Annotated in this window: 100 protein-coding genes, 1 tRNA gene and 1 pseudogene (1 of these 102 running past the window's edge); 49 read left to right on the forward strand and 53 right to left on the reverse strand. The window is 71.8% G+C overall.

All coding sequences use genetic code 11. From position 1 onward, the window contains the following. Window positions 1-523: 523 nt before the first annotated feature. The 3 genes from ABEA81_RS15030 to ABEA81_RS15040 are packed head-to-tail and all read right to left on the reverse strand — an operon-like array spanning window position 524 to window position 3254. Window positions 524-1549, reverse strand: a complete 1026-nt coding sequence (locus ABEA81_RS15030; RefSeq protein WP_345605683.1) for an NAD(P)-dependent alcohol dehydrogenase — start codon at window positions 1547-1549, stop codon at window positions 524-526. Continuing rightward, entirely contained in the window at window positions 1546-2238 is a 693-nt protein-coding gene (locus tag ABEA81_RS15035; protein WP_345605684.1) for an iron-sulfur cluster assembly protein, read from the reverse strand. Before ABEA81_RS15035 ends, ABEA81_RS15030 begins: the two co-directional genes overlap by 4 nt. 2 nt (window positions 2239-2240) lie before the next feature. Further along, window positions 2241-3254 (reverse strand): amidohydrolase family protein, encoded by a 1014-nt coding sequence (locus tag ABEA81_RS15040; RefSeq protein WP_345605685.1) that lies wholly within the window; start codon window positions 3252-3254, stop codon window positions 2241-2243. Window positions 3255-3444: 190 nt separating this feature from the next. On the opposite strand from ABEA81_RS15040, the gene ABEA81_RS15045 reads away from it, so the two are divergent. Then, a complete protein-coding gene (locus tag ABEA81_RS15045; RefSeq protein WP_345605686.1) occupies window positions 3445-3708 on the forward strand; it encodes a hypothetical protein in 264 nt (87 codons plus the stop codon). A gap of 172 nt (window positions 3709-3880) precedes the next feature. Here ABEA81_RS15045 and ABEA81_RS15050 read toward each other — a convergent pair whose 3' ends face one another. Continuing rightward, complete coding sequence (locus ABEA81_RS15050) at window positions 3881-4213, reverse strand: hypothetical protein (protein ID WP_345605687.1); 333 nt, start codon at window positions 4211-4213, stop codon at window positions 3881-3883. A gap of 140 nt (window positions 4214-4353) precedes the next feature. Between ABEA81_RS15050 and ABEA81_RS15055 the strand changes: the two genes are divergently transcribed. Both ABEA81_RS15055 and ABEA81_RS15060 read left to right on the forward strand, forming a co-directional pair. Beyond that, complete coding sequence (locus ABEA81_RS15055; protein WP_345605688.1) at window positions 4354-4905, forward strand: AAA-type ATPase lid domain-containing protein; 552 nt, start codon at window positions 4354-4356, stop codon at window positions 4903-4905. Window positions 4906-4925: 20 nt separating this feature from the next. Next, the gene (locus ABEA81_RS15060; protein WP_345605689.1) at window positions 4926-5594 is read left to right on the forward strand and encodes a TrmH family RNA methyltransferase; all 669 of its coding nucleotides are present in this window, start codon (window positions 4926-4928) and stop codon (window positions 5592-5594) included. Between the two features lie 79 nt (window positions 5595-5673). Here ABEA81_RS15060 and ABEA81_RS15065 read toward each other — a convergent pair whose 3' ends face one another. Then, window positions 5674-6081 carry a DUF4262 domain-containing protein gene (locus ABEA81_RS15065; RefSeq protein ID WP_345605690.1) on the reverse strand — a complete coding sequence of 136 codons (408 nt, stop codon included), beginning with the start codon at window positions 6079-6081 and terminating at the stop codon, window positions 5674-5676. A 72-nt stretch (window positions 6082-6153) separates the two neighbouring features. Between ABEA81_RS15065 and ABEA81_RS15070 the strand changes: the two genes are divergently transcribed. Continuing rightward, entirely contained in the window at window positions 6154-6846 is a 693-nt protein-coding gene (locus ABEA81_RS15070; protein WP_345605691.1) for an HAD family hydrolase, read from the forward strand. Beyond that, the gene (locus ABEA81_RS15075; protein ID WP_345605692.1) at window positions 6846-7304 is read left to right on the forward strand and encodes an NUDIX domain-containing protein; all 459 of its coding nucleotides are present in this window, start codon (window positions 6846-6848) and stop codon (window positions 7302-7304) included. The genes ABEA81_RS15070 and ABEA81_RS15075 overlap by 1 nt, the downstream gene beginning before the upstream one ends. A gap of 304 nt (window positions 7305-7608) precedes the next feature. Here the strand turns inward: ABEA81_RS15075 and ABEA81_RS15080 are convergent, their stop codons facing one another. From ABEA81_RS15080 to ABEA81_RS15090, 3 genes and pseudogenes are all read right to left on the reverse strand, one after another. Next, window positions 7609-8247 (reverse strand): DJ-1/PfpI family protein, encoded by a 639-nt coding sequence (locus tag ABEA81_RS15080; RefSeq protein WP_345605693.1) that lies wholly within the window; start codon window positions 8245-8247, stop codon window positions 7609-7611. A gap of 13 nt (window positions 8248-8260) precedes the next feature. Further along, entirely contained in the window at window positions 8261-8704 is a 444-nt protein-coding gene (locus tag ABEA81_RS15085) for a GlxA family transcriptional regulator (protein ID WP_345605695.1), read from the reverse strand. A gap of 85 nt (window positions 8705-8789) precedes the next feature. Beyond that, window positions 8790-9353, reverse strand: a pseudogene (locus ABEA81_RS15090) (DJ-1/PfpI family protein); the annotation flags it as partial. On the opposite strand from ABEA81_RS15090, the gene ABEA81_RS15095 reads away from it, so the two are divergent. Beyond that, complete coding sequence (locus tag ABEA81_RS15095) at window positions 9313-10377, forward strand: glycoside hydrolase family 76 protein (protein WP_345605696.1); 1065 nt, start codon at window positions 9313-9315, stop codon at window positions 10375-10377. The pseudogene ABEA81_RS15090 and the gene ABEA81_RS15095 overlap by 41 nt on opposite strands. 10 nt (window positions 10378-10387) lie before the next feature. Here ABEA81_RS15095 and ABEA81_RS15100 read toward each other — a convergent pair whose 3' ends face one another. The 4 genes from ABEA81_RS15100 to ABEA81_RS15115 all read right to left on the reverse strand — a co-directional run bounded on the left by ABEA81_RS15100 (window position 10388) and on the right by ABEA81_RS15115 (window position 12696). Next, window positions 10388-11083: a DedA family protein gene (locus ABEA81_RS15100; protein WP_345605697.1), complete on the reverse strand. Its 696-nt coding sequence runs from the start codon at window positions 11081-11083 to the stop codon at window positions 10388-10390. A gap of 51 nt (window positions 11084-11134) precedes the next feature. Continuing rightward, window positions 11135-11776, reverse strand: coding sequence for a DedA family protein (locus ABEA81_RS15105; RefSeq protein WP_345605698.1), 642 nt, complete (start codon window positions 11774-11776; stop codon window positions 11135-11137). 17 nt (window positions 11777-11793) lie between these two features. Then, window positions 11794-12021 carry a hypothetical protein gene (locus tag ABEA81_RS15110; protein WP_345605699.1) on the reverse strand — a complete coding sequence of 76 codons (228 nt, stop codon included), beginning with the start codon at window positions 12019-12021 and terminating at the stop codon, window positions 11794-11796. A 96-nt stretch (window positions 12022-12117) separates the two neighbouring features. Then, the gene (locus tag ABEA81_RS15115) at window positions 12118-12696 is read right to left on the reverse strand and encodes a SigE family RNA polymerase sigma factor (protein WP_345605700.1); all 579 of its coding nucleotides are present in this window, start codon (window positions 12694-12696) and stop codon (window positions 12118-12120) included. Window positions 12697-12796: 100 nt separating this feature from the next. On the opposite strand from ABEA81_RS15115, the gene fbaA reads away from it, so the two are divergent. From fbaA to ABEA81_RS15135, 4 genes are all read left to right on the forward strand, one after another. Next, a complete protein-coding gene (gene fbaA, locus ABEA81_RS15120) occupies window positions 12797-13828 on the forward strand; it encodes a class II fructose-bisphosphate aldolase (protein WP_345605701.1) in 1032 nt (343 codons plus the stop codon). Then, window positions 13825-14238, forward strand: coding sequence for a DUF3151 domain-containing protein (locus ABEA81_RS15125; protein ID WP_345605702.1), 414 nt, complete (start codon window positions 13825-13827; stop codon window positions 14236-14238). Before fbaA ends, ABEA81_RS15125 begins: the two co-directional genes overlap by 4 nt. 4 nt (window positions 14239-14242) lie before the next feature. Continuing rightward, window positions 14243-15343 (forward strand): FUSC family protein, encoded by a 1101-nt coding sequence (locus ABEA81_RS15130; protein WP_345605703.1) that lies wholly within the window; start codon window positions 14243-14245, stop codon window positions 15341-15343. 178 nt (window positions 15344-15521) lie between these two features. Then, the gene (locus ABEA81_RS15135) at window positions 15522-16184 is read left to right on the forward strand and encodes a lysophospholipid acyltransferase family protein (RefSeq protein ID WP_345605704.1); all 663 of its coding nucleotides are present in this window, start codon (window positions 15522-15524) and stop codon (window positions 16182-16184) included. Here ABEA81_RS15135 and ABEA81_RS15140 read toward each other — a convergent pair. The 9 genes from ABEA81_RS15140 to ABEA81_RS15180 form a co-directional block, all read right to left on the reverse strand. After that, window positions 16163-16651 (reverse strand): cytosine permease, encoded by a 489-nt coding sequence (locus ABEA81_RS15140; RefSeq protein ID WP_345605705.1) that lies wholly within the window; start codon window positions 16649-16651, stop codon window positions 16163-16165. The two genes, ABEA81_RS15135 and ABEA81_RS15140, sit on opposite strands and share 22 nt — an antisense overlap. 5 nt (window positions 16652-16656) lie before the next feature. Further along, window positions 16657-17622, reverse strand: coding sequence for a cytosine permease (locus ABEA81_RS15145; protein WP_345605706.1), 966 nt, complete (start codon window positions 17620-17622; stop codon window positions 16657-16659). Between the two features lie 155 nt (window positions 17623-17777). Further along, window positions 17778-18500: a GntR family transcriptional regulator gene (locus ABEA81_RS15150; RefSeq protein ID WP_345605707.1), complete on the reverse strand. Its 723-nt coding sequence runs from the start codon at window positions 18498-18500 to the stop codon at window positions 17778-17780. 4 nt (window positions 18501-18504) lie between these two features. Further along, window positions 18505-19284, reverse strand: a complete 780-nt coding sequence (locus ABEA81_RS15155; RefSeq protein ID WP_345605708.1) for an urease accessory protein UreD — start codon at window positions 19282-19284, stop codon at window positions 18505-18507. Between the two features lie 3 nt (window positions 19285-19287). After that, window positions 19288-19989, reverse strand: a complete 702-nt coding sequence (gene ureG / locus ABEA81_RS15160; RefSeq protein ID WP_345605709.1) for an urease accessory protein UreG — start codon at window positions 19987-19989, stop codon at window positions 19288-19290. Next, window positions 19979-20644, reverse strand: a complete 666-nt coding sequence (locus ABEA81_RS15165) for an urease accessory protein UreF (RefSeq protein ID WP_345605711.1) — start codon at window positions 20642-20644, stop codon at window positions 19979-19981. The genes ureG and ABEA81_RS15165 overlap by 11 nt, the downstream gene beginning before the upstream one ends. Then, complete coding sequence (locus tag ABEA81_RS15170; RefSeq protein WP_345605712.1) at window positions 20644-22359, reverse strand: urease subunit alpha; 1716 nt, start codon at window positions 22357-22359, stop codon at window positions 20644-20646. The genes ABEA81_RS15165 and ABEA81_RS15170 overlap by 1 nt, the downstream gene beginning before the upstream one ends. Further along, the gene (locus ABEA81_RS15175) at window positions 22356-22682 is read right to left on the reverse strand and encodes an urease subunit beta (protein ID WP_345605713.1); all 327 of its coding nucleotides are present in this window, start codon (window positions 22680-22682) and stop codon (window positions 22356-22358) included. Before ABEA81_RS15175 ends, ABEA81_RS15170 begins: the two co-directional genes overlap by 4 nt. Beyond that, window positions 22682-22984: an urease subunit gamma gene (locus ABEA81_RS15180; protein WP_345605714.1), complete on the reverse strand. Its 303-nt coding sequence runs from the start codon at window positions 22982-22984 to the stop codon at window positions 22682-22684. Before ABEA81_RS15180 ends, ABEA81_RS15175 begins: the two co-directional genes overlap by 1 nt. A gap of 224 nt (window positions 22985-23208) precedes the next feature. Between ABEA81_RS15180 and ABEA81_RS15185 the strand changes: the two genes are divergently transcribed. Then, the gene (locus tag ABEA81_RS15185; protein WP_345605715.1) at window positions 23209-23811 is read left to right on the forward strand and encodes a hypothetical protein; all 603 of its coding nucleotides are present in this window, start codon (window positions 23209-23211) and stop codon (window positions 23809-23811) included. An 87-nt stretch (window positions 23812-23898) separates the two neighbouring features. Here the strand turns inward: ABEA81_RS15185 and urtD are convergent, their stop codons facing one another. From urtD to ABEA81_RS15210, 5 genes are all read right to left on the reverse strand, one after another. Beyond that, window positions 23899-25368 carry an urea ABC transporter ATP-binding protein UrtD gene (gene urtD, locus ABEA81_RS15190; RefSeq protein WP_345605716.1) on the reverse strand — a complete coding sequence of 490 codons (1470 nt, stop codon included), beginning with the start codon at window positions 25366-25368 and terminating at the stop codon, window positions 23899-23901. Then, on the reverse strand, window positions 25368-26441 hold the full coding sequence (urtC, locus tag ABEA81_RS15195; protein ID WP_345605717.1) for an urea ABC transporter permease subunit UrtC: 1074 nt from the start codon (window positions 26439-26441) through the stop codon (window positions 25368-25370). Before urtC ends, urtD begins: the two co-directional genes overlap by 1 nt. Further along, window positions 26438-27322 carry an urea ABC transporter permease subunit UrtB gene (urtB, locus tag ABEA81_RS15200; protein ID WP_345605718.1) on the reverse strand — a complete coding sequence of 295 codons (885 nt, stop codon included), beginning with the start codon at window positions 27320-27322 and terminating at the stop codon, window positions 26438-26440. Before urtB ends, urtC begins: the two co-directional genes overlap by 4 nt. A gap of 1 nt (window position 27323) precedes the next feature. Further along, a complete protein-coding gene (urtA, locus tag ABEA81_RS15205; RefSeq protein ID WP_345605719.1) occupies window positions 27324-28583 on the reverse strand; it encodes an urea ABC transporter substrate-binding protein in 1260 nt (419 codons plus the stop codon). A gap of 106 nt (window positions 28584-28689) precedes the next feature. Then, window positions 28690-29427 carry a hypothetical protein gene (locus ABEA81_RS15210; RefSeq protein WP_345605720.1) on the reverse strand — a complete coding sequence of 246 codons (738 nt, stop codon included), beginning with the start codon at window positions 29425-29427 and terminating at the stop codon, window positions 28690-28692. Window positions 29428-29482: 55 nt separating this feature from the next. Here ABEA81_RS15210 and ABEA81_RS15215 point away from each other — a divergent pair, with 55 nt between their 5' ends. Then, entirely contained in the window at window positions 29483-30763 is a 1281-nt protein-coding gene (locus tag ABEA81_RS15215) for an adenylosuccinate synthase (RefSeq protein WP_345605721.1), read from the forward strand. A 339-nt stretch (window positions 30764-31102) separates the two neighbouring features. Here ABEA81_RS15215 and ABEA81_RS15220 read toward each other — a convergent pair whose 3' ends face one another. From ABEA81_RS15220 to nth, 4 genes are read right to left on the reverse strand one after another with little or no spacing between them, the layout of a single operon-like run. Further along, window positions 31103-32299 carry a MarP family serine protease gene (locus ABEA81_RS15220; RefSeq protein ID WP_345605722.1) on the reverse strand — a complete coding sequence of 399 codons (1197 nt, stop codon included), beginning with the start codon at window positions 32297-32299 and terminating at the stop codon, window positions 31103-31105. A 19-nt stretch (window positions 32300-32318) separates the two neighbouring features. After that, window positions 32319-33026, reverse strand: coding sequence for an NUDIX hydrolase (locus ABEA81_RS15225; protein ID WP_345605723.1), 708 nt, complete (start codon window positions 33024-33026; stop codon window positions 32319-32321). Then, window positions 33023-33661 (reverse strand): TlpA family protein disulfide reductase, encoded by a 639-nt coding sequence (locus ABEA81_RS15230; protein WP_345605724.1) that lies wholly within the window; start codon window positions 33659-33661, stop codon window positions 33023-33025. The genes ABEA81_RS15225 and ABEA81_RS15230 overlap by 4 nt, the downstream gene beginning before the upstream one ends. Beyond that, window positions 33658-34527: an endonuclease III gene (nth, locus tag ABEA81_RS15235; RefSeq protein ID WP_425570560.1), complete on the reverse strand. Its 870-nt coding sequence runs from the start codon at window positions 34525-34527 to the stop codon at window positions 33658-33660. Before nth ends, ABEA81_RS15230 begins: the two co-directional genes overlap by 4 nt. Window positions 34528-34693: 166 nt before the next feature. Between nth and ABEA81_RS15240 the strand changes: the two genes are divergently transcribed. The 3 genes from ABEA81_RS15240 to ABEA81_RS15250 all read left to right on the forward strand — a co-directional run bounded on the left by ABEA81_RS15240 (window position 34694) and on the right by ABEA81_RS15250 (window position 37110). Continuing rightward, window positions 34694-34945 (forward strand): hypothetical protein, encoded by a 252-nt coding sequence (locus tag ABEA81_RS15240; RefSeq protein ID WP_345605726.1) that lies wholly within the window; start codon window positions 34694-34696, stop codon window positions 34943-34945. 148 nt (window positions 34946-35093) lie between these two features. Then, entirely contained in the window at window positions 35094-35768 is a 675-nt protein-coding gene (locus ABEA81_RS15245; RefSeq protein WP_345605728.1) for a Crp/Fnr family transcriptional regulator, read from the forward strand. 103 nt (window positions 35769-35871) lie between these two features. After that, entirely contained in the window at window positions 35872-37110 is a 1239-nt protein-coding gene (locus tag ABEA81_RS15250; protein ID WP_345605729.1) for an MFS transporter, read from the forward strand. A 5-nt stretch (window positions 37111-37115) separates the two neighbouring features. Here the strand turns inward: ABEA81_RS15250 and ABEA81_RS15255 are convergent, their stop codons facing one another. Both ABEA81_RS15255 and ABEA81_RS15260 read right to left on the reverse strand, forming a co-directional pair. Then, entirely contained in the window at window positions 37116-37904 is a 789-nt protein-coding gene (locus ABEA81_RS15255; RefSeq protein WP_345605730.1) for an MBL fold metallo-hydrolase, read from the reverse strand. Then, window positions 37901-38701: an NUDIX hydrolase gene (locus ABEA81_RS15260; protein WP_345605731.1), complete on the reverse strand. Its 801-nt coding sequence runs from the start codon at window positions 38699-38701 to the stop codon at window positions 37901-37903. Before ABEA81_RS15260 ends, ABEA81_RS15255 begins: the two co-directional genes overlap by 4 nt. 39 nt (window positions 38702-38740) lie before the next feature. On the opposite strand from ABEA81_RS15260, the gene ABEA81_RS15265 reads away from it, so the two are divergent. Next, window positions 38741-39646 (forward strand): Gfo/Idh/MocA family protein, encoded by a 906-nt coding sequence (locus tag ABEA81_RS15265; RefSeq protein ID WP_345605732.1) that lies wholly within the window; start codon window positions 38741-38743, stop codon window positions 39644-39646. On the opposite strand, the gene ABEA81_RS15270 is transcribed toward ABEA81_RS15265, so the two are convergent. From ABEA81_RS15270 to ABEA81_RS15285, 4 genes are read right to left on the reverse strand one after another with little or no spacing between them, the layout of a single operon-like run. Next, window positions 39643-41595, reverse strand: a complete 1953-nt coding sequence (locus ABEA81_RS15270) for a hypothetical protein (protein WP_345605733.1) — start codon at window positions 41593-41595, stop codon at window positions 39643-39645. The genes ABEA81_RS15265 and ABEA81_RS15270 overlap by 4 nt on opposite strands. Before the next feature lie 32 nt (window positions 41596-41627). Beyond that, window positions 41628-42197, reverse strand: a complete 570-nt coding sequence (locus ABEA81_RS15275) for a hypothetical protein (protein WP_345605734.1) — start codon at window positions 42195-42197, stop codon at window positions 41628-41630. Continuing rightward, window positions 42194-42658, reverse strand: a complete 465-nt coding sequence (locus ABEA81_RS15280; RefSeq protein WP_345605735.1) for a RidA family protein — start codon at window positions 42656-42658, stop codon at window positions 42194-42196. The genes ABEA81_RS15275 and ABEA81_RS15280 overlap by 4 nt, the downstream gene beginning before the upstream one ends. A gap of 4 nt (window positions 42659-42662) precedes the next feature. Then, window positions 42663-42842 carry a DUF4177 domain-containing protein gene (locus ABEA81_RS15285; RefSeq protein ID WP_345605736.1) on the reverse strand — a complete coding sequence of 60 codons (180 nt, stop codon included), beginning with the start codon at window positions 42840-42842 and terminating at the stop codon, window positions 42663-42665. 71 nt (window positions 42843-42913) lie between these two features. Here ABEA81_RS15285 and ABEA81_RS15290 point away from each other — a divergent pair, with 71 nt between their 5' ends. Beyond that, a complete protein-coding gene (locus tag ABEA81_RS15290) occupies window positions 42914-43942 on the forward strand; it encodes an ArsA-related P-loop ATPase (protein WP_345605737.1) in 1029 nt (342 codons plus the stop codon). 35 nt (window positions 43943-43977) lie between these two features. Continuing rightward, complete coding sequence (locus ABEA81_RS15295) at window positions 43978-45090, forward strand: ArsA family ATPase (protein ID WP_345605933.1); 1113 nt, start codon at window positions 43978-43980, stop codon at window positions 45088-45090. Between the two features lie 65 nt (window positions 45091-45155). Here ABEA81_RS15295 and ABEA81_RS15300 read toward each other — a convergent pair whose 3' ends face one another. Beyond that, entirely contained in the window at window positions 45156-45518 is a 363-nt protein-coding gene (locus tag ABEA81_RS15300) for a WhiB family transcriptional regulator (RefSeq protein ID WP_345605738.1), read from the reverse strand. Between the two features lie 150 nt (window positions 45519-45668). On the opposite strand from ABEA81_RS15300, the gene ABEA81_RS15305 reads away from it, so the two are divergent. The 6 genes from ABEA81_RS15305 to ABEA81_RS15330 all read left to right on the forward strand — a co-directional run bounded on the left by ABEA81_RS15305 (window position 45669) and on the right by ABEA81_RS15330 (window position 54887). Further along, window positions 45669-48032, forward strand: coding sequence for a penicillin-binding protein (locus ABEA81_RS15305; protein ID WP_345605739.1), 2364 nt, complete (start codon window positions 45669-45671; stop codon window positions 48030-48032). A gap of 194 nt (window positions 48033-48226) precedes the next feature. Next, window positions 48227-48400, forward strand: coding sequence for a hypothetical protein (locus tag ABEA81_RS15310; RefSeq protein WP_345605740.1), 174 nt, complete (start codon window positions 48227-48229; stop codon window positions 48398-48400). A gap of 124 nt (window positions 48401-48524) precedes the next feature. Then, the gene (locus ABEA81_RS15315; RefSeq protein ID WP_345605741.1) at window positions 48525-50543 is read left to right on the forward strand and encodes a bifunctional MFS transporter/dTMP kinase; all 2019 of its coding nucleotides are present in this window, start codon (window positions 48525-48527) and stop codon (window positions 50541-50543) included. Then, window positions 50540-51691, forward strand: coding sequence for a DNA polymerase III subunit delta' (locus ABEA81_RS15320; RefSeq protein WP_345605742.1), 1152 nt, complete (start codon window positions 50540-50542; stop codon window positions 51689-51691). The genes ABEA81_RS15315 and ABEA81_RS15320 overlap by 4 nt, the downstream gene beginning before the upstream one ends. Window positions 51692-51840: 149 nt before the next feature. Next, complete coding sequence (locus ABEA81_RS15325; RefSeq protein ID WP_345605744.1) at window positions 51841-54603, forward strand: ATP-binding protein; 2763 nt, start codon at window positions 51841-51843, stop codon at window positions 54601-54603. Window positions 54604-54698: 95 nt separating this feature from the next. Then, on the forward strand, window positions 54699-54887 hold the full coding sequence (locus ABEA81_RS15330) for a hypothetical protein (protein WP_345605746.1): 189 nt from the start codon (window positions 54699-54701) through the stop codon (window positions 54885-54887). On the opposite strand, the gene ABEA81_RS15335 is transcribed toward ABEA81_RS15330, so the two are convergent. After that, a complete protein-coding gene (locus tag ABEA81_RS15335) occupies window positions 54848-55819 on the reverse strand; it encodes a helix-turn-helix transcriptional regulator (RefSeq protein ID WP_345605747.1) in 972 nt (323 codons plus the stop codon). The two genes, ABEA81_RS15330 and ABEA81_RS15335, sit on opposite strands and share 40 nt — an antisense overlap. Window positions 55820-55874: 55 nt before the next feature. Between ABEA81_RS15335 and ABEA81_RS15340 the strand changes: the two genes are divergently transcribed. Continuing rightward, entirely contained in the window at window positions 55875-57002 is a 1128-nt protein-coding gene (locus ABEA81_RS15340; RefSeq protein ID WP_345605748.1) for an epoxide hydrolase family protein, read from the forward strand. Window positions 57003-57006: 4 nt separating this feature from the next. On the opposite strand, the gene ABEA81_RS15345 is transcribed toward ABEA81_RS15340, so the two are convergent. Next, window positions 57007-57705 carry a class I SAM-dependent methyltransferase gene (locus ABEA81_RS15345; protein ID WP_345605749.1) on the reverse strand — a complete coding sequence of 233 codons (699 nt, stop codon included), beginning with the start codon at window positions 57703-57705 and terminating at the stop codon, window positions 57007-57009. Window positions 57706-57820: 115 nt separating this feature from the next. On the opposite strand from ABEA81_RS15345, the gene ABEA81_RS15350 reads away from it, so the two are divergent. Further along, window positions 57821-57894 (forward strand) — tRNA-Thr (locus ABEA81_RS15350). Between the two features lie 256 nt (window positions 57895-58150). Beyond that, window positions 58151-58996, forward strand: coding sequence for a tyrosine-type recombinase/integrase (locus ABEA81_RS15355; RefSeq protein WP_345605750.1), 846 nt, complete (start codon window positions 58151-58153; stop codon window positions 58994-58996). Between the two features lie 80 nt (window positions 58997-59076). Here ABEA81_RS15355 and ABEA81_RS15360 read toward each other — a convergent pair whose 3' ends face one another. Next, on the reverse strand, window positions 59077-59292 hold the full coding sequence (locus ABEA81_RS15360; protein ID WP_345605751.1) for a hypothetical protein: 216 nt from the start codon (window positions 59290-59292) through the stop codon (window positions 59077-59079). Between the two features lie 407 nt (window positions 59293-59699). On the opposite strand from ABEA81_RS15360, the gene ABEA81_RS15365 reads away from it, so the two are divergent. The 7 genes from ABEA81_RS15365 to ABEA81_RS15395 all read left to right on the forward strand — a co-directional run bounded on the left by ABEA81_RS15365 (window position 59700) and on the right by ABEA81_RS15395 (window position 65096). Next, entirely contained in the window at window positions 59700-60029 is a 330-nt protein-coding gene (locus ABEA81_RS15365; protein WP_345605753.1) for a hypothetical protein, read from the forward strand. Window positions 60030-60093: 64 nt separating this feature from the next. Further along, a complete protein-coding gene (locus ABEA81_RS15370) occupies window positions 60094-61056 on the forward strand; it encodes an AAA family ATPase (RefSeq protein ID WP_345605754.1) in 963 nt (320 codons plus the stop codon). 772 nt (window positions 61057-61828) lie between these two features. Further along, on the forward strand, window positions 61829-62551 hold the full coding sequence (locus ABEA81_RS15375) for a hypothetical protein (protein ID WP_345605755.1): 723 nt from the start codon (window positions 61829-61831) through the stop codon (window positions 62549-62551). 143 nt (window positions 62552-62694) lie between these two features. Further along, a complete protein-coding gene (locus ABEA81_RS15380; RefSeq protein ID WP_345605756.1) occupies window positions 62695-62961 on the forward strand; it encodes a helix-turn-helix domain-containing protein in 267 nt (88 codons plus the stop codon). A 135-nt stretch (window positions 62962-63096) separates the two neighbouring features. Next, window positions 63097-63306: a hypothetical protein gene (locus ABEA81_RS15385; RefSeq protein WP_345605757.1), complete on the forward strand. Its 210-nt coding sequence runs from the start codon at window positions 63097-63099 to the stop codon at window positions 63304-63306. A 529-nt stretch (window positions 63307-63835) separates the two neighbouring features. Next, window positions 63836-64594, forward strand: coding sequence for a hypothetical protein (locus ABEA81_RS15390; RefSeq protein WP_345605758.1), 759 nt, complete (start codon window positions 63836-63838; stop codon window positions 64592-64594). A gap of 115 nt (window positions 64595-64709) precedes the next feature. Next, entirely contained in the window at window positions 64710-65096 is a 387-nt protein-coding gene (locus ABEA81_RS15395) for a hypothetical protein (protein WP_345605759.1), read from the forward strand. Window positions 65097-65742: 646 nt separating this feature from the next. Here ABEA81_RS15395 and ABEA81_RS15400 read toward each other — a convergent pair. The 6 genes from ABEA81_RS15400 to ABEA81_RS15425 form a co-directional block, all read right to left on the reverse strand. Further along, entirely contained in the window at window positions 65743-66498 is a 756-nt protein-coding gene (locus ABEA81_RS15400) for a hypothetical protein (RefSeq protein ID WP_345605760.1), read from the reverse strand. Window positions 66499-66576: 78 nt separating this feature from the next. Next, window positions 66577-67203 (reverse strand): hypothetical protein, encoded by a 627-nt coding sequence (locus ABEA81_RS15405; protein WP_345605762.1) that lies wholly within the window; start codon window positions 67201-67203, stop codon window positions 66577-66579. 11 nt (window positions 67204-67214) lie between these two features. Continuing rightward, window positions 67215-67769 carry a hypothetical protein gene (locus tag ABEA81_RS15410; protein WP_345605763.1) on the reverse strand — a complete coding sequence of 185 codons (555 nt, stop codon included), beginning with the start codon at window positions 67767-67769 and terminating at the stop codon, window positions 67215-67217. 1340 nt (window positions 67770-69109) lie between these two features. Then, on the reverse strand, window positions 69110-69694 hold the full coding sequence (locus tag ABEA81_RS15415) for a hypothetical protein (protein ID WP_345605764.1): 585 nt from the start codon (window positions 69692-69694) through the stop codon (window positions 69110-69112). A gap of 302 nt (window positions 69695-69996) precedes the next feature. Then, the gene (locus tag ABEA81_RS15420; protein WP_345605765.1) at window positions 69997-70563 is read right to left on the reverse strand and encodes a hypothetical protein; all 567 of its coding nucleotides are present in this window, start codon (window positions 70561-70563) and stop codon (window positions 69997-69999) included. A gap of 409 nt (window positions 70564-70972) precedes the next feature. Further along, window positions 70973-71176 (reverse strand): helix-turn-helix domain-containing protein, encoded by a 204-nt coding sequence (locus tag ABEA81_RS15425; protein WP_345605766.1) that lies wholly within the window; start codon window positions 71174-71176, stop codon window positions 70973-70975. A gap of 146 nt (window positions 71177-71322) precedes the next feature. On the opposite strand from ABEA81_RS15425, the gene ABEA81_RS15430 reads away from it, so the two are divergent. Together ABEA81_RS15430 and ABEA81_RS15435 are read left to right on the forward strand one after the other, a co-directional pair. Continuing rightward, on the forward strand, window positions 71323-71577 hold the full coding sequence (locus ABEA81_RS15430; RefSeq protein ID WP_345605767.1) for a hypothetical protein: 255 nt from the start codon (window positions 71323-71325) through the stop codon (window positions 71575-71577). A gap of 21 nt (window positions 71578-71598) precedes the next feature. Next, a complete protein-coding gene (locus tag ABEA81_RS15435) occupies window positions 71599-71943 on the forward strand; it encodes a hypothetical protein (protein ID WP_345605768.1) in 345 nt (114 codons plus the stop codon). 255 nt (window positions 71944-72198) lie between these two features. Here ABEA81_RS15435 and ABEA81_RS15440 read toward each other — a convergent pair whose 3' ends face one another. Beyond that, complete coding sequence (locus tag ABEA81_RS15440; protein ID WP_345605769.1) at window positions 72199-72603, reverse strand: tyrosine-type recombinase/integrase; 405 nt, start codon at window positions 72601-72603, stop codon at window positions 72199-72201. Between ABEA81_RS15440 and ABEA81_RS15445 the strand changes: the two genes are divergently transcribed. From ABEA81_RS15445 to ppdK, 5 genes are all read left to right on the forward strand, one after another. Continuing rightward, entirely contained in the window at window positions 72535-72807 is a 273-nt protein-coding gene (locus ABEA81_RS15445; RefSeq protein ID WP_345605943.1) for a hypothetical protein, read from the forward strand. The two genes, ABEA81_RS15440 and ABEA81_RS15445, sit on opposite strands and share 69 nt — an antisense overlap. A gap of 215 nt (window positions 72808-73022) precedes the next feature. Continuing rightward, window positions 73023-73502: a PLC family EF-hand domain-containing protein gene (locus ABEA81_RS15450; RefSeq protein ID WP_345605770.1), complete on the forward strand. Its 480-nt coding sequence runs from the start codon at window positions 73023-73025 to the stop codon at window positions 73500-73502. A gap of 564 nt (window positions 73503-74066) precedes the next feature. Then, complete coding sequence (locus ABEA81_RS15455; RefSeq protein WP_345605771.1) at window positions 74067-74357, forward strand: hypothetical protein; 291 nt, start codon at window positions 74067-74069, stop codon at window positions 74355-74357. Between the two features lie 44 nt (window positions 74358-74401). Continuing rightward, entirely contained in the window at window positions 74402-74761 is a 360-nt protein-coding gene (locus ABEA81_RS15460) for an MmcQ/YjbR family DNA-binding protein (RefSeq protein ID WP_345605773.1), read from the forward strand. 151 nt (window positions 74762-74912) lie between these two features. Beyond that, the gene (gene ppdK, locus ABEA81_RS15465; RefSeq protein WP_345605775.1) at window positions 74913-77657 is read left to right on the forward strand and encodes a pyruvate, phosphate dikinase; all 2745 of its coding nucleotides are present in this window, start codon (window positions 74913-74915) and stop codon (window positions 77655-77657) included. A gap of 9 nt (window positions 77658-77666) precedes the next feature. Here the strand turns inward: ppdK and ABEA81_RS15470 are convergent, their stop codons facing one another. Then, window positions 77667-79148, reverse strand: a complete 1482-nt coding sequence (locus ABEA81_RS15470) for a carboxylesterase/lipase family protein (RefSeq protein WP_345605777.1) — start codon at window positions 79146-79148, stop codon at window positions 77667-77669. A 259-nt stretch (window positions 79149-79407) separates the two neighbouring features. After that, entirely contained in the window at window positions 79408-81834 is a 2427-nt protein-coding gene (locus ABEA81_RS15475) for an ATP-binding protein (protein ID WP_345605779.1), read from the reverse strand. Window positions 81835-82305: 471 nt separating this feature from the next. Between ABEA81_RS15475 and ABEA81_RS15480 the strand changes: the two genes are divergently transcribed. The 3 genes from ABEA81_RS15480 to ABEA81_RS15490 all read left to right on the forward strand — a co-directional run bounded on the left by ABEA81_RS15480 (window position 82306) and on the right by ABEA81_RS15490 (window position 109929). Further along, a complete protein-coding gene (locus ABEA81_RS15480; protein ID WP_345605780.1) occupies window positions 82306-107751 on the forward strand; it encodes a hypothetical protein in 25446 nt (8481 codons plus the stop codon). Between the two features lie 342 nt (window positions 107752-108093). After that, window positions 108094-108690: a TetR/AcrR family transcriptional regulator gene (locus ABEA81_RS15485; RefSeq protein WP_345605781.1), complete on the forward strand. Its 597-nt coding sequence runs from the start codon at window positions 108094-108096 to the stop codon at window positions 108688-108690. Window positions 108691-108762: 72 nt separating this feature from the next. After that, window positions 108763-109929: an MFS transporter gene (locus tag ABEA81_RS15490; protein WP_345605782.1), complete on the forward strand. Its 1167-nt coding sequence runs from the start codon at window positions 108763-108765 to the stop codon at window positions 109927-109929. On the opposite strand, the gene ABEA81_RS15495 is transcribed toward ABEA81_RS15490, so the two are convergent. Continuing rightward, complete coding sequence (locus tag ABEA81_RS15495; RefSeq protein WP_425570565.1) at window positions 109908-110354, reverse strand: VOC family protein; 447 nt, start codon at window positions 110352-110354, stop codon at window positions 109908-109910. The two genes, ABEA81_RS15490 and ABEA81_RS15495, sit on opposite strands and share 22 nt — an antisense overlap. Before the next feature lie 113 nt (window positions 110355-110467). On the opposite strand from ABEA81_RS15495, the gene ABEA81_RS15500 reads away from it, so the two are divergent. The 3 genes from ABEA81_RS15500 to ABEA81_RS15510 are packed head-to-tail and all read left to right on the forward strand — an operon-like array spanning window position 110468 to window position 113314. Then, window positions 110468-111313 carry a nitroreductase/quinone reductase family protein gene (locus tag ABEA81_RS15500; RefSeq protein ID WP_345605784.1) on the forward strand — a complete coding sequence of 282 codons (846 nt, stop codon included), beginning with the start codon at window positions 110468-110470 and terminating at the stop codon, window positions 111311-111313. 4 nt (window positions 111314-111317) lie between these two features. Then, entirely contained in the window at window positions 111318-112256 is a 939-nt protein-coding gene (locus tag ABEA81_RS15505) for a LysR family transcriptional regulator (RefSeq protein ID WP_345605785.1), read from the forward strand. A 59-nt stretch (window positions 112257-112315) separates the two neighbouring features. After that, a complete protein-coding gene (locus ABEA81_RS15510; RefSeq protein WP_345605786.1) occupies window positions 112316-113314 on the forward strand; it encodes a Gfo/Idh/MocA family protein in 999 nt (332 codons plus the stop codon). 22 nt (window positions 113315-113336) lie between these two features. Here the strand turns inward: ABEA81_RS15510 and ABEA81_RS15515 are convergent, their stop codons facing one another. The 3 genes from ABEA81_RS15515 to ABEA81_RS15525 form a co-directional block, all read right to left on the reverse strand. Continuing rightward, the gene (locus tag ABEA81_RS15515) at window positions 113337-113570 is read right to left on the reverse strand and encodes a hypothetical protein (RefSeq protein ID WP_345605787.1); all 234 of its coding nucleotides are present in this window, start codon (window positions 113568-113570) and stop codon (window positions 113337-113339) included. Next, window positions 113570-113824, reverse strand: a complete 255-nt coding sequence (locus tag ABEA81_RS15520; RefSeq protein ID WP_345605788.1) for a hypothetical protein — start codon at window positions 113822-113824, stop codon at window positions 113570-113572. The genes ABEA81_RS15515 and ABEA81_RS15520 overlap by 1 nt, the downstream gene beginning before the upstream one ends. A gap of 236 nt (window positions 113825-114060) precedes the next feature. Continuing rightward, window positions 114061-114372: a hypothetical protein gene (locus ABEA81_RS15525; RefSeq protein WP_345605789.1), complete on the reverse strand. Its 312-nt coding sequence runs from the start codon at window positions 114370-114372 to the stop codon at window positions 114061-114063. A gap of 162 nt (window positions 114373-114534) precedes the next feature. Between ABEA81_RS15525 and ABEA81_RS15530 the strand changes: the two genes are divergently transcribed. Both ABEA81_RS15530 and ABEA81_RS15535 read left to right on the forward strand, forming a co-directional pair. After that, window positions 114535-114891, forward strand: a complete 357-nt coding sequence (locus ABEA81_RS15530) for a response regulator (protein WP_345605790.1) — start codon at window positions 114535-114537, stop codon at window positions 114889-114891. Window positions 114892-114928: 37 nt separating this feature from the next. Beyond that, window positions 114929-115343: the 5' portion of a GAF domain-containing protein gene (locus ABEA81_RS15535; protein ID WP_345605791.1), read on the forward strand. 1826 nt of this gene lie beyond the right edge of the window; the window shows 415 of its 2241 coding nt (coding positions 1-415); its start codon is at window positions 114929-114931; the stop codon falls past the right edge of the window.

Genomic DNA, 115343 nt, shown 5'->3' on the forward strand with positions numbered 1-115343 from the left:
CATCCCGGCCGCGAACTCCTCCAACCGCGGCCGCACCTGCTCCATCTCCTCCGGTGTCACGGATCAGAACAAGATCACACAACGGGCAGGATCAGCGGGAACGACACACCTAACAAAGTACTACTAGTGTCCCGAGTCGAAAGTCCACCACGTATCTCGACGGCCCAGCTCCACGCTGAGCGCACTGGCGAACCGGCCGAGTACGCCCGGTACGAGGCCGGCTCGCCGGCGCACTCAGCGAGAACCTGGATCCGCCGATATACGCACCGAACTTCCGACTCGGGACACTAGATGGTTGATCCCTGGGTTCTCAGGTCACCGCTGCAGAGCAACCATCTGCCCTTGATCGCTGCGCCGGCCCCGGTTGCGGCTCCGGCCCGGTGGGACCGCCTCCTGGCGGCGCCGCGCGCCCCATCGGGCAGGCCCCGGCCTGCCCGCGCTGCTGCCCCGCCCCGCACACTGCGCGGCGCCGCCAGGAGGCCCGGAGAAGGACCCCACGGTCTTGCCCATGGGAATCGACCGTCTAGGGGACGAGGATCGCCCGGCCCCGGACCCGTCCGGCGTCGAGGTCGTCGATCGCCTGCTGGAAGTCGTCCAGCGCGTACCTGGCGGTGTGCAGCGTGACCAGGCCGCGCGCGGCCAACTCCATCAGGTCGCACAGGTCGTCGTAGCTGCCGACCAGGTTCCCGACGACGTTCTTCTCGGCGGAGATCAGGTCGATGGTCGGGACGTCGACGTTCTCGCCGTACCCGACGACGTGGTAGTCGCCCGCCCGCTTCGTCATCCGCAGGCCCTCCGACGTGCTGCCGCCCTCACCGACGAAGTCGACGACCACCTCGGCCCCGGCGCCTCTCGTGAGCTCCAGGACATGATCGACGTGTCCGCCGTCGGCCACCACGCCCTCGTCCGCGCCGATCGACTCGGCCAGCTTCACCGCCGCCGGGTTGCGGTCGACGACCACGATCCGCGCCGGCGTCGACGCCTTGAGCACCTGGATCCCGATGTGACCCAGGCCGCCCGCACCGATCACCACGCAGGTGTCGCGCGGGCCGAGCCGCCGGGCCGCCTTGGTCGCCGCGTGGTACGCGGTCAGCCCGGCGTCGGCGAGCGCGGCCACGTCGGCCGGCTCCAGCCCGTCGTCGAGCCTGACGACGCTGCGGGCGGAGGTCCGCAGGTATTCGGCGTACCCGCCGTCGGTGTCGATGCCCGGGAACTGGGACTGCGTGCAGTGCACGTCGTCGCCCGAGCGGCAGGCGCGGCACAGCCCGCAGGTGATCAGCGGGTGCACGATGACCTTGTCGCCCTCGCGGACGTTGGTCACGGCGCCGCCCACGGCGTGCACCCAGCCCGCGTTCTCGTGGCCGATCGTGTACGGCAGCGTGACCCCGGACTTCTCCTCCCACTGCCCTTCGAGGATGTGCAGGTCGGTGCGGCACACGCCGGCGCCGCCGATCTTCACGATCACGTCGAAGGGCCCCTCGACGGTGGGGTCCGGGACGTCGGTCATCTCCAGGTCGTGGTGGTACCCCACCACCTGCACGGCCTTCACGATGCGTTCTCCTCGAGGTCGTATCGGGTGGCCAGCAGGCCACGGCAGAAGTGGGCGTTGCCCTCGATCGAGATCCGGGTGGACCGGGCCAGCCGCAGCCGCAGCGGCACCTCGTCGGGCGGGTACGGGGTGCCGTCGGCGTCGACCAGTACCGGCAGGGCGGGGTCGTCGCCCAGCCCGATCCCAGCGCGCCGGCGCAGCAGGGCCGCGGTGGCGTCGTCGGCGGGCAGGTCGCCGATCGTCACGCCGTGCAGGTCGGCCGCCGTGCGGGTGCGGTCGGCCCGCAGCAGCCGGGTCAGCACCCGTTCCATCGCGGCGGTGTGCGCCTTGCGCCGGAACGTCTCCCGCAGCTCGACGAGGCTCTCCTCGGCCTCGTGGGCGAACGTGCCCCGGTAGCCCGCGTCGGCGGCGAGGCCGCGGTTGATCAGTTCGGAGTCGTGGTGGTCGTCGAGCTCCACGGTCACCCGGCGGGCCCAGGGCAGCGCGGTGAGCGCGTCCTTGGCGTCCGAGGCCATCAGGTAGGCGAAGTTCGGCGAGCAGAAGGAGGTCGGCAGCCGCAGGTGCACCGTGACGGCCGCACCGTCCACCTCGAGCGAACGGACGAAGCCGAGGTCGGTGATCGGCTCGTCCAGCTCGGGGTCGACGACCGTGCCGAGGGCGTGGAGCGCGTCCCGTTCGGGGGCGGACATGCTCAGGCCACCGCCACGGCCTGCGGCTCCTCGCGGGGCAGCTGCAGCTCGGCGGGCACCGGGATGTCGTACATCGCGGCGGCGTCCAACCCGAGGATCTTCTTCTTCTGCGCCGTGGTCAGCGGCGCGTACTCGGTCATGTCCTCGGGGATCTGGAAGTCGACGAACCGCTCGACCAGCCAGCGCGGCGTCCAGATCGCGTAGTCGCTGGAGAACTGGATCCGGTCCTCGTCCAGCCAGTACAGGAGCTCGCCGATGATCTGGGCGAAGTACTTCGGGCGGGTGTGGATGAACGGGATGGCGACGGCCAGGCCGGCGTGCACGTTCGGCTCCTGGGTGGCGATCCAGCAGAAGTCCTCCAGGCGCGGCAGCCCGCAGTGCTCGATCACGAAGTTCATCTCGGTGAAGTCCGTGGCGACCTTGTCGACGTCGGCGACGTCGAACGCGTCGCGGTCCAGCGGCCGGATCGTCGGGCCCTTGTGGATGTGGATGTTGCGGATCCCCAGCTCCTGGGCCGTCTCCAGGTAGCGGTAGGACCAGGGGTCGTCGAGCTTCCAGCCGCGGGACTGGCCGTGCCACTCGGCGGTGTAGAGCTTCACACCCTTGAGATCGAACCGCGCGGCGTCCGCACGGAGCTGCTTGAGGCCCTCCTCGCCGTTGCGGGGGTCCCAGTAGTGGTTGTAGGTCAGCTTGTCCGGGTGCGCCTTCGCCAGGGCCGATGCCTCCTCGGTCTGGCCGAACCCGGCCCGGTAGAACTCGCCGAGGTGGGCGGGCTGGAAGATCGCGTGGTCGACGTGCCCCACGTCGAACAGGTCGTGCATCAGCCGGTCGGAGCCCTGGTAGAGGTAGTCCTCGTAGGGCCATACCTCGGCCTGCGGGCTGAGGTTGCGGTGGTAGTCGTAGAAGCAGTCGATGAACTGCTTGCCGTGGATGTTGCGCTGGTTCTGCGGACGCGCGTCCCAGAGCGCGACGTGCGCGTCGACGATGAAGTAGTTCTCGCCGTCCTTCGAGTACATCGTTGTCTCCTCGTCTCGCGGGATGGCCCGGGACGCTAGACAGCCGCCGGCCCCGTGCGGGCCCGGCAGCGTCTCAATCTGAGACCACATCATGGCGACGTCGCGACAGCGTTGTGTCACAGTTCGTTGGGTCGCAGTTCGTTGGGTCGCAGTTCGAGGACGCAGCGAAGCGTCCGAGGAGAGGTTCTCGATGGACGGAGAGGCGCAGTTCGCCGAACGTGAGCTCATCGCGCGGGAGCGCGGCGTGATGGTCCCGGTCTCGTCGCGGCTCACCGCGTCGTGGCGGCGCAGCGCGGGCTACGGGGTGTCGCTGGACGCGGTGAACCCGGTCTTCGCAGGCCAGGTCGATGACGGCTCGCTCTTCTTCGAGTGCGTGCAGGAGGTGCTGCACGGGCTGCACACCACGCTCGCCGACGAACCGGTGAGCCTCATACTCACCGACAGCGCGGGCTGAGCCGGATGTGCACCGACACGACGCTGCTGCGCGCCCTCGACCGCGTGTACCTCGCGCCGGGCTTCGCGTTCTCCGAGCGGGAGGCGGGCACCAACGGGCTCGGGCTCGCACTCGCCGACCGCGCACCGTCGCTCGTGCGGGCCGACGAGCACTACTGCACCGGCCTGTGGGGCTACACGTGCGCCGCGGTGCCGGTGGCGGACCCGGCCACCGGCAGGCTGCTCGGCAGCGTCAACCTCACGACGTGGTCGCGGCAGGCGGACACCCTGCTGCTCGCGCTCGCCCAGATGGCGGCAGGCCACACCGCCGCCCTGATGCAGGCGCGCTCGCGCGGCGCCCGGCCGCGACCGGTTCCCAGGGGCGAGGTGTTCCGGGTGGCCCCGGCCGAGCCGGACGAGCCCTCCCCCGCCCTGTCCGCGGCCTGGCGCGGGCCCCTCGACACCGTGGTGGCGGCGTTGCGGGCCGGTCGCGGCGTCGCGGTCGTCGGCGAGCCGGGCGTCGGCAAGGCAGCGCTGCTCGCCGCGGCCCACCACCGCGTCCGCCCGCACGACCGGCTGCTCACCGCCCGCCCGCCCGCCCGCCCCCGACGACGCCGAGTCGTGGCTCGCCCTCTGGACACCCGAGCTGGGCAAGGAGCGCACGAGCGTGGTGGTCGGCCGGGTCGACGCGCTGTCGTCGTGGGCGGCCGCCGAGCTCGCCGTGATCGTCGAACGGGCCGGGCGGCGCGCGTTCGCCCTGACCGCCGAGGACCCGGCCGCGATCCCGGCTCCGCTGCAGGAGCTCGTGGACGAGGTGGTCGAGGTGCCCGCGCTCCGCTACCGGCCCGACGACGTGCTGCCGCTCGCCCGCTGGTTCGCCCGGCGCGTCCGCGGCCGCGAGGTCCGGTTCACCCCGGACGCCGCCCGCGCGCTCACGACGTACCACTGGCCGGGCAACGCCACCCAGCTGCAGCGCGTGGTGCGCGACGCCGTGATCCGCGGCGACGTGGTCGACACCCGCCACCTCGCGGCCGAGGTGTTCAGCGGCGCCACCAGGCGCCTCACCCGGATCGAGACGCTCGAGCGCGACGAGATCGTGCGTTGCCTGGTGGAGCCGGGCGTCACCGTCAACGAGGCGGCCGCCGAGCTCGGCATGAGCCGGGCGACGATCTACCGCAAGATTGCGCAGTACGGCATCCGGATCCCCGGCCGCGGCTGACGGGCGGGCATCATCGCGGCGTGCGAGAGCAGGACGACGCGGTGGGCCCGAGCGAGTGGGCCGTGCCCGGCCAGGTGGGTGTGGGGCCGTGGCCGGGCGGGCGGCCGGGGTGGCCGCGCGACGAGCGGTACGACCCGGAGCTGCTCGAGCACGGCGACGCGCGCAACGTGGTGGACGCCTACCGGTACTGGCGCCGCGACGCGGTGGCCGCCGATCTCGCGCGGCGTGCCCACCCGTTCCACGTGGCCATCGAGAACTTCGGTCACGACCACAACATCGGCACGGTGGTGCGCACCGCCAACGCGTTCGCCGCCGCCGGCGTGCACATCGTCGGGCGGAAGCGGTGGAACCGGCGCGGGGCGATGGTGACCGACCGCTACCTGCGGGTGCACCACCACGGCGACGTGGCCGCCCTCGCGGACTTCGCCGACGCCCACGGCCTCGCCGTGGTGGCCGTGGACAACACGCCGGGGGCCGCTCGGATCGAGACCGCGCGGCTCCCGCGCGACTGCATGCTGCTCTTCGGCCAGGAGGGCCCCGGTGTGACCGGCGAGGCCCGCGCCGCGGCCGCGCTGACGGTGTCGATCGCCCAGTTCGGCTCGACCCGCTCGATCAACGCCGGGGTGGCTGCGGGCATCGCGATGCACACCTGGATCCGGCAGCACGCCGACCTGAACACCGCCTGGTGACGCCCCGCGCGCTCGCTTCGTTCGGCACAGGGGCCAGGGGCCCTGTGACGACTGCGCGCAGCGCGCGGTGCGTCCGGTGTCAGACCGGCGCCAGCTCGTCGGCCGGCACCACCAGCAGCGCGCGAACCGGCGGGTCGCCCGGCGCTCGGTAGAGGTCGTTGGCGGCGAAGAGCCAGTCGGCGGACTCGGGGAACGTGAGCAGGTGGACGTCGCCGCTGCGCAGCCGGACCCGCTCGCCCGCGGCGAGCCCGCGGCCCAGGCGGACCAGCTCCCCCAGGTCGTTGAGCACCTTTGCGGCGACGGCCGGAGCGGTGGCGAAGAGGATGAGCTCGGGGTGGCCGAAGCCGGACAGGCCGACCGTGTAGACGTACGGCGGGCCGTCCTCGTCGCCGGGCATCGGCTGCAGCGCCCAGCCGTGGCGACGGATCATGTCGCGCTGCCAGGCGCCGTACTGGTCGGCCTGGTGGGTGGATGCGATGGGCTCCATGGTCTCGAACATACATTCGAACACCGACGAAAACGATGAGACTCGCCCAGGAGGGGTTTGTAGGCTCCCGCGGTGCCGACCGTCCGCCAGACGCTGCTGTTCGACGCCGACGACACCCTCTGGGAGAACAACGTCCTCTTCGAGCGCGTGATCGACGCGTACCTCGACTGGCTCGCCCACCCCACGCTCGACCGCGCCGCCACCCGCGCCGTGCTGGACGAGGTGGAGCGCGCCAACGTGGTCGTGCACGGATACGGCAGCGCGAGCTTCCTGCGCAGCCTGCACGACTGCTTCGAGCGGCTGAGCGAGCGCCCGGCCAACCCCGCCGAGGCGCGCGAGATCGAGGAGCTCGCGAGGGCACTCGTGTTCGACGAGGTGGAGCTCGTGCCCGGGGTCGCAGAGACCCTCGTCGAGCTCGGCGACCGCCACGACCTGCTGCTGGTCACCAAGGGCGAGCCCGCCGAGCAGCAGCGGAAGATCGACGCCTCGAACCTCGCGCACCACTTCGCGAGCATCCACATCGTGGCGGAGAAGCACCCGGGCACGTACCGGTCGCTCGTCGCCGAGCACGAACTCGTGCCGGCAACGACCTGGATGATCGGCAACTCGCCGCGCTCGGACATCCTCCCGGCCCGTGCGGCGGGCCTGAACGCCGTGTTCATCCCGAGCCCGCACACGTGGGTGCTCGAGGAGGACGAGCTCGACCCCGCCGACCGCGGGGTGGTGCACCTGAAGCACTTCCGCGAGCTGACGGAGCACTTCTGATGCCGGTCGATCCGCGGGTCGACCCGGCCGTGTCGGTCGTTTTCGCTTGTCACGACGGCCAGGGCCGGGTATTGCTCGCCCGCCGCGGCCGGGGCGCCCGGGACGAGCGCGGCACCTGGGACACCGGCGCCGGAGCCCTCGAACACGGCGAGTCGTTCGCCGATGCCGTGCGGCGGGAGGTCCGCGAGGAGTACACGGCCGACGCGCTGGACGTCGAGACGATCGGCGTCCGCAACCTCCTGCGAGGCGGATCGCACTGGGTGGCCGTCGTCAACGCCGTGCGCGTCGATCCCGCGGCCGTGGCGATCGGGGAGCCGCACAAGTTCGACGAGCTGGGCTGGTTCTCGCTCGACGCGCTGCCGGCGCCGCTGCACTCGCAGCTGCCGGCGACACTCGACCTGTTCCGCGAGTGGGCGAGCGGCACGTGGGGACTCGCCGGGCCCGCGCAGCAACCATGATCGATGGCAGGGGGACGTGAACCGCGTGGCGAGGGTGTTGCCGAATTGGGGGCGCGCTGCCCAGGCTTGATCAGCGCCTGCGTTCTCCGCCCGCTCCCGTGCGGTTCTGTGACCACTCTCGTCGATCACGGTCGGCGCTAGTTGGACCGCGGCGCACGGATCCCACCGCAGGCCCGCATCGCAGACCCTGTGACCGCACTGTCGACCACGCCTCACCCGGCGCTCGGTGGAGCGGTCGCGCTGGCCATCCATGTCCGGGCCAGGCGCCGGCAGCGGTCCACCAGCACGAAGCCCAGCTGTCGTACTAGGACCGCGCCTTCGCGTACTCCTCCACCCGCTGCATGACGTCCGCGTCCACCTTGCTGGGGTGCCCCGCGTCGAACGGTGGCTGCGGGTCGTACTCGATGAACACCTGCGCGGCCTTGGCCGCCACGTCGTCGACGAGCAGCGCGACGAGCCGGATGGCCATGTCGATCCCGGAGGAGACGCCCGCGGCGGTGATGATCCGCCGGTCGAGGTGCTCGACCACCCGCTCATGGACGGGCTCGGCGCCGAACCGGCGCAGGTGCTCGTACGCGCTCCAGTGCGTCGTTGCTGTCAGCCCGTCGAGCAGGCCGGCGGCCCCGAGGGCGAGGGAGCCGCTGCAGACCGAGGTCGTGTACCGGGTGCCGGGGTGCACGGCGCGCAGCCAGTCGAGGTGGGGCCCGCCGGCGAGGAGGTCGCGGGTGCCGATCCCGCCCGGCACGACCACGACGTCCGGCGCGGGCACCTCGGCGAAGGCGGCGTCGACCGTGAGGCCGAGGAAGCCGTTGTCGGTGCGGACCTCGCCGCGCCGTTCGCCGGTGAACACGACGTCCACCTCGGGGACGCGCTGCAGCACCTCGTAGGGCCCGATTGCGTCCAGCGCGGTGACGCGGGGGAACAGGGCGATGGCGATCTGCACGGCAGTTCCTCTCTCAGTGCACCGCGAAGCGGCGGCGGTAGTGGCCGGGCGCGACGCCGAGGCGGCGCAGGAAGGCGCGGCGCATGGTCTCGGCGGACCCGAAGCCCGCGCGGGCGGCGGCCACCGTGACGAGCACGGGTTCGGTCTCTAGCAGGCGGCGCGCGGTGTCGACGCGCACCTGCTCGACGTAGTCGCCGGGCGGGCAGCCCAGCGCACGCGTGAACTCCCGGCTGAAGTGCCGCTCGCTCATCCCCACCCGGGAGGCGAGCACGGAGACGCGCAGGTCGGCGGTGGGGTCGCCGTGGATGAGGTCCTGGGCCTCGCGGACGCCGGGGCGGCGCGCGGGCGGCGTCCACACGGGCCCCGCGAACTGGCTCTGCCCGCCCGGCCTGCGCAGGAACACCACGAGGTGGCGGGCGATCTGCTGGGCGACGTCCGGCCCGTGATCGGCTTCCACCAGCGCGAGCGCGAGGTCGATGCCCCGCGGTGACGCCCGCAGCGGTCCAGATCCGGCCCTGCCGCAGGTAGATCGCGTCGGGCCGGACGTCGACGCCGGGGTGGGTGCGGGCGAGGTCGGCGGCGTAGTACCAGTGGGTCGTGGCGCTCAGCCCGTCGAGCAGGCCGGCGGAGGCGAGGGCGAACGATCCGGTGCACACCGACACGACCCGCTCCGCGCGCTCGGCGGCGCGACGCAGCCAGCAGACGAAGGGGTCGGTGCCGGACATGTCCACGGCGGCGTTTCCACCCGGCACGAGCAGGGTGCCGATCGGCCCGGACTCGGGGAGCGGACCGTCGGCCACCAGCTGCATCCCGCTGCCCGCGCGGATCGGGCCCGGCCGCGCCGCGACGAGCGATATCCGGTAGCCGCCACCGTCTCCGCGACGATCGAGCACGTGGCCGGCCGCGGCCAGCACCTCGTGCGGTCCGGCCACGTCCAACGGCTGCACGCCGTCGTAGAGCGGGATCAGGACCTCGTGGACGGGCACGCGATCAGCGTCGCGCCGGTGCCGTTGTGGCGTCAACGACACGGGTCCCACGCTTTCGGCCATCGTGCAGACTGGCCAGATGGCCGCTGCGGACGTCGACTGGAGGGAACGGGCGGGCATCGCCGAGCGCGCTGTCGTCCGCCGGCACGTGCGCCGCGTCGGCGGCGTCCTGCCCGGCACCCGGATCGGCCGGGTCCGCTGGCCCCGCCGCGGCCCGGCCCCGCTCGTGCCGTGGCACTACTGGTGGCAGGCGCACCTGCTCGACTGCCTGATCGACGCACAGCTGCGCGCGCCGGACCGGACGCGCGCCAAGGCGATCGCGGCGTTCGCCCGTAGCGTGCGGTTGCGCAACGGCTGGTCGTGGCTGAACCGCTACTACGACGACATCGCATGGCTCGGCCTCGCGTTGCAGCGCGGGGGCACGCTGGTCGGGCGCTCGGGCCCGTCGGCGCTGCCCAGGATCACGCACCGGCTGCACGACGGCTGGACCGAAGGCGGTGGCGGCGGCATCTGGTGGCGCCGCGACGACGACTTCAAGGCGGCCCCGGCGAACGGGCCCGCGGCCATCCTGCTGGCGCGCGACGGGCAGTCCGCGTTCGCGGCGGCGATCGCCGACTGGATGGCCGAGACGCTCGTGGACCCCGATTCGGGCCTGGTCCGCGACGGCGTGCGGGTCGCGCCCGACGGTTCGGTGCGCGCCGTCGAGCCGTACATCTACACCTACAACCAGGGCGTCTACCTGGGTGCCTGCGTGGAGCTCGCCGCCCGCGACGGCCACCAGCGCTGGACCGACCGCGCGCTCGCGGTCGTCGACGCCGTGCGGCAGCGACTCGCCGGGCCGGACGGCGTGCTGCCGGGGTCGGGCGGCGGCGACGGCGGCCTCTTCGCCGGCATCACGGCCCGCTACCTCGCCGACGCCGCCCTGCGCGTTCCCGAGCTGGCCGACGCGTCGCGCGAGCTGGTGTTCGCCAACGCCGAGGCCGTCTGGAAGGGGCGGGCCGAGATCGGCGGCGGGCCGGTCTTCTCGGCCGAATGGCGTGACCCGGCGCCGGAGCCGCGGGCCGGCACACCGGAGGCCGACCTGTCGGTGCAGCTCTCCGGCTGGATGCTGCTGGAGGCCGCGGCCCGGTTGCAGGAGGCCTGACGGTGCGGGGTCAGGCGGCGTCGCGGAGGTCGTCGTCCGGCCTGCCCCGCGGGCGCTCCGTGGTCTCGTCGACCGGCTTGCGGACGTCCTGCAGGTACCGGTAGAGCCCGAAGCCGCTGCCGACCACGAAGAAGCCGACGGCGAGGATCGTGGCCGCCTCCTTGAGCCACGGGATGCTGTCGAGCAGGCCGGCGCCGTAGTAGCCGAGCATGATCAGCGTGGGCACCCACAGGAGTGCGCCGACGGAGTTGGCGAGGATGTAGCGCCGGTTGTTCATCCGGGCCGCGCCGGCGATCATCGGCGCGAGCGTGCGCACCCACGGCAGCCAGCGGGCCACCACGATGGCCCAGAAGCCCCACCGCTCGAAGAACGCGGCGGCCCGGTCGAGGTTGGCGCGGTTGAGGATCCGGCCCTCGCGGCGGGCGAGCATGCGGGTACCCGCGTACCGCCCCACGAGGTAGCCCACCTGGTTGCCCCCGACGGCGACGGCCGCGGCGACGAAACCGAGCGTCCACGCGCTCGCCCCGTGCGCGCCGTGGGCGAGGACCACGCCCGCCGCCAGCAGCAGGGAGTCTCCGGGCAGGAACATGCCGACGATGGACGCGCACTCGAAGAAGACGAAGGCGAGTACGACCGCCCACACCGTGATCGGCCCCGCCTGGTCGAGCGGCCCGGCGAGGGCGAGCTGGGCGACGACGTCGGTCACGGGATTCCAGGGTAGGGGCTTCCCGGAGGCTCGGGCGTGGGTCGCCGGGCGTTACGCCGCATGCCTCCGCGGCTTGCGCCGCGCGCGCAGCACCTCGACGACGATCGGCAGCAGGGAGATCGCGACGATGAGGATCAGCATCAACTCGATGTTCTCGCGCACGAAGGTGAGCTGGCCGAGCCAGAACCCGAGAACCGTGACCCCGGCGGCCCACACGACGCCGCCGATGACGGAGTAGGTGAAGTAGCGCCGAGGCTCCATCCGCCCGACGCCCGCCATGACCGTGATGAACGTGCGCACGATCGGCACGAACCGGGCGAGCACGATGGCGCGGTTGCCGTACTTGTCGAAGAAGCCCTGTGTCTTCACGACGTGCTCGGGCTTGAACAGGCGTGACTGCGGCTTGTCGAAGATCGCCGGCCCCGCCTTGTACCCGATCCAGTAGCCGGAGGCGTTGCCGATGACGGCCGCCGCCACCAGGATCGCGCACACCAGCCACAGCGGGGCGTCGATCGCGCCCTGCGCCACGAAGAGCCCCGCGGTGAACAGCAGCGAGTCTCCGGGGAGGAAGAAGCCGAGCAGGAGGCCGCACTCGGCGAAGATGATCAGGGCGAGCCCGACGAGCGCCCACGGCCCGAGCCACGAGATGATCGTGTCGGGCTGCAGCCACTCCGGGCCGAGTGCGAGCGTCACGGGACAGACGGTACCGGTCAGCCCAGTGGGGGCAGCACGCCCGGGGCGAGCAGGGACACCAGCGCGAGCGCCGTGCCCAGCGCGGCGCCCCCCAGCAGCGCGAGCAGCAGGGCGGTGGCGGTGCTCGTGCCGGAACGGCCCGCAACGCGGCGCGCCGGGCGCGTGGTGCCCCGGCCGCCGGCGCCGGTGGCCCTCGCCCGCAGCGCTTCGGCGAGCCGTCGCTCGGACTCGTCGGTCGCGGTCACGGGGCCCATCGTGCCGTACGAAGGGCCCGTCCGGGGGATCTGGGTCGATGGTCTGGGCGCCAAGAGCGCGGCTCAGGTCCCCCGGACGGGCCCTTATCAGGCGCGCGAACCCATGACGCGCGCGACGGCGTCGAGGGCGCGGCTCGCCGTGGACTTGACCGTGCCCCGGCTGATGCCCGTGGCCTCGGCGATCTCGGCCTCGGAGAGGCCGCCGTAGTAGCGCAGCACCAGTACCTCGCGCTGCCGGGGTGGCAGCGTCGAGAGCGCGTCGACCACGGCCTGGTGCTCGGCGGACAGCAGGGCGAGCGACTCGGCCGAGCGGGCGTTGACCTGGTGCGGGGGCACGTAGTCGCGCGCGGTGCGCCGCCGCCGCAGCACCGAGCGCGAGCCGTTGACGACGGCGGTGCGCAGGTAGCCGACGGCAGCGGCCTCGTCGCGCAGCCCCGACCAGTGCCGGTGCAGCCCGGCGAACGCCTCCTGCACGACGTCCTCCGCCGTGCTGGGGTCGTCGACGAGCAGGACGGCGAGCCGCACCATCCGCATGCGGTGGTCGCGGTACAGGTCGGAGATCGTGAGGGGCGTGCCCGGCGCGTGAGCAGACTCGGGCCGCGCGTCGAGGCGTCGCAGTCGCGAGAGCGTGGCCTCGACGGCGTTTCCCCCGCCATCCCGCAGCACCCTGCCGAGCCTAGTGCCCCCCGGGAGAGCCGCCGACAGGCACGTCGGGCGGGCTGTGCGGGATACTGGCGCGAGCCGCGAACGTCGAGGAGGGTCAGTCGTGCCGATCGCCACCCCCGAGATCTACAACGAGATGCTGGACAAGGCGAAGAGGGGTGAGTTCGCCTACCCGGCCATCAACGTCACGAGCTCGGAGACGCTGAATGCCGCGCTGCGTGGCTTCGCCGAAGCGGAGAGCGACGGGATCGTGCAGTTCTCCACCGGCGGGGCCGAGTTCGCCTCCGGCGGCAAGGTCAAGGACATGGTCACGGGTGCCGTGGCGCTCGCCGAGTTCGCGCACGTGGTCGCGAAGAAGTACCCGGTCAACATCGCGCTGCACACCGACCACTGCCCCAAGGACAAGCTCGACTCCTACGTCCGACCGCTGATCGCGATCAGCCGGGAGCGGGTCGACCGGGGCGACAACCCGCTCTTCCAGTCGCACATGTGGGACGGCTCGGCCACCGAGCTGCACGAGAACCTGCGGATCGCGGCCGAGCTCCTCGACAGCGCCGTCAAGGCGAAGATCATCCTCGAGGTCGAGATCGGGGTCGTCGGCGGCGAGGAGGACGGGATCGCCAACGACATCAACGAGAAGCTCTACACCGCGCCGGGTGACTACGAGGCCACGGTCGAGGCGCTCGGTGGCGGGGAGAAGGGCCGCTACCTGCTCGCGGCCACCTTCGGCAACGTGCACGGCGTCTACAAGCCGGGCAACGTCAAGCTCCGCCCGGAGATCCTCAGGACGGGCCAGGAGGTCGCCACCGCGAAGCTCGGGCTGGCGGAGGGGTCGAAGCCGCTCGACCTGGTCTTCCACGGTGGGTCCGGCTCGCTGCTCGAGGAGATCCACGAGGCCGTGAGCTACGGCGTCGTCAAGATGAACATCGACACCGACACCCAGTACGCCTTCACGCGCCCGATCGCGGCGCACATGTTCACCAACTACGACGGCGTGCTGAAGGTCGACGGCGAGGTGGGCAACAAGAAGGTCTACGACCCGCGCTCGTACATGAAGGCCGCCGAGGCCGGCATGGCCGAGCGGGTGGCGCACGCATGCGAGAACCTCAAGTCGACGGGCACCACGCTGCGATGAGCTTGCAGGGGAACCTCCTCGGGCCGGAGCCGACGCTGCTGCCGGTCGACCCGGCCGCCGCCGAGCTCGACCGGGGCACCGAGGCGGCCCAGGTGGCCGCCGCCCATCCGACGTCGAGCCTCGCGTGGGCCGTGCTCGCCGAAGGCGCGCTCGACGGCGGGGAGACGATCGCCGGGTACGCCTACGCCCGCACCGGCTACCACCGTGGGCTGGACCAGCTGCGCCGCTCCGGGTGGAAGGGCTTCGGCCCGGTGCCGTGGTCGCACGAGCCCAACCGGGGCTTCCTGCGGGCGCTGGCCGCCCTGCAGAAGGCGGCCGCGGCGATCGGGGAGGCGGACGAGGCGGAGCGCTGCCGCGTCTTCCTCTCCGACTCCGACCCGGAGGCGGCCACCGCCCTCGGCCTCGGCTGACCCGATGCCCGCGGCCACCCGGCTGCGCACCCGGCTCACCGCCGGAAGCCGCAGGCTGCAGCTGTCCGCACTGCCGATCGGGCAGTGCGCGGTCGCCGCGGGCGTCGCGTGGTTCGCCGCCACCGAGGTGATCGGCCACGCTCGCCCGTTCTTCGCGCCGATCGCCGCCGTGATCAGCCTCGGGATCTCGCTGGGCAGCCGGCTGCGCCGCACCGTCGAGCTGGTCATCGGCGTGAGCCTGGGCGTGCTCGTCGGGGACGCGCTGATCTCGGTGATCGGCAGCGGGCCGTGGCAGATCGTGCTCGTCGTCGCGCTCGCGATGGCCGCGGCGGTGTTCACCGACGGGGCCACGCTGCTCGTGGGGCAGGCCGGCGCGTCGGCCGTACTGGTGGCCACGCTCCTCCCGCCGGGCGGCGCGGCAGGTTTCGACCGCTGCATCGACGCACTCGTCGGCGGCGCCGTCGCGCTCGCCGTGGCCGCCGTGATCCCGTCGGACCCGGTGGGTCCGGTGCGCCGCGAGTCGCGCGTCCTGCTCGACGAGCTCGCCGCCGTGCTCGCCGACACCGCGGAGTCGCTGCGGCGGCGTGACGCCGAGGCCGCATCCGCTGCGCTGGCACGGGCCCGGGCCAGCCAGCCGCTGATCGACGAGCTGCGCGCGGCGCTGCGTGGCGGTCACGAGGTCACCCGGGTCTCGCCGCTGTTGCGCCGTCAGCGCAGACCGCTCCGTCGCTACGAGGAGCTGGCCAAGCGCGCCGACTACGCCATGCGCAACGCCCGGGTGCTGGTGCGCCGCGCGTACACCGCGCTCTGCGACGACGAGCCGTCCGCCCCTGAGCTCGCCGACGTGGTGAGCGAGCTGGCCACCGCCGTCCGGGCGCTCACCGCCCAGCTGGGCCGGGACGGCGACCGGGAGCTGGCCCGCGAGCCGGTGATCGACGTGGTCCGGCACGCGAGGGAGCTCGCCCGAGCGATCACCCCCGGCCCCTCCGAGGTCGTGATCGTGGCGCAGGCGCGCTCGATCGCCCTTGACCTGCTGCAGGGCACCGGGATGTCCCGGCAGGAGGCCCTCCACGCGATGCGCGACGACGGCCCGGACCGGGACTGAGCCGCTCGCGCCCGTGCTCGGCACGAGGTCGCGGTCCCAGCGCATCGGCGATCGGACGGCCGTTGGGCCGGTGGACCCGTTGGTGCCGGACCGACCCTCAGATGCCGCCGTCCGGGTGGTCCTGCCTCCGGATCTCCATGATCGGGAACCCGGCGGCCCCGACCGACGTTCCCCGCCCGTGCATCTGCTCGTGCGCTGGTTGCTCGGTCCGCTCGCCCGGTTCATCTACCGACCGGTGGTCCACGGCGCGGAGTGGGTGCCCCGGCAGGGCCCGGTGATCCTCGCGGCCAACCACCGCGCCGCCGTCGACACAGCGGTGATCGCGCTGACGGCCGGTCGTCCCGTGTCGTACCTCGCGAAGGCGGAGTACTTCGTCGGCAAAGGGCTGAAGGGCCGCGCGCTGGCGTCGTTCCTCTCGGCGCTGGGGTACGTGCCCGTCGACCGCGCGAACGCGAAGGCGGGGCTGGCGGCCCTGCACGCGGCGCGCGGGGTCCTCGACGCAGGCGGTGCGTTCGCGATCTACCCCGAGGGCACGCGGTCGCTCGACGGGCGCCTGCACCGCGGGCACACCGGGGTGGCCAGCCTCGCGCTCTCCACCGGCGCACCGGTGGTGCCGGTCGGGCTGATCGGCACGGAGCTGGTGCAGCCGGTGGGCAAGAAGTTCCCCCGGCCGTACCGGGTGGTGGTCCGGTTCGGGCAGCCGCTCGACTTCGGCCGGTACGAGGGCCTCGAGGGCTCCAGCGCCATCCGCCGCGCCGTCACCGACGAGGTGATGGACGCGATCGCACGGCTGTCCCACCAGGAGTACGTCGACACGTATCACGAGCGCCCCGCGGCCTGAGCGGTCCGCCGGGACACCGCCAGGTGCCCGGCGAACGCGAGTCCGGCGCCGATGAACCAGCTGAACGCCGCCGCGTCGGAGGAGCCGAGCAGCACCACGAGCATCGCCACCGTGGCGCCCACCGCGGTGGCGGCGATCGCCACGGGGTTGTAGCCGCGCCGGTAGTGGTAGGTGCCGTCGGGGCGCAGCGTGTACAGGTCGTCGACCGCGACCCGGCGCTTCTGCACCAGGTAGTAGTCGGCGATGAGCACGCCGTAGAGCGGGCCGATGAAGGCGCCGAGGGTGTCGAGCGTGTAGTGGATGACCTCCGGGCTGGAGTAGAGGTTCCACGGCGTGATCAGCACCGAGCCGACGGCGGCGATCATCCCGCCCATGCGCCAGCTGATCCGCTGGGGCGCGACGTTCGAGAAGTCGAACGCGGGCGAGACGAAGTTCGCGACGATGTTGATGCCCACCGTCGCGATCATGAATGTCAGCGCGCCGAGACCACGGCGTAGGTGTTGTCGAGGCGGGCCACGGTCTCGACCGGGTCGGTGATCAGCTCGCCGAACACCGGGATCGTGGCCGCCGTGGTGATCACCACCAGCAGTGCGAACGCGAGGAAGTTGACCGGAAGCCCGAGGAAGTTCCCCCGCTCGACCGCGGCGAACGTGCGGCCGTAGCGGGCGAAGTCGCCGTAGTTCAGCATCGGTCCCGAGAAGTAGGACACGACGAGCGCGATCGCGGTGAGCATCACCGGGACCGACGCCCACCCGGTGATGCTGACCTCCACCAGGTTCAGGTCGATGGACCCCCAGCCCGCCTCCAGCACGAGGTAGCCCGCGAGCAGGAACATCACCACGTAGACGGCGGGACCGCAGAAGTCGATGAACTTGCGGATGGCCTCCATGCCGTTCCAGAACACCGCGGCCTGCGCCACCCACATCGCCAGGAACGCGGCCCAGCCGAGTGCCGAGAGCCCGGCGAACCCGTACGCGTCGACGTCCGCATAGGGCGTGAGCCCCGGCCACAGCTTCAACGCGACCACCACGAGCGACGCCGATGCCAGGTAGGTCTGGATCCCGTACCAGGCGACGGCGATGAGCCCGCGGATGATCGCCGGGATGTTCGCGCCGAGCACGCCGAACGCCACCCGCGAGATCACCGGGTACGGGGTGCCGGTGGCCTGGCTCGGCCGCGCCACCAGGTTGCACAGCCCGTAGACGATCGTGATCCCGATCAGCAGCGCGACCAGCACCTGCCACGCCGCCAGCCCGAGGGCGAACAGGCTGCCGGCCGTGACGTACCCGCCGACGCTGTGCACGTCGGACATCCAGAACGCGAAGAAGTTGTAGCTGCCCCAGCGCTGTTCCGGCAGCGGTGCGAGGTCCTCGTTGGTGAGGCGGTCGTCGTAGGGATGACGTACTCCCGCATCGGAGTTGGTGAGGGAATCGGTCATCGCGCCTCCCGCGGCAGTGGTCCGGATACGACCCGCTCGGGACGCTGAGCGACACCGCGGCGCGTCAGTGGGCCTCGCCCGATGATTCACGCCGAATTGCGCTCGAGGAAACAAATCTCAACTTATAATTGGCGGCCACATCTTGAGGCGGGCACCTACGTCGGGTTCGGCGCGTGCATGGAGATCGTGGTGCGCAGGTGCTCGTGGTGGCGGGCGGCGTGCTCGCGCAGGGCCGCCGCGTCGCACGCGAGGAAGGCCTCCAGCATGCGTGCGTGCTCGGCGTGCAGGGCGCGGCGATCGGCGAGCGGCACCTGCGCCATCGGCTGGTAGGGCTCGGTGAGGTTCCACGCCGACTCCAGCATCGCCTGCAGCCGGTGCATCCCCGCCGGGGCCACGAGCGCGAGGTGGAACCGGCGGCTCTCGCGGTTGTAGCGCCGCCCGTCCTCGTCCTCCACGGCCGCGGCGAGCGCGTCGTGGGCGTCCCGGGCCCCGGCGCGGGCCTCGCCGTCCGCCTGTGCGACGGCCGCGGCCAGCGCGGCCTGCTCCAGGACGCCGCGCACCACGTACAGCTCGTCGAGCTCGGCCGGGGTCAAGCACGCCACGGTGTAGCCGCCCCGCCTGCGGTGCTCCACCAGGCCCTCGCCGACCAGCGTCTTCAGCGCCTCCCGCACCGGGATCACGCTGACCTCGAACAGCGCCGCCACCTCGTCGGAGGGGATCGCCAGGCCGGGAGGGGCGTCGCCGGCGAGGATCACCCGGCGCAGCTCGCCGAGCACCGCCTCCGGGACACCGGCACGCCGCGAGCGGGCCAACGCCGCGACGAACGTGGAGGCCTCCTCCGGCAGCTTGCGCCGCGGACGTTGCCCGTAACCGGTCACGACGTCACCGTACGGCCGTTGCCGCCCCGAGCACCGCCGCCGACCAGCCCGGGTGGGCGGCCGCGGCGGCCGCCAGCGCGCGCTGCGCCGCGACCGCGTCCCCGCCGACGGCGGTGGCGAGGCAGCCCCGCCCCGGCAGGGGGCTGAGTGACCACCACCCGCCCACCACCGCGCCGGTCGGGTCGGCGCCCCAGACGAGCACCTCGGTGCCCAGCACCCGGCGCCCCGCCAGGTGGGCGGCCGACGCCTGCAGAGCGGCATCGCCGAACTCCTGCTCCTGCACGAGGAGCGGACGTGATCCGTCCCGCACGCGGACGAGGCCGTGGAACCGCCCGGACGGCTCCCCGCTGCGGCCCGCCACCAGCACCTCCCGGCAGCGCAGCCGCGACCCCTCGCCGAGCTCGGCGTGCAGCTCGCCGTGGTGGTCCGCCCGCCGCGTCACCACCGTCGGCTCGGGGAGGAACTGCAGCCCGGCCCCGTCGGCAACCCGGAGCCGGACCACGAGCCTGCTGGGCCTGCCGGCCTGCCCGGGCAGCGCCAGGGTGGCGGCCACCCCGGTGAGCACGAGGTCGGCACCCGGACCGACCTCGACGTCGAGCCCCACGTCGTCGCCGCCGAGCGGGCTCGTGGCCGAGCCGACCATGTGCACGGTGGTGACAGATGAGCGTCCGGCCGCGTTCCCCCGCTGCGGCAGCAGCGCGAGCGGGGGCTGCGAGCGCAGCTCCCGGACCACGCTCCGCCCGCCGGGCCCGCGCTCGACGACGACCCGCGCCCGCGCCAGCACGGATCAGACCCGCACGGCCGCGACCTGCGCGAGCACCCACCCGGCGACGTCCGTTGCCGCCGGGTCGGTCACGAGCGACTGCGCGATGACGGGTAGCTCGCCGCGCATCCGGTGCGCGTCCGAGGTCATGACCTCGAGATCCGCCCCGACGAGCGGGGCGAGGTCGATCTTGTTGATCACCAGCAGGTCGGCGGTGGTGACGCCGGGCCCGCCCTTGCGGGGCACCTTGTCGCCGCCCGCCACGTCCACCACGAAGATCTGCCGGTCCACCAGCCCGCGGCTGAACACCGCGGTCAGGTTGTCGCCGCCGCTCTCGACGAGCACCAGGTCGAGGTCGCCGAACCGCTCCTCGAGCAGTTCGATCGCGTCGAGGTTCGCGGTGATGTCGTCGCGGATCGCGGTGTGCGGGCAGCACCCGGTCTGCACGGCCTCGATCCGTTCCGGCGCGAGCACCGCGTTGCGGCGGAGGAAATCGGCGTCCTCGGTGGTGTAGATGTCGTTGGTCACCACGGCGAGGCGCAGCCGCTCGCCCAGTGCGCGGGCCAGCGCCGCGACCAGCGCGGTCTTGCCGCTGCCGACGGGGCCACCGATGCCGATCCGCACCGCCCGGCCCCGCGGTGCGACGGGATCGTGGCGGTCCGGCTCCGACTCGGTGGGGTCGAGGCTGATCGGGTGGCCGTGTCCGTGGCCGTGATTAGCTGACAAAGAGACGCACCTGCTCCCGATGGTGGTGGACGTGGGCCTGGGCCATGAGGTCGAGCACGGGCGCTCCGGGCGCGGGCAGCCGCTCGGGCGGGTGCGGCACGGCGGCCTCGGCGACGACCGCGTCGAGCACCGGCCGCAGGGCGACCACCGCGGCGTTCACCGCGAACGGGTCGAGCCCGAGCAGCCGCACGGCCGCGGACGCTGCGCCGCTCACCGCCAGGTACGCGGCGCAGTGGGCCGCCTCGGCCGGCGTGCCGCCGTCGATCCCGACGACCGCGCCGACCAGCAGCGGGTGGTGCGGCCGGGGGTGGGCGGCCACCAGGTCGTCGAGCACGGCGGACGGCCACGCGACCCGGGCCGCGCGCAGAGCCGCGCGCCCCTGCGCCCGGGACGCCTCGCGCTGCGCGGCCGACGGCGTGCGGGCGTCCAGTTCGGCGTCCAGCAGGGGGAACGGCGCGTCGGCACGGACCGCCGCGGCGGCGAACGCGGCCGCCACCAGGCCGGCCGTCCGCAGCCGCCCGTGCAGGAACGGCGCGAGGTCGGCCACGCCGGTGACCAGGCCGCGCGCGACGGCCTCCTCCAGCCCGCCGGAGTGCACGTGCCCGCCGCCGGGGAACCGCGCGTCGGCGAGGGCGAGTGCGGCGAGCGACGGCATCAGAAGAGGAAGTAGCGCTGCGCCATCGGCAGCTCGGACACCGGGGCGGGCTCGACCAGCTCGCCGTCGATGCGCACCGCGAACGAGTCCGGGTCGACCCGCACGTCCGGGGTGGCGTCGTTGGCGACCATGTCGGCCTTGAACACCGAACGGGTGCCGGCCACCGCGAGCGCCGGTTTGACGAGCCGCAGGCGGTCCAGGCCGGCGTCGAGCGCGGCGGCGGCCACGAAGTTCCGGCTGGTCTCGGCGGCCACCAGCGGCGCGGCCCCGAACATCGGGCGGGGGAGCACCGGCTGCGGCGTCGGGATGGAGGCGTTGGCGTCGCCCATCTGCGCCCACGCGATGAACCCGCCCTTGAGCACCAGCTCGGGACGCACCCCGAAGAACTTCGGCTCCCACAGCACGAGGTCGGCGAGCTTGCCCACCTCGACGGAGCCGATCTCGTCCGCCATGCCGTGCGCGAGCGCCGGGTTGATCGTGTACTTGGCCACGTAGCGCCGGGCCCGGAGGTTGTCGGCGCGGCCGTCGCCCGGCAACGCGCCGCGGGCGGCCTTCATGACGTGCGCGGTCTGCCAGGTCCGGATGATCACCTCGCCGATGCGGCCCATGGCCTGGGAGTCCGAGCTCATCATCGAGATCGCACCGATGTCGTGCAGGACGTCCTCGGCCGCGATCGTGCTGGGCCGGATGCGGCTCTCGGCGAAGGCGAGGTCCTCGGGCACCCCCGGGTTGAGGTGGTGGCAGACCATGAGCATGTCGAGGTGCTCGTCGATCGTGTTGACGGTGTGCGGCCGCGTCGGGTTCGTCGACGACGGCAGCACGTTCGCCTGCGCGACCACCTCGATGATGTCCGGCGCGTGCCCGCCGCCCGCGCCCTCGGTGTGGAAGGCGTTGATCGAGCGGCCGCCGATCGCCGCGAGCGTCGACTCGAGGAAGCCGGCCTCGTTGAGCGTGTCGGTGTGGATCGCCACCTGCACGCCGGACTCGTCGGCCACGCGGAGGCAGGCGTCGATGGCGGCTGGGGTGGTGCCCCAGTCCTCGTGCAGCTTGAACCCGCCCGCCCCGGCCCGCAGCTGCTCCCACAGCGCGTCGGAGCTGGTGGTGTTGCCCTTGCCCATCAGCAGCACGTTGACGGGCCGGTGGTCCAGCGCCTGCAGCATGCGGCCGATGGCGCGCGGCCCCGGCGTCACGGTGGTGGCCTTGGTGCCCTCTGCCGGGCCGGTGCCGCCACCGGCCAGCGTCGTGATCCCGGCGGAGAGCGCCGTGTCGACCAGGCCGGGCGTGATGAAGTGGACGTGGACGTCGATGCCGCCCGCCGTGAGGATCCGCCCGTTCCCGGCGATCACCTCGGTGGACGGGCCGATGACCAGCGCCTCGTCGACGCCGTCCATCGTGTCCGGGTTGCCGGCCTTGCCGATCCCGACGATCCGCCCGTCGCGCACGCCGACGTCGGCCTTCACCACGCCCCAGTGGTCGAGCACCACGGCCCCGGTGATCACGAGGTCCGGGGCGCCCTCGGCGCTGGTGCGGGTGGACTGGCCCATCGACTCGCGGATCACCTTGCCGCCGCCGAACAGCACCTCGTCGCCGGACGCGGCGCCCCGGCTGCGGTCCTCCGTCACCTCGACGAGGAGGTTCGTGTCGGCCAGCCGGATCCGGTCACCGGCGGTCGGGCCGAAGAGGTCGACGTAGCGGCCGCGCTCGATCGAGGTCACGACGCGGGTCCCCGTTCGTCGAGGGCGCCCGCGTGCTCGGGCCGCAGGCCGGGCACCCGGCGGGCCCCGGCGAGCGGCACGAGCCCGACCTCCCGCTCGACGCCCGGCTCGAACCGGACGGACGTGCCGGCGGGGATGTCGAGGTGCCGGCCCCACGCCGCGGCGCGGTCGAACTCGAGCCCGGGGTTCACGGCGGCGAAGTGGTAGTGCGAGCCGACCTGCACGGGCCGGTCAGCGGTGTTGGTGACCACGAGCGTCGTGCGCTCACGGCCCGGGTTCAGCTCCACGGGCTCCACGCCGGGGAGCACCTCGCCGGGGACCATCAGACGATCGGGCTGTGGACGGTGACGAGCTTCGTGCCGTCCGGGAAGGTGGCCTCGACCTGCACCGAGTCGAGCATCTCGCCCACGCCGTCGAGCACGTCGTCCCGCGAGAGGACTTCCCGTCCGCTCGACATGAGCTCGCCGACGGTGCGTCCGTCGCGCGCGCCCTCCAGCACGTGGTCGGTGATCAGCGCGACCGCCTCCGGGTGGTTCATCCGCAGCCCGCGCGCCTTGCGGGCCCGCGCGACGTCGGCCGCGACGTGGACGAGCAGCTTGTCGCGCTCCTGGGGGCTCAGGTGCATGGGGCCATCCTCACCGCCGATTGTTACTCGGATGCTGCGAACATGTTTCCGGGGCGGACGCCGTGACCCACCGCGTGCACCTGCACCCGGCGCCCGTCACCTGGTCGTGAGAGGGTCACCCGATGAGCGAGCCAACGCACTGGGGCCCGCCACGTTTCGATGCGGCTCCCCGACCGACAGCTCCCTACCCCACGGCGCCCCGCCCTGCGGGCCCGCCTCCCCCGATGCACGACAGGACGGCGTTCCTCCCCACCACGCCGATCCCCATCGTGCGGGCGGAGATCCCCCGACGCCCCGCGCCCCGCCCGGCCGCCGACGACTACGGCGACGATTACGACGACGAGTACTCGTCCCCGCGGCGGCGCACCCGCGGACAGGTCCTCTCCGGACTGGTGCTGCTGGGCGCACTGGTCGTGTCGGCGCTGACGTACTACCTGACTTACGAGACGCTCGCGTCGGTCCACCTGACCTCCAGCGGCACCCTCGGGGGCGCCGGGGGCCAGGTGATGAGCCTGGGCGGGGTGCTGCTCGGCGCCCTCGTGGTGTTCCTGCTGGCGGTGATCGCCCTCGTGATCGCCCGCCCCAAGCTCCTCGCCGGGCTCGGGTTCGCCGCGTCGCTGCTACTGCCGGTCGCCGCGCTCGTCATGGGGCTCTGGTACGGCGGCTCGGTGCTGAAGCAGAACGTCGAGGGCGAGATCGCGAACGCCGGCCCGAAGGTCGCGGCGCAGGGCGCCGCGGCCGTCGGCGACGCGATCGTCGACGAGCTGCAGCGGCACGGGATCGACGCCGGACCGGTGCGGGACCTGATCAGATCGGTCGTGGGGTAGGGCCGACCGCACACATCGAGCCGGCACGGCACACACGCCGGGCGGTCTGTGCGGTCCCTGCTCGAGTTGTGCGGTCGGACGCTGTCGCTAGATCGCCATGGCCGACCGCACGTCGGTGACCGAGTCGGCGCCGCCGCGGCCCTCCGCCGTCACCCGGCCCGAGGTGAGCACGTAGTAGTGGTTGGCGGCGTCCAGTGCGAAGCCGACGTGCTGCTCGACCAACAGCACCGAGAGACCGCCGCGGCGGGCGAGCGCGCGGATCGCCTCCTCGATCTCCGCCACCACGGACGGCTGGATGCCTTCGGTCGGCTCGTCGAGGATCAGCATCCGCGGCTGGGTGATCAGCGCGCGGGCGATGGCGAGCTGCTGGCGCTGCCCGCCCGACAGCAGCCCGGCGCGGCGGGCGAGCAGGTCCTTCAGCGCGGGGAACAGGTCGAGCGCCTCGTCGAGCAGCCCCTTCCCATGCGGCCTCGTGTCGGCCACGACCTGCAGGTTCTCCAGCGTCGTCAGCTGCCCGAAGGACTGCTGCCCCTGCGGCACGTACGCCAGCCCCCGGCGCACGCGCTGGTGCGGCGGGATGCCGGTGACGTCCTCGCCGTCCAGCAGGACGCGGCCCGACCGCGCCGGCAGCAGCCCGACCGCCGCCCGCAGCAGGGTGGTCTTGCCCGCACCGTTGTGGCCCATGACGGCGACCACGGCGTCGGCGGGCACCTCGACCGTGACGCCGTGGATCACCGAGGTGCGGCCGTAGCCGACCTCGACATCGGTCATGCTGAGCACTAGGAAACCTCCCCGAGCACCGTCTCGACCTCGGCCCGCGAGTGGCCGGCCGGGCCCGAGGTAGACCTCCTGCACGCGCGGATCGGCCTGCACCTCACCCACGCTGCCCTCGGCGAGCACCTTTCCGGCGTGCAGCACGGTGACGGAGTCCGCGAAGGAGCGCATGAAGTCCATGTCGTGCTCCACCACCACGACGGTCCGGTCGGCACCGATGCGCCGCAGCAACCGCCCCGTCTCCTCCTTCTCCTCCGCGCTCATGCCCGCGACGGGCTCGTCGAGCATGAGCAGCCGGGCGTCCTGCACGAGCACCATGCCGATCTCCAGCCACTGCTTCTGGCCGTGCGCGAGCACGCCGGCCGGGGCGTCGACCAGCTCCGTGAGGCCGATCGTCTCGAGGACCTGCTCGACCTCCTCCGGGACGCCCTTCCGGCGCCGCAGGAGCGTGAGCGGGCCGCGGCGGTGGCCGGCGGCGATGTCGAGGTTCTGCAGCACCGTGAGCTCCTCGAACACCGTGGCGGTCTGGAACGTCCGCCCCACGCCGAGCCGCGCGATCCGGTGCACCTTGCGGCCGGTGAGCTCGTGCCCGCCGTAGCGGACCGACCCGGTGGCCGGCACGAGCCCGGACACGGCGTCGATCAGGGTGGTCTTGCCCGCGCCGTTGGGCCCGATGAGGAACCGCAGGTCGCCGGGCAGCACCGAGAGGTCCACGCCGTCGACGGCCACGAACCCGTCGAAGCTGACGGTCAGTCCCGTGATCTCCAGGTAGTCCTGCTGCATCAGTTCCCTCCCGACGGGGCCGGAACCGGCTGTGCGGACGGCGCGGGAGCCGCGGGCCGGGCCCGCCGCCACGCCAGCGCCGCCAGGCCGCCGGGCAGGAAGGCGATCACGAGCATGAACAGCAGGCCCTGCGCGTACGTCCAGCCCGACGGGAACTGCTCGGAGAGCGTGCTGCCCGCCCAGGCCACCGCGATCGCACCGAGCGCCGGGCCGAAGAGCGTGGTGCGCCCACCGATCGCGACGCCGATGAGCATCCCGATCGACGGGACGATGCCGACGTCGTTGGGCGAGACGATGCCGACGATCGGCACGAACAGCGCTCCGGCGACCCCGGCCGTGAACGCCGCGACCACGAACGCGACCGTCTTGACGTTGGCCGGGTCGTACCCGAGGAAGCGCACCCGCTCCTCGGCGTCGCGGCAGGCCACGAGCAGCTCGCCGTAACGGCTCACCATGAGCTGGCGGGCCAGCGCGAGCAGGAGCAGCAGCACGCCCGCGGCCGTGAAGAACAGCACGAGGCGGTTGGCCGGGTCGGACAGCGCGAACCCGAAGAAGCCGCGGAAGCCGGACAGGCCGGTGGAGCCGCCGGTTCCCGTCGGGTTGCCGATCAGCAGGATCGCAAAGGCCGCGGCGAGCGCCTGGGACAGGATCGCGAAGTACGCCCCGCGGACCCTGCGCCGGAACGTCGCGAGCCCGAGCACCGCGGCCACGGCGGCCGGCAGCAGCAGGATCGCGAGCAGGGTGACGACCTCGGAGCGGAACGGCTCCCACCACCACGGCACGCCGTCCGACGAGATCAGCGCCATGAAGTCGGGCGTGCCGCCCGGGCCCGCGTCCGCGAGCTTCAGGTGCATCGCCATCAGGTAGGCGCCCATCCCGAAGAACACGCCTTGACCGAGCGTCAGCATCCCGCCGCGGCCCCACGCCAGCCCGATCCCGACCGCGACGATCGCGAAGCAGAGGTAGCGGCCGAGCTGGTCGAGCCGGAACGGGCTGAGCGCGAGCGGGGCCACGGCGAAGAGCAGCACGGCCGCCACGGCGAACGCGGCGGGCACGGCCCAGCGCTTGTTCATGCGAGGCTCCTCGTCCGAACGGTGAAGATCCCCTGCGGCCGTACCTGCAGGAACGCCACGATCAGCGCGAACACCAGCACCTTCGCGATCGACGCCGTCGTGGAGTACTCGATCCAGCTCTGCGCCACGCCGAGCAGGAACGCGGCGATCACCGCGCCCCTGATCTGGCCGATCCCGCCGACGACGACCACGAGGAACGCGTCGACGATGTAGGACGTGCCGAGGTTGGGTGAGATCGAGCCCATCAGCGTGAGCGCCACGCCCGCGACGCCGGCGAGCCCGGAGCCGATGAAGAAGGTCAGCCGGTCGGTGGCGCGGGTGGAGATCCCGGAGGTCTCGGCCAGGGGCCGGTTCTGCACGGTGGCGCGGATCCGCCGCCCGAGCGCTGTGAACCGCAGCGCCGCGGCGAGCGCGAGGAACGCCGCCACGGCGAGCAGCAGGATGAACAGCCGCGTGCGCGGGAACGAGAACCCGAGCACCTCGACCGGCCCGGAGAGCCAGCCCGGCGCCGGGACGTCCACGCCCGCCGTGCCGAAGACGTCGCGGGCGAGCTGCTGCAGCACGAGGGAGACGCCCCACGTGACGAGCAGCGTGTCCAGGGGCCGGTGGTACATCCGCCGCAGCAGCGTGGCCTCGAGCACCACCCCGAGCACGCCGCCCACCGCGAAGGCGATCGGCAACGACACCAGCAGCGACAGCCCCGCGGAACCGAGCACGTTCTGCATGACGTAGGCGGTGTAGGCGCCGGCCATGATGAACTCGCCGTGCGCCATGTTGATCACGCCCATCTGACCGAACGTCAGCGCGAGGCCGAGCGCGGCCAGCAGCAGGATCGAGCCGCCGGACAGGCCGTTGAAGACCTGCGTGACGAGGACGGCCACGTCAGCTGGCCAGGCCGGAGGCCCACGGGTAGGTCTTCAGGTACGGGTCGGGCTCGATCGGCTTGCCGGAGGACCACTCGGTGTGGATGAGGCCGTCGGCGCCGATCTTGCCGATGAGGGCGGTCTTGGCGATGTGGTGGTTCTCGCCGTTGACGGTGACCGTGCCCTCCGGGGCGTCGTAGCTGACGCCGCCGGCGGCCGCCTGCACGGCGGCGACGTCGAACGAGCCGGCCTTCTCGACCATGCCCTTCCAGAGGAACAGCGACGTGTACGCCGCCTCCATCGGGTCGGACGTCACGCGGCCCGCGCCGTACTTCGCCGTGAAGGCGTCGACGAACTGCTGGTTCGTGGGCGTGTCGATCGTCTGGTAGTAGTTCCAGGCCACCGGCTGGCCGACGATGTTGTCCACGCCGATGCCGCCGACCTCCTCCTCGGCGATCGACACGCTGATCACCGGCATGGTGGCCGGCGTCAGGCCGAGGTTCTTGTACTCCTTGAAGAAGGCGACGTTCGAGTCGCCGTTGAGCGTGTTGAACACCGCGCCCGCGCCCGCGTCGCGGACCTTCGCGACGATCGTGGCGAAGTCGGTGTGGCCGAGCGGGGCGTACTCCTCGCCCTTGATCTCGATGCCGGTCGCGGCCGCGTACGCCTTGATGATCTTGTTGGCGGTCTGCGGGAAGACGTAGTCGCTGCCCACGAGGAACAGGCTCCTGACGCCCTGCTCCTTCAGGTAGTCCAGCGCCGGGATGATCTGCTGGTTCGTGGTGGCGCCGGTGTAGAAGATGTTCTTCGACGACTCCAGGCCCTCGTACTGCACCGGGTAGAACAGCAGCGAGTCGTTGCTCTCGAACACCGGGAGCATCGCCTTGCGCGACGAGGACGTCCAGCCGCCGAACACCGCGGCCACGCAGTCGCTGCGGATCAGCTTCTGCGCCTTCTCGGCGAAGATCGTCGGCTCGGACGCGCCGTCCTCCGCCACGACCGCCAGCCGCTTGCCCAGCACCCCGCCCGTGGCGTTGATCTGCTCGGCGGCCAGCGAGAGCGAGTCGAAGACGGTGTTCTCGCTGATCGCCATGGTGCCGGAGCGCGAGTTCAGGAACCCGATCTTGATCTCGCTGCCCGACGTGTCGACGCAGGACGCCGGGGCCGCGGCGCCGGCCGGTCCGGCGGCGTCGACGCGGGCTCCGCAGGCGGACAGCACCAGGCCGGCCGCCAGCAGCGCGGCGGCCCGGATGGCTCGGCGAGATCGAGTTGTGGTCACGGGCGAACCTTTCCGAGGGCGACGGGGCTCGGCCGAACGTAGGAACGCGATGTTTCGCCCGTGATCGGATCAGGTGAACACGATGTGTCCTGGCCCCTCCGGCACGTCAGGGGCGGACGAGCAGCCAGTCGGTGGTGTGCCGGTACCACGTCCTGCGGGGCAGCGGACGCGGATGGGGCACGCCGTCGGCCACGACGATCGTGGGCTCGCAGCCCACCTGGACCGCCCGGCCCAGGGCAGAACCGGTGCCCCGGGGTGCACGGATGGGCACGGGTCGCACCTGCCCGTCGGGAGCGCGGCCGGTCCGGCCCGCCCGCACGGCGACTCCCTCCGGACCGGGGGCGACGACGAGCCTGCGCGCGTGGCCGCGCAGCACGAGCGTCTCGTCGCAGTAGCACTCGCCGCGGATGTCGCGGATCTCACCGCGGCCCACGAGCACGCCGCCCGTGTCGTCGCGGACGAGCGGCACGGGCGATGCGTCCCCCGCCAGCGCCAGCCTCGCCGCCGCGGCTCCGGTCGGCAGTCCCCACGCCGCGGTCGCGGGCGAGCGCCGCGCCGGCAGGTAGGCGATCTCGACGTCGAGCCGCTCGGTGCGCAGCAGCCGCAGGAGCACCGCGGCGAGATCGGCGTCGGTGCCCGCGACCACCACGCGCCGCGGGTCGTGCTCGGCGAGAACGGGGTCGACGTCCGTGCGCCCGGGCCGAGCGGGCAGGACCACCGAGTGGGCCACGGCCGCCACCGCAGCGAGCGGACCACCGGGGCGACTACCGTGCACGGGGAGCCGCCGGGCCTGCCCCTCATCGGAGCAGGTCAGCAGCACCACGTCCGAATCGATCGGGCTCACTGATCGGTTACCCTTCCCCGCCGCGGACGAGGCGCGGCCAGGACTGGAGTTTCACATGCCGGCGATCGTGCTGATCGGCGCCCAGTGGGGCGACGAGGGCAAGGGCAAGGCCACCGACATCCTGGGTGGTCAGGTCCAATGGGTGGTTCGTTACCAGGGTGGCAACAACGCGGGCCACACGGTGGTGTTGCCCACCGGCCAGGACTTCGCCCTCCACCTCATCCCGTCCGGGATCCTCACGCCCGGTGTGAAGAACGTGATCGGCAACGGCGTGGTGGTCGACCCCGGTGTGCTGCTCGACGAGCTGTCCGGCCTCGAGGCGCGTGGCGTGGACACGAGCAACCTTCTGATCAGCGCCGATGCGCACTTGATCATGCCGTACCACGTGGCGATCGACAAGGTCACCGAGCGGTTCCTGGGCAAGGCCAAGATCGGTACCACCGGGCGCGGGATCGGCCCCGCCTACCAGGACAAGGTGGCCCGCGTCGGCGTCCGCGTGGCGGACGTGCTCGACGAGAAGATCCTGCACCAGAAGGTCGAGGCCGCCCTCGACTACAAGAACCAGGTGCTGGTGAAGGTCTACAACCGCCGCGCGCTCCAGGTCGACCAGGTCGTCGACACCGTCCTCGCGCACGCGCGCAAGTTCGCCGACCGCATCGCCGATACGCGCCTGCTGCTCAACAAGGCCCTCGAGGCGGACGAGACCGTGCTACTCGAGGGATCGCAGGGCACCCTGCTCGACGTCGACCACGGCACCTACCCCTTCGTCACCAGCTCGAACCCGACGGCAGGCGGCGCGGCGGTCGGTTCCGGCATCGGGCCCAACCGGATCACCAGGGTGATCGGGATCCTCAAGGCCTACACCACCCGCGTCGGCTCCGGGCCGTTCCCCACCGAGCTGCTCGACGCGATGGGCGAGCACCTGCGCAAGGCGGGCGGCGAGGTCGGCGTCACCACCGGCAGGCCGCGCCGTTGCGGCTGGTTCGACGCGGTGATCGGCCGCTACGCCGCCCGCGTCAACGGCATCACCGACTTCTTCCTCACCAAGCTCGACGTCCTCTCCGGGCTGGAGACGGTGCCGATCTGCGTCGCCTACGAGGTCGACGGGCGCCGGGTCGACGACATGCCGATGACCCAGACCGACGTCCACCACGCCCTGCCGGTCTACGAGGAGCTCCCCGGCTGGTTCGAGGACCTCTCGGACTGCCGGACGTTCGACGACCTCCCGGCGAACGCGCAGGCCTATGTGCAGCGGATCGAGGAGCTGACCGGCGCTCCGGTGAGCGCGATCGGCGTGGGTCCCGGCCGGGAGCAGACCATCACCCGCGAGTTCTGACGCGCTCCGCCGCGGCCGGAAGGCCGGGGCGAACAGGAGCAGGACCGCCACCACGGCCAGCGTCGCCCCGGCCACCACGCCCGCCTGCCCGGGCAGCGGTGGCCGGTGCGGCCAGCCCAGCAGCATCACGCCCGACGCGGCGGCGACCGCCCCCGCCAGGAGCGGTGTGGCCGACCCCAGAGCGGCGTGTGATCGAGATCTGGCTCGGGTCACGGGGGATGAATCGACCGAACACCTCCCGGCGTTGCACCGATCGGCGGTGTGTGAGTGCGCGTGTGAGCCCGGTGCCGGCAGCTCACGTTGGTGTGTCAGCGATGAGGGTAGTGCGCGAGTTGTCGCTCAGGCGGCGCAGTTGCCCGTGTCGACCTCGCGGCGCAGGCTGTTGGCCGCCTGCACCGCCCCGGACACCTGGTCGACGGTGAGGACGAAGCCGGTCTCCTGGTCGTCGAGCGCGGCGCCGAAGACGACGCCGATCACGCGCCCGTCCGGCGCGATCATCGGGCCGCCGGAGTTGCCGGAGCGGACCACGGCCCGCACCGTGTACACCTCGCGGGTGACCTCGCCGTCGTCGTAGATGTCGGGGCCCTTGAGCCGGATCATCGACCGGACCTTGGCGGCCGTGGCCGTGTACGGGCCGTCGAGCGGGTAGCCGACGATGATCGCGTCGTCGCCCGCGGAGGCGGCCTGGGAGTCGAACGGGAGCGGGTCGGCGTCGAGGTCGGGGACGCGGAGCACGGCGACGTCCACCGCGGGGTCGTAGAGCACCACCTCGGCGTCGAGCTCCTGCACCCGGCCGCGCCTGCCCACGACCTCCACGCCGGTCTCGGCAGTGCCCGCGACGACGTGGGCGTTGGTCAGGACGAGCTCCGGCGCGATCACGAACCCGGTGCCCTCGAGCTGCCTCGCGCACGACGGCGCCCGGCCGCGGACCTTGAGCACGCTGCTCGCGACGTCGGCGACGATCGGGCTCTGCGCGAGCGCGGCGTCGGGCACCCCGACCTCGGTGATCGGGGTCTCGGCGAACGGGCTCAGCACGTCCGGGAAGCCCGAGTTGTTGAGCAGCTGCCGCAGCTCCTCGGGCAGCGCCTTGGCCGCCTCGGGCATCACGTTGTCGACCGCGCGCAGGACCTCGGAGCCGCGTACGCCCGCGGCGAGCCCGGGGAAGCTGGCGGAGGCGAGCGGGAGCGCGACGAGCCATGCCGCCACCACCACCGTGATCGCCTGCAGCACCGAGCCCAGCGTGGAGTCGACCTGCAGGGAGCGCTGCCCGGTGATGCGGTCGCGGATGCGCCTGCCGAAGAACACGCCGGTGGTCTCGCCGAGCGCCACCAGCAGCACCACCACGACGATGCTGACGATCACCCGCGTGGTGGGTGCCTCGACGCCGGCCGCGAGCAACGGCGCCAGCCGCACGCCGAGCACCGCGCCGGTGAGCACGCCGACGAACGACAGCAGCGCAACGGCCATGCCGTGGCGCCACCCCGAGACGGCCGCGACCAGCGCGAGCAGGACGACGACGAGATCAACCCAGCTCACGTCGCCCCTGCCCCCACCCTCACGATCCTGCGACCTCCTGGCGACCGGCCCTCGCCGCCGACCACGCTGCGTCGAGGTCCATCACCCGAGTGGTGTCCCACGGACGCGCCCATCCGCCCCTATCCAACAGCGCGGACAATAGGCCCCCGGTGAAACCCCAGACGAGCAACCCCGCCGTGACGAAAGCGGGACCGAGGAACCCGGAAGAGTGACGGACCCGGATCCGGTGGGCCGGATCGGCGAGCTCGGACAGGGGCACCCGTACCACACTGGCCGTTTCCCGCGGGTCGACCGCGTGCACCGCCACCGGGCGCGCCCAGTGGGCGAGCACCGGCGTGACGATGAACCCGGACGGCGGCACGAACAGGTCGGGGAGCACCGCGAGCGGCACCACCCCGTCGGGCTCGACCCCCGCCTCCTCCTCCGCCTCGCGCAAGGCCGTGGCCACCGCATCCGCGTCGCCCGGCTCGGAGCCCCCGCCGGGGAACGCCACCTGCCCGGCGTGCTCGCGCAGCGTGCTGGCGCGCTCGACGAGCAGCACGTCCGGGCCGTGGCGGGGGTCCTCGCCGAAGAGCACCAGCACGGCCGCCCGCCGCCCGTGCGCCGGCGGCGGCAAGCGGTGCTGCACCAGCTCGGCGGCGTCGACCCCTCGGACGCCGGACAGCAGCGGGTGCAGCCACTCCGGCGCCCGCTCCGGGCGGAGCGCACCACTGTCCGGAGCGGTCACGAGAGCCGTTCCACGGCGGCGGCGACCTCGTCGGCGGTGCGGAACGGGGTGGGCGGCTCGACCCGGGCGGCCGTGCCGTCGGCGCGCACGACGTACGACGCGGGCAGCGCGGGCGGCACATCGAGCGCAGCGCGCAGGGCGCCGTCGGCGTCGATGACCGACGGCAGCCTCACGCGGAGCTCGGCGAGCAGCGACAGCGCAGCACGCGGGTCGTCGCGGGTGTCGACCGTGAGCACCGGGACCGCGCCAGGACGCGCCGCGTACTCGGCGATGGCCGGCAGCTCCTCCCGGCAGGGCACGCACCAGGACGCCCAGACGTTGACCAGCGCCGGACGGCCTGCGAGCGCCGCCCCGACGTCGACGGGGCCGGGCGCACCCAGGCACGGGGCGGCCACCCCGGCGAGCGGACCCGCCGGGGCCGCACCGGTGGGGCCGGGGCACGGGATCGGTCCCGCGGCCGCCCGGGCCCCGGCGAGGTCGGCGTCGGAGACCTGCACCTGCTCCACGCTCCCAGCGGCCTGAGTCGCGGGCCCGCGATCACGCGGCCACAGCGCGACCACCGCCACGGCCGCGAGCAGCGCGACCACCAGCGTGGCGACCACCTCCGAGGGGCGCACCCGGAGCTCACCGCTCACGGGGCGTCGGCGTCCTCACCGCCGGCCGCGGGAGGCGCCTCGTCGTCGGGGATACCGACCATGGCGAGCAGGTGGGTGCGCGACGGGCCCTTGACGAGGGCGGCGGCCTGAACCGGGTCGGTGGGGCCTGCGCCGTACGCCGGGCAGTCGGCGGAGAGCGAGCACGCGCCGCACGCCGGCTTCCGGGCGTGGCAGACCCGGCGGCCGTGGAAGATCACGTAGTGGGACACCATCGTCCAGTCCCGCTTGGGCACGAGCGCACCGACCGCGTGCTCGACCTTGACCGGGTCCTCCTCGCTCGTCCATGCCCACCGCCGCACCAGGCGGCCGAAGTGGGTGTCGACCGTGATGCCCGGGATGTCGAACGCGTTGCCGAGGATGACGTTGGCGGTCTTGCGCCCGATCCCGGGCAGCGCCACCAGCTCCTCGAGCGTGTGCGGCAGCACACCGTCGTGCTTCTCGACGACGGCGCGGCCCATCCCGATCAGCGAGTTGGCTTTGTTCCGGAAGAACCCGGTGCTGTGGATCATCTCCTCGAGTTCGGCGCGGTCGGCCTGCGCGTAGTCGAGCGCGGTGGGGTAGCGCCGGAACAGCGCGGGCGTGACGGAGTTGACCAGCTTGTCGGTGGACTGGGCGGACAGGATCGTGGCCACGGCGAGCTCCAGCGGTGTGGTGAAGTCGAGCTCGCAGTGGGCGTCGGGGTGGGTGGCGGCCAGCGTGCGCAGCATGCGGCCGACGCGCCGGGCCTTGCCCAGCGCGGGCTCCCCCGCTGCGACCCGCTTGGCGAGCCGGGCCGCGCTGCGTGCCGTCGCGGTGGGCCCCGTTGCGGTGGGTGCTGCCGGCGTGCTCCGGGAGGCGATCGTCACGCTACGAGCGTACGGAAGGCGTCCGACACCCGGTGACTCCGCCGGGCCCTCGGCGCCCGAGCGGTCACGCAGGGTGGCGGTCGACATCACGAAACCGTAACGGGATGGGAACTCGTCGACCCCCGCGGCGAGTTGCTGCGCGCGGTGCGAGACCATCTGACGCGATATGACTGCCTGGTTGTCCGTCCTCGTGCCGCTGCTGGTGATGTTCTTCGCCCTCGGGATGGAGCGCGTGGAGTCCCGGCTGCGGGAGACGACGGTGCGTCCTGAAGAGGTCGAAGAGCTCCTCGAACGGCCCCGGCCGGACGAGGTCCGGGCCCTCTTCCGGCAGGGGTCGAGCCGAGCACTCGAGCTCTTCCGGCTGCGCAACCGGGGCTCTCGTGGCCGCAAGTCGGCCCGCCGCGACAAAGCGGCTTGACCGGGCCACGAGGGCGAGACCGGGTGGAAGTCGCCCGGTCGGGCAGGGATTTGGACGGCCACGGCGTCACACAGGGTGCGCGAAGCCCCTAGACTGACCGGCCGGTGATCCGGCCGCGGGGCCGCGGCCTGGGACGAGGAGCGACGCAGTGGACGAGGTACTGATCCGCGCAGGGATTTTCCAGGGTGTTGAGCCGCACGCGGCCGAGGCGCTGGCCCAGGCGCTCGAGCCCGCGGAGTTCCCGCGTGGACACGTGATCTTCGCCGAGGGTGAGCCGGGCGACCGGCTGTACATCGTGGGCAGCGGCAAGGTGAAGATCGGACGGAAGTCGCCCGACGGCCGGGAGAACCTGCTCATGGTGGCAGGCCCGTCGGACATGTTCGGCGAGCTGTCCATCTTCGACCCGGGCCCGCGCACCTCGTCGGCCACCACCGTCACCGAGGTCCGGGCCTACACGATGGACCGCCAGGCACTGCGGGAGTGGATCGGGAAGCGGCCTGAGATCGCGGAGCAGCTGCTGCGCGTGATCGCCCGCAGGTTGCGGCGCACCAACAACGCCCTCGCCGACCTCATCTTCACCGACGTCCCGGGCCGCGTCGCGAAGGCGCTGCTGCAGCTCGCGCGCCAGTTCGGCTCGCAGGAGTCCGGGCTGCTGCGCGTCACGCACGACCTCACGCAGGAGGAGATCGCCCAGCTCGTCGGCGCGAGCCGGGAGACCGTCAACAAGGCGCTCGCCGACTTCGCCCACCGCGGCTGGCTGCGCCTGGAGGGCAAGAGCGTGCTGATCCTCGAGCCGGAGCGGCTCGCCCGCCGCGCCCGGTAGATCCCCGACCTGACCATTCGAACGGCACCGCTTCGCGGTGCCGTTCGTCGTTCGTGGGCGAAACTATTGGTACGGCCGTACCAGAACATGCGACCCTGTGGCCATGTCGTCCTCAGCGTCGCTCGCCGACTACCGCGCCGCCCTCACCGCTCCCGGTGCGGCGGTCCCGGTCCTCGCCTCCGCCGTCGGCCGGTTCCCGATCGCGATGCTGCCGCTGGCCACGCTGCTGTACGTCCAGCACGAGACCGGGTCGTTCGCGGTGGCCGGGCTGGTGTCCGCGGGGCAGATGGTCGGGGTCGCCTCGGGTGCGGTCGCCCAGGGCAGGGTCATCGACCGGCTGGGCCCGAGCAGGCCGCTGCTGCTGATCGTCGGCGTGTTCGTGCTGGCGGTCACCGCGCTGGTCATCGCGGTCGAGACCGCGCAGCCGGTAGCGGTGCTGGTGGCGCTGGCGACGACAGCGGGGATCGTCCGGCCCGCGCTGGAGGGTGCGTCCCGCTCGCTGTGGACCACGCTCGTCCCCGCGGGACCCGCCCGATCGGCCGCGCTGACGTACGAGGCCATCAGCCTGGAGGTCTTCTTCATCCTCGGCCCGGCGATCGCCGCGTTCCTCGTGGCGGCGCCGTGGCCGGGCCTCGGCCTCGCGGTGGCCGGCACCGCGATGGCACTCGGGGCGGGGGCCTTCGCGCTGAGCGGGCCCGCCCGCCGCGTCGGACGTACCCCCGCCCACGACGGCGTGTCGCTCCTGGGTGCGCTCGCCCGGCCAGGGATGCGCACGGTGGCGCTCGCCGCGCTGGGATTCGGGCTGGTCATCGGGTCGGTCGAGGTCGGAGTGCCCGCGGTCACCGCTGCGGCAGGCTCACCCACGCTCGGCGGCGTGCTCCTGTCGGCGTGGTCGATCTCGTCGGTGCTCGCCGGCGTGCTCTACGGGATGCGCCCCTGGCCGCGCCCGCTGCACCTGCGGATGCCGGCGCTGCTCGGCGGTTTCGCGGTGCTGGTGGCCGCGATGGCCCTCGTCGGGCCCAGCGGCTCGATCGCGGTGCTCGTGATCACGATGGTCCTCTCGGGGGCGCTGATCACCCCCCAGGTCACCGGGCACTCCCTCGCCGTCGACATCGCGGCGCCGCCCGGGGCGGCCGCCGAGGCGTTCGGATGGGTGATCACGGCGGCCACGCTCGGGATCGCCACCGGCCAGTCCAGCGCCGGGATCGTGGTGGAGGCGTTCGGCCCGCCCGCCTCGTTCGTGTCCGGTGGCATGGCAGGGGTGGTGCTGGCTGCGGTGCTGTGGTTGCGCCGGGCCACCCTGCTCCGGCACCCGGTGGGGTCGTCGACGGCGGTGGCCTGACGGGGTCAGGCGCCGCGCAGGTGGTCCAGCTGCGCGCGGACCGAGAGCTCGGCCGCGGGCCAGAGCACCTGGTCGACGTCGGCGTAGACCACCTCCACCACCTCGCGGGGGGTCGCGTCCGCGCCGAGCCGGGCCAGCGCGTCCCGCACCTGCTCCAGCCGCTCCTCGCGGTGGGCGAGGTACGCGGTGGCAACCGTGTGCGCGTCCGGCAGCTCGGGGCCGTGGCCGGGCAGCACCGCGGTGGCCGGAGCGAGCTCGGTGAGCCGGCGCAGCGAGTCGAGGTAGGGGCCGAGGGCGCCGTCCGGGTGGGCGATCACGGTGGTGCCGCGGCCGAGGATCGTGTCGCCGGTGAGCACCGCCGGACCGGCGTCCGGCCCGGCGAGCAGGAACGACAGCGAGTCCGACGTGTGGCCCGGCGTGGCGACCACCCGCAGCTCGACGCCCGCGGCCGCCACGACGTCGCCGTCGCCGAGCGCCTCCGAGCCGAGCACGAGCGAACGGTCGAGGGCCCGCACCGGCGCGCCCGTGAGCTCGGCGAAGCGGCGTGCGCCGCCCGCGTGGTCGTGGTGGCGGTGCGTGAGCAGCACCAGCTCCACCGGGCCTTGCGCGGCCACCCGCCGCAGGTGCGTGTCGTCCTCCTCACCGGGGTCGACCACCACGCACGACTCCTCGCCCGGCGCCCGCAGCACCCACGTGTTCGTGCCGTCGAGCGTCATCGGGGAGGGGTTCTCGGCGAGCAGCACCGACGCCAGCGGCGTCACCGGTCGCAGCACGCCGTACGCGGGCGCGCTCATGCGGGCCGGCCCCGGAAGCCCGCGGCGGGGACCTCGGTCTCGTCGGGCAGCACGGCGACGAGCCGGCTGCCCTCCCTGCGCACCGTCGGCGTGATCGGGCGGATCGTCCGCTCCGCCGCCGCGGCGAGCACGGCGGCGCTCCCGCCGAGCCCGGCGATCTCCTGCAGGGTCCGCGCCGTCGGCGCCATCAGCTGCATCTCGTCCTCCTCCCAGCGTTCGAGCGCTTCGTCGGGGTGCCACCAGAGGGCCTCGACCGCCTCCGTGGTGTGGGCGTCCGCCTCCTGCCCGTCCGGCACCAGCGCCACGAAGAACGCGGTGTCGTAGCGACGGGGCGAGTCCCGCGGCGTGATCCACCGCGCCCAGGGGTGCAGCAGGTCGGCGCGCAGCACCAGGCCGGTGGCGGCCAGCACCTCGGCGAACGTCCGCCGGCGCGCGACGACCTCGGCCCGGTACCGCTGCAGGCCTGCGGGCGTGCCGGGCCCGGCCAGCAGCACACCGCACTCCTCGAAGGTCTCGCGGACCGCCGCGTGTACGAGGGCACCGGCGAGGTCGGTGTCGACCCCGAACCGTTCGGCCCACCACCGCGGCTCCGGACCCGCCCAGCGATCCGGGTCGGGCCGGTCGCTCGCGTCCACCCCGCCGCCGGGGAACACGGTCATCCCGCCCGCGAACGGCATGCCCGCGACGCGGCGTTGCAGGAAGACCTGTAGCGGGCTGCGTCCGCGCCGGGGTCGGGGATGATCGCGCACCAGCAGTACGGTCGCGGCCGGGCGCGGGACGACCGGTGCGGAGGGCATCTGACGCAGATTAGCTGGCGTCGCGGCAGGATGTGCGCCATGGATCGGCTGCGAGTGGGTCTGGTCGGCGCCGGGCCGTGGGCCCGTGCGGTCCACGCACCGGGCCTCGCGGCCCACTCCGGCACCGAGCTCGCAGCCGTGTGGACGCGCAGGCCGGAGGTCGCGGCCGGGCTCGCCGAGGAGTACGGCGCCCGCTCCTACCCCGACCTCGAGGTGCTGTTCGATGCCGTGGACGCCGTCGCGTTCGCCGTGCCGCCGCAGGTGCAGGGCCGGTTCGCGCTCTTCGCCGCGGCCGCGGGTAAGCACCTGATCTGCGAGAAGCCGCTCGCCGACACGGTGGAGGACGCCCGTGCGGTGGTCGAGGCCGTCGAGCGGACAGGGGTGCACTCGACGATGGTGCTGACCCTGCGGCACGCGCCCGCCGTGCGCGACTGGCTCGCCGAGATGCCGCCGGAGCCCGCCGGGCCGGACACCGTGGCGTCGGCGCGCTGGATCTCCGGTTCGCTGCTCGGCGGGCCGTACTGCACGTCGTCGTGGCGCGCCGAGCAGGGTGCGCTGTCCGACCTGGGACCGCACGTGATCGATCTCCTCGACGCGGCGGTCGGGCCGGTCGTCGACGTGCCGTGGGCGCGGCACGACCAGCCCGACCTCTGGCGCTTCGGGCTCCTGCACTCCGGCGGGGCGCAGAGCAGCGTGACGTTGTCGACGCGCGTGCCCGTCGACCCGTCGGAGATCGAGTTCACGGTGCTGGGCGGCGCAGGGCGCCACCGGCTCGCCGGCCGCGGCGCCGACGCCGCCACCTGCTACGCCGCCATGCTCGACGAGCTCGTGGCCGCCGTCGGCGGCTCCGGCCCTCCGCCCGCCCTCGACGCTGCGCGCGGCCTGCGCCTGCAGGAGCTGGTGGCCGCTGTCCGCGCCGCCGTGGACGGAGCTCAGCCGGTCTAGTCGGACGGCGAGCCGCGGTGGCTGCCGTTGGTGGGCGCCCCGTTGGTGATGCGGCCGATCCGCTGCCGTCGGCCCTCGAGGAGCTCGGCCTGGAGGCGGGCGAGCAGCTGGCGGTCGGCGTCGCTCAGGCGGGAGATCGAGTCGGGGCGCAGCCCGAACTCCTCGCGGTCACCGCCGTCGCGCCCGGACGGCTCGTCACCGGTGTCCTCCGGCTGCTCGCGCTCGGTGCCGGATCCGGTCGGCGCCGGTTCGTCCGCGAAGCGGTGCCGGGGCACCGGCCGCGGCGCGGGACGGCCGGGGTCGACGTCCTCGACGGGCTCCGGCTCCGGCCGCTCGTCGAAGGCCGACGGCGCCATCGCCCAGGTGCCGGAGAGCCACTCCTGCGACCACTCGTCGTCCTGCGGGGCGGCGGCGGGCTCGGGCCGTCGGTCCGCAGGCCGCGGAGCTCCGGGGCCGAGTGGGTCGTCCTCCGGTCGCGTGGGGTCCAGCAGCGGTGCCAGCAGCGGTCGGTGCAACGGCCCGTTCAGCGGATCGCTCAGCGACTCGAAGGCCGGCGTGTCCTGCCGGGGCGGCTGCGCCTCCCGGGGCTCCTCGGGGCGCTGGTCGACGCCCGGTTCGAGCTCGTCGCGGTCGTCCTCGACGCGCCGCAGCGGCGGGCGTTGGTCGGCGACCGGCAGCGGCCGCGGGATCGGGTCGGGCCCGGTGCGCCGCACCAGCGGGATCGGGTTCTGCGCTGGCCGCGAGATCGGTGTGACGGTGGGGCGGGGCCGGTTCGAGCGTGCCGACAGCGGCGTGGGCCGCGCCGGGCGCGAGTCGTCGCGCACCGGGAGGGGCCGGGGCGCCGCGAGCGGGTGCGGCGACGGCGGTTCCGGGAACGACTCCTCCGCGTGGGCCGCCGGGGCCTCCTCGTCGTCCTCCTCTTCCTCGTCGGCCCGGTCGACGTGGTCCTCGCCGGCGTAGCTGTCGCCGTCCTCGAACCCGTCCTCGTCGTCCTGCTCGTCGTCCTCGTACTCGTCGGCGTCGTCGGGGCGGTGCCCCGGCTCGGGGGTCAGCCGCGCCGTGGCGGACTCGGACCCCGCGGGTGCCGGGCTGCCGCCTGCCGGCTGCAACCGCGCGGTGGCCGCGGCGGAGTTCTCCGCGGTCGCGTGGTCGTCCGCGCGCGGTGCACCGTCACCGGGGTGCCGCGGCGCCGGGGACGGCGGCTCGGGTGCGAGGGGGTGGGGTTCGGGGGCGAACCGGCGCGGTGGACGGTCGACGGGCGGGGCGAGCGCGTGCCGCTCCACGGGGGGCGCGGGCGGCGGCGCCGGGACGGCGGACTCGGCCTGGGGGGACGGGCGCCACGGCCCGTCGTCTGCGACGTCCTCCCGCAGCTGCACGGCGGCGTCGAGCGCCGCGGCGTGGTAGGCCGGCACCGCGCCGTCGGCCGGCAGCACCTCGACCGACGCGGGCGCGCCGGCCCGTTCGAGTGCGGCGCCGAGCTGGTAGGCGAGCACCTCGGCCCGCCGGGTGCGGTCGTGCACCCGGACCAGGACGACCGGGTGCGGGAGCGGCCCCGGCGCCGTGCCCGCGGGCGTGAGCCTGCGGGCGAGCAGCACGCTGCAGCCGATGAGCGGGCGGGCCGGGAACTCGAGGAGCGCGCCGGCGACGGGGTCGCTCCCGCGGGGTGCGGCGAACCGGTGCTCGGTGCCGGTCTCGGCGTGCGGCGGCGGGAGCGCGGCTGCGGGCCCGAGATCGGTGCGGGCGGCGTGGGCCGCCGCGACGAGGGCGGAACGCACCGCCGGCGGCAGCACCGCCCGCGATGCGACCAGGCTCGCGGTGAGCATCTCGACGGCGCGGGCGTCCTCGCCGAGGGCGACCAGCTCACGTGCCCAGCGCAGCAGGTCGTCGTCGACCCGTCCGGCCAGCGCCAGCAGCAGGTCGTGCGTCGTGCCCGACGTCGGGTCCTCCACCTGGCCTCCTCCCCTCGTGTCGGTCGCTCCCCTCACGCGCCGACCAGCGCTGTGGCGGATCGCCACAGCGGCCTGGATCCGATGATGGCCGCCTGGTGGTACGAGGAGCGCTCCCCGTGCGGTGGGAGCACCTCCACGCACGGTGTGCGGTCGCCGTGGGCGCGCATCACCCGCTGGAGCGTGCCGGCGAGCTGCCACGGCCGTTCGGCGCCCAGCACGAGCACGATCCGTTGCGAGTCGCGCCACGACTGGCGTAGCTCGACGCACCCCGGGTGACCGCGGACGACCGCGAGCACGGCGAGCGCCGGCGTGTCCACCGCACCGTCGCCCGGCTGGAACGCGGCGCGGGTGGCGGGTGGCTCCGCCGCCGGCAGCACGGCGTCGAGCAGCGGATGAGCCGATCCGACGGACGTCTCGAGGAGGTCGCGCTCGGCGTCGGTGATGCCCACGCGGTGGCGCAGCAGTTCGCGGGGCAGCGTGGAGCCGAGGACCTCCCGCCCGTCGTCGGCGAGCCAGTCGCGCATCCGCCACAGCAGCTCGTCCGGCAGCCGGCCGGCGAGCCGCAGGAGCAGCTCGTGGCTCGCGGCGTACGAGTCGGTCACGACGGAGCCAGCTCCACGACCAGCTCGACCTCCACCGGGACGCCCAGCGGCAGCTCGGCCACCCCGACGGCGGACCGCGCGTGGCTGCCCGCGTCGCCGAAGATCTCGCCGAGCAGGTTGGACGCGCCGTTGATCACCTTCGGCTGGTCGGTGAAACCGGGCGCCGACGCGACGAACCCGACGACCTTGACGACGCCGGCGACCGCGTCGATGCCCACCAGTGCGTCGACGGCCGCGAGCGCGTTCAGCGCGCAGATCCCCGCCAGCCCGGAGGCCTCCTCGGCGCTGATCTCGGCGCCCACCTTGCCCAGCGCGGCCGGCTTCCCGTCGACGAACGGCACCTGGCCCGCGGTGAACACCAGTTGGCCGGAGCGGCGGGCGGGGATGTAGGAGCCCGCGGGGGCGGGCACGGCGGGCAGCACGATGCCCAGCTGGTCGAGGCGCTGGCTCGGGGTGGCCATGGCGTCAGCCCCGCACCGGGCGCTTGAACCACGCCACGAGCTGTTCGGGATTGGCGCCGGTGGTGACGGTGACGAGCTCCCAGCCGTCGCGCCCGAAGTTGTTGAGGATGGCCTGGGTGTTGTGGATGAGCACGGGAGCGGTGAGGTATTCCCACCTGACGTCCGACGAACCGGGGGAGGTCATGACAGGTCACTGTAGCCAGCGCCTCACCCGCTGGGGCGGCCGGTCACGTCCTGCCTCCGTAACCTGGAACGGTGAGTTCACGCGGTTGGCCAGCAGCGCTGTCGGAGGCCCGGCTGCACGTGGTCTCGGGCAAGGGCGGCACGGGCAAGACCACCGTGGCCGCCGCGCTGGCGCTCGCGCTGGCTTCCGGTGGCAGGCGCACCCTGCTGGTGGAGGTCGAGGGCCGGCAGGGCATCGCGCAGCTGTTCGACACGGCCCCGCTCCCGTACGAGGAGCGCCGGATCGCGATCGCCCCCGGGGGCGGCGAGGTCAGGGCGCTCGCGGTGGACGCGGAGGCGGCGCTGCTGGAGTACTTCGAGCTGTTCTACCGGCTCGGCATGGCGGGGCGCACGCTGCGCAGGATGGGCGCCGTCGAGTTCGCCACGACCCTCGCCCCCGGGCTGCGTGACGTGCTGCTCACCGGCAAGGTCAAGGAGTGCGTCAACCGGCGCGACGGAGACGGGAACCCCGTGTACGACGCGGTGGTGCTCGACGCGCCGCCCACCGGCCGCGTGGTGAGCTTCCTCGACGTCACCAAGGCGATGGCCGACCTGGCGCGCACCGGCCCCATCCACAGCCAGGCCGAGGGCGTCGTGCAGGTGCTGCACTCCCCGCTCACCGCGGTGCACCTGGTCACGCTGCTGGAGGACCTGCCGGTCACCGAGACCCTCGAGACCGTCGACGAGCTCACCCTCGCCGGCTTCCCCGTGGGGGCCGTGATCGTGAACCGGGAGCGCAGGCAGTGGCTCCCCGACCGGTCGGTGGCCGCGGCGGCCGGTGGCCGGGTCGACTCCGGGCGCATCCGCGCGGGCCTCGCGTCCGCGGGCATCGACCTGTCGGCCGACGTGATCGACGGGCTCGTGGCCGAGACCGTGGAACACGCCGTGCGCGTGCACGGTGAGGGTGCCGCGCTGGCCCGGCTGGAGGAGGCCACGGCGGTGCTCCGGCTCGAGCTGCCCGACCTCGTGGAGGGCGTGGACCTCGGCTCGCTCTACGAGCTCGCCGAGTCCCTCGCGGAGCAGGGCGTCGGCCGGCCGGTGCCGAGCGAGGAGGTCCCGTGAGCCCCCGCCCGGCTCCCGCGCTGGACGTCGACGCGATGCTCGACGACCCCGGCACCCGGATCATCGTGTGCTGCGGCTCGGGCGGTGTCGGCAAGACCACCACATCGGCGGCGCTCGCGATCCGCGCCGCGGAACGCGGCCGCCGCACCGTGGTGCTCACCATCGACCCGGCGCGCAGGCTGGCGCAGGCACTGGGCATGGAGGCACTCGGCAACGAGCCCGGCCGCGTGGCCGACGCCCGCGGCGACCTGCACGCGATGATGCTGGACATGCGCCGGACCTTCGACGAGATGGTCCACGCCCACGCCGAGCCCGAACGCGCCGAGGCGATCATCGCCAACCCCTTCTACCAGACCATCTCGTCCTCGTTCTCCGGCACGCAGGAGTACATGGCGATGGAGAAGCTGGGGCAGCTCGCGGCCACCGGCGAGTGGGACCTCATCGTGGTCGACACGCCGCCGTCGCGCTCCGCGCTGGACTTCCTCGACGCCCCCCAGCGCATGTCCACCTTCCTCGACGGCCGGATGATCCGGCTGCTGTCCGCGCCGGCGCGGGCGGGTGGGCGGGGCCTGCGCAAGCTCGTGGGCGCGGGCTTCTCGCTGTTCGCGAAGGGCGTCTCGACGATCCTCGGCGGCCAGATGCTGGCCGACGCCTCGGCGTTCGTGCAGGCCTTCGACACGATGTTCGGCGGGTTCCGGGAGCGGGCCACGGCCACCTACGCCCTGCTGCGCTCGCCCGGCACGGCGTTCGTCGTGGTGGCCGCCCCCGAGCCGGACGCCCTGCGCGAGGCCGCGTACTTCGTCGACCGACTCGCCAGCGACGACATGCCGCTCGCCGGCCTGGTGCTCAACCGCACGCACCCGCTGCTGGCCGACCTGTCCGCCACGAAGGCCCGCGCCGCGGCCGACGAGCTGCGCTCGGCGCCGCTGGCCGCGGCGGTGCTGCGGCTGCACGCCGACCGCGTGGACCTCGCCGATCGCGAGGAGCGCCTGCTCTCGCGCTTCACCGGCGCCCACCCGGGCGTGGCCGTGGCCCGCGTCCCCGTGGTGGCGGGCGACATCGCCGACCTGGACGGCCTGCGGGAGGTCGGCGAGCGCCTGGCGGGCGCAACGGACTCCGCGGCCGAGCCCCTGCGCTCGGCGCGGTAGGGGGGTCAGGGGCCTCCGGCGGCGCCACCGGAGGCGGCGTCGGAGTCGTGTCGGGCTCAGGGCGATCATGCTGACTCGTCCATCCGGCGCTGCCGTTGCTGCTCGTGCTCCGCCGCCTTCGCCAGTTGCTCGGCCGTCTCCTCCGCCACCGACTCGTAGTGGGCGGTGCGGGCGTCGTGCAACAGGTCGGCCCACGATGCGACGTCCGGCCGGGCGCGCAGGAGCGCCCGCCGCTCGCGTTCGGTCATGCCGCCCCACACGCCGAACTCGATGCGCTGGTCGAGGGCGTGGGCGAGGCATTCCGTGCGCACCGGGCACGCGCGGCAGAACAGCTTCGCCTCCCGCTGCCGCGCCCCCTGGACGAAGAGGCCTTCGGCGTCGACCGTCCGGCACCGTGCAGCTCCCCGCCAGTTCCACCGGCCCGTCATGGTCGCCCCTCCCCGGATCGTGTGCTCGTCATGACCAGCACAGACGGATTCTCGGAGCCCGCGGTTCCAGCGGAAACCGAGCAAAACTACTCAATCGCGGTCGGGTGATCTCCCCTACTCCGTTCGGTCGTCCGCGTACCCTGGCGCCTCGTGAGCTTTCCGCGCCATCTCGCCCGGCCGATCGGCCTGCTGCTCGGGCTCGGGCTCCTCGCGGGGGTGGTGGTCGCGGGGATGGCCTTCCCGCTGACCGCCGGCCTCGGGCTGGTCGCGAGCGACACGGGCGACAGCGTCAACACGGTTTCGGCCGACCTCGTGGACGGCCCGCTGCCGCAGAGCACCACCGTCACCGACTCGGCGGGCGTCCCGATCGCGCGGTTCTTCGAGCAGGGCCAGAACCGGCGCTCCGTCACGGCCGACCAGGTCTCGCCCGCCATGAAGGCGGCCATCGTCGCGATCGAGGACCGGCGTTTCTACCAGCACAACGGCGTCGACTGGCAGGGCACGCTGCGCGCGCTCGCGGCCAACTCGGCCTCCGGCGAGGTCGTGCAGGGTGCGTCGACGCTCACCCAGCAGTACGTCAAGAACTACATGCTCTACGTCGCGGCGGAGAACGAGACGGAGCGCCTGAAGGCCACCGAGCAGACGCCCGCGCGCAAGCTCAAGGAGGCGCAGATCGCCCTCCAGATGGAGCAGCGGCTCTCCAAGGACGAGATCCTCACCCGCTACCTCAACATCGTCTCGTTCGGCAACGGGGCGGCGGGGATCGCCGCGGCGGCGCGCACCTACTTCAACACCACGCCCGACAAGCTCACGGTGCCGCAGGCCGCCCTGCTCGCCGGGATGGTCAACAGCACGTCGGCGTTCGACCCGGTCACCAACCCGCAGGCGTCGCTGGAGCGGCGCAACCTGGTGATCAACCAGATGCGCGACCAGCAGATGATCGACGATGCGCAGGCCCAGGCCGCGCTCGCCACCCCGCTCGGTGTGGCCAACCCGCTCAACACCCAGCCCAACGGCTGCATCGGCGCGGGCGACGCCGGGTTCTTCTGCAAGTACGTGGTCGACTACCTCACCGAGGCGGGCTTCTCGCTCGAGCAGCTCAACCGGGGCGGCTACACGATCAAGAGCACCCTCGACCGCAACGTGCTCGACCACATGAAGGCCTCGCTCGACGCGGAGGTCCCGCCGCAGCAGCCGAACGTCGCCAACGTGATGTCGGTGGTCCAGCCGGGGTCCGACAAGCACCGCGTGCTCGGCATGGCGTCCAGCCGCACGTTCGGCCTCGACGCGGAGGAGAAGGAGACGAGCTACGGGTTGCCGTACGAGCCGGTCAACCTGGGCGCCGGCTCGACGTACAAGATCTTCACCTCCGCCACCGCCCTGGAGAAGGGCATGGGCATCAACTACCAGCTCACGGTGCCGCCGAGCGGGTACGCGTCGCCGATCTACGTCGACGGTGCGGGGCGCCCGCTCCCGGTCCGCAACTCCAGCGAGAACACGCCCCCCCGCATGTCGCTCACCGACGCGCTGGCCCAGTCGCCCAACACGGCGTTCATCAAGCTGGAGGAGTTCACCGGCATCCCGGACGTCGTCGACATGGCCGTGCGGCTGGGCATGCGTTCGCTCGCCACCACGCCGTTCGTCGACCCGGCCACCGGGCGGCCCACCGACCGTTCCATCGCCGAGGTCACCAAGGCCCAGAACCTCGCCTCGTTCACCCTGGGCGTCAGCCCCACGAGCGTGCTCGAGCTCGCGAACGTCGGGGCCACGCTCGCCAGCGCGGGCAAGTGGTGCCCGCCCAGCCCCATCGAGTCGGTCACCGACGCCGCCGGCAACCCGGTGCCGGTCACCGAGGCGCCCTGCGAACAGGCCGTCGACCCGGGCCTGGCCAACGCGATGTTCAACGCGCTCAGCAAGGACGACCAGCCCGGTGGAACGGCGGCGGGCGCGGCCAGCCAGGTGGGGTGGAACCGGCCGATGGCCGGCAAGACCGGCACCACCCAGCAGCACAAGTCGGCCGCGTTCGTCGGGTTCGTCCCGCAGCTGTCCGGCGCGGTGATCACGTTCGACAACTCGCGCTCGCCCCGCCCGCTCTGCGACGGGGCCGGGTCGCCGTTCCCGTGCCGCAGCGGCAACATCTTCGGCGGCAAGACACCCGCCGAGACCTGGTTCGGCGCGATGAAGCCGCTGGTCGACCCGCTACCGGCCCTCCCGCTACCTCCGGTGGACGAACGCTTCCTCGTGGGCGGCGAGGAGTCGCGCATCCCGGACGTCATCGGCGACCCGGAGAACGAGGCCCGCGAGGAGCTGGAGAAGGCGGGCTGGAAGGTGTCGGTGCGCGAGGTCGACAACGCCGCCGACCGCGGCACGGTGGTCGGCCAGGACCCGAACGGGTCGGCGCTGCCCGGCGAGACCGTCGAGCTCAGCATCTCGAGCGGTGAGGCGCCGCCGCCCCCGGACGCGCCCGGCGACGACGATGACGATGACGACGACGACGGTGGGGACGGCGACTGAGCCGTCACCCGTCGGGGTGGCGCCGCGCCGAGAGGCCCGGCGCTGCTCGATCGGGGCGTCACCCGCGCCTACCATCCGCCCGCGTGACCGCCTGCTCGGATGATGGTTCGTCCGCAGCGCGGGACGTGCCGGCCGATGGCTCGCCCGCGCAACGCGGGTACGACCCGGCGATCCGCCTGTCTCGCGATCCCCGGGTGCCCGCGGACCCCCCGCCGCGCCCGCGGATCGTCGACGAGCCGGGGATCCTCGGGCTGTCCCGGCTGACGCGCGGGCGGTTCGGCTCGCGGCTGTTCAACCTCTTCTTCCTGCTGGTGTTCGCCGTGATCCTGATCCAGATGGTCTCGGCGCTCCTCGACCACCCGTGGTGAGGGGCCCCCGAGCACCGGGAATCCCCGTGGGTGTCCCCGGCTACCCTGGCCGAGGAGAGCCGCCCGCGCTCGGAGGAGGTGAGGAGCGATCGCCACCGAGTCCGCTCCACCCCGTCCGGCGGGGGTGGCACCACAGCTGTCCGCGCCCACGTCCCACCGCGTCCGCAGCGTGCTCGCCATCCCGGCGTTCCGCCGGTTGTGGCTCGTCACGTCGGTCGCGGGCGTCTGCGACTGGATGAGCCTGCTCGCGCTCTCCGCACTCGCCACCCACCTCACCAGCGGTTACACGGCGCAGAGCTTCGCGCTCGGCGGTGTGGTGGCCACCAAGCTGTTCCCCGCGCTCGTGCTGGGGCCGCTCGCCGGTGCGCTCGCCGACAAGTTCGACCGCCGCCGCGTGATGGTGGTGTGCGACCTGCTGCGGTTCGCCCTCTTCGTGTCCATCCCGCTCGTCGGGTCGCTGTGGTGGCTGTTCCTCGCCACGTTCCTGATCGAGATCTGCGCGCTGTTCTGGATCCCGGCCAAGGACGCGTCCGTGCCCAACCTCCTGCGCAGGCCCGACCAGGTGGAGACGGCCAACCAGCTCAACCTCGTGATGACCTACGGCGTCGCGGTGATCACCGCGGCCAGCCTGTTCGCGGTGATCACGCGGGTCGGGGGGGTCGTCGGGGGCAGCGGGTCGGCGCTGTCCACCGTGTTCGTGGCCCTCGTCATGAGCGGGGTCGCGTACCTCGTCATCGCGCTCACGGTCTGGTTCCGCATCCCGGAGATCTCCGGGCGCGCCACGCAGCGCAGGGCGGCGGGCCCGGGCCTGGTCGCCATGCTGCGCGACGGCGCGTCGTTCGTGGTGCGCACCCCGCTGGTCCGCGGGCTGGTGATCGGGATCGTCGGTGCGTTCGCCGCGGGCGGCACCGTGGTGGGCTCCGCCACCCTGTACGCCGCCAGCCTCGGGGGCGGCAACGCCGCGTACGGCGTGCTGTTCGCGTCGGTGTTCGTCGGGCTGGCGTTCGGGATGGGAGCGGCGCCGCGGATGGCCCGCCGCATCCCGCACAACCGGCTGTTCGGCGCGGCGATCGTGGCCGCGGGGCTGGCGCTCGTGCTCGTGTCGATCGCCCCGCACCTGTTCGTGGCGATCGGCGCCGTCATGCTGGTCGGCGGCTTCGCCGGCATCGCCTTCCTCACCGGTCTCACGATCATCGGCTCGCAGGTGGCCGACGAGGTACGCGGCCGCATCGTCGCGTTCGTGCAGTCGATCGTGCGGCTCACGCTGCTCGGTTCGATGGCGCTGGTCCCGGTGATCGTCGGCCTCGTGAGCGCGCGGTGGGTCCACGTCTTCGGCCATCCGGTCCTGGTCGACGGCACCCGCGTGGTGATGCTGGCGGGCGGGCTCGTGGCCGCGGTCGTCGGCATGCTCGCCTACCGGCAGATGGACGACCGGCGCACCGAGCCGATCCTGCCCGACCTGCTGGCCGCGTTGCGCCGGGGCGAGCCGCGCCACGGCGCCGGGGTCCTGATCGCGGTGGAGGGTGCGCCGGCCGAGGAGACCACCGATCAGGCGGCCCGGCTGGCGCAGCGGCTGCGCGCGGCGGGTCACCTCGTGGTGGAGCCGGACGGCGGGGAGCGCGACCGGGAGCGCTGGACGGCCGCCACGCGGGAGGCTGCGCTCGCCGGCCCGCGGGCCCAGGCCCTCGCGGCCGCGGCCGTGCAGGCCGACCAGGTGGAGCGGGTGATCCGGCCCGCGTTGGCCAAGGGGGCCGTGGTGGTCGTCGACCGGTTCCTGGCGAGCAGGCTGGCGCAGTTCGGGGTGGCGGCCGACCGCGCGTCGTCGGCCGGTCAGCCGGCGCTCGACCCCAGTGAGCTGGAGAGCCTCGCCGCGTGGGCCACCGGCCGGCTGCGGCCGGACGTCTCGGTGCTGCTCGACCGCGCCCCGGTGGCGGCGGCGCCACAGGTCGGCGGCGTGGCGGGGGAGGAGCACGTGCGCGTGCAACGGCTGCTCACGCGGATGGCGGCGGCCGAGCCGCACCGGTACGTGGTCGTCGACCCCGAGGGCCCGCCCGACGAGGTCGCCGAGCGCGTCTTCTCCGGCCTGGAGCCGGTGCTCCCGACACCGCCCGCCCGGGACACCGATCCGGCGGTGACGCGATGACCGTGTGGGACGAGGTGGTCGGGCAACCCGCCGCCGTCGCCGAGCTCTCCGCCGCCGCGACCGACCCGGCGGCGATGACCCACGCGTGGCTGTTCACCGGCCCGCCGGGCTCCGGCCGGTCGGTGGCGGCACGCGCGTTCGCCGCCGCGTTGCAGTGCCCGCAGCACGGGTGCGGGGAGTGCACGGCCTGCCACACCGTCCTGGCCGGCACCCACTCCGACGTGCGCGAGGTGGTGCCGGAAGGCCTGTCGATCTCGGTGCGCTCGATGCGCCTGCTGGTGCAGTCCGCGGCGCGCCGCCCGGTCACCGGCCGCTACCAGATCCTGATCATCACCGACGCCGACCGGCTCACCGAGAACGCCGCCAACGCGCTGCTCAAGTCGATCGAGGAGCCGCCGGACCAGACGATCTTCCTGCTCTGCGCGCCGTCCGACCACCCGGAGGACGTCGCGGTCACCATCCGGTCGCGGTGCCGCCCGGTCCCGCTGCGCACGCCGTCGGCCCTGGCCATCGCCGACGTGCTGGCCCGCCGCGACGGGATCGACCCGGAGACGGCGAGCTGGGCGGCGTCGGTGGCCGGTGGGCACGTCGGGCGCGCCCGCAGGCTCGCCCGCGACCCGGCCGCGCGGGCGCACCGGGAGCTGGTGCTGGGCCTGCCCCTGCGCGTGCGCAACCTCGGCGACGCGTTCGCGTACGCGAGCGACCTGGTGCGCGACGCCAAGGCCGAGGCCACCGAGCTGAGCGAGAGCCGCGACGCCACGGAGCGCGAGGAGCTCGCCGTCGCGATGGGCGCGGGCGGCACCGGCAAGGGCGCTGCCGCGGCCGCGCGCGGCGCCAAGGCCGCCGAGCGCGACCTGGAGCGCCAGCAGAAGTCGCGCAACACGCGCACGCAGCGCGACGCGCTCGACCGGGCCCTCGTCGACCTGGCCGGGTTCCTCCGCGACGCGCTGGTGGTGGGCAGCGGTGCGGAGGTGCCGCTCACCCACCCCGACCGCGAGGGCGACGTGCGGCGGGCGGCCACGGACTGGTCCGCCGAATCGGTGCTGCGCAGGCTCGAGGCCGTGCTCGCCTGCCGCACCGCGCTCGACCAGAACGTGAAGCCGGAGATCGCGGTCGAGGCGATGATGACGGCGCTGCAGCGCGGCTGAGCGGAGCTCGCGGAGCGAACCGACGACGCTGAGCGGAGCTCGCGGAGCGAACCGACGACGCTGAGCGGAGCGCGGAGCGAACAAAGCGCATCGCGCGGAGCGAACAAGACGACGGTGTCCCGTCGGAGCGGTCCGGCAGAATCGGTCGGGTGGGGCACCCGGCAGGCACGGTCATCTCGGCGCGCGAGGCCGAGGTGCTTGCGGCCGTCGGCGAGCACCTGAGCAATGCGGAGATCGCCGCGCGGCTCTTCATCTCGATCCGCACCGTCGAGAGCCACGTGTCCTCGCTGCTGCGCAAGCTCGGCGCCGAGGACCGCAGGGCGCTCACCCTGATCGCGGGTGAACGCGCGGCCCCGGCGCCGCCACCACCGGCGCCCGCGTTACCGCCCGCGCTCACGTCGTTCGTCGGCCGGGCCCGCGAACGCGCGGAGCTGGCGGCTGCGTTGCACGGGCAGCGGCTGGTCAGCGCCGTCGGGCCCGGCGGGGTGGGCAAGACACGACTCGCGCTGGCCGTCGCGGCCGACATCAGCGACCGGTTCGCCGACGGTGTCTGGTACGTCGACCTCGTCCCGGTCACCGATGCCTCCATGATCGCGCCGACCATCGCGGCCGCGCTCGGCCTCGGCGAGCAGCAGGGCCGCACGCGGCAGCAGACGGTGCTCGAGTGGGCGGCAGCCCGGCGCGCGTTGCTCCTGCTGGACAACTGCGAGCACCTCCTGGACGGCGTCGCCGATCTCGTCGAGCGGCTGCTCGCCCAGGCCCCGGGCGTCACGGTGCTGGCCACGAGCCGGGCCCGGCTGCTGCTGCCGTTCGAGCGGGCGTTCGCGGTGGAGGGGCTCTCCGTCGGCAAGGGCTCGGGCGGCGACGCGGTGGCGCTGTTCGAGGAGCGCGCCGCGGCGGCGGGCGTCGTGCTCGGTGCGGACGACCGGCGCCGGGTCGCCCGGGTGTGCCGCGGGCTCGACGGCGTGCCGCTCGCGATCGAGCTGGCCGCCGCGCGGCTGCCCGCACTGGGCGTCGACGGGCTGGAGGCCGGCCTTGCCGACCGGTTGCAGCTACTCACCGGAGCGCGCCGCGTCGACAGCAGGCACCGGTCCCTGCGCTCCACGCTCGACTGGAGCTATACGCTGCTCGACCCCCAGGCCGGGCAGGTGCTGCGCCGGGTGGCGGTGTTCGCCGGCCCGTTCCGGGCCGACAGCGCGGCCGCGGTGGCGGGGATGGGTGCGCGCGAGGTCGCCGCCCATCTGGCCGCGCTCGCCGACCACAGCCTCCTCGTGCCCGTCGCGGCGTCCGACGGCACGCGCTACCGCACGCTGGAGACCGTCCGCCAGTACGGCGTGGAGCTGCTGGAGGAGGAGGGCGAGCTCGCGGAGTGCCGTTCGCGGCACCTGAGCTGGGCGTGGCACGCGGCCACCGAGCTGCTCGCCGACGAAGTGATCGACACGCCCCGTTGGCGGGCCCGGTTCGACCGGCTCGCCGACGAGCTGCGGGCCGGACTCGGCTGGGCCGTGGACGCCGGCTCGAAGGACGCGTACGAGGGCAAGGTCCTGCTCGCCACCCTGTGCCACCGCCGTGGCATCGCGAGCGAGGCGCAGTGGCGCTTCGAGCAGGCCGCCGAGCTGGCGCCCGACGACCGGTCCGCGGCCGAGTCCCTGCACCTGGCCGCGGGGGTGGCGGCCAACCGGCTGGCCGGTGACGACGCGATCCGGCTGCACCGGGCCGCGGCCGACCTGTGCCTGCGCGCGGGCGACACCGCGGCTGCCGCCCGGGAGCTCGCGCGGGCGGCCGAGCTGTGGAACCGGGCGGCCGGCACCATCGCGGCCCGTCCCGACGAGCTCGCGCCCCGCGCCCTGCTCGACGAGGCCTGGCGGCTCGCGGGTGAGCACCGGGTCACGCGGGCGCGCATCGCGGCGGCCGAGTCGTTCGCGGTGCCGGAGACCGAGGAGTCGAGCGGCGAGGTCGCCGAGGCGGCGCTGGAGGTCGCGCGCGGGTCCGGCGACCTGATGGCCGAGAGCACCGTCCTGGACCGGCTCACCACCATCCAGCTCTCCCGCGGCGAGGCCCGGGCCGCGCTGGCGAGCGCGCTGCACCGCATCGAGCTGCTCACCCCGCAGGTGCTCGACCCGTGCGTGGGGTTCGAGCTGTCCGACGCCCACGTGATGGCCGTCGAGTCGGCGATCGCGTCGGGTGACCTCGCCGAGGCGCGCCGGCTCGCGGAGCGGATGCGCGATCTCCCGCTGCACCGCGAGGACGAACACGTCGCGGTGGCCCGGTTGATCGTGGTGTGCGCGCTGGAGGGCGACTGGCAGCGTGCCCTCGCCGCGGGCGACCGGTTCCGCGAGGGCTGGGAGCGGGCCGGGAGCCCGCGCGTCCCCACGCTGCGGCGTGCCGCGCGGGCGATGGCCACGGTCCACGGCATGCGCGGCGACACGGCGGCCCACGACGAGTGGATGCGGATCTTCACCGCGCTGGTGCCCTACGTGCGCCAGACGCACGACCAGCACTCCAGCGCGTTCTTCGAGGGGCTCATGCTGTTGCACCTAGGCCGGGCCCGCGAGGCCGTGCAAGTGCTGGAGATCCATCCCCGGGAGCTGCGGCGGTGGTACCAGAGCATCTGGCGGCCGTGGTACGCGGCGGCGTGGGCGGAGGCGGCCGTGCTCGCCGGGGAGCCGGACGCCGTCGATCGCATCGCCGCGGTCCGGGCCACCGCCGCCGAGAACGCCGTCACGGCGGCCCTCGTGCAGCGATGCGCTGCGCTCGCCGCCGGTGACCGCCCGGGCGTCCTCGCCGCCGCCGACGCGCTGGAGTCGGCAGGCTGTCGCTACCAGTGGGCGCGCAGCCTGCTCCTCGCGGGCGGGCCGGAGCGGGAGCGGGGCGCGTCGGCGCTGCTCTCCATGGGCGCCCTGGTGATCTGACAGCCGCACCCACGGAGTACACGCGCGCGGAATCCGTGGTGGCTCCGTGCTCCGCACGGATGTCCCCAGGCCTCCGGCGGACGATCGTTCTCCACATGCTGAACCAGCTCCACACCGCAGGCGACCTCGCAGCCGACCGCCGCAACACCCTCCGCGCCGAGGCGGAGGCCTACCGGCTCGCCCGCACGGCCCGGCTCGCCCGCTCGGTCTCCGAAGCGCGGCCGGCCCGCCGCCGTGGCTGGCTTCAGCTGCTGGGAGTCCGGGCCGGGAGGGCCCCGGCGTAGCGGACGGCGAGCGCGCGGACGTGCTCGACCAGCTCCGGCGGCTCGGCGACGTGGAAGTCGAGCCCGAGCATCCCGATCCACACCGCCACGACCTCCAGGCTGTCGCCGCCGGTGACGAGCACGCTGTGGTGCTCGTCGACCGTCTCCACCACGCCGACGGTCGGGTTGATGCGGGCGAGCACCTCCTCGGCGGAGGCGTCCACCTCGATCCTCGCGTGCACCGACCAGCCCGTGAAGGCGACCTCGCGCAGCACGAACGCGGTGTAGTCGCCGCCCGGGAGCGGGTCGGGCCGGAACCGGGCGCCGCCGGGCACCTGGAGCCGCATCCAGTCGGCGCGGTAGGCGCGCCATTCCCGGGTGCGCCGCTCGCGCGCCACGACGTACCACCGCTGCTGCCAGCTCACCAGCCGGTAGGGCTCGGCCTCCACGTGCTCGTCGTCCCGGTAGGCGAAGCGGATGCCGACGGCGGCGCGGACGGCCACCGCCAGCTCGGTGAGCAGGCCGGGGTCGACGGGCGGGTCGGCGACGTTCGTGCCGGTGTTCGCTGGGCCGGTCGATGTGCTGTCGTGCAGGGCGCGCACCCGGCGGCGCAGCCGGGAGGGCAGCACGTGCTCGAGTTTCGCCAGGGCCAGCGCGCTCGACTCCTCGATCCCGCGCACCGCCGTGACCGCCTGCAGGCCGACCGCGATCGCGACGGCCTCCTCGTCGTCGAGCAGCAGGGGCGGGAGCCTGCCGTGGTCACCGAGGCGGTAGCCGCCTCCCGGCCCGCGGATCGTGTCGAGCGGGTAGTCGAGGTCGCGGAGCCGCTCGACGTCCTTGCGCACGGTTCGCTCGCCCACGCCGAGCCGGGTGGCCAGCTCCGCGGCCGGCCACGTGCGGGGCGTCTGGAGCAGCCCGAGCAGCGCGAGCAGGCGGCCGGAAGTTTCTCGCACAAGCCCTCCGAATACAGGAACGAACTGTGCCGGTACTGCTTCTAGCGTAACCACCATGACCAGCACCCAGACGCTCTCCGTCCGCCCCTTCGAGGTCGCGATCCCGCAGGCCGACCTCGACGACCTGCAGCACCGGCTCGAGATCACCCGCTTCCCCGAGCCCGCCCCGGGCGACGACTGGAGCTACGGCACGCCGGTCGGCTACCTGCGCGAGATGGTCCAGCACTGGCGTACGGCCTTCGACTGGCGGGCGCAGGAGGAGCGGATGAACGCGTTCCCGCACTTCCTGACCGAGATCGACGGCCAGACCGTCCACTTCGTGCACGTGCGCTCGGCGGTCGAGGACGCCACCCCGGTCGTGCTCACCCACACCTACCCCGGCTCGTTCGCCGACTTCCTCGACGTGATCGGCCCGCTCACCGATCCCGTGGCCCACGGCGGCCGCGCCGAGGACGCCTTCCACGTCGTGATCCCCTCGATCCCCGGCTTCGGGTTCAGCACCCCGCTCTCCGAGGGCGACTGGACGATGGCGCGGGTCGCCCGCACCTGGGACACGCTCATGCGCGGGCTCGGATACGAGTCGTACGGCGCCCACGGGAGCGACGGCGGCGCGATGGTCTCCCGCGAGCTCGCGATCCTGAACCCGCCCGGGTTCCTCGGCGCCCACGTCCTGCAGCTGTTCTCGTTCCCGTCCGGTGACCCCGCCGAGTTCGAGCGGATGGCGCCCGCGGACCACGCGGCGCTGGAGTTCGCCGGCTGGTTCCAGACCGTCAACGGATACGCCCTGATGAACGCGTCCCGCCCGCAGACGGTCGCGGCCGCGCTCTCCGACTCCCCGGTCGGCCAGCTCGCCTACAACGAGCTGTTCGAGAACTTCGGCAACGGCACGAGCCTGGTGAGCCGGGACCAGGTGCTGACGCAGGTGTCGCTGTACTGGCTCACGAACACCTCGGCGACGGCCGTGCGCTACCACCACGCCGAGCGCTCGGCGGCTCCCGTCGTCAACCAGGGGCCGATCGGCGTCACGGTCTTCGCCGACGACTTCAGGTCGATGCGGCCCTTCGCCGAGCGGGACAACACGAACATCGTGTCGTGGACCGAGCGCCCCCGCGGCGGCCACTTCGCCGCGATGGAGGTGCCGCAGGACCTGGCGGAGGAGATCCGCGCCTTCTACCGCGCCTGAGACATCACCGGGGCATCCGGAAGAAGATCATGGGGTTGTCGCCGGGCCCGCGTACCGGCGACAACCCCAGCTCCGCACGCAGCCCGGTGAGCGTCGCGTAGACGTCCCGGGCCTTCGCGCGGGACGGGGTGAAGAACGGCACGCCCCGCTTGCCCAGCCAGCGCACCACGACCTTCCCCTCGTGCAGCGGGAGCGTGCTGCGGAAGTGGTACACGTCGTGCACGCTCACCGGGATCCCGGCTGGCACGCGCGGGAACAGGTGCTCCAGGTACCAGCGGGCGAACCGGCTGCTGTGCGCAGCGTCGACGAACAGGTAGCCGGTACCGGCGGGCACGCGGTCCAGCGTCTCCTTGATGTCGCCCTGCACGAAGGTCCAGCGCCCGTCGGCGAGGTCCTCCGGCACGTTGCGCACGACGTTGTCGATGCGGTCGAAGCTGTGCAGCCGGCCCGCCCCGTTGTCGCGCAGCGCGCTGAGGATCCACGACGTCGACCACCCGTGGAACGTCCCCAGCTCCATGACGACCGCAGGACGGGTGGCCCGCACCAGCAGGTAGGTGATCTCCGCTTCGAGGTCGTCGAGCTGGGGGGTCATCCGAGCGCCCATCGACTCCGCGTACTCCCGCTGCTGCTTCCCCACCGCGGCGAGATCACCCGCGTACTCCCGGTACAGCGCGCGGACGTACGCCAGGTCGATCTTCTCCAACGGACGGCCTCCAGCGGTCGGGTCGGGCCCGGCCACTGTATCCGCCGGTCAGCGGTGTGCCGGGCCGGGCGACAGGGCACCCCGGACCGCTCGCTACACTGGGCCGCGCACCACCGCCGCCTTAGCTCAGTCGGTTAGAGCGACGCACTCGTAATGCGTAGGTCTGGGGTTCGACTCCCCAAGGCGGCTCCGACCAGCGGTTCCTCTCCGGAACAAGATCCACTAGCCCTCCGGAGAGGAACGCACTCGTGCTTACACCGGATCATGACGGTGCAGTTGCCCGCCCTGCTCCTGCTCTAACCTCCACGCCCGGCGGCTACCTGATCGACGTCGTGATCGGGAGCCTCCACGTCCACACCCCGCATCCCATCACCGAGGCTGCTGCACGCGAGTACGCCCGGCTGCTGTGGGACTCGTTCGGCGTTGAGATCGATGGAGACGTTCAGTGGACCTGCTGACGCTCCTGGAGGACTGGCACCTGAGCCTGCGAGCGGCGAACAAGGCTCCCAGAACGATCGATGCCTACGTGGAAGCTGGGACGAAGTTCGCCAAGTTCATCGGGGACAAGACCCAGGTCAACCACCGAGACATCCAGAGGTACCTGGTCCACCTCGCGGACACCCCACACCAGCGGACAGGCAAGCGGGTTACAGACTCCTACGTCGCTGGCCACTACCGCAGGCTCCAGCAGTTCTTCCGGTGGTTGGAGGAAGAAGGCGAGATCACTCCGTCGCCGTTCCACCGCCTGAAGCCACCCGCTGTCCCTGTGAAGCCCGTGCCGTTGCTGGAGGACTCCGAGGTGCGTCGACTCCTGAACATCCGAGACAAGCGATCTCAGGCCCTGCTACGGGTACTTCTGGACACTGGGGTTCGAGTCTCTGAGCTTGTGTCCATGCGGCGAAGCAACCCGGCTCTGGTTCATGGCAAGGGTCGGAAAGAGCGGACGGTTTACTGGTCTGACTCGACCGAGCTTGCCCTACGTCGATACCTCCGAACCAGGACTGACAACCACGAAGCTCTGTGGGTTGGTGCCAAGGGTCCTCTCACAACCTCAGGCGTCCGTCAGATCATCGAGAAGCTAGGCGACGATGCTGGGATCTCTGGTCTTCACCCGCACATGTTCCGGCACCTGTTCGCCCACAACTGGATGATGGCGGGTGGGTCGGAAGGGGACCTGATGCGGCTGTGCGGTTGGTCGGCCCGGGAGATGGTGTTGAGGTACGGAGCTTCCGGGGCGGACAAGCGAGCTGAGAAGGCATTCCGGACTCTGAACGTCAGCGCCAGGTACTAAGCAGCTTGAGGCGGCGCTGCGCCAGGAGCCACGAACGGATCGGCCCCGGACCCTCCGCGGGTACCGGGGCCTTCTTCGTCTTACCGAACCTGGATGTTCATCTGCTTAGCTGCGCTCGTGACCACGTTGACAGCTCGGTCGAGATCGTCTGTCTTGTAGTCGCCGAGCTTAGCCTGAGCGATCCCCCGGACCTGGTCGGCAGTTACAGACCCGGGACCCTTGGCAGCTTCCGTGAGGATCGCGGGATCGGTGGTTCCGTGCGCTGCCTCCAGCAGGAGGCGAGTGGTAGCGACCATGGTCGGATGATACCGAACGGCGGTAGCTGGTCTAGCCCTTGCGCTTAGCTAGCCACCCTCCTAACGGACGGTGGCGACTTAGCCCTTAAGCGACCGGCTTAGGTCGTAAGCAACTAGCTAGAACATCCGTTAACACATCGCTTAGACCGCCACAAAGACTTTCTGTGTTGTCCGTGTCACATCCGCTGGTGAATCGTGAACCGGGTCCGATACATTGTTGCTGTTCGGCTCAGAGCCCCCGCCCGCATGGGACAGAGGATGAGCGGGGCCGACACTCCGGCGATGCGTATCGCTTAGGGCGCCTTAGCCCGATACCCGGAGACCTCCGAAGGATCGCGGTAGTCCGCTGGCTTCAGCGGGAGCAGAAGCCGTTGATAGTCGGCCTGTCGAATATACGAGGTGAAGCCATGCTTGACTTGACGCCAGAACAGGTAACGCACTATCCGCAGGCGCTAGGATCGAGCGTCATCCACGCGTGCGAACGGGCTGCACGGGAACAAGATGATCCATCGTTCCGTGCTGCCTTGCTCGAACTAGCGGCAGAGATCGAGCCGTTCGTAGTGTACGAGTTCAAACACGACGTCTTCGACGGATGGGCGTTCGAGAACTGGTGGCCGGTCGTCAGAGTCGAACCAGTGCAGGGAAAGCCGGTAGAGGAGTGGCCGGCGTCTGCCACTGACGCGCTTCAGGTGACGCTGTACCTGACGGCGGACCGAGCCCGGGTAGAGGTCTCGTGACGTGGTCCAGCCGTGACGACTTTGACCCTGCCCCTTTCATGTTCAACTAACAGATCGGAGAAGCATGACGAGAGTGAACAACTGGTCTACACCGTTCCGGCCGTTCGAGTACTGGGCGGATCTTGCCGAAAACGAACCAGATTTCCTGATTGACGGGATGCTGCACGCTGCTACTAACACGGTATCGGGTAAACCTACCGTCGGTAAGACTCGTCTGGTCGCCGCAATGGCGGCAGCTATCGCGGGCGAGGACAAGGAGTTCTGTGGGTCTGAGGTCGTTGACCACGGCCCGGTGATGGTGATCTCAACCGACGCGGGCGAGACTCGCCGATGGGGACTTCGGATGCGGGAACATGACATCAAGGATTCCATGGTGGGCATCGCCAAGTTCAATCCGCTGGATTGGAGGTTGTACGAAGGGCAGGCGCGGTCCGCTCGACTGATGATCCTGGACAATCTGACGGGCTCGCTCGGGAACCGGCGCATCGGTGACGACGATGCTGCCCGGGAGCTGTGCCAGCCGCTCGCCGAGATCGCCGAGAACGGCACCACGGTTCTGATGATCGCTCACTCTGCTAAGAACTTTGAGGCTCAGTCCGGGAAGTACACGCCTACCGGCGTGATGGGCTCGACCGTGTATCAGGCGTGGGAACGGCTGAACCTGCATATTCACGACGCGACCGAGCCGAACACCCGCGCGGTCTCGATCCGGTCGAACGACCACGCCAACCGTGACCTTCTGCTGCAAGCCGAATGGGGTAGATCCTCTGCGGAGTGGTCCGTTCTGTCGGAGAAGGAAGACACCCGACAGCGCACTGAGCAGACCTACAAGAAGCGCAACGACTTGTTCGACAAAGTCGCTGATGATCCTCACCTGTCCTCGATCGAGTCGGGTCGGGAGGTTGGTCGGACGCTCTATGCACAGGGCGGGTACAAATCGGAGGATGCCGCGATTAAGGCGTTCCAGCGTGCGAGCCGATCCGTCTGCGGTGTGTACGTGAACGGCCGGTGGCAACGGCCGGACTAGGTGGGACGCCGGGACCCCCCCATTACTAACGTCCCCCCGTGTCCCACTCCTCACGGAGCGCCGTTCAGCGCTCCTGGTGTTCAGGGTAAGAGATGGTCAATGACAACGGGGCCGCTATTGGCCCCGGGACCATCGATGACCACGGACCAGGAGGGACCGGGGGCGGAGGTTTGAGGCTCCGCCCGATGACAACGGTCCCGACCGTTAGGGGCGCCTTCGGGGGGCGCCCTAAGCATGGTTTTAAGACAAGGGCCAGCCTTTCGGGGCTGGCCTTACCAGGTATTAGAAGGGTCGACCCCAGAGGGAGACCCACCGGACCGGCTCAGCTGCCGGTCTTAACCGTTAGGCAGCCTTAGAGGGCTGCCCGTCTTAGGAGAACCGTAATGATCGAAACTGTAGTGCGGCCCGTGACGGCCGCTCACGTTCGTACTGGTGACCGTCTGGTCACTCAGGTGAGCCTTCAGGGGCGAACCGTGTACCTGTATCACCCTTCGGGTTATACCGCGTGTGACGTTGACGCCCTGGTGAAGATCAGTCGGAAGGTCAGGGTGGTTGACCTGGACGAGCCGGGGATCGTCCACAGCTCAGTGAGTGTCGCGTAGTGGCGAGTAAGGGTGAGTCTCTGACGATCACGTGCGCTGAGTGCCACCGGTCCTACACGTACGTCTACCGGGGCGGACCTGATCGCAAGCTCTGTGATCGTCCCGAGTGTGACACGAGCCGGGATACGAAGCTCCGTGCTGCCCAGAGGGCCGGTGATGACGAGTACCCGGTGAACCTCCGGCCGGAGTCGCTGTCCGACAAGATCCAGGGTCGCCTGATCGAGGACCAGAAGGCAGCTAACGACCGTCGTGGCCGTCGTCGTCGACCTGGGCCGGCTGACGCGCTCGAGTCCGGGGGAGATCCCGAGACCGTTACGGCCGTCCAGGAAGCCGCTGAGACGCTGCCGGACGCTGTCGACACCGGGCACTGGTCTACGGACGGTCTGAGCCGGTTGTACGGGCTTACCGACGCGGACCCGTTGTTCGGGCTACCCGAGATCCTGGCGAGCCTGGACACCCGGAGCTCTGGGACACCTAAGGTCAGTCGTCGAGCCGCGATGGACGACGCGATCGTGAAGTGTCGCGACCGGAACCCGTTCCGGCTCGTCGACCCGATGAAGCGGAAGGCTTGTCGGGACTGGTGGCACCAGAACATGACTGGTGCCGATATCCAGCCTGCCCTACTTGACGTTCAGCGCGGTACGCCGCAGCAAAGTCCGGTGATCGGCGAGCTAGCGCCTCACGTCGACACCTGGACGCGGCCGAAGGTCCCGGTTCGTCGCGATCCACTGTCCGGCACCTTCCGGAGCCTGACGACGGGTGACACGTTCCGGCCCGGTCGTGAGTGGCACGATGACGACTTCTGGTCGTTCCTACCCGCTAATGTCCGTAGGTCGACCCGGTGCCACGTTGACCCGATACCGTCACTCGTTCCGTTCGTGTTGTCGGGATAATACATATAGGTAGAAGGGGCAGCTACCCCAGTCCTTAGCGAGTAGCTCGCCCCCGCTCTCCTATCTCCAGGTTCGCCGCTCGGTCTCACGTGCATTTGGCCTCTCTCTGACGCGCCAGAGAGGGGCCATTTCATTTTGGGCGCATGAACTACTACCACTACTACGAAAGGGGAAATATGAGTGATCGAGAGCTTATCGGTCAGGGTATCCGCCGTGCGTTGCTGCGTAAGGGTTTGACTACTACGGATCTTGCTCGTCGGATCGGTGTTGGTTCGAGCACGGTCGGGAAGTGGGTTACGTCTGCCGCCATCCCGTCGCCTAAGAACCTTCGGGCTGTCTGCGTCCATCTCGACGTGGACGAGACCGACCTAAGGGAAGGCTATCCGGACTTTGCGGATGACGCGGCGTGAGCCACAACTACCGGCGGAACGCTCGCGTCCGTCGCTAGAAGAGTTGATGACGTGGTGCCGCTTGCTACCACTTTACGAATGCCGGGAGCTGAGTGAGTTCCTGGCGAAACTACTAGCAGAAAAGGGAAGGCCCGAATGAACACCGTTAAGCTGTCTGAAACGTACGGCTTCACCACGAGGTCAACGTCTGATGCTGCGCTGAATGCTGTCGCTTACGAGATTCTTTCGCTTGCGTATGAGCGTGCCGAAGTGTCGCTCGCAAATGATCCGCACGGAAATGCGGCACACGACCTCGTTAACGAGTGCCTCGTGCGTGCGCTCGATGTCAACAATCTGAACAAGTGAGGAAAGTAGATGACTAACGGACCTGGTCCGGCTGATGAGTTTGCCGCTCTGTTTGGGGCGCAGATGAACAAGAACACGCTTGCTGCGGTTATCGCTCGGAATCTTGCGGGAGTCCCGGATGATCCGGTAGAGGCCGGCCGGCCGGTACCGAACGACGATTTCGCCGATGTCCCGTACGACGAGCCGCACCGGGAGCGTAGGCGGCGTGCGGCCCTGGAGGCTCTCGGATACCGGGGTGCTCGGCTTGACGGGCTGATGGACCGGATGACCGGCGATACGCCCCGGCAGATTGAGACTTCCGCCCGTGAGCTTGCGGAGCTTGCCGGTCCCCCACCGGCTCGACCGGTTGACCCTTCTCAGGGTCGGGGCAACTTCGGCGATACTCCGACATCACCAGAACACGAGTTCCGCGAGATGATCGATACCGTTCTAGGTCCTCGGGGAATGATTAAGCGTGGCCCCATTAGGGCGTTTGAGGCCGGTCCCGAAGGTCTCCGTCGCACTCACTAACAAGCACTAAGGAGAAGTAATGAGCACTAATGAAGTTCACAGGATGATCCGTGCTGTTGAGTCTATCGGCATCACACCGACTAAGGCAGTGAACGAGGCTATCGAACGCTCTGGGTTCGTGGTGAACCGACCGTCGGCGGAAGAGGCTCAGCGAGCCCTCAGGGATGCCGCGTCGCAGCACGACTACGACCAGGCGGTGTACGCGACCGCCGTTGCTATGACCGTCGCTCAGGTTGCGGAGTCCCCGGCGTTCACCTCCGCTCTCAACGGGGTGCGTGAGTCTGCCCTCCGTGAGGCCGTACGGCCTTGGGCCGTGGATGTCCTCCCGGACATGTGCGAGCGGTTCAACAACGCGGCTCCGGGGTTCTCAGCGGCTCTTACGGCCGTTCCTGAGGGAGCGGCGTCCGGTTCCATCCTGGACACCGGCCCGGACACCGTCGCGGCCCTGATGGCGGTTCGTGAGGCGGCGGAGCCTCTACACGCGACTTACGCGGCGTACAAGGCGGTTCTGACGTTCCTCGGGGATCCGGTCCCGTCGGGCCGTACCGGTCCCGGCGCTTCGGTCATCGTCTCTCAGATCGGGAGCGACTTTCCGGACGACGATGCGCTCTGGAACGCGACTAACGACGTGTACGCCTGGTCCATGAGTCACGGTGTGGAGCTTCCGCAGCTCTACCCGTTCGTTCCGATCGTGCGTCGTGGTGGCCGGCTGGAGCTTGTGGAGCCTTCGGAGGCTAACCGGCGGCTCGTGGAGATCCCGGACGCTCGCCGAAACTGACACTCCCGGGGTCGCCTGGTGAACTGATGAGATGTCGTCACTTTGGTTCGCCAGTTGCCGGGCGGCCCCCTACACCCATTCACCCGACGAGAGGAGAGTTAGGTAATGATTACGAATGCAGTACAGCAAGAAGCAGTGTCGCGAGTGCGGCTCAGAGTTCCTGCCACGTAGTGGAGCACAGAAGTACTGTGACGAGCACAAGACAGACCCGATCGTCCGGGAGTGGCCTCCTGGTCCCGATCCCGTCCCGGCAGGGTTCATCGTTCCTGAGGCTGTAGAGGTATCAGACCGTCCACACCGCGAGAACCGGGAGCGCAGGATCAGGCTCGCGCTGAAGCTGGCTAGAACGGCCCTCAGGGCCGGGAACCGGCGTCTAGCGTGGAGCTACACCGTGTATGCCGATGAGGTCGCACGAGGATTCACAGAGCCGCATCCGGACAGGGTCCGCCGGTGCTTCGGTCACGGGTTCGGCCCGGTCCCCGACGGTGTCCGCCTCGTCTAAGAAACTCGCTGGTCAGCGGTGTAGACCCTCAGAGCTATTTCGGCCCGGTACTACCACCTTCAGAACGTGGTTTAGCAAATAGATTCCGCAGGTCAGACGGCCTGATTTGGGCCGCTTTCTGGACATGAACCACTTGCGAGCGTTGTCCGCTCGCTGCCCGTGTTGCCACGGGCAACGCAGAACTTCCGACAGGAGTCGGGAGACCGTCCCTACCCATAGAAGGGAGGAACCTGTCACGCCCCTAAGTCAGGACAGCACACACGGTCAGCATCAGCCGTGAGCTAGTCCTTACTGGCTCTGTTACACACTGCATCGTCTTGTGTACGTGCGCGCCTTATGTGTTGTGTTCTCGTGTCCGACCAGAACGAATCAAGCCAAACCAGGCTAAGTCGCCACGTTGCTAAGATTCGTGAGGAAACTCTTGCTCTTTTCTTGTGTATGGTGCCGAACCAAGGTAATGTCAGTGGTACAGCAAGACGATATGATCCGGACCCCAGGGGAGCTATCCCCTCCGGCGGTCCCTTTGATCGGCCCGTAATGCGCCACTGCCTGTCTGTACGGGTTATGAGGTCGCCTTTTCCGCATCGTGGAACTTCGGCCACGTATGACGAAGAAGTAGAGTTTTCATTCTTCCGCATTGCCGCGATTAGCTCGCACGCAGATCTTCTTCATGGTTAAACAGGTCGTGGCGCATCGACTTCACCAGAGCTGCATGTGATTCCCAGAGTTCGCTGACCGCCTGCCGCTTCACGGTTTCCTGCCTCTCTTGGAATCGCTCGTCAGGCAACCCTGCCAGCCATACAATCAGCATCAGCGATTCTTGTGACTTCCGGACAAACTCGACCGTCGCTATTGCTACCTCAATCGGGGCCAGTAGTCTAACGTAGTTCTCGGTTCCGACAATGCCTCGGTGTAGTTCGTGGAACTTCTTTAATCCAGCTCTCTCTGTCATCCAGGCTTCTAGCTCGAACTGCTTTGATTTGCGCCGGTCGCCTTCCAGTGCCAGGAGAAGATCGCTGACGTGGTGTGTGATTATCTCCGCCGACTCCAGGAGGCTTGCGTAGCTGTCTCGTTTGCGTTCCGTAAAGCGGTGACGGTCCTCGCGAGCCCACAGCTCCCGGTCACGCTGACGCTGGTCCTCGCGTTGCTCTCTATCTCTTTCGCGCTGGTCTTCCCATTGCTGGGCGTACATCTCGCGCTGTCGCTGCCAGTTGCGGTTCTCTCGGCGGGTTGTCCACCACTGAGCAAGAAGAACGCCGAGGAAGGCGCCGAGGGCCGGGACAAGGAACGTCCAAGGTGACGTAGCGGGAGGCACGGACTTACTGTCGATCGTCAGTGCATGTTCGTTACGAGAGTCTGCACGGTCGCACAGCGTTCCCAGGCGCGGGATCGCCCTAGCCATTCTGAACGAGGATCACGGCCCGCCGCGTGGAGCGGAGTTGATGGCCGAGTGATTGACTATTCGTGGACCTGTCAGTCTTTACTGGGACGGCTCTTCGTTAGCCGTTAGCGGGTTGCTGTCGCGTGACTGGTCCAGAACCCGACGTTCGTAGTCCCATGCATCCTCGTCAGATTCCTCTAGCATTCCGTTCTCTCGACGAATCCAGTAGCGACCCGCAGCATCGCGGAACAGGACGATGATTCTGATCGAGAGATGCGTCGCCTGTCCCAGCTCTTGCGTGTCGGTCATCTCAATGTCATGTGTTCCGGGAGGTATGACGTCGTCATGTTCAACGGCAATGTAGTCCACTTGCCATGCAGGCGCGGACGCAGCCACCCATACGTCATAGATGGGGAGATCCGAGCCGTTCTGAAGGACGAACATGTCGGACGTCATTGCACCAAACTTGGCGATTTGGTTTCGGCGTAGCTCGTACCATGCGGCGACCTTTTCGGCTTGCGCTCGCAGAGCGGAATGCTGGGAATCCTCGAACTGTCTGCGCTGTAGCTCTAGGGTCTGCTGTTGGGCGCGGTTGGTCTGTACTGTCGCCTTAGCTGCGAGCCCGGCGAAAATCAGTGCAAACAAGGCGATCGCAGCGGAGACAAGTCGCCGAAGCTCCCGAGGATTTGCCAGTCGTCGGGCGTTAGCATGTGACTCCTTGAACACGAGTTGGGGGACTATGATCCGATGCCGAGATACGACCCGAACGCTTGGATCAGGGTTCCGATCGTTAGGAATATGAAGCCATACGCTTCGATCCGTATCCCGTTAACGGCGCGCTTGCGCTCGTGTTCGGTGCGATCATCGACAGCGGCGATCGCGGCTACATGGGCGGCTTTTGTCTTCTGGATCTCGGCTTCCAGTTCGTCCTGAATCCGGAACATCGTTTTGTGCACCTTCTCAAGGTGCTCTATGAGGCGTTCATTGACAAGGGCGATCTGTTCTTCGACGGAGAGGCCGTCGGGCACGCTTCCCGGTAGGCCGTAGCCTCGCGCCGATGCCGCTAGTGCGAGTCCCGCAGCGGCGCTCCCACCGGCCACGTGGGGTGCGGGCCGTCCGATCAGGCGCCGAACGGACCTCACGATCCACCGTCCCGCATGGATGAACGGCGCTAGGAATCGGTCGTCGGGACTAGCAACGTCGGTCCAGACTTGACGGGCGCCCTTGATCGTCAGAGCGACGCCGCCGAGTTGAACGACGATGCCGAGAAAGAACAGCGCGTACTCCCACACGCGAGGATCATCCCGTGGTGGTCCTCCACCCGATCACGGAGGAGTTGCGTTGCTCCGCCCAGGTGAGCCTCTGCTGCCCCGTAGCTGCGATCGTGCTGGGGCGCCTACCGCCGGCCGGACGGAGCTGGAGGCTGGCGCGGCGCGAGCAGCTTGGCCCGGCACGTAACCCGCGGGTGCCTGGTCTCGATCTCTAAGACGACTCAACGGGCCGCCGTCGGAAGGCGGCCGGACGACTCCGGGGGACACGTGGCTTCGCAGACGAGCAGGATCATCGAGGATCTGGCTGGCGCGGTACTGGATCTCAACGATGCTCTCTCCTCAGTCCACGATGGGCGCGCCGAACGGACCGCGCTGGAGCGATTTGTCCGCATACTGCGGAAAGCTGTCGACCATCGGTCTTTGTGGACCGAGCTAGAAGGTCATGCCACTGGAGCCGGCCCGCTCGACGCCCGTGTCTCCGCGGAATCGTTCCTGATGCTGATTTCCACTGCGCTCGGGGACGCCCATGCCGATCTTCTCGATCGTTGCGGCTACCGGGTTCCCCCGCCTCCGCCGGCTGAACGACTCATCGAACAGACGCGTCAAGCGGTGCTGTGGGGAGACCGTCGGCCTAGATGGGGTAGGCGGCACATCCAGGAGGCGCACGGCGAACTGGATGCGTTCGTCAGTCGACTCGAATCAGCATTGCGGGACGGAGCACGGCTCCGCGGATGGTCATTCCGAGCGCGACAGGTCGGGGTGTGCGGCCTCCTGCTTATGCTTGCCGGGCACCTGGAGCTAAAGCCCGGTGACGATATCAGCGTGGAGGTATCGCTATCGCTGAAGGACAAGATCAAGGTCGCGGTGACTCTGCCTACTCCATGGGTAGGGGATGAAGAAGGCGAAAGCGCGGCACGGGCCGTCATCGTCAACTCGCAGGCTTCGAACTTGGGAGAAACAATCGCTTTGACCCGCTTTGGGGGTGAGGCTTTGGATTATGACGCCATCCCTCGGGAATGGCGGTCCGCCTGGATTCATCGTTGGTACGTAGAGCGGAGCTCCACGGCAGAGTCAGTGCGGGACGTCCGGGAGAGCGCTCGGGCAGCTATGGCTAGCTGGGAGCGAGAGCGGGAGCGGGAGCAGGAGCAGGAGCAGGAGCAGGCAGAGTGGAGTCAATGGAGGGTCAACGAGGATTCACGATATCGAGACGACGGGCGCGCTCGGTAGTATCGTAAAGCGAAGCGCAACGACGGCCGCAGCGCTCGGTTAAGCGACGCGATGGGGCTGGGTAGCGAGGGCTCCAACCTCGCCAACGAGGGTTCGACTCCTTCAGGCCGTGCGGAGAGTCAACTACCTGAGCATCAAGGGTTTTCGCGAGGTTCAGTACCGAGGTCCTTGCGAGCTAGGGTTAGGAACCTATCGTACTGCGCCGTCAGCTCCTCGTATTCAGGCGAGAATACCGCTGGGAAAGGACCGTCAGCCGGCGAGCCTGCTGCACCGGACTGGCGTCGGATCTGCTCGTCTTCGATTGCCCTACGTACGCTTGAGTACCTGCGAACCATCTCACCGACAGATGTGGAAGCTTCCGGTGACCCAAACAGCTCTACACTGCTTGCAGCCGTCTCCAACTCAAGATATGCAGCCTCGAAGTCCGCGTGCTGCGAGTTGTAGTCTCCACGCGAAAGCGTTGCTATCAGCAGCCTGTTCATGCTGTCGAGCAATCGAGTGTTTAGAGTGACCACCGCCGCGTAGGCTTCCCTCCGCTGGTCACGGACGAACTCAGCGTTCGATCGAGCATCTTCGGCGGTGATCTGAGCGCTTGTGGTAAGCCAGGCGGGGAGGCCCGCCCCGACGGCTCCGATAACCGCACCAATCAGTGCTGCTACTGCCCCGAGCTTAGCTGCTGATACGTTGCCACCCTCGCGGCCCCTCCGGCGAGAGGTCATTGCGGCTAGCTGGCGACGCCGTCGAGCAGTGGCTGAGACGGGCAGGGGTCGTCGGATCGGCATGTCGTGTACTCGTGCCGCACGCATGCACCGTTAGCTCAATCGGAAGTGCATCCGCCTGTCGAGCAGCGTCAGACATGTCCCTTGCGGTAGCGGGTGAGGACTCCGACCATCGACCCACCTTGGGCGCGACCTTCGACCCCAAGGCGCCCTGCCCGCTGCGTAATGCTGCCGTTTGTGTGTGTACAGGTCTCAGGTCGTTCGTGACCGTTTAGTGCCCGGCGTGGGGGTTCATGGCCTAGCTAGCCTCCCCCGAGGAGATCTGTGCGCATTGCAGCCTGGATGCGGTCTGGGATGTCTGAGTCTGACACGGTGACATTTGGCTGTGCCCCACGAGCGATATCGTCAAGGTTTGATTCTAGTAAGGTCATAAACTCATGGATTGGCTGCATCACAGCATTGGGGGCTACTAGTCTCACCGGAAGCACGTTTGCATGAAACTCCGAGATAGCGCGCCTCGCCGCTTCTATAGATTCCTTAAGCTCCGAGGTTTTTTCCTCGGATTCCGGATCTGACAGCGTACCGAGCAAGTTCGTCTCTGCAATCAGCAACATTGTATGTGGTCCGATAGCTTCGGAGAGTAGATCTGCATACTTCTCGCGGCGAAGCTCGATGAACCGATGTCTATCCTCGCGCTCCCAGAGTTCGCGGTCTCGCCGCCGCTGTTCCTCGCTCTGCCGTTCCCAGGTTCGATTCTCGCGGCGACTTTGCAGGAGCTGGCCAACGAGGACACCCAGGAGAGCCGCAGCGGCCGCGATAACGGCCGTCCAGGGTGAAGCAGTGGGAGGCACGGACTCGTAGTCGATCACCTGGTTCTGATCGTTACGGGCTCATCCGCGTGGCTGTAGAGCGTGCGCTGGTACGAGCACGGAGACGTGTTCCGCTACGTCAGCTCCGTACGCATCGGTGATCGTGTAGTCGACGCGGCCGAACCAGCGGCCATCGGTCGATCTTGCCCACCGCTTCAATACCCCAGGGACACGGCCGGTCGCCTTCAGGAGACCTCCGGGGACGGGATCGGCTACCGGCCCTGTGATCGGCTCGTCCGGCGGCCAGAAGGCGTCGAGGTCGATCCACACCGGCTTGTCCAGCGGTGGTGGCGGTGCAGCGGTTGTGCTGCTCCACGGCTTGTACGGCATGGCTTCCCCTTCCGTCGTGACGGCCGGGGGAAGCGGCCTCCGTAAGGTGGTACGTCCGGCCCTGGTGATTGCCGCCGTACTACTCCGGCTGAGTCCGGAGCTTCAGAAGTTGCTCTCGTAGGTCGCTGAGCAGCCACCTGTACTGCCCCGGGCGCTTGTCTCCGCCCGGTGTGACGAGGGCCGGAACGAGTCGACCCTCCCGTGCCCAGCGCGCCAGGGAGCGCGAGGAGACGCCCAGGGCTCGGGCAGCCTCGCCGGTGCTCACCAGACGTTCCTCGGCCACGTCTCGGACGCTACGTCCGGCCGCTGTCCCCAGCAGCTCCGATGACTCCGTAGAGTCAGATGTTCCTCATGGTCCCGTTGGCGCCGTTGGCCTAGTCTGGGTCCGTGGCGTTTTGGTGGACAGGGACTCCGGGAGGCGGTTGCGCTATGGGCGAGGCAGCGGACGAGGCGGACGCACGGCTAGAGATCGCTAAGGCGCAGGGCCGGGCATCGGTCAACTTCCACGAGCGGAGCGGCCGGTACCGCTGGACCGTCGTTCTCGACGGCGGCAAGTCGTCGCACGGGTGGGCTGACACGCCCGAGGACGCGTGGTGGTTCGTCAAGGAGGCCGTGAACCGACCGTTCCGGGGGCAGAGCTATCAGCGGGCGCCGCGTGGCCTGTTCGGGCTGCCGCCCACGTAGGTGGAACGTCTAGGAGGGGTTGTGGAAGACGCGTGGGTGGAGAAGGTCGAACCGGAAGGCGGTAGGTGGCGCTGGACCCGTATGAAGCCGGTTCGCTCTGGCGACTTGACCGCCGAATGGTCCGTCACCCATCAGGGCCTGGCGGACACCGAGGAGAAGGCATGGGCCGCGGTCCGCCTCGAACGAGCGGGACGGAGGGTGTTCATCTCGAAGGGGAGGGACACCGGGTTCAAGCTTGTGCCAGAAGGGGTTCACCCGTTCGACGTGGTCGACGCGTGCGGGGCTACTGAGTTCGGGTTCGATCCGGAGGCGTTCGGGCTTCCTCCTGACTACCTCAGCCGTCCCCACCGCTGGCCACCCGGCTAGCTGCACCGCAGCTCGCGCCGGCCCGCCCAGGTGCGGAGGCTTCTCAGGTCAGCTCGCCAGGAACGCACTCGTGGTAATCTCCGGGCGATCCGGAGATGTTCCTCCTGGTCAGCGTCGTGAAGACCTACTAGCACTCGTAATGCGTAGGTCTGGGGTTCGACTCCCCAAGGCGGCTCCACAGCTCACCAGCGCGTTCCCTGATGGACCCTCGTGCGAGGCCTTCCAGGGGAGCTGTTCGGGTGGCAGTTCCACTGCTCACTCGCCCCACAGCGCAGCTCCCATCCGGCGCGCCGCATCCCTGGTCATCTGGTCCCCGACGTGGGTGTAGGCCTCGGTCGTGCGGACGTCGGAGTGGCCGAGGATGCGTTGGATCGCGCGGACGTGGACGCCCTGCTCCAGCAGCAGCGTTGCCGCCGTGTGCCGCCCGTCATGTACCCGCACGTGCCGAACGCCGGCGCGCTGCAACAGCTCGCCCCACTCGGCCCGGTCCGCACGAGGATCGATGGGACGACCGTTCGGCTGGCAGAACACGAGGTCCCAGTCCTCCCATGCGGACCCTGCCGCCGGTCGCTCCTCGTTCTGGAGCGCACGATGTCTCCGGAGCGCTGTGACCAGCTCGGCGGGCAGCGTGTCTTCGGCTACTACCCGGTGGAGAAGCATGACGTGCAACGTGACGGTGAGCGCACCGCGATCTGGGACCTCATGGGCAAGGACGCCGTGCTGTTCCACCACGCGGCCGACGTCGACCCGGAGTCGATGGATTCGCAGTACGTCCGCCAGTCCCGGGCTTGGTTCGACATCCTGCGAGCAGTCGTAGTGTCCTTCGGCCCCGTGGGTCCACGCGGCTGCCGAATCTGCCTCTGAGCGATCAAGGCGCCGCCTCCGGCGGCGCGCGCCAAGACCTTGATCCGGGACAGCGGCTGGCAGTGGCCTGCACGCCGACCACAGCCCGGCAGGGCAAGCCTCGCGCCGCGAGGAGATCACTAGCGGAGCATCGCCAGGGTTCTGGCGAGGCTTGACCCTCGACCTACAGCAGGGTGGAGAGTGCAGGTCGCGAGCATCGAGCAGGAGAGGCGCAAATGGAAGACGAGGTGATGAACCGCGTGACTGCTGCTGTGCAAACCGGGCAGGCGGGCAATCGAACAACTGCCAGGAAGGACCTGGAGGCAATCTGGACCGAGGTCGAGCAGCGCGGTGGAGACGCCTTCCACCGCTGTGTGATCGCGCACTTCTTGGCCGATCTCCAGGACGATGACCGAGACGAGCTGATGTGGGACGAGCGTGCACTGGCGGCTGTTGCCGGTGTAACCGACGAGCGGGCGCAGGAGTACGACAAGTCGTTGCAGGTTCGAGGGTTCATGCCGTCGCTGTACCTGAGCCTCGCGGATGATCATCGGCGGCTCGGTGATACGAACCGCGCCCACGAGTTTCTCAGCAAGGCCCGGACCGTGAGCGATGCGCTCGGCGATGACGAGTACGGCGAACTAGTCAAGAGCGGCCTGGAGAAGATCACCCGAGCGCTGGCCGACGGCTCAACCGATCGGCTTCCCAGCCACTGACGCACGCTCCGCACCTCAAAAGGCGCCGTCGGGGCGAGCTCTTTGTGTCTCTGCTGTTCGGCCTGGTCATGGGCAGACTCGCGCTCCGCCGAATGGATCCTGCGCAAGGACCTACGTCCCCGGGGGTCGGTGCTGTGCCCAGGCCCTGTCTGTGAGCAGTTCGGGTAGCAGTTCGCTGCTGTCCGCAGGGGTTCGGCCCCGGTTCGCTCTCGCTCCTCGCCTGGGAACCGGCTCGCCTCGAACCAGGCTGAACGGCTCTCGCCCTGCCCCGTAATGCGTAGGTCTGGGGTGGTTCGACTCCCCAAGGCGGCTCCACTCTCGGCGAGCACGCCGCAGCGGCTCGATCAGCAGCTCGGCGCACTCCCGGGTCGAATCCGCCCGCTGTCGTGCCAGCGCGCTGATCATGTCGCAACCTCGCTTCCGGTGGCCCGTCCCGTGGACGCGATCCGTCGAGCACGTAACGGCGGGTGGTTCCCGGACGAGACCCGAGTTGCCCCCCAACCCCGTGCGGCGCCGCGACAGCTCCCCCCTGAGCGGCCGCCGTTCTCCCGAGGAGTTCCGCGCGTGCCGCGTTCCGTTCGTGCTCTGGCCGCCGCCGGTGCCGTCGTCGTCGGGGTGCTCGCCGGCGGCACCGCCTACACCGCCTCCGTTGCCCGGTCCTCCGACGGGACGGGCGTCGATCCGGCCACGGACGTGATGGCCCCGGACGACCGCGCGGGCGTCCGCATGGCCGACTACGTCGTCACCACCACGCCGAGCGCGATGCCGGCACCGACCACGCCTGCGCGACCGACCAGACCGGCGGAGACCACACGACCGCCTGCACCCGTCGAACCGGCTCCGGCGCCGGGCTGAGGCGGCTACGCTCGACGACCGGCGGCTCGAGGAGGAGCGGGAACATGACGCCGGACGACCTTGCCGCGGTTCTCGGTGGGATGCCGCACGCCACGGTCGACGAGCCGTTCGCCGAGGGTGTGCCGGTGTACAAGGTGGCAGGCAAGGTCTTCGCCATCTTCCAGCAGCACGCCTCGCCACCCGACGTCACGTTGAAGTGCGACCCGGAGCTGGCGCGCCAGCTCCGGGAGCAGTACCGGTCGGTCGTCCCGGGCTACCACGTCAACAAGAGGCTGTGGAACACGATCAGCCTGGACGGTGACGTCCCCGACGACGATCTCCTGGATCTCGTGCACCACTCCTACGAGCAGGTCGTCGCCGGGCTGCCCGCGCGCACCCGCGCAGCCCTGCAGTCGGGTTCCTAGCCGCGGCCGGGCCTCTCTCCCCGCGAAGGGCGTGGTTCTCACCACTCGCACGGTTCCGGGATCGATTCGGGTCGCGCGCACGGGGACAGGACGGGCCCGGCGCCCGTAGCGTCATCGATTTGTCCAGGTCACGTGTGTGCGGGAGGCATCGGTGGTACGTCCACGTCCGGCAGCTGGCGGATCCACGGTCGCCCAGCGCGCCCAGCTCGTGTTCGACTTCGCGGACGGGAGCCGCGAGCAGGTCGACCTGCTCGGTGGCAAGGGCGCGAACCTCGCCGAGATGACGAAGCTCGGTCTGCCCGTCCCACCGGGGTTCACGATCACCACCGAGGCCTGCCGGTACTACCTCGCCCAGGGCGAGGAGCCGCAGTCGCTGCGGGTGCAGGTCACGATGGCGCTGCGCAGGCTTGAGGACCAGCTGGGCCGCCGCCTCGGCGACGTGCAGGACCCGTTGCTGGTCTCGGTGCGCTCCGGGGCGAAGTTCTCCATGCCGGGGATGATGGAGACCGTTCTCAACGTGGGCCTGAACGACTACTCCGTGAAGGGGCTCGCCGACGCCGCCGGCGACGAGCGCTTCGCGTGGGACTCCTACCGGCGGCTCATCCAGATGTTCGGCAGGACGGTGCTGGGCATGCCCGGTGCCCTGTTCGAGGACGCGCTGGAGGCGGCGAAGCGGCGCACGGGCGCGCGCACCGACGTCGAGCTGCCCGCGGAGGAGCTCACCGCGCTCGTCGAGTCGTTCAAGCAGGTCGTGGCCGCCCACACCGGGCGCGAGTTCCCCCAGGACCCGCGGGAGCAGCTGGACATGGCGATGCGGGCGGTCTTCGACTCCTGGAACACCGAGCGGGCCCGGATCTACCGCAGGCGCGAGCGCATCCCGCACGACCTCGGCACCGCGGTCAACGTCTGCGCGATGGTCTTCGGCAACCTCGGCGAGACGTCCGGCACCGGGGTCTGCTTCACCCGCGACCCGGCCACCGGCAAGCCCGGCGCCTACGGCGACTACCTGGGCAACGCCCAGGGCGAGGACGTCGTCGCCGGCATCCGCAACACGCTCTCGCTCGAAGATTTCGCCCGGCTCGACCCGGCGTCGCACGCCGAGCTCACCCAGGTGATGCGGCGGCTGGAGACGCACTACCGCGACCTGTGCGACATCGAGTTCACGGTCGAGCGCGGCAAGCTGTGGATCCTGCAGACCCGCGTCGGCAAGCGGACCGCGGCCGCGGCGTTCCGCATCGCCACCCAGCTGATCGACGAGCGCCTGATCACCGAGGACGAGGCGCTGCACCGCGTCACCGGGGAGCAGCTCGGGCAGCTGCTGTTCCCGCAGTTCGACGCCGACGCGCAACGCGAGCTGCTCACCCGCGGCATGGCGGCTTCGCCGGGTGCCGCCTCCGGGAAGCTGGTGTTCGACTCGGCCACGGCCGTCGAGTGGGCCGGGCGTGGCGAGGACGTGCTGCTGTGCCGCCGCGAGACCACCCCCGACGACCTGGCCGGCATGGTGGCCGCCGCCGGCGTGCTGACCAGCCGTGGCGGCAAGACGTCGCACGCGGCGGTCGTCGCCCGCGGCATGGGCCGCACCTGCGTGTGCGGGGCCGAGGAGCTCGACATCGACGTCGAGACCCGCACGGTGAAGGTCAACGGCACCACCCTCACCGAGGGCGACGTCGTCTCGATCGACGGCTCCACCGGTGAGGTGTTCACCGGCCGGTTGCCCGTCGTCGCGTCGCCGGTCGTCAACTACCTGGAGCGGGGCCTCGACGCGGCGCTCGCCGAGGCCGACCCGGAAACCGCCGACCTCGTGCGTGCCGTCGACCGGCTGCTCCGCCACGCCGACCGCACGCGGCGGCTGCGCGTGCGCGCCAACGCCGACACCGCGGAGGACGCCACCCGCGCCAGGGACATGGGCGCCGAGGGGATCGGGCTCTGCCGCACCGAGCACATGTTCCTCGGCGAGCGGCGCGTGCTGATCGAACGGCTGGTGCTCGCCGAGGAGGCCGCCGATCGGGAGGCGGCGCTCGCGGAGCTGCTGCCGCTGCAGCGCGCCGACTTCGTCGCGCTGCTCACCGAGATGGACCGCCTGCCCGTCACGATCCGGCTGCTCGACCCGCCGCTGCACGAGTTCCTGCCCGACCGCACCGAGCTGGCCGTCAAGGTCGCGGTGGCCGAGGCGCGGGGCGAGGCCGACCCGGAGGCCGAGCGGCTGCTCGCCGCCGTGGACCGGCTCCGGGAGACCAACCCGATGCTGGGCCTGCGCGGGGTGCGTCTCGGGCTCCTGGTGCCGGGCCTGTACGCGATGCAGGTGCGGGCGATCGCCGAGGCGGCAGCGGAGCGCCGGAACGCGGGCGGCGCACCGATCGTCGAGATCATGGTGCCGCTGGTGGGCTCGGTCATGGAGCTGCACCTGATCCGCGACGAGATCGACCAGATCATCACCGACATCGCCGAGAGCTCGGGTGCGCAGCTGGAGATCCCGATCGGCACGATGATCGAGCTGCCCCGCGCCGCGCTCACGGCGCGGCGGGTCGCCGAGGCCGCCGAGTTCTTCTCGTTCGGCACCAACGACCTCACGCAGACCACGTGGGGCTTCTCCCGCGACGACGTCGAGGCGTCGATCTTCGCGACGTACCTGGAGAAGGGCGTGTTCACGGTGTCGCCGTTCGAGTCGCTCGACCGCGACGGCGTCGGCGCCCTGATCCGCACGGCCGTCGCGTCCGGCCGGGAGACGCGTCCGACGATCAAGCTGGGTGTCTGCGGGGAGCACGGCGGCGACCCCGAGTCGGTGCACTTCTTCCACGACGCGGGGCTCGACTACGTGTCCTGCTCGCCCTACCGGGTGCCGGTGGCCCGCCTCGAGGCCGGCCGTGCGGCGCTGGCGGCCGACACCGGGCTCTGAGGCAGGCTCCTACCCGAGGAGGGAGCTGCTGGTCGCGAGGAGGTCCTGCGTGTCGAAGGGGTGCTCCTGCCAGATCCGGCGGGAGCGCTCCTCCGGATAGGGCTGCACCGACGGCTCGGCGTCGTACACGCGGGTGGGGCGCTCCGGTGGCGCGCAGCGCGGCCAGCCGGGGTCGCCCGTCGCCGCGAAGCGGAGCCAGTCGGCGCGCATGACCTCCGACAGGTGCACAGCCTCGTCGGCGACGGCCGCACCGAACGTCGAACGCAGCGCGTGGACGTCGATCGAGCCGAAGACGAGCCGGACGTCCAGGCTGTGGGCCGCGCCGTCCGGCCCGGGGCCCCACCTGAGCTCGTACGTCCACGCCGGGCCGCCGCCCGCCTGCTGGGCGTCGGCGAGCTGGAGGCTGGGCATCCGCATCAGCCAGTCCGAGTTGACCAGCTCGTGCAGCTGCGCGGGGCCGGCCTCCGGGTAGGCGGCGCGGTACGCGGTGCTGCCGCCCGGGACCAGCTTGTCGAGCGTGGCGGTGGCCTGCACATCGGTGATCTCGCCGCCACGCCGGGCCGCGAGGCCCCGGTACTCGTCGCGCGTGTGCCCGACGAGCAGGTCGACGCCGCGGCCCGCGCCCGCCGCGAGGGCGGCCCAGGGTGACCGGGGAAGGGTGTCACCGTCGACGACAGGCGAGAACGGCGTGGGGGTCGTCGCCATCGGCCCCCAGGTCCTGACCCGGCGCGGCAGCGAGCGGACGACGGCCTGGGTGACCCGCACCAGCTCGGACGACGGGATCCGGGCGAGACCGGCGGCGGTGGCCTCGACCCCGACGCTCGAGGCGATCGCGGTCGAGACGTCCGCCGCGAGCCGCGAGGTGAAGAACGTGCCCGGCACGCTCTGCGCGATCGCCCGGCGGAAGAGACCTGCCGCTGCCGGCATCGCGAGCAGCGCCGCGACCGACCCCGCGCCCGCAGACTGGCCGAACACCGTGACGTTGGCCGGGTCGCCGCCGAACGCCGCGATGTTCTCCTGCACCCACCGCAGGGCGAGGATCTGGTCGAGGATGCCGCGGTTGTCCGGCGCGCCGGTGAGGTGGGCGAAGCCCTCCACACCCAAGCGGTAGTTGAGGCTGACGACGACGGCGCCGCCCGCGGCGAGAGCCGCGCCGTCGTGGTGCGGGCTGGCCGAGCTGCCATGCAGGTACGCCCCGCCGTGGATCCACACCATCACCGGGAGACCGGCGGCTCCGAGGTCGGGGGCCCAGACGTTGACGGTCAGCCAGTCATCGGAAGCGTCGAGGGGCGACGACTGTTGCGGGACCGGCGGGCCGAACGTGGACGCGTCGCGGACCCCGTCCCACGGTTTCGCCGGAACAGGGGCTCGGAGCCGCAACGTTCCCACCGGTGGCTGGGCGTAGGGGACGCCGCGGAAGGCCGCGACTGCGCCGTGCCGCGTGCCGCGCACGGTGCCCGCCGCAGTGCAGACCTCGGGATCGGTGCTCATGGCGCCATCGTCACATCGCGGTGGATCAGTACCTCCACGGGAGTACGCCCGATGACTCCTCGGAGCAGATGTGCCCGGCGCCGTTGCGGGAGAACGTCGGACCGATCGCAGCTCATCGACGGAGAAGCGCACGCGGAGGCGAAGCCGTGTCGACGACCATGGGTGCACGTCGCCTCCCGGTGGATCTCCCGACGGCGGCCCCGGCTGCAGGTGCCCACCCCCGGATCTCCCGCCGCTCGATTCGCGGGGATGCGCGCGGTCAGGCGTCGCACTCGTCGAGCCGGGTCCGGATCCCGGCGGTGCTGAACTCCTCGTCCACGGTGATGTCCGCGCCGAGGCCGGAGAGGATGTCCAGCGCGGTCTGCCAGTGCCGGCGTGCCTCCTCCCGCCGGCCCAGCGCGTGATGAGCGCGGGCGAGGCCGTCGTGGGAACGGGCCCGGTCGATGGGCTGTCCGAGGTTGGTGGCGAGCTCGAGGGCCCAGACGTGGCGGGCGATGGCCCGCTCGACGCGCCCCGCGGCGGAGTCGAGGCGTCCCATTCCGTCCAGGGCCTCGAACACGCCGTTGTCGTTGCGCAGCCGTTCGGCCAGGCGAAGGCCGTCCTCGTAGGTGCTCTCGGCCCGTCCGTGCCGGCCCAGCACCCGGTGGATCCACGCCTGACCGAGCAGGCTGTGGAGTTCGCCGAGGGAGTTGCCGATCTCCCGGGCGAGCGCATGCGCCTGCTCGAAGTACCCGGCCGCCCGCTCGTACCTGGTGCCGGGGTCGGACTCGCCGGGCGCAGGTCCGCGTTGCGCCAGGTACAGCCAGCCGAGGCGGTAGAGGGCATCCGCCTCTCCGCTGCGGTGCGCGATCCGGCGACTGATCTCGAGTGCCCGGCCGACGTGCTCGATCGCGACCTGGTGGCTGCCCTGCAGGGTCACGAGGAAACCGAGGCCGAGTAGCGCGTCCACCTCGGCCCGGAGGCTCCCGATGGAGCGGGCGAGCGCCAGCGCACCGTGGTAGCGATCGGCGGCCAGAGCGGTCCGGCCTTGCCTGCGGTCGACATGGCCCAGGCTGGTGAGGACGTCCGCCTCCCCGGCCGCATCGCCGTTGCGCCGGGCGACGGTCAGCGCCAGTTGGTGCAGCACCTCGGCCTCGGCGTAGCGGTCCCGGGTACGCAGATACCGGTCCAGGGTGGTCGACAGGTGCACCGTGTGGCTGCGCGGGCAGAACTCGGCGGCGTACCGGGCAGCGGTGAGCAAGTTGGGTAGCTCGAGGTCGAGCCACGCGGCGGCGTCGGCCGGACCGGGGAAATCGGGTGTCGGGGTGGCGGCCGGGAGCGTCGATGGGCGCCGTTCCCGCTCGTAGGGGAACAGCGCGTCCATCGCCACCGACGCGGTGTGGCTGTAGTAGCCGAACATCCGGCCGAACGCGGCAACGCGATCCGGTCGCTCGCGTTTCGCTGCCGCCGATGCGTGGGAGCGGACCAGGTCGTGGAACGCGAACCGGCCCGGCACCGGCTCCTGCAACATGTTCACGTCGAGCAGCTCGTCGAGCAGCCGCGCGGCGCGGCCGACCGTTGCATCGATCAGCGCCGCGGCCACGTAGACGTCGAAGCTGGACTCCGGGAGGGGGCCGCACAACCGGTACGCGCGCTGCAGCTCGGGGTCGAGGTGCAGGTACGACACGTCGAGCGCCGCGGTGATGCCGCGCTCCCCCAGCTCCAGCTCGCCGAGCCGTTCCTGCCGATCACGCAGCCGCTCCAGCAGGTGCCCTGCCGCCCAGGTCGGGCGCGATCGCAGCCGGGCGGCCGCGATCCGCAGAGCCAGCGGCAGCCGCCCGCACAGCTCGACGACGTCGTCGACCCCAGCGGCATCGGCGTCGACCGCCGCGGATCGTGCGAACAGCGCGACCGCATCCGGTTGCGGGAGCACGTCCAGCGACACCGTCAGCGTGTGATCCAGCCCGATCAGCCGGCGCCTGCTGGTGACGATGGCCAGCGACCCGGGGGAGCCCGGCAGCAGCGGCCGTACCTGCGCCTCGCTGACCGCGTTGTCCAGCACGACCAACATCTTCCGATCGGCCAAACGGCTGCGGTACAACGCGGCCCGATCCTCCGTGTGCGCCGGGATCCGTTCCCCCGGCACTCCCAACGCACGCAACAGCCGATCCAATGCCTCGGCCGGTTGCACGGGGTCCACACCCCGCGTATAGCCGTGCAGGTCGAGGAAGATCTGCCCGTCGGAGTACTCACTCGACAACCGGTGGGCTGCTTGCAGTGCCAGGGCGGTCTTCCCGACCCCGGCCATTCCGTCGATCGTCGCGATCACCACGGTGCTCATGTCGCGAGCTCGTTCCAGATCGGTCAGCTCCGGCGAACGGCCGGTGAACAGTGGAGGTGCTGCGGGCAATTGTCGCAGCACCGCCATGTCGGCCTGATCCGCTGGTCCGCGTCCGACCGGTCGCGCATGTGTTGCTGCCGCAAGCTGTTCCAGTTGGTCCGGTCCCAATTGCAATGCCTCGACCAGTCGGCGGAGCGTGACGCCCTGGGGTCGCATTCCCCGGCCCGTCTCCAGGCGGCGGACTGTGCGCACGCTGAGCCCGGATCGCTCGGCGAGCTGCTCCTGGGTGAGAAGCGCCCGTGCCCGCCAAGCCTGTAGCAACGCCCCCGCTCCGGCACCGTTGTCCGGCGGGGAAGAAGGCTTCATGGCACCCCACCCCACACAAGTCGCGGCCGGGCCTCCGGCCCGTGATGTGCGCGCCCACCATAGCTCTGGGGTGAGACGGGGCGGCCCGCCAGCGCGGCGGCGGTGCGCGCCGCCGTCCTCGATGTCTGGAATCCGGCGGTGCCTGTCCAGATCTTGTCTTCTTCCGCCATCGTCCCCGGTATAGCTTCGCTCTCAGCTCCACTCGGCTCGTGTTGCTGACTCGGTCGCAACACGAGCCGGAGCAGAACCTTCCGTTGCTCGACTCGGTCGCAACGGAACGGCGCCGGTTGTGGCGCGCACGATTCCCACCTGTGCGATGTCGTTCGCACGGTGGATCTCCTTCCCCGCACGATGCGCGGGGTTCCAGCTGTTGATTCCCCTGACCCAGGGAGTTGGTCCGGCATGTGGCACCACTTCGCTCACGACGGTGAGGCCTCGCGCCTCCCCGCGTGCGCTGGTGCCTCGGTCCGGTTGCGACTCTCACTGCGGGACCGGGTCCTGGGAGCACTGCGGTGGACGCTCGGGTTGGCCGGTGCCGTCGTGGTGCTGTGGTTGGGGACGGCGTTCCTCGCCGCCGCTCCGGCGGCTGCGGCGGTCGCCGTTCCGGTCGTGGCTGCGCAACAGGGCCTGATGAAGGGGGGTGTCATCAGGCCCGCAAGTGGTGGCGGCGACGGCGACTCCGATTCCGGCTCGGGCGGATCGGACTCGTCCGACGGGGACTCGAAGTCCTCCGATGACGGCGGCGACGACGACAAGTCCGAGAAGAAGTCCGAGAAGAAGTCCGAGAAGAAGTCCGAGAAGAAGTCGGAGAAGAAGAAGTCCGAGAAGAAGTCCGAGAACGACTCCGACGAGAAGAAGTCCGACAAGAAGGACTCCGACGACGAGAAGTCGGAGAAGAAGGATTCGGGCGACGACAAGAAGAAGCCGGAGAAGAAGTCCGGCGACGACTCGGACGAGAAGGACTCCGACAGGAAGTCCGTCGAGAAGGGTTCCGACCGGAAGGCCGAGAAGGCGGACTCCGGGAAGAAGACTTCCGCCAAGGAGACCCACCGCGAGAAGGCCGCGGCCGAGGACGGCGACTCCGGCGACGATCGGGCGCCCGATGCCGAGAAGGCCGAGAAGAAGGCGCAACGGCAGCAGGGCGATTCCGACGAGAACGCCGAGCGCGACGATCGGGATCAGGGCGAGCGCACCGATGCTGACCGCGATCGGAACGACGGTGGGGACGAGAACGCCGACCGCAAGCCCGATGACGCCAAGGCTGCCGACTCCGACGCTGACTCCGAGGAACCTGCCGCAGGCGTTGCCGGCTCGACCGCCCGGGAGAAGGGCCACGACGAGTCCGCGAGGACGGACCGTGACCAGGACGGGGACGGCGGCTCCCGTCCCGCTCGGGCGGTCACCGCTGACGGTGATGCGGCCGGGAAGGCACGTGAACAGGCCGACGACACCGACCGTCCGGACGACGCCGACGAGCAGGATGCCGACGGTCACGACGAGGACGGTGTGAGCCCGCGCGCGAAGGTCCCGGACGACGAGCAGGACGATCAGCAGGCCGAGGACGGGGAGTCGCTCGATGCCCTGCGGTCGCCCACCGATGGTGACGTCGATCAGAACGACGACCGGGACCTGGCCGAGAAGGTGGTGCGCGCGGCGCTCGACGGCGACGATCGGAAGCGCGGCTCGACCGGCTCCGAGGACGATCGCGATCGCGAGGACACGAGTCAGGGGGCTCGGGACCTCGTGCGGGACGCCCTGCGGTCGGCGGCGGACGAGGACGACATGTCCGACGAGGATGTCGAGCGCATCGTCGAGACCGCGGCGAAGAAGCTCGACTCGGACGAGGGCGCATCGGACGAGGGCGCGGCCAAGCAGCTCGGAGGGGCGACGGACGCCTCCGACGACGATGAGCAGCTGTGTGACGGCGGCGAGGCCTGCGCGGCGGGCTCGGAGTCGGAGCAGCAGCAGCTCTCCTTGTTCAGCGAGCGGGGTCCTCCGGGCGAGGACTCGGCCCGGAAGTCCGATGACGACGGTGACGACGACGAGCGGGACGACGACGAGGACGACTCGGCCGAGCGGGTCGAGCAGGTGCTCGAGGACCGGATCGAGGTCGACAACAGCAAGGAAGAGCTCGAGCAGGAGAAGAAGAAGGTCTCCGCCGGTGAGGCGTCGCAGGCCGACTACGCCGAGAAGGCCGCGGAGCACGCGGAGCTGGAGGAGCGGGCTGCGGAGAACCGCGCCGAGGTGTCGGAGGACGACGCCGAGCTGGTCGACGAGGTCGTCGACGGCCACCACGAGCTCAGCGAGCGGGAGAAGGAGCTCGCGGCCGAGGAGGCGCAGGTCGCGTCCGGTGCGGTGGACCGGGACACGCACGAGGAGAACGTCGCCGACTACGAGGATCGGCGTGACGAGGTCTACGAGGCCACCGATGAGTTGATGGAGGCCACCGACCGCGAGGTGCGGACGGTGTCCGAGGACGACCTGGACGGCGAGGGTTCGGCCGCCGGGTGTGACTCGGACGGTGCGTTCACCGCGTGCGGTTCGGTGAGCGAGTCCGCGGACGGGGAGCGGGACTCGGAACGGCGGTTGTGCCTGTCCGGCGTGTCGTCCGGGTGCGGGGCGTCGTCGGAGTCGGGCGGTTCGAAGGCCGAGGCGTCGTGCGACGACTCCGGGTGTGGGAGCAGTGCGTCCAGCCGCGGCTCGGACGGGAGAGCGACGAGTGCGTCGGCGAGGTGCACCGGGGATTGCGGGCTGAGTACCCGCGCGGACCGGGACGGGTCCGAGGGATCGTGCGAGAGCGCGGGTGGATCGTGCGACAGCCGCAGCAGCGGCTCCGGCGCCGGGAAGCCCGATGTGCGCAAGGCCGGCACGGCCCAGGACGACGGCGGCCGGGCCGAGGGCGGCGGCGCGGCCGTGTGCACGGGCAGCTGCCGCACGTCGAGCTCCGTCGACCTCGACGAGTCGGTCGCCGCCACCGCGGAGGTCGACTGCGAGGACGGGTGCTCCGGCACCGCCAGCACCACCGGTGACACCGGCACCGCCACCGACGCCACCAGCAGCAAGGCGGGTTGCAGCGTCTCCGGCGGTGACTGCGCGGCGCGCAGCGAGGCCGGCGAGGCGGCGGACGCGGCGGTCGAGGTCGACTGCGCGGACGGGTGCACCGGCCGGGGAACGGCCGTCACGAGCGGCAGGGACTCTGAGTCGCAGACCGGCCCGGCGCGGCAGAGCAACGCCGCGGCCAGCTGCGTCGCCCGGGGTGGAGGGTGTGAGGCCGCCGGCGAGACACGGCTCGACGGCCGCGCCTCGGTGGAGCCTGCGGACCTGGCCGCGTCGAGCACGGCCACGGCGAGCGTGGACTGCGGTGCCGCCGGTTGCTCGGGTGAGGCCGGCGCGAAGACCGCCGGGAAGGTGACGGGGGCGCCCGCCGTCGCGGGCGGGCCGGCACCGGTGCGGGAGACCAGCGCGGCGTCGACCTGCGCGGCCACCGCCGGTGCGTGCGCGACGGACTCGACCTCCCGCGTGAGCGACGCTGCTGCGGGCGCTTCCCCTCGTCCGCAGCGGTGGCGCGAGGCTCCCGGCCGGATGGTCCCCTCCGCCGGCCGGGAGCTGAGCGCGGCCAGCGAGGCCGGGGCACAGGTCGACTGCGCCGCGGAGACCTGCGCGGGCCGCGGGTGGAGCACGACCTCCGGCGCCGCCTCGGGTGACGTCGCCGGGGTGCGCAGCAGCTCCGCCGGATCGTCCTGCACCGTGCACGGCGCCGGCGGAACCTGTTCGGGCGGGACCGACACGGCGGTCGCCGATCGGGAGCCTGCGGAGGGCGGCGGGCCTGCTGCGATCTCCGGGCCCGTGAGCGTGTCGAACGCGAGCGCGGCCGTGGAGTGCAGCGGCGGCACCGGAGGGTGCGGCGGGACGTCGGCGTCCTCGACGAGTGCCCAGGACACCGGCGTGACCCCGCACGCCCGCGGCACGTCCGCCGCTGCGGAGTGCACCGTGACCGGCGGCGGGTGCTCCGGCGAGACCAGCTCCGCCGCGTCCAGCGCCCCCGACTTCGTGGTGACCGACCCGGCGACCGGGCTGCCGGTGGCGGGGCAGCCGACGGCCGGACCGTCGTCCACCTCGTCGTCGAACGCGAGCCTGGTGTGCGACGCCGGCACGGCGTGCTCGGGCTCGGTGCGCACGAGCACCGCGGCGTGGGACGGCGCGGTGGCGAACGGCACGCCGCGCACGTCCGAGGGCAGCGCCTCCTGCACGGGTGCGACGGGCGGCTGCGAGGTGCGTTCGGTCTCGAGCGCGTCGACCGGCCCTGGTGCGGCGCTGGCGCTGGGCGGTGACGCGCAGCAGGTGAACGCGACCCGATTGCCGGCCGGCCCGTCCGCGGCGTCGGCGGCGGGTGCAGCGATGACCTGCGCAGGGGAGGACGCCTGCACGGGGACGGTGACGAGCGCGGCCACGGCCACCGACCCGGTGGCATCGCCGGATCCGCGCGGCTCGCACAGCGAGGGGTCGTGCGAGGGCGTGACCGGCGGGGTCTGCCAGGCGGTGACGAACTCCGCCGCGTCATCCGGCCCGGACGCGAACGCGATCGCGCCACTGGTTGCGGAGCGGTCGACGGCGAACGCGACCGTCTCCTCGGGCACCACCGGCGACCAGGCCCCTGCGGAGCAGCCGCAGGACGGGGCCCCGGCGCAGGACCAGCCCTCGACCCCGCCGGCGCCGACCGCTCCCGGCTCGAGCGCGAACTCCGGCGCCCCGACGGTGCCGGGCGCCTCGAGCTGGACGATGGCGAGCGCGACGCTGGACTGCGGGGCCGGCACCGCCTGCTCCGGCACGGCGCGCACCTCGGCCGCCGGCAGCGCCGGCCCGGCCGCCGCGGACGGCGCGAACGGGGCCCGCGGGCCACCGGAGGGCGGGTCCACCACCAGCTCCGCCTGCACCAGCGGCCAGTCCGGCTGCCGGGCGCAGACCAGCTCCACCGCGGCGAGCGGCCAGGTCGTGGCCGACATCGTCGCCGAACAGAACAACGCCGCCGCCGAGCAGCTGGCCGCACAGGCCGGGGTGGCGGAGCAGGACGCCGCAGAGGCCGCGCACATCGCCGCGCGCCCCGGCGCCACCCCAGAACAGAAGAAGGCAGCCACCGACGCGGCTAAGGCTGCGCAGCAGGCGCGTGAGGTCGCAACCCAGGCTGCTGAGCTGGCGACGAGGCCGGTGACCGGGGCCCCGGCCACGGTTGCGGAGTCGTCCGGGACCGCGCAGTGCGCCGGCTCTGGCTGCACGGCCGGCACAACCGGCGCCACCGCCGGGGTACCGGGTGCGTCGACAACGACCGCCACCTGCACCGCCAATGCCTCGGGATGCGTGGCGGCGAGCGACGCCGGCACCTCGACCGGGCGCGACTCCGGCGAGGCCGCCCAGGACGGCGCGCAGATCCCAGGGATCTCCGGCAGTGGGCGTAGCAGCTCCAGCATCGTCTGCCCCGATGCGGGCTGCACAGGTGCGGTGACCGGCAGCGCGTCCGTGGACGCGGAAGCGCCGGGTCAGCACAGCACCAGCACGGCGAACGGCGAGACCCACTGCGGCGGCACCACCGTGTGCCAGGCGCAGATCAGTGTCGCGACCACCGTGTCGGCGTCCGTCGCCGAGGCCACGACCAGCGCCATGGTCGCGGTCGCCTGTGACGACGGCAGCGACACCGGCTGCGCGACGCGGGCCTCGTCCGGCACGACCGCGATCGGCGGACCGCAGGTCCGTGCCACGGCCACCGCGACCTGCGCGGCCGCCGGCGGCTGCACGGCCGCCACCGGCGGCTCGGTCGGGAAGGACCTCGCCGAGGCCACCGCGAGCTGCGACGGCACCAGCTGCCAGACCCACACCGCCGGTGAGGCACGGGCTGAGTTCCCCGGCGGGCAGAGCAGTGCCGCCGCCCGCTCCGACTGCACGGCAGCGGCGAACGGGCAGTGCGCGGGCTCCAGCCAGGTCGCGGCCAGCGTGGGGTACGCCCTGGCCGGTGCGTCGTGCACGGGTACGGAAGGCTCCAGCTGCAGCCACAGCTGGTCGATGACCGTGTCCGCCCACATGTCGCACCCGTCGGGATCGTGGGCACGCGCAGCCGCCGGCGACGCCGGCAGCGGCAGTTCCGGCTCCGGCGGTGGGTGGGTGTTCGCGCAGGTCGACGTCGATGACGGCTACGCCACCGCCGGCGTCGCCTGCTCGAACGAGGCCCGCTGCACGAAGTCCTACTCCGCCCACGTCGAGTTCGACATCACCTGGACCCAACAGCAGACGTACGAACAGGACGGCGGAATCTGGAACGCCCGCCGCTTCGGTGACTGTTCGGGATCGTCGGGAGAGGGCTGCGGCCTCTACCGCAACGGCAACGACGTCCAGTGCCTCGGCGACTGCTCGAACTTCCGCCAGAGCATGTCCGATCCCGTCTTCACGATGCTCGCTCCGGCCGGCTGGAGGATCGCGGCGGCGAACGTGTTCGAGGAGGCCGTGCTCGACCCGGAGACCCAGCGCAAGGCCGAACAGACCGGCCGCGACATGCAGGCCGGGGACCGTGTCCTGAGCACGGGCGCGACCGACAACCACGTCAAGAGGGCCTACGACCACGCGGAGAAGGCCGGGCAGCGGATGGCCGAGGAGGCCGATCAGACCGCGGCCACCGCGTACCAGCAGGCCATGGACGCGGGGGCCAGCCGCGAGGACGCCAAGAGCGCTGCGCAGAACTACCGGGCCAGCTACTTCGACGCCGTTGCCGGGACCGTGTCGCGCAACGGCAAGGCGCCCGCCGCTGTCACCCGGGCGCAGAGCGGGGCGATGGGCGAGCTCAATGCGGCGGTTCAGCACCGGGCCCGCTTCGACGCGCTCCAGGCCGCCGCCGACGACCTGGAGAAGGCGCTCGACAACAAGTTCGCGGCCGGGCAGTCCGAGGACAGGTCTGCTCCTACCGTTGCGAGCGCCAACGCCCATGCGGACGCGACCATGCAATCGGCGCTGGATCTGGCTGCGGAAGCGGAGGCCTTGGGGCGGGAGAACGCCGCCCGTCATGGTGCGAACCCCACCTTGGCCGCGGCAGCCGGACGGCAGCTGCAGAACAACTACCTCGCCGTGATCAACAGGGCGCCGGACCTGGTGAAGCGGGAGTGGATCGCGGACGAGCAAGCGAGGCAGGAGCTCCCCCAGGTCAGTCGGGACGTGCGGGCACCGGAAGCGCTCACCGCGCTCGGCGCGTCGGACAACGTGCTCGCAAGGTCGTACGAGCACATGCAGAACAGCCAAGCGATGGCGCGTGGGCAGGCGGCAGCTGCCGAGGCCGCCGGGCTCAGGGCGTTCGCGGCAGGCGATCCCGATGAGATCGCAAAGGGCGGGCCCGACGCGATGGCTTCCCGGGCTGCCGGCGCCGGCCCCGAGATCGTCGCGGAGGCGCGGGCGAACGCGGCCTACGACTACAGCAACATGACCGTCCGGGACGAGCTGGGCAAGCCGGCTCCCGTCCTCGAGTTCCCGGAGGACGGCGGTGCACCGGTCAGGCGGCCGGGCACCGGGAAGCGTCCTCTGCCGAAGTACCTGTACTCGTCCCTGGACCCGAACACGCCGGGCGGCAAGCTCGCACAGGTCATCTCGCTCGAGGATGCGCAGGCGCAGAACAAGCGCGACATCGAGCACGTGGCCGATGACGTGTGGCGCGGCGCCGGGATCGGGTTCGGGCCCGACCTCCCCGACAACCAACTCGAGCATGCTGCCGGTACCGCCGCGCGCGACGCGGCGGCGATCGTCGCGAAGGGTGTTCAGCAAGCTGCGGATCTCGCCGGCCAGGAGGCCCAGCTGCGTGGCAAGAACGCAGCGGGCGTCCAGAACGCGCGGTTCGACGCCGCCGGGGACTACCTGACCGCGCTCGGCAACGAGGTCGGCAAGGACGGGAAGGCTCCGAACTACGTGCTCGACGCGGCGGGCGGAACCGGCGTGGTCGAGCCGGGGATGGCCGCCGTCGCCACCCACCCCGCGCTCGCCGACGGAAAGGTCAGCCCGGGCGAGGCGGGTCCTCTCGTGAAGGCCTACGAGGCAGCCGACAGCACGTTCGGGACTGCGAGCGCGCTCGCCGCGCTCGCCCCCTACATCCCGCACGACCCGGCGGCCCGGGACGGCGATCGACGCGCCGACGTGATGGCCGACCCCGGAGTCCTCGAGGCTCTCGTTCCGAGCGAGGACATCAACGCGGCGGGATTCGTCGTCCAACGACCCGAGAACGCCGTCGATGAGCTCGGCAGCGCCGAGCTGGGCCTCGAGTCGGCGCGTTCCAACCAGCGGGCTCTCCAACCCGAGATCGACGATCTCAACGCCTTCATGGACGACTACCGGGCCAAGCTCGACGCGGCCGAGCGGCGGCGCGGTGGGGCAAGCCCCCAGGAGACGCTCCTCCTGAGGATCCAGTACCAGCAGATCGTCGCCGAGGAGGGGCGGCTCAACACGGAGATCGGCGCGAGGCAAGCGGCCGTGGTCGAGCAGATGCGCCGGGTGATCCCGGTGGACATCGCCATCACCGAGGCGAGCGGGAATGCGGCAGCCGCGCAGAACCTGAGGGCAGCGAGCGCGAACCTGGACAAGATCCTCGCGGTCGAGGCCGCTCTGCCCCCGACCGCGACCCCAGAGGAGCGCAACCAGGTCACGGGGCTGGTGAACAACCTGCACTCGCTGGCCGAGCGTGGCTATGCGAACGTCCGGGACTCCTCGCTCACCATCGGCCGAGTCGGTGGGATGCGGCTGCCGTCGAGCGGTGCGCCGGATGCCCGGTTGGCGGCGACATCCGCCCTCCGGCTTCCCACGTTCGGGGGCGAGCTCGCCTCGGACCCGGACAACAGGGTCCGCGAGATCTTCGAGGACCTGACGGTCGAGGAACAAGCGCGCTACGCCGCCTACATGACCCCAGCGGAGTTCGAGCGAGCCAACATCGGCTCCTTCGAGAACTTCATGGACATGTACGTCGACGCGCTGCCGGCGAAGGCGACCCCGGGCCAGAAGACCGCTCGCTTCGACGACTTCATGGCAGCCGTCGAGAACGGCGACATCAAGATCGAGGATTTCGACCGCGTCACCAGATTCCTGTCCGACGAGGATCGGGAGCAACTCCGCGAAGCAATCCCCAACTATGCGGAACGCGGGCTCGTGGTCATGGGCAGGGGCGTCGAGAAGGCGTTCGACGAGAAGATCGCTCCGGCGTTCGAGCGGGCAGCCAGTGTTCGAGGTCTCATGCCGGACACCGGGAAGATCGTCGGCAACGCGGTACGAGACATCGGGACGATCATCGGCAACGCGCAGCTCGGCATGGTTCGAGTCGGAGAGTGGGCGATCCAGTCCGCGCAGTTCTGGGCAGGAGCGCAACGCGCGGCGATGGATCCGAGCGGCCCGCATTTCGACGCCGCGACCGCTGGACGGATCCGGACCCGCCCCGGCGACACCTGGGACAAGGCGTTCACCCGTCGGGACCCGTTGATCGGGAACCTGTTCGTCACACCGACGATGAACATGCTCCGCCGGTGGGTGCCCGCCACGACGACCGGGGACTTCTCCAAGCTGGTCGACGGTGACCCCGAGAGCGGACTGATGGGGTACCGCGAGCACCCGATCCTCACCTTCATGGAGGACATCACCCCGTTCGCCGTCCTCGGCGGCGTCGCTTCCCTCTCCCTGCGGATCCCCGCGATGGCGGCGACCTCCGCCGCGCGCGCGGCCGCCCGGGCCGCGACGGTCGCGCGCGCGGAGGTCACCCAGGTCGGACGGCTCGTCGAGAGCGGCGTGACGAAGATCCGGATTCACGGGAGGGAACTCGACTTCACCGAGCCGGGCAGCTACCCGAGGTACCGCGCTGCGGCGGACGCACGGATCGCGAACCTGGATGACGCTGCGAAGGTGAAGGACGGGCGGGCCCGCGACCTCCAGCAGTACGCCGATGCGGTGTCGTTCCCGAACCACCCGGTCGGCTCGGTGGTGGACCTGCTCCCGACGAGCGGTCCGGCGCGATGGGTGCGCAATGCGCTGAACCTTCCCGAGCGGCGGGATCTCGGGCTCGAACGGCAGGTGCACGCGGCGGTTTCGGACATCCGGATCGGCCCCGAGTTCGTGCCGGACCTGGGTGACTGCGTGCAGGTCTGCGTCCGGGCCGCCGACGAGCGTCTGATGCAGGTCGGGCGCCAGGTCCCGCCGGCTCCGACGCCCGGCATGTTCTCGCCGTCGCGCAAGGCCCCCGATTCGCTCGAGGAGTTGGAGCGCAGGTACGGGGTGCAGGCGCGGGCGACGTCCGCCGACCAGGTGCAGAACCACGACCGAGACGGGTTCCACCTCGTCTGGTCCCATCGGGCGGACGGCAGCCCCGACCACATGTTCGTCGCCGTGACCGGCGCGGGGCCGGTCCGCTACTACGACAAGTTCGGGGATCTGGCGCCGGACAGCCCCGAGGTCAAGAACATCGTGGGCATCCTGACGATCGACGGCGGGAACCTCGACGGCTTCGGCACCGGGTTCTTCCCGACGGTCGGTGAACGGTTTGGCCATCGCCATGTTCCGCCGGAGCCTCGGCATCGCGAGCGACCGCTGGCGCTGGTGCCGGACCTCGATCCCGCTACAGCGCGCTCGACGCGGGTTCCACCGGAGTCCGAACGGGTGTATGTGCAAGACGGTCTGTTCCATCGAGCCGATACGGGGCGGCCGCTCGAAGAGCCACCTGTCGACCTCGGGTACTGGTCCTATGTCGTCGACGAGCACGGAAACTTCTACGTCGTCGATCCCCAGGTGGGTCACCGGGGCGTCCTCGGGGACAACGGCCGCGTGGCCGCCGCGGGAATGCTGGGAATCGTTCCGGGACGGCCCGGCCTGCCATCGCACATCAACACGAACAGCGGTGGGTTCCGTAACGGGCGCCTGGGGCAACTGCAGCGGCTGCTCGAAGAGCAAGGCCTGGATCTCGACCACGTGAGCAATCGGCTCGTCGGTCGGTTCGGCGGAGCTGAATTCCCGAGAAGCGTTCGAAAGCCTGCTACGAGGCCGACGGAGACGACGAGGCCGCTGCTGCTGGCCGCACCCAGCACGTACGTGGGTGGCTGTGTCGAAGCGGTGTGTGCATTCGCTCGGACGTTCCCTCCGCACAAGGTCGATCTGAGTGCATCGCGGCGGGCGACGCTAACCGATCCCACGGAGGCACGGGATGTCGTCCAGGACGCGTTCCACGGCCGCTTTGAGCCGTCGTCGTTGCAGCGACTCGCCCGGGACTTCGCCGTTGCCCGGGACGGCGCCGAGTTCGTGGTGTGGACGTGGAAGGACGGCCGGTCGACCTCGCACATGCTGTACGCGCACAAGGTCGGCTCGCGGATGGACTTCTACGACCAGCGAGGGCTCCTGACCAACCAGGAGGCGGCCGCCGCGCTGGCGGACACGAGGCTCGTGCTGCGAAGGGGATCCCCGGGGCACGGGCGCGACGTCGACGTGACGGGCGTGAAGCCGGTCGGTGCGATCGGCGGAGGCGACAGCCGGGAACCGGAGCACACCGCTCCCGCGGGGGACAGGCTGCCGGCGTCCGGTGGAGCACGCGGCTCCGGCCCGGTGGCCGGCGGATCCGGCGGTCCGGGCACGTCCGACGGCACGACGGCGGCCGCGGACCTGCCGACGCACAGCGAATCGGCTGCGGGCGCACGTCCCGACCCCGGCGGGCATGTCTCGCACACCGGGACCGAGAACTGGGAGAGCGCGCTTCCCCCGCCCGGTGGCGGCTCCGCACCTGCGCGCACCGGTCGGCAGGTTGCGGTCTCTGACACCGCGGCGGCCGTCCAGTCGCCTGCAGGCGACGCGAGCAGCGCACCGCAGCCCCTGGGGGTGGACGGTGTCAGCGGACCCGGGGATCCGATCGCCGAGGCGGCGGAAGCGGCGTACACGGAGTCGCGCAGGCGCCAGGAGGTGCGCCTGGCGGAGGCCCGGACTCAGGACGACCCGGCGGCCGCCGTGCCGGACACCTCCGAGCTCCCGCGGGCGGATCAGCGCCTCGTCGGTGCCGCCCTCGCTACGGCAGCCGGGGACCGGAAGGAGTGGATCAGGCAACGGACCGAGCTGGGACTCGACCGGCTGAGCGACCGGAAGCTGGCTCGTGAGATCCGCGCGGCGCCCGGCCGTGACCAGCTGATCCCGCTGCTCATCGAGCGGGTGTACCGCACCGAGTCGAGCCACGGGAAGCCGATCGTGCTGACGACGAGTCAGCTGGCGGCCCTGCGACTGGCGTTGAGCGGCAACCACGTGGTGCAGCTCGCCCAGAGCGAAGGCAAGACGCTGGTCGACGCGCTCGTTGGAGTGGTGCACGAGCTGGAAGGCCGGCGCGTGCACATGCTGTTCGCCACCGACGAGCTCCTCGGCGCCACCCACGAGGTGCTGGCCAGGCTCGGGGGCGGCGGGCTGGGCGGGCACGTCGACGTGCTGCCATCCGGCGCCGCACTCGTCACGCACCGGCTCGCGGAGGGGCCGGGTGTCACGCTCGGCACCGACGACCAGTTCCAGCACCACTACGGCTACGAGAAGCTCGCGCGCAAGCGGAGCGACGGCAGCGCCCCGGCCGCGTCGCGGGAGGTGCTGCACCTGACCGAGGCCGACCGGCTCGGGTACGAGGAGGCGGTCTCCCCGAAGGTCATCGCCGAGGCCCTGGCGGGTCCCGCCCCCGACGCCGAGGCACTCCAGGAGATCCTCGAGGTGGCGAGGACGCTCGAGGCCGGCAGGCGCAAGCACTACCGGCGGAGCCTGCGCGGCAACAGGTTCCGGCTGACCCCCCACGGCGAACGGGTGGTCTCCGCCGCGCTCGATGGCGTGGTCGAGGGCTGGACCGCCGACGACATCGAGAAGGCGCTGGCCGCCCTGCGGGTCCGAAGATGGGTCGACTACATCCTCCGTGACGGGCGGGTCGTCATCCTCGGGAAGTTCAGCCGCCGGCCCCAGTTCGGTCACCGGTGGGCGTTCCACCACTTCGTGGAGGCCAAGGAGAAGCTTCCCGTCCGCGGCGAGCAGACGATCGTGGAGTCGGTCGACGCCCGCGAGTTCTACACCCTCTACCAGCACAGGAGCGGCAGCACCGGCACCGGGGACTACGCGGCGAAGGTGTTCCGGGCGAACTACGGGATGCGTGTGGTCGAGGTGCCCAGGGCGAATGCTTCGCTCCTGGAGAGATCGACCCACACGTTCGTCTCCGAGGCCGAGGCAGCCGATTTCACCGGCCACGTGCTGGTCCGGGTGACCGCCGACGGACGCCCGGTGTTCGTGGTCGAGCGGGGGATCCTCGAATCCTCGGCCGGCGGCGCGCGGTACGGCACCCCCTTCGTCGTCAACGGGGCGTCGTTCCCGGACTGGGAGGAGGCGGTGCTCGGGAACGCTGGTCGAGACGGTGTGATCAGCGTCTTCGACCCGAGCTTCGGCCGGGGTACGCACGTCGACGTCGAGGGTCCTGGCGGTGCCGTGCTCGTCGCGCGCGTCACCAACGCCTCGCGCGCTGCCATCGACCAACTGAGGACCCGCGTGGGCCGGCACGGAGACCCGGGTTTCGTCTTCACCGTGAGGTCCCTCGAGGACCCGTTCCTCGACGCGCACGCCAACCGGCGACAACTCGCCAAGCTCAGGAACAGGTACCGGGAGCACTCCGGCCCGATCGACGACCCGGCGGTCGACGCCCTCTTCGACGAGGCCGTGCGCAACGCCGAGGACGAGCACGCCCGCGCGTTGAAGCGGATGTTCACGGGGAGGGAGAAGCCGACGTCGGTCGCGTACGCCGCAGCAGCGGCCGGCAACCCGCTGCCGACCGCGGCGCATGCGAAGGAGTCCGACCCGGCTGCGGCAGCGCGGCTGCGGTCGGCAGCATCCGAGGTCGACACCCGTCGGACGGCGGTCGCCGCCGCCCGCGCGGCCCTGGACGAAGCCTGGGACGCCCGGTGGGAGGACAGCACCGCGCCGCACCCGGTGTTCGCGGCGACCGTGGCACTGGTCCACGCCCTGGTCGCGTTGGACCAGGCAGTGCGGCACTACCGGGAGCTGCTCGAACCGCCGACGACCACCGATGACGGCCGCGAGCGGGTCACCGCGCCGCCGGCCACGCTCACCCTCGAGGAGGCCGGGCGTGCCTACTCGCTGGCGCTGGACGGCAGGCACGACGAGGCCGTCGGGATCCTGCACGCCATCGCCGCCGAGGCGGGGCTCGCCGTGCACGCCGACGGCCGCCCCTGGCTGATGGGTGAGCGGACGGCCCAGGCCGCGCACCGGGCGGTCGCCACCGTGCAGCGTGCTCGGGTCGCGGTCGACCCGGTGCACGCCCCGTTCGGGCACCTGCTCGCGCTCGTCGCCATGCAGCCCGGCGATGTCGTCGTGGACGTCACCGCCCGGGAGTCCGAAGCCGAGCTCGCCCGGCAGCTGCGCCGGCTCACCCGGGAGGTCGAGCTCGCGGACCGGCTGGGGATGAGCCCAGACGAAGTGGCCGCAACGGTGCGGGTCGGGGGTCTGTTGCTCGACGAGCGGCTGGCCGGCAACTGGCACCGGGTCGACCGCGGGGTCGAACCGTCCGCCCTGGAGATGATGCTGACCCGGGAGCTGCACGTGTTCGTCGCGTGGGCGCACGGGGCCGGTGCCGAGGACATCGCGGCGGAGCTGGAGATCGGCGCAGAGCAGGTGGACGCGCTGCTCACCCTGGCGATCGACTGGTTGGCCAGCCCGGCAGGCCGCCCGGTGCTCACCGAGGCCGACGTCCGTGCCGAGGCGCTGGCCGATCACGATGGCAGGAACACCGACAAGCTGTGGTGGTTCGTGCGCAACCGGCTGCGCGAGGTCCAGGGCGGCCTGCACCCCGCCGAGCAGGCGGGCTGGGACGGCGACAACCGCATCGAGGAGCTGATCGCGCACATCCGGAACCCCGGCAACGGCGACGGGCGCCACCGGGCACCGGCCTACCGCGCGTTCCGCGACAACGGCATCACCACGATCACGCAGGCGGCCGCCATGGACGACGCCGCCCTGGCGGCGCTCGGCCTCGGGGACTCGGCCATCAAGGCGATCCGCACCGCGCTCGGGCGCGCGGCGGTCAAGGGCGTGGTCGCCCGGCACGCGCACACCGAGCCCGCCCGCCGTCGGGCGGCCGCGCTGGCGCGGGCCATGGGCGCCGGCCCGACCTCCGAGCAGCTCCGGCAGGCCCTGCACGTGGCAGTCCACGAGCGGCTGGTCACCGCGCTCGCCGCCGGCAGGACGACCGAGGCCGCCTCCCTCCGGGAGGCGCTGCACTCCGACGATCCGGAACGGCTGCTCGCGGCCGCCGGGGTGGCCGGGATCGCCACGGCGATGACCGGCATCACGGCGCCCACGCCGTTCGCCCGCGCCGGAACCACCGAGGAGCTGACCCCGACCGAGCTGCGCATCCTCGCCGCCCACGCCGGCGGTGCCCTGCCCCACCACGACCGCGGCACCGCCGGCGGGATCGACGCCCGGCTCGTCGCACTGGCGGTGCTCCACGTGAACCAGCGGGCGAAGGGACCCGCGGGCACGCGGCCGCAGGTCACCGGGACCGGGCGTCGCCCCATCCCCATCCGCGGGCGGATGCCATCGGGGCACGAACGGCGCCACGGCGCCACCGGGGCCGTGCTCCCGGGTCTCGCCGCCGGTGCTGGTGGATCGGGTGGCGTGGACTGGGGTGCCCTGGTCGACCTCGTGAGCAGCGGGCCGGCACTGCTCGGCATGTCGGTTCTCACGGGGAGCGCGCTCGCGGTGCACGGCGTGCTCGTGGTCCGTGCTCGTGGTCCGCCGGGGTGGCTGATCTCCGTGAGCCGGTTCGTCGGCGCCGGTGCCCGGCTGGCGGCGGCCGCGGTGAGGGCCACCGCGCCGTGGACGTCGGTCCGGCCCTTCACCCGGCACATCGCCGCTGTCGCCGTGCCCGCTGTGGGCGAGGTGCCCTCCCCCGCCGTGCTCCGGACGGCGACCCGTCGCCCGCGTGGTGGCGGATGGCGGCGAGCGGTGGCTGCCGCGCTGTTGGGCGGGGTGCTCGTCGCGCCGGCCGCCCTCGTGAGCGGACTCGGCGCGGACCTCTCAGCGGAACCTGCGGCCCGCGACGAGATCGCGGTCGTGCGCACCGGGGCCGGCAGCCCGGGAACCGGCGCGGCCGCTCCGGCTCCGGACCGGAACGAGCCGGCGCATGCGTTCGGGGCGACGGTCGTCGGCCTGCGGGACGACACGGTGCGGGAGCTGGCGGCCGGGATGGGCACGTCGCCGGAACGGGTCCGTGCGGGGAACCCCGGTCGTGGGCTGCCCGTCGGTGACGACTCACCGCTGCCGGCGCCGGTGGTGCTGGGCATACCGGACGACGCGCGGATCCTGCGGGACGGGGTGTGGCGCACCCAGGGGATCGACGGTCGCCGCGGGTTGTCGGGGATCGCGGCGCGGTTCGGCGTGCCCGGGGATGGCCCCGGGTTGACCGACGAGCCGAACAACGCCGCCCGGTTGGCAGGCCGCGACCAGAACGTGATCTTCAGGGGCGAGCCGTGGGTCATCCCCGGGCTGTCCGAGCATTGGCACCAGGAGCAGGAGCAGGAGCAGGAGCAGGAGCAGGAACGGGAGGGCCACGAGCAGCGCACGGAGATCGAGCGGCGGCGCATGCTGGAACAGCAGCGGCAGGCGGGGCACGAGGCTCACGACGCCGAGCAGCACGCTCCACCCGCGACTGGCTCGTCGGACGGGCCGCCCGCTGGCCGGGCCGTCCTGATCACCGCGCTCGCGCTCGGGGCCGGGCTGCTCGTCGTTCGCATCAGCGGCGGGGTCGGCCGGCGGCTGCGGAACCGCTCGGATCGCGCCCGCACCCGCCCGGTGCCGGACCGCACGGACGTCGCGGTCGAGCGGCTCGCGGAGCTGCTGCGTGGCCGTCCCGGTGCCGAGGCGTGGGATCGGCTGCTCACCGCGGATGCGCTTCTCCGCGCCGCCCGGACCGCGGTGGAGAAGGCGCCGGGGGACGCGTTCGAAGCGGAACTGCTCGCGATGGCCCGGCAGGAGTGGAACGAGGCGATCGCGGCGCTGGCAGACGTGGCCGGCGACGCGATCTGGGACGTGGGCCGGCTCGGTGCACCGGATCTCGTGGTCGCGCGGGCGACGGGCCGCACCGAGGCGGACGTGGCGGTGGTGACGCGCGGGGTCCGGGCAGTGCTGGGCGTGCAGCCGGGACGCGCCCCGCGGCGGCTGCGGCCGTGGCACCGGTGGAGCGCGCGTGGGACGGCCGAGCGGCAGCTCGTCGCGGATCTGACGGCGGCGGCCGCACCGCTGGACGCCCTGCGGGAGCGGGTGGCCGGATACCGCGGACACGTGGAGCACGAGTGGGCCGAGGTCGTGCTGCTCGTGCAGGAGGCCGTGTCGTGGTTGCTCCACGACCCGCGGGTGGGAGGGCCCCGCGGCGACGCGTTGCGGGAGCGCGTCGCGCGGGAGCTGGGCCTTCCACGGGCGTGGGTGGACTCGATCGTGGCGGACCCGGCCGTGCCGGCGGACAACCCGCCGGCCGTCGGTCATGACCCGCACCGGCGCTGGCGGGTCGGCATGGACCTGCCGTTGGTGCGGGAGCGGCTGCAGCACCGGCTGGAGGTCCTGGGCCGGGCCCTGGCGAAATGGGCGGCGTACGGGGCCGCCTGGGGGCCTGCCGTCGACGCGCACCGGATCGCGGTGGCCGTGGCGGTGCGCGCGGCGCTCGACGGCGGGGTTCCGGAAGCGGCGGTGGCGCGGATCGTCGGGGTGGACGTCACCGGGGTGCGGCAGCTGGGGAACGGCACGGCGGTTGCCGCTGACGAGCGGGCTCTGCCCGGAGTCCTGGCCGGGGACGCGGTGTTCCGGGTGGCGGATGCGGCGAAGCCGGGCGGCGCAGACCCGGCGCACCCGATTCGGGGGCCGCCCCGGCTCAAGCGTGCGATCACGCGCGGGGTGCGGCTCCTGTGGCGCCTGCTGGTGCGTTGGCTGCCTGCGCGGCGCGCGCTGCGCCGCGGGATCCGGGCGCAGGCGCATGCCTGGTCGGAGTGGGAGACGGCGCGGGACGCGGCGGGATCGGCACTGGCGAAGAACCGCGGTCTGCGGGCACAGCTGGAACGGGACGCCGGCGGGCTGCTCGCGATGGTGACCGGCGTCGCCTCCGATGCGGACACGACCGCCCTGGACCGCTCCAACACGGCCGTCCGCCGGGCGTACGAGGCGCAGGACCGGGCGTGGGCCGGCTACCTCTCGGTCGTGGCGCCGGCCGTACGGGACGCGGCGGCGCGGCTGCCGCACCGGGTGGTGGCCGATGTGGCCGGGCTGGACTGGGAGACGGTCGCCGAGCTGGTCGGCAGGTGGGAACCCGATCCCGGGGAGCGGTTCGACGGCGTCGACGGGTTCACGCACCGGTGGTGGGAGTTCTGGCGGTTCCGGCACCCGGCGCCCGATCTGACGCTGCCGGACGGCCGCACGATCGCCCAGGAGTGGCTGGCCGTCGACTTCCGCAGCCGGACCGGCGACGAGCTGGCGCTCGTGATGGTCGTGGACGGCCGGATCGTCGGGCTGGGCCCGCGGCGGCCTGCCGTGTTCGACGTGGCGGACGGGCATTTCCACCCCCGGGACTACGCGGACTCCCGACGGGCCAGCACCCAGGGCTTCCTGGAGCGGCTGGTGGGGGCCGGGATGCAGGGGCCGATCACCTTCCACTCCATCCCACAGCGCACGAAGGGGTGGGCGATCCTGGGCGGAGTCCTGTACTACCTGGTCGCGAACGTGGTCAAGCTCAGCGTGGTCTTCCGGGTGCCGATGCTGGAGATGTGGGGCAAGTTCCCCGACGTCCGCCAGCTGGACACGATCCGCAACCTGCCCCGGGAGCTGCGGTGGCGCGCGGTGACCGGCGTCGTCGGGGCCCGGACGGACATCCCTGGAGCGAGGAGCTACCTGCGGGCCGTGGCGATCATGTACCCGGACCTGTTCGTGATGGTCGGGGAGACCACGCTGTTCAAGGAAGCGGTCGCGGGAATGCTCGGCGAGCAGGCCACCCACATCCTGAACGTCAAGTGGCTGACGCAGGCCGAACGGCTGCTCACCGCGGCCGGCCTGCTCAGGGCGGCCGTTCGCGACGGGCGGCTGGACGCCGCAGGCCTGCCCGGCGGACTGGCTGAGGTGATCCTCGGCGAGCACCCCGAGCCGGAGGCGTCGGCCCTGGCGTTGCTCCCGACGCTGCTGCGCCACGTCGACGCCGTTCGCAGCGGGTTGGCCGCGGCCGGCCACAGCCGGGAGGCCAACGATCTGCTGACGGCCACCGAGCAGCAGGCCCTGCCGGTGTACAACCCGCACCTGGCCGAGCTGCTGCAGGCTTCGTCGGAGATCGGTTTCCTGGTTGTCCTGCACAACGATTTCGGGCTGGCCCGGATCCTGGCCGACGGCCGGTTCGGCGAGGCCGTTCCGGACGGCCGGTACGGGATGCCGTTGCTGGGTCTGCTCGCCGAGCACCGCGGCGCCAAGGTCGTGATCGCGCATCTGGGCATGGGCAAGTTCACCGGCACCAGCGCGGAGGAAGAGGCCGCGTCGGTGGAGTACCTGCGGCTCTGGGGCCGGATCTTCAGCGATCGGCGGTTCGACCACGTGTACACCGACGACTCCTGGAGCGAGGTGACGCGGCGGCTGCTGGCCAGCGAGACGATCACGGACGCGTTCGTCGAACTCGTCCGCAGACACGGGGATCGGATCGTCAACGGCTCGGACGCCGTGAAGCCGGAGTCGATCTCCGAGTACATCCAGTACCTGTACGAGAAGGCATCGATCCACGGCCGCGTCCTCGCCGAGATCGGCGAGGACGCGTACCACGGCCTGCGGCACGGCAACCTCGAACGACTGCTGCTCACCGCGCAGCGGGATGTGCAGCGGTGGGCGTACAAGCAGCTCACCTCGGGACTGTGGGACGACTTCCGCAGCAGGTTCTCCGAGAAGCGCAACCGGTACGTCGACGAGTGGGCCGAGCGCTACGAGTTGGAGATCGGTCGGCCCGGCGAGCGGGATTCGGCCGCTCGGGACGGGATCGACGTCGTCGGTCCGGGTGACTGGCGCGACCGCGGCGATCGGGCCACCGAGCAGATCCGGTCCTTCATGCACTGGGCGAAGGCGGTCGACGAGGACGTGGCCAGCGGGCGCCGGCTGGTGAACCTGCGGTTGCTCGGGCACGCGCTGGCCGCGGGCTGGCTCGACGTCCGAGCAGCCGCTGCCGACCGCAAGCGCCGCAAGGAGGTGGAGAAGCGGGAACGCAGCGGGTTGGCCCGTGCCGCTGGTACCGCGGACCTCGACCTGCGGGACACCGGCGGCTGGCCGTACACCGCGGAGGCGTTGATCGCGGCCCACGAGGCCGACCGGGCCATGGGCGGCGCCGACCCGACGTTGCCCGGGCGGGTGCTCGCCCGGGTCCAGGGGACCCAGGTCGAGCAGTACCGCGACGACGAGGAGCTGCGCCGGTCGCGCCGGAGCCTCCTCTGGCACACCGGCGTGGCGATCGTGATCTCGACGGGGTTGGTCGTCGTCGGCGCGTGGTTGCTGCTGCCGATCGGCATCGCGGCCAACTACGGCGCATTCGCCGCCCGCGGCGCGTTGAACACCCAGCGGGGCGGCTACTCCCAGCAGATTCGCGTGCTGGTCGAATCGATCAAGGAGCGCGGACAGCTCGTCATGGACCTCCCGCGCAGGCTGATCGTGGTCATGCGCAAGTACGCGGTGCTCGACCAGGTCGGCCCGGACCGGATCGCCGACTACGACCCGGTTGCCAACGACGTCCAGCTCCTCGGGAACGCATTGATCCACACGCCGCTCGGGCACCTTCGGAGCGTCCTCGAGGAGTGGCAGGTCGGCCGTGACACGGACACCGCCCGGTCGCCGTGGTTCTACCGGACGGTCGACACCTTCCTCCAGGTTCTCGCACAGGCGCCGAAGGACACCGCTCAGCTGCGTCACGACCTCGGGGTGCTGGTGTTCGGGTCGTTCCTGCGTGAGGCGAGCAGCGCCTTCGGGGCGCAGGCCGAGTCGTTCCACGGCCTCAACCCCCACGGCGGGATGCTCGGCCGGACGCTGCACGCCGCGCTGGCGGTGACGTTCCTGATCAACCTGGCCTGGTACTGGCCCGCCCTGGCGAGCGCGGACACCGTCCTGCAGCTTCTCCTGAACGGCTCTTACCTGATCGCCACACTGGTGTTCCTCCTCCACGCGATGTCGTCGGGAATCACCGGTGCGGCCGGGTTCGACATCGGCGGCCATCCTCGGATCCGCCGGCTGGTGCAGGTGGTCGGCTTCCCCGTGATCACGGTGGCGAACGCGTTCCTCACCGTGCAGCTCGGCTGGGTCGAGAACAGCCTGCTGGTCATCCCGGCGATGACCCTGACCCTCTCGTCCGCGTACCTCAGCTTCCTCGGCGTCGTCACGGAGTTCGGACTCGGGCGGATCGCTCCGCGGATGGGTGCGGCCGCGAACATCGTGCTCAACGTCAGCCTGCTCGCCTTCGGGGTTCTCGCCCTCCCGCTCGGTGACGCGATCGGTCTCTTCGTGGCCGGATGGCTCGCGATCCTGATCATGTCCAAGATCGACAACTGGGTCGTTCGCCACACCCGCAGCCCGCCCGGGGGCGGTGTCACGACCCGGCGGCTCTCGCCCGACGAGCACCGCAGGCTGGTCGGCCTGCTCGAGCACCACCTCGGAGGTCTGTCCCATGAGGAGTACCCGGGCGGTCGCGTGCAGCTGGAGTGGCCCGAGTGGATGGACCGGTTCACCGCCGCCGGGCTGGCGGGCCTGGAATGGGAGCTGGTCGCCTACACGATCTTCGATGTGCATGGCCGGGCCTGGTACGTCGAGTGGTCGCACGTCCGGGACTGGCTCGACGAGCGGATCCGCGCGGGCATGCTCGACGCCTCGACCAACGGCGTGTTGGCGACGCACGAGGCTGAGCATGCCGCGCGGCCCGGTGCGACCCACCCGGAGGACGGGTGGCGGGGCCACTGGCTCGAGGTGAAGCGGCTGCTCATCCCGCTGTACGCCGCCGGCTACCCCCACCCCGCGGCGCCCGAGCCGAATCCTCGGATGCCCGACGCCGTCACGCCGTTGATGCTGCTGAAGACGCTGCGACCCCGCGCCGTGCACACGCTGCGGGCGCTGGCCGACTCGACCGGTCTGAACTCGGGCACGGTGCGCGACCGGATGGCCCGCCTCGAGGAGCTCGGCCTCGTGGCGGTCGCCAGGGGCTCCCTGCTGGAGTTCACGTTGACCGGGGCCGGTGTCCTGGCCGTGGAGGCAGTGCGTGCCCTCGAATCGGGATGGGTCGCCGACCCGACGCTCGTGAGGGCCGTCTCGGACCTCGAGCGGCTCCTGGGCGAGTGGCCCCACCGGTGGCGCCCGGCCGCCCGCGACCGCGTGGGGCTCGCCGTCGAGCGGGTCAGCGGCTTGGTCGAGTCGAGCGGTCCGGGTGCGCCACACGGGCTGCGAGGGCTGCTCGACCCGCATCGCCGCTCGACGTCCGAACACCGGCGCACCGGCCCGGGTGGGACCGCAGCCGGTGCCGTCGCCCGGGACGGGGCCGGGTCGCGCCGGGATCCCGGCCCGCCGGCCGCGCCGCCGTACACGCTGCGCCTTCTCCTCGACGCGATCCGGCAGAGTCCGCGGATCACGCTCGGCGCGCTGACCGCCGCCACCGGCGTACCGGTCACCAACCTGCGGAACCGCGCGCAGCTCCTGCGCGAGATCGGGCTGGTGACCCCCGGGCGGCTCGAGCTCACACGGACAGGTGAGGCCGTGGTGGAGGCGCTCGACCGCCCGCACGCGGTGCCGGCCGCGGCACTGGCGGCGTTCGACGAGTGGCCCGGCGGGTCGGAACGCGGCGCAGGCGACCGGTACCGCGGGCTGGTGGCCGCAGTGCTCGGTCGGCAGGAGGCCGCGGAGGACGGCGGCCATGGCCCGGGCCGGCTGCTGACGGTGGGCGGGCTCGTCGGCGGGTTGATCGGCCTGCCGGCGCTGCTCGGCCGGGCGGGTACGGCTTCGGCCGATGTGCTGCCCGATGGTGTGGTCGGCTCGGGAGGTTCTCGGGTCGACGCGATGGGTCTGGTCGGGCAGGTGCCGGGGCCGCTCGCCGGCGCCGTCGCGTCGGTTGTGGTGGTCCTCCTCGCGGCGCGTCTGGCGTACGCGATCTGGTCGCGCGGTCCGCCGGTCCGGTCCGGTGCGGCGCAGACCTCCGACGACGGCCGGGTCCGGTCGCTGCTCGCGGCCGTGGATCCGGTAGATGTCGCGGCGCTGTGGGAGCGGTCGAGCGTCGAGGACCGCGAGCGGCTGAAGCGCCACCACCGCGACCGGATCCGGGAGCGCGTCGTCCTGCTGGCGAGCCCCGGCACCACCGCCGCTCACGTCTCCGAGCTGAACCTGCCTGCGGACCACGTGTGGGCCACGACCCGCGACCCGATCCGGTTCGTCCCGCGCTGGTGGCACCGCATCAGCCCGGTGGCCCAGCGGGTCGGCGCGGAGATCCTCCCTGCCGGTTCGGGCGGCACCGGCGGGCTCGGCCTGGCGCACGACAGCTACATCCGGCGAGGCTCCCCGGCGCTACCGCACATCGTCGCGATCGTCATCGGCCGGGGCGACCGGGTACCGGTCGCGCCGCAGGCGATCGGCGGGTTCGCCGGCCGTGTCGACCGGCGTGGGCCCGATGAGGCGGCGCTGGTGGACGCGGTCGACTTCTCGCTGGTCCCGCCGGTCCACCGGGACGACGAGCGCGGCACGGTATGGATCTTCGTCGGGGCCGAGGCGATGGTCGTTCTCGACACCGAGGGCGTCGTGCTGGCCGCCAAGCCCCGGTCGAGCCCGCTCGGCGGGCGGACCGGCCGGATCGTGCGCCGCCTCGTCGAGATCGTGGCGCAGCTGCGCAGGACCGACCGGCTCGGGCGAGGGCGGTCGGCATCGATGGTCGCCGGTCTGACGGGGACGGCGCTGGTGCTTCCCGCCGCAATGGGATCGGCGGGCCGGGCCGGCGCAGAGCCGGCCCCCGTTGCGGGCGAAGCGTGGGCGGATGCGCCGGCCGGCTTGCTGGACGGCCCGATCGGCGTCGTCGGGGTGGTCGTCGCCGCTGTCGTCGGCACGTGGGCCGTGCTGCGCTTCCTGAGACGGCGGAACGCGACGCCGGCGCAGGCGTGGGAACGGCTCGCCGTTGCGTTGCGGGCGCAGTTCGAGGCGGAGGACCGCGACGTCTTCACGCGCGCGCAGCACTCGCTGTGGGCGATCACGAGGACTCACACGGCCCTCCTCGAGGCGCGCTCCCGAGCCCGGTGGCTGTCGATCGATGCCGAGACGTGGACGGGGCCGGTCGGGCAGCTCGCCCTGCGGGACGGCCGCTGGCCGTACGGGGAGCCGGGCGATGTACCCGAGGTCGCACGGCGCTTGGTGGAACGGGATCGCGCCCTGCTCACGGGCTTCGTCGACCTGTTGCCGGTCGAGCTGCGGTACGCGATCGACGAGCTCAGGGACGTGCACCGGCTCCTGCCCCGCGTCGGCGAATGGCTCTCCGCGTGGACGAGGTCGGCGGCGGTCGGGGCCTACCGGGAGTCGATGACGTTGGGCGACGACCACCGCGGGCGGGGCCTCGACGAGGCCCTCGATGCGGCCGAGGTGGCGGCGCGCGACGTGCTCCACCTGCTGAGCCGGACGCGGTTCCTGCCGCTCGACCGCGACGCCGGACGATCCGCCTGGGGCCGGCTGACCACCGCGGTGGCGGAGCTCGCTGCACGGCTGCCGGACGAGCGCAGTATCGCGGCGCTCACGGCGTTCGCGCGGATCGCGGAGGACGTCTCCGACTGGACCGACCGGACGCTGACCCCGTTGTGGCAACGCGCCATGGAGCAGGTCGACGGACGGCTTGCGAACGAGCACCTCTGGTTGGCCCTCCTCCGCCGCTGGGTAGGGCGCGACGACGAGGGCCCGCTGCGCGGTCTGCTCGCGCGCTACGAAGCGCTCCGGGCGTTGGATGGGCTGCCCGCGGACGCAGGTGAGGAGGCGCGCCTTCTCGCGGCCACGACGACGGCCGTGTGGAAGTGGGAGGCGCGCCTCTCGCTGCGGTCGTACCGATTCGAGCTCGCGCGCTACACGGATGCGGCAATCGAGTACGCGAGGCAGCACCGGCTCCAGCGGATCCTCGCGCCGGTGCTGGAGGGCTTGGCTCCGGAGGTTGAACCGGCGGCGCTCGCCGCCGCGAGGCTGCGCGCCCAGGAGCGGTTGACCGCGGAGATGGAGCTGCTGGCAGCCGACCGGGCGGTGACCCGGGAGCACCGATCAGCGGTTCTGGAGTACCTGACGGAGCGGAGGCGGGCCGGGCGTTCGTCAGGTGCTGCTCCGCTCGGCCTGGCCGGGCTCGGTGCGGAGGGGGCCCCGGACTGGGCGGCGACCGCAGTGCAGGTCGCTCTCGCCGTCGCCGCCCTGGTGTGGGCGTTCACGGCGCTGAGAGCACGGTGGTCGCGCGCCGATGCCCGACAGCAATCGGCTGCGCCCGCCATCGACGCCGGGTCCCCGGGGCGCGGCGCCCATCCCGTGACGATCGGGCCGGACGGGCGCCCGACCCCGGCCCTCCTCGCGAACGGCAGCCGTTCGCTCTGCTCGTCGAGGCCCGGTCGCGTTCGCCACCCCCGGGCCGCGGGCCGGCCACTGCGCACACATCCGCACCCGGCGCGCCCGACCGCGCTGACTCAGCTCCCCGGGACCCCGGTCCCCGGGATTTCGAAAACGGGCAGCGCGGGGCGATCCCGCCTGCCTTCTCGTGGCGCGTCGAGGACGGCCACCGGCCCACAGGAGGAAAATGATGGGTGCACCCCGACCGAATCCGGACCTACCTCTGTTCCTGGCACCCGGGCAGGCCGTACCCGTACCTGAGACCGGGCGGGGAGCCGCGCCGGTCGAGCCCTACCAGGACGATCCCCGGTGTGAGCTCGTCGGATGCGACGCTCCTCTCCCGCCTTCCCCCGGCAACGAGGAAACGATCCGTTACTGCTGCCGGGAGCACCGCAGGGAAGCGCGCGCCCAGCGCAGCCGGGCCCGTCACGGGGGTGAGCGGTGATCCGCGATCTCAGCCCCTGCCCGGGATTCCTCCCGGTGGATCTCCCGACTTGCACCGCGCTCGGGGGAACCGCCGGATGCCGGCGGCCGGCGGGTCTGGTGCGTCCGGAGCCGCACGTGTTTTGAACTGAATGTTCCAGAACGTGTTACGGTACCCGGGTGCCCCGCCCCCGGACCTTCGACGAAAACCGCGCCGTCGACGCCGCCATGCGTACGTTCTGGGCCAACGGCTACGAGGCCACCACCACCGAGGACCTCTGTGCCGCCACCGGCCTGGGCCGCAGCAGCATCTACAACACGTTCACCAGCAAGCACGAGCTCTTCCGGCGGGCGCTGCTGCACTACGTGGCGACGATGAACGCGACGCAGCTGGGCATCCTCGACGACGAGGAGCGCTCGCCGGTCGAGCGGCTGCGCGCCATGTTCGCCGCCGTGATCGATGGCGAGATGGCAACGCGGCGGGACGGCCGCAGCATCGGCTGCCTCACCGTCAACACCACGGTCGAGCTCGCCGGGCGCGACCCCGAGGCGGCCGAGATCCTCGACCGGGACGTCGAGCGGCGGGCCGCCGCCCTGCGCGTCGTCATCGCCGCGGGTCAGCGCGCCGGCGAGATCGCCTCGGCACGGGACGCGCACGCTCTGGCGCGCTACCTGAACGCCGTGATCGGGGGGATGCGCGTTGCCGGGCAGGGCGGCGCGGACCGGGCCGCGCTGCGGTCCATCGCCGACACCGCGTTGGACGCGCTGATCGGCTGACGCGGGTCGTGCACGCGGGCGTACGCGCGCGCCCAGGTTATGGATAGATTAGTACAAAACTAGGAGGAACGCGTGCCGCGTGCCGTGTACGTGCTTGCCCTCGGCATCTTCGCCATGGTCACGAGCGAGTTCGTGGTCGCAGGGCTCATGCCGCAGATCGCGTCCGGGCTGGACGTCTCGATCTCCCAGGTCGGCTACCTGATCACCGCGTTCGCGGTGGCGATGGCCGTAGGTGGCCCGGTGCTGACGGTCCTCGTCATGCGGCTGCTGCCGAGGACCGCGCTGCTCCTGCTGTTCGCGCTGTTCCTCGCGGGCAACGTCCTGGCCGCCACCGCGCCGAACTACCCGGTGATGCTGCTCGCGCGGCTGGTCACGGGCACCGCGTCGCAGGCGTTCTTCGGTGCCGCCGTGTCGATCTGCGTCGTACTGGTGCGCCCGGAGGTGCGGGGCCGGGCCATCTCGGTGGTCATCAACGGCCTCATGCTCGGAACGCTGCTCGGGCTGCCGCTGGCCACGTTCGTCGGTGCCGCCCACGGGTGGCGTGCGGCGTTCTGGGCGATCTCGGTGCTCACGGTGGCGGCGGCCCTGGCCACGATCGGCGGGGTGCCTCCGCTCGAGCGCATCGCGGCCGGCCCGCTGCGTCACGAGCTGGGGGTGTTCCGGCGCCCGCGCCTCTGGCTGGTGCTGTCCACCAGCCTGCTCGTGATCGGCGCGACGTTCTCCGCGTTCAGCTTCCTCAACCCGATCCTCACCGTGATCAGCGGGTTCGACGCGGGCGCCGTCCCGCTGCTGCTCGTGGCCTACGGGGCCGCCACGGTCGTCGGGAACACGGTCGTCGGGCGCTTCGCCGACCGGCATGCGCTGGCCGTGCTGGTCTGCGGGCTCGTGCTGAACCTGGTGTTCCTGACCGGGTTCGCCCTGTTCGCCCACGTCGGCGCGGCGGCCGTGGCGTGCATGCTCGGCGTCGGGCTCGTCGGCGTCACGATGAACCCCGCCATGGGCGTGCGGGTGCAGCGCGCCGGGAACATCGGACCGTTGGTCAACACGATCCACGGTTCGTTCATCACCGGGGGGATCGTCGTCAGCTCCGCGGTCGGCGGGCTGGTGATCGACGGGTTCGGCCTGCGCGCGCCGCTGTGGCTCGGGGCGGGGCTGGCGTTGCTCGGGATCCTCACGCTGGTGCCCGACCTCGCCCGGAGGGACGCCCCGCAGGTGCGTCAGTGCCAGGTCGTGGCGTGAGCGTCGAAGAGCTCGGGGTCGCTCTCGACCGGCAGCACGCAGACGATCTGCCCGCCCGGCACGCGCAGGATCCGGCAGTCCAGCCACCGCCCCACCTGCTCGGCCCCGAGTCCCAGCAGGCGGGCGGTCTCGGCGTCGGGGTCGTCGGACTCGATGTCGATGTGGATGCCCGGCGCGTCGTCGACGGCCTGGACCGCGGTGACCAGCCCGGGGACCGCGCCCCGCAGCGAGGTGAACTGCGGGTGGTCGGGAAGGGCGCGGGAGGGCACGCCGAGCGCGGCCGACCAGAACTCCGCGGCCCGGGTCGCCTGGTCGGTGGGGTGTCGATGATCACGGCGTAGACGCGGCTGCGGTGCATGCGGTTGATCCTTCCCGTGCCCGCCAGTAGTTTCGTCGGCGTGACTGCCGGGTCGGCCATGGGCCATTCACGGATGGGGCACCCGGCCGGGGCGTGACGCCCCCGCGGGCTCGCAGCCCGCCGCCTTCTCACGAACTCCCGCACCCACCGGATTTCGTGAGAAAGGATCACCTCAACCGCATGTTCCTCGATCCCCAGCGACAGGTCATCGACGAGTTCCGCGCGAACGGCGGCTGGGTCGGTGGACCGTTCGTCGGCGCCCGCCTGCTCCTGCTGACCACCACCGGCGCGCGGTCCGGTGCACCGCACACGGTGCCGCTCGGCTACCTGCCCGACGGCGGCGAGCAGGTCCTCGTCATCGGCTCGGCCGGCGGCTCGCCGCGCCACCCCGCTTGGTTCCACAACCTCGTGGCCCAGCCGCGCGTCACGGTGGAGGACGGCGTCTTCGTCGCCGACGCGCTCGCCGTCGTACTGGAGGGCGCCGACCGGGACCGCGCCTTCGCCCGTGCCGTGGAGACCGACGCGGGATGGGCCGCGTACGAGGAGCGGTCCGGGCGCGTCCTGCCCGTGGTCGCGCTCCGGCCGCTGCCCGGTCCGCCCCGCTACGCCGGAGGGGCGTCGCCCGTCTCGAGCGCCACGCTCATCCGGGTCCACGGCGCGTTCCGCCGCGAGCTCGCCCTGATCCGGCGCGAGGTGGCCGGGACCGGCGCGAGCGTGGGTGCGCAGCTGCGCGCGAACTGCCTGACCCTCTGCGCGGGCCTGCACAACCACCACCTCGGCGAGGACGGCGCGCTCTTCCCGCTGCTCGCGGCGCGGCAGCCCGACCTGGAGCCCACCCTCGAGCGCCTGCGGGTCGAGCACGAGCGGATCGCCGCGCTCGTCGCGCAGCTGCAGGAACTCGTCGCCGGGCCCGCGGACCCTGCTGCGCTGCACCGTGACGTCGACCGGCTCACCGACGCGCTCGAACGGCACCTCGCGTACGAGGAGGAGCGGCTCGTCCCGGCGCTGGACGCCGTCCTAGGCTGATCCGGTGACGGGGGACGTGCTGATCCGCCAGCTCGAGTACCTCGTCGCGCTGGCGAGGGAGCGCCACTTCGGCCGGGCCGCGCAGGCGTGCCACGTCAGCCAGCCCGCCCTGTCGGCGGCGATCCGCAGGCTCGAGCACGAGCTGGACGTCCCGATCGTGCTGCGCGGGCAGCGGTTCGGTGGGTTCACCCCGGAGGGGCAGCGCGTCGTCGGCTGGGCGCACCGGATACTCGCCGAGCGCGACGGGCTGCGCACCGACCTGGACCGGATGCGCAGCGGTCTCTCCGCCACGCTGCGGATCGGCGCCATCCCCACGGCGGTACCCGCGACACCGCTGATCACGGCGCGGTTCGAGGCCGCTCACCCGCGGGCGTTGGTGCGGATCGAGGCCCTCTCGTCCCGGGAGATCGCGCGCCGGCTCACCGACTTCGAGCTGGACGTCGGCATCACCTACCTCGACGACGAGTCGGCGGCCTCGATGCGCGTGGTGCAGCTGTACTCGGAGCGGTTCCTGCTGCTGATGCCGGCGGACAGCCCGCTGGCGCACGAGCGGGTGGTGGAGTGGGCCGCGGCGGCGGAGCTGCCGCTGTGCGCCCTCACCCCCGACATGCGCAACCGGCGGATCCTCGACGCGACGATGGCGACGGTCGGAGCCCGGCTGGCGCCGGTGATGGAGACCGACAACGTGGGTGCGCTGTACGCGCACATCGCGAAGCGGGGCCTGTCGAGCATCGTGTCCCACGCCTGGGTGCACGCGTTCGGCGTGCCCGTGGGCAGCTGCGTGCGCCCGCTCGCGGAGCCCAACCCACACCCGCCGGTCGGGCTTGTCGCGCTGCCGCGGGAGCCGCCCTCGATCCTCGTGGACGCGGTGTGGAGCGCGATGGAGGGCACGGACCTGTCCGCCGACTTCGAGCGGTCGCTCGCCGGCGCGCTCGAACAGTAGTTCGGTCCTTCCACGGGGTTGTCCACAGCTGTGGAGGGTGGTGCGTGAGGATGGTCGGCATGACGAGCGTTCGCTGGGGAGTGGTGGGTCCGGGCCGCATCGCGGCCAAGGTCGTGCGCGACTTCGTGCACATGCCCGACGCCGAGGTGGTCGCGGTGGCGTCCCGGTCGCCCGAGCGGGCGCGGGCGTTCGCCGACGCGAACGGGATCGTGCGCGCACACGGCTCCTACCGCGCGATCCTCGACGACCCCGACGTGGACGCGCTCTACATCGCCACCCCGCACCCCCAGCACCGCGCGGTGGCGCTCGCGGCGATCAAGGCGGGCAAGGCCCTGCTGGTGGAGAAGTCCTTCACGATCACGCCCGCCGCCACCGTGGAGATCGCGACGGCCGCCCGCGACGCAGGCGTGTTCGTCATGGAGGCGATGTGGACCCGCTTCCAGCCCGCGGTCGTCCGGCTGCGCGAGCTGCTCGCCGACGGAGCGATCGGCGAGGTCCGCGGCGTGCAGGGCGAGCTCGGCGTGAACGCGCCCACCGATCCCCTGGACCGGTTCTACAACCCCGCGATCGGCGGCGGTGCCCTGTTCGACCTGACGGTCTACCCGGTGTCATTCGCGCAGATGGTGCTCGGCACCCCGGACACCGTGGTCGCGCACGGCGTCCTCGCGCCGTCCGGTGTGGACGTCGAGGAGGCCGTGCTGCTCGGGTGGGCCGACGGGCGCACCGCGTCGCTCTTCACGTCGCTGCGCTGCGCCACGCCGGGGCAGATGCGGGTGTTCGGCACGGGCGGCTGGGTCGACGTCCTGCCGCGGTTCCACCACCCCGACACGATCGTGCTCCACCGCGTTGGCCACGAGCCCGAGGAGATCACCCGCCCGCACACGGGCGGCGGATACGTGCACGAGCTGCGCGAGGTCACCGACGGCGTGCTCGCCGGGCGGACGGAGAGCGCGGTGATGCCGCTCGCCGACACGGTCGCGGTGCAGGACGTGCTCGGCGCGGTGGCCGACCAGCTCGGGATGCGGCCCCAGGAGGGCCCGGCCGAGCTGGACGGCTGAGCCGGCCCGCGCGCGTCCCGCGTCAGGCCCGATCGCGCCAGTTGATGGCCTCACAGGCGACGACCACCGGCCACGCGGCGACGGCGCCCGCCACCCAGACCGGTCCGGCCGCCGCCACGGCGAGCGGCCCGCGCGCCCGCAGCGCGTGCAGGTCGCGCCGGAGCGCCGCGGTGACGGCGGGCCCGTCGAACCCGGCGAGCAGGACCAGCAGGACGGCGCCGACGAGGAGGTAGGTCAGCAGGAGCGGCAGTGCCATCAGCGGGTGTTCTCCATGCGGGACGCGGCGGCGAGGATGGCCGCCGCGAACGCCCGTGCCTCGTCGGGGGTGTCGAGCGTCCGGCCCGGGACCACGAGGATCCCGCCGCCCAGCAGGTGGACCCCACCCGCCCAGGTCAGCTTGTACGGAACCCGCTCGGCGTACCCGGCCGGCCGGATCGGCTCCGGCAGTTCGACGATCGCGCGCACCGGCTCCGGCGGGCGCTGGTCGCTCGGCCGGCGCAGCTGGGTCACCCGGCTTCCCCGGACGGACCCGCCGAGCAGGGACTGCAGCAGGCCGCGCCGGCCCGGCGCGGGAACGGCGTGCGCGCCGCCGCGCGGGGGGAGGGCGCGGCACCCGTCGGCGGTGTGATCCGGCCCTGCGTCGCCGGTGCGGGCATCGGGACTCCGATCGGGATCGAGGCGCGGCGCGTCCGCCCTGCCGCCGGGGACGCTGCGGAGTGGCCGGTCCGTCGGGCGGCGGGTGGACATCAGGCCGCCCGGCCGAGGTCGGTGCGCGTGACGGAGGGGCCTGCGAGCCAGGAGAGGATCTGGCGCACGATCGCCAGCCGGTCGTCCTCGTGCTCGAAGGAGCGCCAGTCGATCAGGGCGGCGATCCGGGCGACCAGATCGGGGTCGCCCGGATCGACCGGCCCCGCGACGGGGAGGCGGACGATGTGGTAGCCCCGGCTGTCCAGCCAGGACGCGATGTGCGCCGGAGCCAGGGTGGCGGGTGCCTTGTTCGTGCCGTTCGCGAGGAAGTAGTCGGTCATCGCGCTGCTCATCACTGCCGCGGTGTCCACGAGTTCCAGGATGGCCCGCGGGCGGCCGCCCGTCGTCAGGGCTCGCGGCCATCTCCGGTACCGGCTGGCTGGAACCCCGTGCTGGCCGTGACCCCTCACCTTCCGGTTACCTTCAATGTGCACGGGTGACGCCGCTGCGATCCTCATCGCGTGGGGCGGTGCATGATCGTGGACGACAACGAGCGGTTCCTCGCGGTCGCCCGTGATCGCCTCATGCGCGACGGCCTCGACGTCGTGGGCACGGCCACCTCGCAGAAGGAGGCCCTCCAGCTGGCGGAGGAGCTGCATCCGGACGTCGTGCTCGTCGACATCAGCCTCGGCGCCGAGAGCGGGTTCGAGGTCACCCGGCGCCTCGTCGCGGACTTCCCGGACCTCGAGGCCCGTGTCGTCCTGATCTCCACCCGCGACCAGGACGACTTCGCCGACCTGATCGCGGCGAGCCCGGCCGCGGGCTTCCTGCCGAAGAACCTGCTGTCCGCGCGCGCCGTCCGCGACCTGGTGGGCGTGGCGGACTGCTGATCGTCACCCCCACCCGATAGCGTCTTCACATGCGGGGATGACGATGACGAACGCCTGGGTTGCGCCCGCACTGCGCCGGCTCGGCGGGTTGCTGGCGGGCGCGGTGCTGGCCGTCGCGTGGTTCGCGGCCCGCGCGCGCCGGGACGAGCACGAGACGGCGCGGCTGTCGCAGGAGCAGGCGGGGCAGCGCCGGGTGGCCACCCTGGTCGCGGGCGGCGCGCGGCCGCGGGAGGTCTTCGCGGCCGTCAGCGACGAGATCGCCCGACTGCTCGCCCCCGACCTCACCACGCTCGTGCGCTTCGAGGCCGACGGCTCCGCCGGCTTCCTGGCCGGCGGCGGCTGGCGGGGCGGGGAAATGCGGGTGGGGCGCTCCATCCCGGTGCCCCCCTCGCTCGCGCCGTTGCGGGACGGGGCCGTCGTGCGCATCGACGACCTGCGGCGGCACCCCGACA

The organism is Pseudonocardia adelaidensis (assembly GCF_039543345.1).
GTDB lineage: Bacteria > Actinomycetota > Actinomycetes > Mycobacteriales > Pseudonocardiaceae > Pseudonocardia > Pseudonocardia adelaidensis.

What these genes read in the sequence shown, in the direction of transcription:
- ABEA81_RS15035 (WP_345605684.1), bottom strand. Translation starts at nt 2,238, where the DNA reads ATGTCCGCCCCCGAACGGGACGCGCTCCACGCCCTCGGCACGGTCGTC.
- ABEA81_RS15040 (WP_345605685.1), bottom strand. Translation starts at nt 3,254, where the DNA reads ATGTACTCGAAGGACGGCGAGAACTACTTCATCGTCGACGCGCACGTC.
- ABEA81_RS15045 (WP_345605686.1), top strand. Translation starts at nt 3,445, where the DNA reads ATGGACGGAGAGGCGCAGTTCGCCGAACGTGAGCTCATCGCGCGGGAG.
- ABEA81_RS15065 (WP_345605690.1), bottom strand. Translation starts at nt 6,081, where the DNA reads ATGGAGCCCATCGCATCCACCCACCAGGCCGACCAGTACGGCGCCTGG.
- ABEA81_RS15075 (WP_345605692.1), top strand. Translation starts at nt 6,846, where the DNA reads ATGCCGGTCGATCCGCGGGTCGACCCGGCCGTGTCGGTCGTTTTCGCT.
- ABEA81_RS15095 (WP_345605696.1), top strand. Translation starts at nt 9,313, where the DNA reads ATGGCCGCTGCGGACGTCGACTGGAGGGAACGGGCGGGCATCGCCGAG.
- ABEA81_RS15125 (WP_345605702.1), top strand. Translation starts at nt 13,825, where the DNA reads ATGAGCTTGCAGGGGAACCTCCTCGGGCCGGAGCCGACGCTGCTGCCG.
- ABEA81_RS15130 (WP_345605703.1), top strand. Translation starts at nt 14,243, where the DNA reads ATGCCCGCGGCCACCCGGCTGCGCACCCGGCTCACCGCCGGAAGCCGC.
- ABEA81_RS15140 (WP_345605705.1), bottom strand. Translation starts at nt 16,651, where the DNA reads ATGATCGCGACGGTGGGCATCAACATCGTCGCGAACTTCGTCTCGCCC.
- ABEA81_RS15145 (WP_345605706.1), bottom strand. Translation starts at nt 17,622, where the DNA reads ATGACCGATTCCCTCACCAACTCCGATGCGGGAGTACGTCATCCCTAC.
- ABEA81_RS15165 (WP_345605711.1), bottom strand. Translation starts at nt 20,644, where the DNA reads ATGCCGTCGCTCGCCGCACTCGCCCTCGCCGACGCGCGGTTCCCCGGC.
- ABEA81_RS15175 (WP_345605713.1), bottom strand. Translation starts at nt 22,682, where the DNA reads ATGGTCCCCGGCGAGGTGCTCCCCGGCGTGGAGCCCGTGGAGCTGAAC.
- ABEA81_RS15180 (WP_345605714.1), bottom strand. Translation starts at nt 22,984, where the DNA reads ATGCACCTGAGCCCCCAGGAGCGCGACAAGCTGCTCGTCCACGTCGCG.
- ABEA81_RS15185 (WP_345605715.1), top strand. Translation starts at nt 23,209, where the DNA reads ATGCACGACAGGACGGCGTTCCTCCCCACCACGCCGATCCCCATCGTG.
- urtD (WP_345605716.1), bottom strand. Translation starts at nt 25,368, where the DNA reads ATGCAGCAGGACTACCTGGAGATCACGGGACTGACCGTCAGCTTCGAC.
- urtC (WP_345605717.1), bottom strand. Translation starts at nt 26,441, where the DNA reads ATGAACAAGCGCTGGGCCGTGCCCGCCGCGTTCGCCGTGGCGGCCGTG.
- ABEA81_RS15215 (WP_345605721.1), top strand. Translation starts at nt 29,483, where the DNA reads ATGCCGGCGATCGTGCTGATCGGCGCCCAGTGGGGCGACGAGGGCAAG.
- ABEA81_RS15240 (WP_345605726.1), top strand. Translation starts at nt 34,694, where the DNA reads ATGACTGCCTGGTTGTCCGTCCTCGTGCCGCTGCTGGTGATGTTCTTC.
- ABEA81_RS15250 (WP_345605729.1), top strand. Translation starts at nt 35,872, where the DNA reads ATGTCGTCCTCAGCGTCGCTCGCCGACTACCGCGCCGCCCTCACCGCT.
- ABEA81_RS15255 (WP_345605730.1), bottom strand. Translation starts at nt 37,904, where the DNA reads ATGAGCGCGCCCGCGTACGGCGTGCTGCGACCGGTGACGCCGCTGGCG.
- ABEA81_RS15260 (WP_345605731.1), bottom strand. Translation starts at nt 38,701, where the DNA reads ATGCCCTCCGCACCGGTCGTCCCGCGCCCGGCCGCGACCGTACTGCTG.
- ABEA81_RS15265 (WP_345605732.1), top strand. Translation starts at nt 38,741, where the DNA reads ATGGATCGGCTGCGAGTGGGTCTGGTCGGCGCCGGGCCGTGGGCCCGT.
- ABEA81_RS15280 (WP_345605735.1), bottom strand. Translation starts at nt 42,658, where the DNA reads ATGGCCACCCCGAGCCAGCGCCTCGACCAGCTGGGCATCGTGCTGCCC.
- ABEA81_RS15285 (WP_345605736.1), bottom strand. Translation starts at nt 42,842, where the DNA reads ATGACCTCCCCCGGTTCGTCGGACGTCAGGTGGGAATACCTCACCGCT.
- ABEA81_RS15295 (WP_345605933.1), top strand. Translation starts at nt 43,978, where the DNA reads ATGCTCGACGACCCCGGCACCCGGATCATCGTGTGCTGCGGCTCGGGC.
- ABEA81_RS15300 (WP_345605738.1), bottom strand. Translation starts at nt 45,518, where the DNA reads ATGACGGGCCGGTGGAACTGGCGGGGAGCTGCACGGTGCCGGACGGTC.
- ABEA81_RS15320 (WP_345605742.1), top strand. Translation starts at nt 50,540, where the DNA reads ATGACCGTGTGGGACGAGGTGGTCGGGCAACCCGCCGCCGTCGCCGAG.
- ABEA81_RS15330 (WP_345605746.1), top strand. Translation starts at nt 54,699, where the DNA reads ATGCTGAACCAGCTCCACACCGCAGGCGACCTCGCAGCCGACCGCCGC.
- ABEA81_RS15340 (WP_345605748.1), top strand. Translation starts at nt 55,875, where the DNA reads ATGACCAGCACCCAGACGCTCTCCGTCCGCCCCTTCGAGGTCGCGATC.
- ABEA81_RS15360 (WP_345605751.1), bottom strand. Translation starts at nt 59,292, where the DNA reads ATGGTCGCTACCACTCGCCTCCTGCTGGAGGCAGCGCACGGAACCACC.
- ABEA81_RS15365 (WP_345605753.1), top strand. Translation starts at nt 59,700, where the DNA reads ATGCTTGACTTGACGCCAGAACAGGTAACGCACTATCCGCAGGCGCTA.
- ABEA81_RS15370 (WP_345605754.1), top strand. Translation starts at nt 60,094, where the DNA reads ATGACGAGAGTGAACAACTGGTCTACACCGTTCCGGCCGTTCGAGTAC.
- ABEA81_RS15380 (WP_345605756.1), top strand. Translation starts at nt 62,695, where the DNA reads ATGAACTACTACCACTACTACGAAAGGGGAAATATGAGTGATCGAGAG.
- ABEA81_RS15385 (WP_345605757.1), top strand. Translation starts at nt 63,097, where the DNA reads ATGAACACCGTTAAGCTGTCTGAAACGTACGGCTTCACCACGAGGTCA.
- ABEA81_RS15390 (WP_345605758.1), top strand. Translation starts at nt 63,836, where the DNA reads ATGAGCACTAATGAAGTTCACAGGATGATCCGTGCTGTTGAGTCTATC.
- ABEA81_RS15395 (WP_345605759.1), top strand. Translation starts at nt 64,710, where the DNA reads ATGCAGTACAGCAAGAAGCAGTGTCGCGAGTGCGGCTCAGAGTTCCTG.
- ABEA81_RS15400 (WP_345605760.1), bottom strand. Translation starts at nt 66,498, where the DNA reads ATGGCTAGGGCGATCCCGCGCCTGGGAACGCTGTGCGACCGTGCAGAC.
- ABEA81_RS15415 (WP_345605764.1), bottom strand. Translation starts at nt 69,694, where the DNA reads ATGACCTCTCGCCGGAGGGGCCGCGAGGGTGGCAACGTATCAGCAGCT.
- ABEA81_RS15430 (WP_345605767.1), top strand. Translation starts at nt 71,323, where the DNA reads ATGGGCGAGGCAGCGGACGAGGCGGACGCACGGCTAGAGATCGCTAAG.
- ABEA81_RS15445 (WP_345605943.1), top strand. Translation starts at nt 72,535, where the DNA reads ATGTCTCCGGAGCGCTGTGACCAGCTCGGCGGGCAGCGTGTCTTCGGC.
- ABEA81_RS15440 (WP_345605769.1), bottom strand. Translation starts at nt 72,603, where the DNA reads ATGCTTCTCCACCGGGTAGTAGCCGAAGACACGCTGCCCGCCGAGCTG.
- ABEA81_RS15450 (WP_345605770.1), top strand. Translation starts at nt 73,023, where the DNA reads ATGGAAGACGAGGTGATGAACCGCGTGACTGCTGCTGTGCAAACCGGG.
- ABEA81_RS15460 (WP_345605773.1), top strand. Translation starts at nt 74,402, where the DNA reads ATGACGCCGGACGACCTTGCCGCGGTTCTCGGTGGGATGCCGCACGCC.
- ABEA81_RS15470 (WP_345605777.1), bottom strand. Translation starts at nt 79,148, where the DNA reads ATGAGCACCGATCCCGAGGTCTGCACTGCGGCGGGCACCGTGCGCGGC.
- ABEA81_RS15475 (WP_345605779.1), bottom strand. Translation starts at nt 81,834, where the DNA reads ATGAAGCCTTCTTCCCCGCCGGACAACGGTGCCGGAGCGGGGGCGTTG.
- ABEA81_RS15495 (WP_425570565.1), bottom strand. Translation starts at nt 110,354, where the DNA reads ATGGCCCATGGCCGACCCGGCAGTCACGCCGACGAAACTACTGGCGGG.
- ABEA81_RS15500 (WP_345605784.1), top strand. Translation starts at nt 110,468, where the DNA reads ATGTTCCTCGATCCCCAGCGACAGGTCATCGACGAGTTCCGCGCGAAC.
- ABEA81_RS15510 (WP_345605786.1), top strand. Translation starts at nt 112,316, where the DNA reads ATGACGAGCGTTCGCTGGGGAGTGGTGGGTCCGGGCCGCATCGCGGCC.
- ABEA81_RS15515 (WP_345605787.1), bottom strand. Translation starts at nt 113,570, where the DNA reads ATGGCACTGCCGCTCCTGCTGACCTACCTCCTCGTCGGCGCCGTCCTG.
- ABEA81_RS15530 (WP_345605790.1), top strand. Translation starts at nt 114,535, where the DNA reads ATGATCGTGGACGACAACGAGCGGTTCCTCGCGGTCGCCCGTGATCGC.